Below are 115,343 nucleotides of genomic sequence, written 5' to 3'. Positions count from 1 at the left end.
GGTCACAACCGCGAAATCTGACTGACCGCCGTTACCGGAACGGGTGAGAACCGCGGAGGCGTTCACGGCAACATTCGCGGTGACGCCCACACCGATCGCATCCGCCGGCGGGGCTCCCAGATCCACGGATTCCACCTTGCCCGGCGTCACCGTGACGCTTTTCGCGGTCACCAGCCCGTTGGCAGTGATCCACGACAGCTCCACGGACGCCTGTTCCTGCGTGAACAGCAGCGCGCGCACACCCTGCACCCCTTGCACGCCGGCGATGGCGATGCGCTGGGCCGGTTCGGCGGATTCGGGCACCACGTCGTTGCCCTGAGGCGTCAGACCGTTCATGGCGGTGACGCGCACCAGAGCGCTGACCGGCGTTTCACGGCTGGTGACGGTCACGAACAGCGCATCCTGACCGGGGGCCGCGGCGGACAGGTCGAACGTCGATTCGGCGTTCGCTCCCACCGACAGCGTGCCGGACAGGTTCAGGGACAGCCTGCCGCCGGAGGTTCCCCACGCCTGCACGGTCACGGTCGTCGCCTTGGACGTCGCGTTGGCGACCACGAGCCGCTGCGACCAGCCGGTCTGGGTGGACGGAAGCAGGAACGTGTGGGTCAGGCCCGCGTCGACGCAGGACGTGGCGGCCAGACCGCGCAGGTCCCCGCTCGACGCCCAAGACACCGTGGCGGAGGATACACCGGTTCCGTCGGCCGCGGACAGCAGACGGGTGGTCTGCAGCAGCGAACCGTCGTCCGCATTGCCGGCGAGCGTGCGAACCGCCGAGGAATCGGTGGGATCCTTGTCCTCCAGCTCACCCTTGTCCTCGCCGGTCATGGAGGCGATGCGCGAGTTGTACACCGCGCCGAAGGCCGCATACCGGGAGGACGAGGCGATGTCCCCCTCGCTGGTCTGGAAGGCACTGTCGCCGTACTGGGTGCTGTCGCTGAGCGTCATGCGCGCAGGGCAGTAGTTGACGCTGACGCGCTGGGTGACGGTACGTTCGATGGCGGAGGTATCGCGCGACCCGCCTGCGGTCAAGGCAGGCAGCGGCCGGACCACGACCATGCCGATGAGCAGCGCCACCAGCGCCACGAACGTGACGAATCCCGTGACGGCCTTGCCCATGGTCCATCCGGTGCGGCGATGCGATGCCGCCCTGCGCGCCGCCCTGCGATTGCCCGTCTTCGGATTGCCGCTCATGCCTGCTCCTGCTCTCGTCTGCGAATGCTGGGAATGGCCACCAGAATGTACAGCGCAACGATCACACCCGTGCCCCACAGCCACGCCCAGCGCCACACGTTGGCCCGCGCATCCTCAAGACCGGTCAGATCGACGCCCTGGCCGGAGGCGTCCGCCAATGTGAGGCGGAAGTAGGTGCCGGATGCGTTGCTCACCACGCTCTGCGTGCCCTCGCTGGCGGTGATGTTGGACACCAGCGCGTCATATGCGGCGTCGGCGGTCACGTCGCCGGACGCCGGAGTGACGAACACGCCGCCAAACCCGAGATCGCTCAGCGTGCGGATCGCCTCGGCATCGCTGTTGGACAGCAGCTGCGACGCGGCGGACGCCATGCGCTCGGTGGCCTCGTCCGTGCGCCCCGAGACTGCAAGCGCGTTGGAGACGGGTGCGTTGTCGAGGAAGTCGCCGCGCGCGGTACGCATGGGGGTGAAATCCGCCACGGTGGACGATTGCGCGCTGATCGCTAGGATCCGGTGGCCCGGGTTCTGGTTCAGGTAATCCTCGGCAACCATCGGCAGCCCGCGGTCCTGCGCCGAAACCCCTCCGGCGGCGAGGGTGCGCTGCGCTCCGAGCGCCCCCCACAGCGCAACGATGCATACCAGCGCCACCGTGAGCACGGCACGGCCGATTCTGGCCCGCGAGGCATCACCGCCCTGTTCGGGAACGCGCTTGCCTCCCGTCATGATGCCCACGAGCGGGCTGAAACGCTTGACCGCGCCACCCGCCACCTGGCATACACAGGAGATGACGCCAAGCATGGCCATGGCGAATCCGGGCAGCACGGAGGCGGCCACCTGACCGTCCCCGTCCACGCCGATCGCCACGCGAGCGGAAACAAGCGCCAGCAGTGCACCGGCAACGATGACGACCCACATCATGCGCGACATGCGCAGCGCCATGGGCAACAGCAGCGCCACGACGGCCAACGCCACGAGCGCCAGCACGGAGACGACCGCCAGAGTGCCGATCAGCTGCCCGGAGGCCGGTACGTCAACCCATTCGGCGGGCAGCTCCATGCCGAAGACGTGCGCCGTCACGTCCGCAAGGCTCAGGGCCTGCGGCGCGCCGTTCACCGCGGAAACGGGCAGCATCGCGTCGGCGAACAGGGCGCGCCACTCACCGGATCCGACGTGATGCACCACGTTGACCAGCGTGGGCGCGAGCGTGAACGCCGCGGGAACCGGAATGAGCAGCAACGTGGGGCGATGACGGCGCACCAGCACCAGAAAGCCCAGAAAGACGAGCAGCAGGGGCAGCAGCGTCTGCGGTTCGGCGTCCATCACGGGAATGAAGCACAGCGAGGCGAGCGCGGCACGCTGCACGGACGCCACGGGACGCACCGGATCCTCGGTGCGATACATGGCCGTGGCACGGAAGGTGAAGGCGAAGGCCGCGGGCAGGAAGACCATGAACACGAGCATGGGCAGGTTGCCGGCATGGTAGAGTCCCAGCGCGGCGGCCAGCGTGCCCCACATGAGGCCGCAGACCACGCGCACGGGATTGGACCGGGTGAAGATGCCGGCGAGCGCCCAGAACGACAGCGCGGACAGGGGCGCCGCCGCCATGTAGATGAGCGCCATGGCCGCGGCGACCCGGCCTCCGGTCAGCACGCTCGCTGCGGTCAGGACCAGCAGGAACGGAGATGGCGGACCGGCCGTGCCCAGAGCGAAGCCGAAGTTGTAGGGGGTGGTGGCGGCGTCCACAAGCTGGCTCCAAGAGGCTCCGGTGGGCAGCAGCGTTTCGGAGGCCAGCGTGCCGCCGGCGAACAGTCCGCGCACCACGTCCCAGCGCAGCACGGTGACGGCGACGGCCAGCGCGAGCGCCATGAGTGCGGCCCAGAAGGCGCGCACGCGCCATTGACGGCGCAGGTGGGCCTTGGCCAGCGGGCTCAGGAGCGTCACGTAGCGTTGCGATTCGAAGGCACGGATGCGTTCCCGCCAGCGCTTGAGCTGCTGGCCGTTGGCCACGAGCACGCCGAGCCTGCTCAGCGAGGTGACGGATTGGCGGGCGACCCGGCGCCGGGCTGCGGACGCCTTGCCCACGTTCACGAGGGCGCGCCACGGCAGGGCGAGTTCGCATGCGGCCTCGTACGGCTTCTTGCTGCACAGGAGCGCGATGAACAATCCCACGGAGCGCAGCAGCAGCCACAGCCACTGCAGAGGCCAGGTGCCGCGGCGCACGTCGGTGATGCGGTAGCGCTGGTCGGCGGTGATGCGAGACAGGTAGGCGTTGCCGGCATCCTCCTCGTCCACGGCCTCGCCCGCACGGTTGCGGATGCCGTCGAACCGGGCGCGCCGGTGGGCGATGACGGCCCGGGGCACCACCAGCACGCGTCCGCCGTTGAGGCATACGCGGCGGCAGAAGTCCTTGGATTCGCCGAAGGAGGTGAACCAGCCGTCAGTGCCGTTGAGGGAACGCCACACGCTCAGGGGCACAAGCGCGCCGGCCAGTGAGACGGCGAACACGTCCTGACGGCCGTCGTACTGCTCCTGATCGGGCTCCCCGTCCACCACGAGGCTGACGACCCTGTGGCGCGGCGCGGCATAGTAGCCGACGTTACGCAGCGCATCGGAATCCCAAGCGAGCTGCTTGGCGCCGATCACGGAGGCTCCGGGCACGTTGCGGTGCGCTTCGATGAGCGCTTCGAGGCAACGGGCGTCGCGGGGACGCGAGTCGTCGTGCAGCAGCCATACGGATTCGGCGGTGTCCGGAAGCCTCGCGGCGCGCAGGGCCTTGTCCACGGCATCGCCGAAGGACTCGGCGCCCGTCACCCCCACGATCTGCACCTGTGCGGTGGCGACCTGCGGCAGGCGGTCGATATGCGCCGTATGGGGACGAATGACCTCCATGGTGGAATACACCGGTTTGGGCGTCTGCCCGCTGCAGTCCGCGACGACGATCACGCCCGGAAGGACGCGCTGGGACAGCACCGCGCGCATGGTATCCGCCAGAAAGCGGCGGTCTCGTTCCACGGTGACGACGGCGACGACGCTCATGTCCACGTCCTGACGCACGCCGCGGGAGCGGGCCGCAAGCACGTTCACCAGCAGGTGTTGCACGGTTGCGTCCGCAGAGGTCTCAAAAGTCATATTTCCAGTCTAAGCGTTGTCTTCCGCCGCGACGGCACGCGACGGCGGCGCGTCACGCACGCCCCCTGTGTTCCTTCTTGTACCGGCGGCGTTCCCGCTCGCTCATGCCGCCCCAGATGCCGAAGCGCTCGTCATGTTCGAGGGCCCATTTGAGGCACTGCTCGCGCACCTCGCACCGGGCGCACACGCGTTTGGCCTCACGGGTGGAGCCGCCCTTCTCCGGGAAGAACGCCTCCGGGTCGGTCTGCGCGCACAGGGCCTTGTGCTGCCAGGACAGATCGCCGTCCTGACGGAACAAACCCCACAGGCGGGACAGCGCGTCGTCGTCGGAATCGTCGAACAGACCCCACATGCCGTCCTCCTCGCGTGTGATGCATGACCATGGACGTACTAGATTACACACGCGGCACTTGAGATTTGTCAAATTGTTTCGTGTCAATGCCGCGGTTTCGCAAGCCCCTATGGTATACGTCAATGGTTTGCGGGGCTCACCTCCCCCGCGTTTCGCGCAGCGGTTGTGCCGTTCCTGCGGAGGATTGCCCACCGTCACCACCCCGTCACACCGCCGCGTGTTAACAAGGCTTGCAGCGCATTGCTTTCAGGAGGGACCATGACGCAGCCAACAGGACAGGACCAGCAGGACACGCCGCCGAGCTTCATTCCCTCCGGCTCGCGCAGGCGTGCCGTACATGCCTCCGCTGCGCGAGCCGATGCGCGCGCAGCCTCGCGCGCAGGAGGGAATGAGGAGCCGCCGAGCTTCTCCCCCGCCGCGGATGGCCGCGCACATGGACGGGCGCGCACGGCAGGATCATCGTCCGCGAGCGCAGCGTCTGCACCGGCTTCCACCGCCCCGGCCGCAGTCTCCTTCGCACCTTCCGCCGGCATGGCGCAGGCCTCCGGCATGCCGACCGCCGAACGGCCGTGCGAGTTCCGGCCGCAACCGCACCGGACACCATCACGCGAGCGCGCCCGCACCGTTTCCCGCCCCATAGGCGCAACCCCCATGCCGCAGCAGAGCGCACGTCCGCGGCGTTCCCCGAGTGCTGCCGCCGCGGCACGCCGCCATCGTCCCCTCCGCGTGACGATGATCGCCCTGCTGGCCGTCGTCGCGCTGATCGCGGCAGGCGCATTCAGCGCATGGGGCTGGGTCAACGGCCAGCTGGTTCACCAGAACATGCTCACCGCAGCCGCCAACACGCCGGCGCAGACCTGGTTGCTGCTCGGCTCGGACGAACGTGACGCCAACGACGGCACCGGCATCAACGACCCGACCGACGGTTTCCGCACGGACACCATTCTGGTGCTCACCAAGCCGCAGCACGGCAACGCTTCGCTCATCTCCATTCCGCGCGACTCGCTCGTGGAAGTCAACGGCCGCAAGATGAAAATCAACGCGGCGGCCGCGGCGGGCGGCTATCCGGCGCTCGTCGGGCAGGTAGAGGCGATCACCGGCATGAACGTGGACCACGTGGCCGTCATCCACTTCGGAGGCCTCAAGAACGTGGTGGATGCCATCGGCGGCGTGGAACTGTGCTACGACCGCACCGTCAACGATGTGAAGTCCGGCCTCAGTTGGCAGGCCGGATGCCACACGGCCGACGGCAGCACGGCGCTCGCGTTCTCCCGCATGCGCTATTCGGACCCGAAGGGCGACTTCGGGCGCGCGGAACGCCAGCGGCAGGTGATCTCCGCCATCACCAAGAAGGCCGCCTCCCGGGATACGCTCATGAACTTCGGCAAGGTCACCGCGCTCATGCAGGCGGGGCTTGGCTCCATGGTGGTGGACGAGCATGCCAGCCCGTGGAGCCTCATGCAGATGGCGTTCGCCTTCAAGGACGCTTCCGGGGACCGGGGCGTGACCGGCACCGTGTACTGGACCGACGCGGACTACCGCGGCGCCGGCGTGGGATCCTCGGTGCTGCTGGACAGCAAGCGCAATACGGAACTCTTCACGCAACTCGCCAAGGGCACGCACGATCCGGGCACCGTGGGAAACCTGTAGCGACAAGGCCTCGCGCACGTTCGACCACGGGCCGCGCATGAATTGACCCGCGTGCCGCGCCCCCGCACACTGGGGGCATGACCCTTCTTTCCAGACGAACCGGGCCGCGCACGGCGCCCAAGAACGCGACGAAGAACGCTACGACGAGCCCTGCGGCGCGCAGCGTTGACCCGTCCACGCCATGGATGCTGATGAGCATGCTCGCCCCCGCGTGCGCGCAGATCGCCATGGCGGTGATGATGGTGCTCGAGGGGCGGTGGACGTTCGCGCTCATGCTGCTGCCGGGACTCTTCGGGTGCATCGCCTCGTTCATGGTGATGCGCACCCGGCAGTCGAAGCGATCCCCCGGGCAGGAGGAAGCCACGGCCGAACGCGGCGACGGCACCGCATGGCCGGGATCCGAGCGCAACGGCACACTGCCCCCGCCGCTGGATTCCGTCTCGTGGGCGCAGCTCATGGCGTTGCCGCAGGACGGGACGCAATGGTGGCGCTCGGTGGTGCACCGGTGGTCGCTGGCGTGGCAGCGGAGAGGCGAGGGTGCGCCGGCGAGCCAGCCGGCGGCGATCGGCATGGGCGAGCACGGGCCACTGGTCATGGATCTGGCGGCGCACGGCCCGCATGCGCTGGTGGCGGGCACCACCGGTTCGGGCAAGTCCGTGCTGCTGAGGCAGTGGTGTCTGGCGTTGGCAGCCACCTACCCGCCGAGCATGCTGTCCATGGTGTTCCTCGATTTCAAGGGCGGTGCCACGTTCCGGGGGCTGGAGGCGCTGCCGCACACGGTCGGGTGCGTATCCGACCTGAATCTGGCGCATGCGGTGCGCGCCTTGAATGCGATCGAGGCCGAGCTCAAACGCCGCGAACGGCTGGTGGCCGAATCGGACGCCGTACAGATAGACGATCTGGCCGCTCCCCCGCCCCGGCTGCTGGTGATGGTGGACGAGTTCAACGCGTTGCGCGAACAACTGCCGGACGCCATGGACCGGCTCACCAGACTGGCGTCGCTGGGGCGCTCGCTGGGCATGAACCTCGTGGCGTGCACCCAGCATCCGATGGGGCAGGTGAGCGCGGCCATGAAGGCGAACATCGCGGTCAACCTGTGTATGCGCGTGCGCGACGACCTGCAGTCGATCAGCATGCTCGGCACCAAGGCCGCGGCGCTCATCCCTTCTACAAGCCCCGGCGTGGGCTACCGTCACGACGGCGACGAGCTGGCGGCATTCCGCTGCGCGCAACCGCTGGATGCCTCGCCGATCGTCCGCGCTGTGAACGATGCCGCACGATTCTGCCGGGTCGCATCCCCCGGGCAGCTGTTCAGCGAACCGTTGCCGGAATACCTGCCTGCAACATACGCCGCGGCGGACGCGCGCGGGGCGGTCGTGGGCGCGTGGGACGACGGGGTGACGATCCACCCGTGCGCCATCGCGTTCGACGGCGGATGCGTGGCGGTCATCGGCGGCGCGAAACGCGGCAAGAGCACGTTGCTGGCCTCGATCGGCAGGCTGCTCGACCGCGCCGACGTGGCGTACGTCACCGATCCGGAACTCGCCGACAAGGCAACGCGCGTGGCGCTCATCGACAACGCGGACGCACTGGCCGATCCCCTAGGCGGCGACCCGAAGCGCACGGCATTCGAGCGGCTGCTGGCCGACGATTCCGTCACCGTGATCTACGCACTGTCCTCCGCGCGCCGACTCGGGGATGCGGCGCGCATCACCGTACGCGTCGTGTTCCCGAGCGGCGACCGTACGGCGGACCTGCTGGCTGGGGTTCCGGCCGAGGCGCTCGAACGGGCCGGAGGCGAGGCGACGCGGATTGCCGGACGGGCCGTCATCGTCGCACGGGGGCGGGCGGATCCGATCCAGCTGTGCGATGCAGCGCCCGGGTAAAACGGCTGCATTAGTCTGTCAAGGGGAACCTTGCCGGAAAACCTTGCGCCTGACGGAGGAACGCTCTTGAAAAGTCGGGCCATTCGTGGTTTCCTTCTATAAGGACTTGAAAACGAATCCGTGGATATCGACGCGAAGGAAGGCGACAGATGAGTAGTGCTTTTGATTGGCGTGCAAAGGCAGCCTGCCGGGACAAGGACCCTGAATTGTTCTTCCCCGTCGGCAACACCGGCGCCGCATATCAGCAGATCGAGGAGGCCAAGGCCGTGTGCCGCACGTGCAAGGTCATCGACGCCTGCCTGAAGTGCGCTCTGGACACCAATCAGGATTACGGCGTGTGGGGCGGTCTGAGCGAGGACGAGCGCCGCGCACTCAAGCGCCGCGCCATGCGCGCCCGCCGCTCGCAGGCCATGCAGATGCAAGGCTGATGCTTCATCCCGTCGACCATCCCGGTCGGCGGCAACATACGAAGGGCTCCGAATGCCACAGTCGGCATTCGGAGCCCTTCTGCAATGGAAATGAGAGCTCTACTCCTGCGCGGCGCGCAGCTTCATGTCGAGGATCACGCGCGTGCCTCCCTCGCGGCGCGGCTCCCAACGCACGGTACCGCCGAAGTCGTTGGTTACGAAGGTGTTGATGATCTGCGTGCCCAGTCCGGAACCGGAGGAACGCGCCATGCCCTCGTGCGATTCGGTGGCCAGACCGTTGCCATCGTCCTCCACCACCACGTTGAGGTTGTTGCCGCCGCGGCCCACGGAAATCGTCACGTGGCCCTCCGTGCGCCCCTCGAAGCCATGCTCGATGGAGTTGGTCACCAGCTCGGTGAGCACCAGACTCAGCGGCGTGGCGTCCTGCGCGGGCATCATGCCGAATTTGCCCAGATAGCTGATCTCGATGTGCTGGTCCTTGGCAACGGCCAGATCCACGCTCAGACGCAGCAGGTTGGCGATCACCTTGTCGAAGTCCACCACCTCGTCCGCGCTCTGGCTCAGGCCCTCGTGCAGCACGGCAATGGTCTGCACGCGACGCTGCGCCTCGCCGAGCTCCTTGCGGACCTCCTCGTTCTTGGTGCGTCGCGCCTGCAGACGCAGCAAGGCGGAGACGGCCTGAAGGTTGTTCTTTACGCGATGGTGGATTTCGGAGATGGTGGCGTCCTTGGTCTGCAGTTCCTTCTCGCGCCGGCGCAGCTCGGTCACGTCACGGCACAGCACGATGCCACCCACGCGGCCGTTCACGTCGTACAGCGGCAGCGAGCGCAACGAGACGGCGGACCGGTTCGCGTTGAGTTCGGAGTCGACCGGGGCCTTGGCGGTGAGCACGAGCGGCAGGGTCTCGGGCACCGGATCGTTCTGATGGAGCAGCGTGGTGCCGATCTCGGACAGGTACTGGCCCTGCATGACCTGCAGGGAGCCGAGGCGGCGGAAGCAGCTGATGGCGTTCGGCGAGGCATAGCGTACGATGCCTTCCGCGTTGAGGACGATGAACCCGTCGGATACGCGTGCGTTGTGGCGCTGGTTCAGCACCGAATCGCGGTACGGGAACTGACCGCGCGGGATCATCTCGAACAGTTGCTTGCCGGCCTTGATGCTCTCGGACTCGTAGCGGCCGTTGGATTCGCGGGTGGCCATGTTGGTCTCGCGCACCACGAGGCCGAGCGTCTTGCCTCCACGGCGGACCGGCGCGTACACGTCGCAGATGGTGTTGCGCCCCTGCGTGCGCAGGCGGGTGGAGCGGAAGACCGTACTGGATTTCATGGCCTGGTCGAGTTCGGAGACCTGATCGGCGGAAACGGCCTTGCCGACCACGTCGTCGAAGCGCAGGGACATGACGGTGGACGGGCGGCACTGTTCGGCCACCACGTACTCGCCGTCCCCGTTCTGGATGAGCAGCATGAGGTCGGCGAAGCTCAGGTCCGCAATCACCTGCCAGTCACCCACGAGATGATGGAGCCATTCGCGATCGTCTTCGGTCAGATCGGGTCGTGTTGCGAGGATATGCGTGAAATCAGCCATGTCCCTTAGTGTAAGGGGCGGTGGCGGCAATGTCACGGCGGGTCGCCCCTTGGCATCCCACCGTGGTTACGCTATCGTAGGTTACGCAAGCGTAGGTTGTTTGCCAGTGAGGCGGAGTCGATGGATTCGGAGGCATGGTCATGGCGAAACGGAGCACACCCGAACTCGAGGCGAAGCGACAGGCCGTCATCAAGGCACGCGAGGAACACCTGCAGGCCAAGGCGGACGCGGTCCGTGCCACGGCACAGGCCAAGGCGGAAACCATCCGCATGAAGGCCGAGGAGAAGGCCAGCAAGGTGATCGCCAAGGCGGAGGAGCGCGCCGCCCGCATCGAAGGCATCGCGCCCGCGGAAGTGGAGCGCAAGGTACGGCTCGACGTACACGGCCGTCCCAAGCCCATGCTGCGCGGCTGGATCCATGCCATCGCCGCCCCGCTCGCACTGGCCGCCGGCATCGTACTCATCTGCCTCGCCCCGTTCGCCTCGCTCAAATGGGCGTGCGCAGTGTTCATGACCTGCTCGCTCGTGCTGTTCACCAACTCGGCCGCCTACCATCTGGGCGACTGGAGCCCGCGTGTCACGGACGTGCTGCGGCGCATCGACCACGTGAACATCTTCCTGCTCATCGCCGGCACGTACACGCCCGTCGCCTTCGCGCTGCCGGCATTCTGGCGCAACCTCATCATCAGCGGCATGTGGGCGTGCACTGCGGTGGCACTCCTCATCCACGTGGTCTGGATCAACGCGCCCCGCTGGCTGTACACCATCACGTACATCGTCTTCGGCGTCTCCGGCGTGGCGTTCATGGGACTGTTCTGGGTCTCCCCCGTCGCCGGCCCCGCCGTGGTGGTACTGCTCGCCTCGGGCGGTGCCTGCTACATCGCCGGCGCGATCGTCTACGCGCTGCGCAAGCCGGACCCCTGGCCGCGCGTCTTCGGCTTCCACGAGATCTTCCACGTGGGCACCGTGGCCGGGTACGCATGCCACATGGTGGCCATCTACATGGTGATCGTGCACCTGTGGTAGGCGGACTACAACGCCAAGGGGCGGCGCTCCTCATGGAACGTCGCCCCTTCTTGCTTGGTTCATGCCCGCAATGAACCGGATGCCGCGCTTGCGCGCGGCGGCCTAGGACCCTTGCGAGCTCAGCCTTCGAACGGCTTGGCTTCCTTGACGGTCACCGTGATCTCACGGCCGTTGGGTGCCTTGTAGGACACTTCGTCGCCGGTGTGCGCGCCCAGAATGGCGGCGCCGATCGGGGACTCGGGGCTGATGACCTCGTAGTCGGTGGCCACGGCGATGTCACGCGAACCCAGCACGTACGTCTTCTCACGGCCGGCGAGCACGATGGTGACGATGGAACCGTTGCCCACGGTACCGGCATTGGGCGCCTGCATGATCTTCGCATTGCGCAGCTTGACGGTCAGCTCGTTGACGCGACCCTCGTTCTTGCCCTGCTCCTCGCGCGCGGCCTGATAGCCGCCGTTCTCGGACAGATCGCCCTCGGCACGGGCCGCGGCGATGCGCTCGGCGATCTCGCTGCGGTAGTCGCCCTCACGCCACTCGAGCTCCTTCTTGAGCTTGTCGTACGCTTCCTGCGTGAGCAGGACGGTCTTTTCTTCCTCTGCCATGATCCTTGGTTGTCCCTTCAATGATTCGATGATCTGCAATTTTCCGCGCGGCTTGCGTGCTTTCCGTGCCTTCACATGCACGAAAGCGCCGGCCTCACGCGGACGGCCGGCGCTTGGGGTGTGACGCTGAGGCGTCAGCGCGTGGAGATGATGTCGATGACGAACACCAGCGTGTCGCCACCGCCGATGCCGGCCTGCGGAACGCCACGCGAACCGTAGCCGTACTCCGGCGGAATGGACACCACGAGGCGGGAGCCGACGTTATGCCCCGGAACGGTCTGGTCCCAGCCCTTGATGACCTGTCCCACGCCGATGCCGAAGCTGGCCGGCTGGTGACGCTGGAAGCTCGAATCGAACGGAGTGTCCTTGCCCCACACCACGCCGTGGTAGTTCACGGTCACGGTGTCGCCGCGACGCACGATCGGACCGTCGCCCTCAACCACTTCGACGGCCTTGAGGCCGGCGGGAGCGGTGTCGGAGGGGAAGACGATTGTCGGGGTGGCGCCGAACTCGGCGTTGACCTGCGGCATGTTCGTATCAGCCATACTGTCTCCTTGGATATCGCTGCTCAATATCGCGCTATCCTAGCGGCTTTCCGCAGCGATCGCAACGTCCCTATCGTTTTCCTTACGGCATCGGGCCCGACCGCTCCGGCCCTCCCGGTACATTCCCCGGCGCGCCCCGTCAGTACAGCACTCCGTACATGCGCACGATGAAGAACACCCCCAGCGCGGCAAACAGCACGGTGAGCGCCCCCAGAGAGAATACGACGGCACGCTTCGAGGCCAGACGCGGGTAGACGACGCGCGCCACGAAGAACGAGACGAACCCGATCACCGCACAATTGAAGCCTGTGGCCGCGATCTGCCCGGCACTCATGGACGCCAGACCCTGCGGCTCGGTGAACGTGCCAATGATGGCGGGCAGCACGAAAACGCCCCACGCGCAGAAACCGAACAGCCCCACGCCGCCGTACACGAACGGCACCGCCTTGGGATTGCGGATGCCATGCGAGAGCGACTCGGCCGCCCACAGCAGTGCAAACCCGACGATGTACGTGTACGCCACGGCCAGCAGGCAGGCAACCATGGCCCACGGCACGATCGCCAGATGCGCGATGGCTGCATAGATGGGCGCGCATATGAACTCCCCCACGCATGCGATGGCGGCGGCGGTGACGCCCTGCACCAGCAGGCTCGGCAAACCGCCTTCGATCTCGTCCCCACTCATAACCGGCGTCGGCTCGACGTCTGCGGATCGGCTGGTTTTCGCTGCCATGGTCCTGCACTCCTTGCTGCGCGTTCCCGTTTGCTACAGCGGCTCAGTATACGGGCCGTTTGTAAACGCGGGCAATCGGAATCCGGGCCGTTCCATCCTTCCCGCCGACGCGTCAATCGATGCAACTACGCACAAACCCCGACTTTTCGGCTCGGCCGCCTCCTCGGCAAGCCATATTTCCGATTCGTGCGGTCGTTTTTCACCGATGCGCCGGATAGCCCGCCGTCATAACGCCGATTTGCCAACGGGTCTATCCGGCACTCCCCCGAAAAACCACCACACGAATCGAAAGTACGCGCTACGTAGGCGCCCACCGGGAGCCGGAGAGCGCAGTTCGTCGCAATGCGCTGCGCACGACGCGCCATAGATGCCATAGACAGAGCCTCCATGCCGGTCATGGAGCTCGACAGCACCGATCAGACGGCGGTGAGTTTGTGGGTGGCCAGACGGTTGAGGCTGATGCCCTGTTCGGCCGCCTCCAACGCGAGCTTTCGATGGTCCTCCGGCGGGATACGGACCACGAACCGGCCGGAGAACGTGCGGTCGGACAGGGACTCGGGAATGGTCTCGCCGTTGCGCTCCATGTCCTCAACGGCTTCCCGCACGACCCGCTGGATGCCGTTGAGGGTGAGCGCCGGCGATTCGTCCAGCCAGCTCAGGCCGGGGAATTCGGCGCAGGTGCCCACGTATTCCCCGTCCTCGTTGGACCACTGCACGCGGTATGCGTAGTGGTTGATCGTGGTGTTCGCGTCCATCACTTGCCCTCCTTCTTGTCGATGGCCTTGAGAATCTGCCGGACCTGATAGGCCCTGGCGTTGCCGTCGTGCCCGCACTGGATGTTCACGTATGGTTCGCCCTGCCACGGGGTGCGGTACACGTGATGCGACGTCCCGTTGTTGCGCGGGGCGCCGAAGTAGTGCTCACACACCTTGGATGCGTCGTCGAAGCGGACGGCCTTGGGGTTGTTGCGCATGGCTGCGACGATCTTCTCGATGCTGGGCATATCTAGATGATATCAATATTAGTGCATGATATCAATGTGGGAGAAACGTCCGGAATGCCCGGCATCCAAGCGGTAGCAGGCTGCCGCCGCGTGACACTCTCTTGCACCGAGATAGCCACGAGGTCTTGGAGACAGCCCGCCCGAGGACCCTACGCATATCAATCACATGGCTTGCGCGCCTGAGAGGACTGAAGGTCGCCGCCGACGCCCCGGCCGGGACGGCTGGCGTTCCACTCGTCGATCGTCGAGGAAAGCCAGCCGCGAGTCCAGCCGATGAGGGCGTCCGGCTCGGGGAGTTTGAGATTGAGCAGCCCGCCGCTGGTAATGCCAAGATGTTCGGCAAATTGCTTGACGCCGAGATATTCAGTCACCATAGCGCCCCCATCCCGCGAACAGCATGCACGCAACGCCCAAGGACCTGTTTCTGCTCATGGCTTTTCCGCATGGAATTCGATAGGATTGGTGGCGGAAGGTTCCGGCTACTTGGATTAGCCGGAACCTTCCGTTGGCTACTCCTGCTTACGCAGGCCCAGCCAGATCGTTACCGCGATGGCCGCCCATCTGGTGATCAGCTGCAGCCAATCCTTGATTGGGAATTAGCGCAAACGAAAAATGGCCGCTCAACCCTACTCTCGCAAGGCAGAACGGCCATTTTCCAGCGTTCCGCGAAAACAAGACCAACCGTGCCCCCAGCGGGACTCGAACCCGCAAGCCGAAGCGGCTGATTTTAAGTCAGCTGCGTATACCGATTTCGCCATGGGGGCGTACGCGCCGAGTCGCTGCAGACGACCGACGCGCAAATCAATACTTGGGACATTATGCCACGTTTGCCGCCGCACCGCGAACAGTGCGACAGGCAAGAGCAGGCCTACGCCCGCTCGGCGAGCAGACGGCGGCCGTAGTCGAGCACGATGCCGTCAAGCAGGCCGTGCTCGCTGGCCACGTAGGAGTCGATCGAGCCGGCGCCGCGGGCCGCGTTGGCGCGTTCGGCAACCTTGGCGAGCACACGGCTCCAGACGAGTGCGCCGCCGCCCACCACGTCGACGCGGCCGGGGTGGATGGTCCTGTAGGTGCGACGGTCGGCGCGGGTCATGCGCAGGAAGCGGTCGTTGACGGCGGTGATGTCCGCGATGGGTACGCGCCGGCCGTCCACGGCGGTGTGATCGTATTCGGGCAGGCCCATGTACAGGGCGGTCATGGTGGTGACCGTGCCGGATACGCCGATGATGGTGCCGGTGCGCTCGGCGGGCACGGTGCGGAACGCCTCCTCGATGTGCTCGTCGATGTCCGCCACGGCCTCGGCGATCTGAGCGTCCGTGGGCGGATCGTCCAGCAGATGCCGCTCGGTCATGCGCACGGAGCCGATGTTCATGGAGAACGCCGCGGCGACACGGTCCACGGGTACGTCGGTGCCGTCGCCGCCCAGCACGAGCTCGGTGGAACCGCCGCCGAGGTCCACCACCAGATACGGAGGCGCGGGCAGAGTGCCGTCCTGTTCGGGACCGAGCACACTGGTCGCCCCGAGGAAGCTCAGCCGCGCCTCCTCGGTGCCGGGGATGACTTCGGGCCGCACGCCCAGAATATCCTCGATGCGGTCCTCGAACGCCTCGCGGTTGGCGGCATCTCGCGTGGCGGACGTGGCCACGAACCGCAGCCCGTCCACGCGGTGCTCGGCCAGCATGCCCGCGAATTCCTCGGCTGCGGCGTAGGCGCGGGCCAGCGCGTCGTCGGCGAAGCGGTGCGTCTTGTCCACGTCCTGACCGAGCCGCACCACGCGCAGCACGCGCGGGAGCAGGTCAACATACCCGTGCTCGTCCACACGGGAGATCTTGAGACGGATCGAATTGGTGCCGCAGTCGATGCCTGCGACCGTTACCGCACGTTCGTTGCCTTCGGTCATTGGTTCCGTCCTTCTTCCTGATCGTTCGTTTCCCCGTTCGCCTTCCCGTCCGCCGGGCCGACCTCGTCCGCCGCGTCGCCGGCCCGCAGCGCACACCGGCACACCGTGGGGTCGAATTCGCCGCGGATGCGCTCGAGCACCCGGTCGCCGACGGGATTGACGCCCGGGCCCATCACGAGCGACTGGGCCACGAGCGCGTGCAGGCATTTGACGCGCACGGGCATGCCGCCGGCGCTGATGCCTTCGATATGGCTTTCGTCGTCGCCGAGGCGCTCTGCCAGGGCGTGACGGAAGGCGAGGTACAGTTCATGGGCGCGCTCGTAGGCCGCATGCACGTCCGCATCCTGCTCCACCAGTGCCGTGTAGGAGGGCATTTCGCCGTTCGCCTCCACGTGGGACACGGCCTTGACGACCTCCGGCCCGGTCAGGTAGCAGGTGGTGGGGAACGGGATGCCTCCCGGCAGCAGCGGCCGGGTCACCACGGCGAGCGGGTTGCCGCACACGCAGCGCGCGCCCACGGCCACCATGCCGCGCGGGTAACGTCCCAGCTGCGCCTGAACGAGTGCGATGTCCCGTTCGCTGGCGCCTTCGCCCAGCTTGGCGGCGGCCAGATCGGTCACGAATGCGAGATCGGTTGGGGTCATTGGTTGTTGTCCTTGGGAGAGTCGGTGGTGGATGGCGTGGCGGACGGGGACGGCGAAGCGTTTGCGGAGCCCGCCGCGGCGCCGGAGCCGTCGCTGCCGGTGCCTGTGGTGCCGTCCGCAGGTTTGTCGGCCTGTTCGAACGCGTACGAGAGTTCCTTGTACCACGGCAGCGTATCCGCCTTGGAATCCTGCGATTCGCCGGAGGACGTATTCGTTGCGTCCCCGCCGACGGCCTCCGGATGCAGCACGCGGATGGCCTGCTCGCCGGGGAAGACGAAGCCGAGCCGTTCACGGGCCTGCGCGGCCACGTAGGCGTCATCCGACCAGCGGGCGATGTCGTTCTGCAGGTCCTGATTCTTGGCGATGAGAGCCGCTTCGGTCTTCTTCAGCGTGTTGAGCTCCGCAAGGTTGGTGGCGTACGTGTGGAACGTGGAGACCAGCTGGATCAGGCCAATGACCACCAGAATGATGGACAGGAAAAACGCGATGGGCCCCGAGGGGATGCGGGACCGCGATGCTTTGCCTGAAGACTTGCCTGAAGACGCCATGGACACGAAAATACCCGCCGCATTCGACTTGGGAATGCGGCGGGCATGTTCGCCGTTCGGCATCGATCGCGGCCCTATGGCCGAACCTTACCGGCGGCTGCGCTTACTTGGCGCCCGGCAAGCTCACTTGGCCAGGTACTTCTTGCAGGCCTTGAAGGCGCTGTAGCCGGCGTACTGAGCGGTGGAGCCGAGCTCCTCCTCGATCTCGAGCAGGCGGTTGTACTTGGCAACGCGCTCGCCACGGGCCGGGGCACCGGTCTTGATCTGGCGGGTGTTCTTGGCAACCGCGAGGTCGGAGATGGTGGTGTCCGGGGTCTCGCCGGAACGGTGGGAGACCATGGAGGTGAAGCCGTTGGCGGTGGCCAGCTCGATGGCGTCGAGGGTCTCGGTGACGGAACCGATCTGGTTGAGCTTGACCAGCAGGGAGTTGGCGGCGCCCAGATCGATGCCCTTCTGCAGGCGCTTCGGGTTGGTGACCAGCAGGTCGTCGCCGACGAACTGCAGGCGGTCGCCGAGCTTCTTGGTGATGGTCGCCCAGTCGTCCCAGCCCTCTTCTTGGTACGGATCCTCGATGGAGACGATCGGGTACTCGTCGATGAGCTGCTCGTAGAAGTCGAGCATGTACTGAGCGTCACGCTCGCCACCCTCGAAGTGGTACAGGCCGGTCTCCTTGTTGTAGAACTCGGAGGAGGCCACGTCGAGGCAGATGCCGATCTGCTTGCCGGGCTCGTAGCCGGCGGCGGAGATGGCGTCGACAATGTAGTTCAGGGAGTCCTTGTTGGACTTCAGCTTCGGAGCGAAGCCGCCCTCGTCGCCGAGGCCGGTGTTCAGGCCTTCCTTCTTCAGGACGTTCTTCAGGGTGTGGTAGACCTCGACGCCGGCGCGCAGGGCCTCGTGGAAGGAGTCGAAGCCGTACGGGGAGATCATGTACTCCTGAATATCGGTCGCGAAGTCGGCGTGAGCGCCGCCATTCATGATGTTCATGTTCGGGACCGGCAGGATGTGGCCGTTGGTGCCACCGATGTAACGGTACAGCGGCAGGTCGGCGGACTCGGCGGAGGCGTACAGGGCGGCCAGGGAGACACCCAGGATGGCGTTGGCGCCCAGACGGCCCTTGTTCGGGGTGCCGTCCAGCTCGATCATCAGGTCGTCGAGGGCGCGCTGGTCGGAGGCGTCCATGCCGATGATCTTCGGGGCGATCTCCTCGTTCACGGCCTTGACGGCGTTGAGAACGCCCTTGCCGCCGTAGACGGACTTGTCGCCATCGCGACGCTCCCAAGCCTCGGCCTCACCGGTGGAGGCGCCGGACGGGACCAGGCCCTTGCCCTGAGCGCCGTCTTCGGTCTCGAGGTAGACCTCAACGGTCGGGTTTCCACGGGAATCAAGGATTTGGCGCGCGTACACGCTTTCAATAGCTGCCACAACTGCTCCTTACAGACTGTATGTTGTGATTACGAAACCTACACTAACGGGATTGATGGACGTTGCCAAGCGGTTTTAACGTTTTCTTGACGCCGGCGCGTCCATCTGTCGAACATCGCGGCCGCAACGCCGTTGCCGGGCGTGCCGGATGCGCGCCCGGACGCATTGTCCATGCCATGCGGCCAGAATATGAATCGACACGGGGTGCCCGGACCGAGACCTTAAACATGCTGGATGCGTCCGCCGCCGTCATGGCGTCGCGTCGCGCAAGCGGGCGGTCGGGCTGAGATCACACTCGTCGAACCTGATGTAGCTAGCACTATCGAAGGGAATGTCAGATGCGCGTTCTGCGATCGCGCGTCGCCATCCGTTCGGCAGGCCGGTCGTCCGCGCATGCCCCATCCGTTTTGCGCAGGTCCGTCGGGGTGACCTCACGCCGCCTTCCGACGCGCCTAATGGCCGCCATCGCCGCTTGGCTGTCGACGCTCGCACTGTTGCTGTGGTGGTATTTCGCCACCCTGTCCCCCGCCGAAACCAGGCCGTTGCCGTCCCCCGGCGAGGTGGTTTCCGCACTTGGCGATCTGGCCGAGGAGGGGCTGCTGTGGCCGTCCGTCGGCGTGAGCCTCGCCCGCGTATGCGCCGGTCTGGCGCTGGGCATCGCGCTGGCGCTGCCGGCTGCGCTCGTCGCCGGAGCCTCCCGGCTGGGTTTCACGCTGATCGACAAGCCGGTCCACATGCTGCGGGCCATTCCGTTTCCGGCGCTTTCGCCGTTGCTCATCATCTGGATCGGCATTGACGAATCCATGAAGGTGGTGCTCATCGCGATCGGCGTGTTCGGCTTGGTCTACGTGAACGTGCGCGACGGCGTGCGGGCCATCGATCCCCGGCTCATCGAGCTCGCCCGGGCCTACCGCATGGACCGCAGGACCGTGTTCCTGCGCATCCTTCTGCCGGGGGCCCTGCCGAGCTTCATGACCGGCCTGCGCTTTGCCATCACCGTCTCCTGGATTGCACTGGTCACCTGCGAAACCGTGAATTCCACGGTGGGGCTGGGCTATATCCTCTCGCGTGCGCAGCAGTTCTCGCGCACCGACCAGATGGTGCTGTGCGTGATCCTCTACGCGGCGCTAGGCCTCGCCTCCGAGGCGCTGGTCGGACTGCTCGAGCGGGCCGCGATGCCCTACCGCGCGGTTGCCGTGCGCTGAGCCGGCCGCCGAACCGCACGCCGTGCGCTGAGCCGCAATCCAACTCTTCATTAACTCTTCATCAACAGTTCACCATAGTGTTTCGCTCCGGCAGCCGCCGGAACGCCATCGGAAGGTTTTCCCTCATGTTCACCACCAACACGCTTCGTTCCCGTCGGCTCCGCCCGGTCGCGGCCCTCGCCGCCGCCGCGCTGCTGCTGCCCCTCGCCGCCTGCGGTTCGTCCAACGCCGGTTCCGCCGCCTCCGGCTCCTCCACGGACACCGTCCGCGTGGCCTACCTGTCCACCGCGAACTTCCTGACCACCGTCAAGGACGAGTCCTTCCTCAAGGACACGATGGCACCCTACAAGGCGGACTTCTCCGGCCCGTACAACCCGCCGGACGACGCCTACACCGTGGTGATGAGCGGCAAGGCCGACGCCTCGAGCACCGGCACCGGCCACTACATCAACCTCGTCTCGCAGGGCGCCCCGTGGGTTGCGTTCGCCATCGAGTACTACGACGGCGACTCGCAGGGCATCGTGGCCGCGCCGGGCAGCAACGTCAACTCGCTCAAGGATTTGGTGGGCAAGCGCATCGGCATCGACAAGAAGGGCGCCACCGGCGACTACATCGTGCGCGCCGCGTTCGAGCACGCCGGGCTCGACTACGACAGCGTGGAGAAGGTGGAGCTGAGCCAGACCGACTTCGCCGCCGCCTTCTCCTCCGGCAAGATCGACGCGCTGGCCACCTACGACCAGAACCTCGCCTCCGCCATCGCCACGCCGGGCGCCAAGCTGCTCGTGACCGGCAAGGACTACGACTCCAAGAACGTGTCCCTGCACATGGTCTCCAAGGCGTTCGCCACCGCGCACCCGGAGATCGTCAAGAAGCTGTACCAGGCGCTGGTGAAGGAATCCGACCGCGCGCAGCAGGATCCGGAGTTCATCTACCAGGCGTACAAGCGCTTCGGCGCCTCCGACGCGATCGTGGACCAGGTGCGCAAGTTCGATGTGCCGGAGATCCTGCCCGTGGACGCCAAGGGCCGCCAGATGCTCGAGGACATCGCCCAGCAGTACGTGGACTTCGGGTTCATCAAGGCCAAGCCGGACCTGACCGAGCACGTGATCGACTGCACCAAGTGAGCAGGCACGTGAGCGAATACGACCACGGCAAGGAGCATGACGGCATGGCAGATCACAACGCCACGGGCACCGCGAACGCGTCGATCCCGCAGGACGCGCCCGTAGCCTCCTTCCGTGATGTGCATCTCGCCTTCGACGGCATGCCCGTGCTGCGCGGCGTCTCCTTCGACGTGGCGCCGGGCGAGTTCGTGTGCCTCACCGGCCGCTCCGGCTCCGGGAAGTCCACGCTGCTGCGCCTCGCCGCCGGACTGCTCACGGCCGATTCGGGTACGGCGGACGTGACTGCAGACACGGCGTTCGGCTTCCAGGATTCGCGGCTCGTACCGTGGGAGCGGCTGTGGCGCAACATCACGCTCGGCATGAAGGGGTCGCGAGAGCGGCTGCGCGGCGTGGCGGAGAACGCGCTGCGGGCCGTGCAGCTGGAAGGCCGTGCGGACGACTGGCCCGCGAAGCTGTCCGGCGGTCAGGCGCAGCGCGTCTCGCTGGCCCGGGCGCTGGTGCGCGAGCCGCGGCTGCTGCTGCTCGACGAGCCGTTCGGCGCGCTGGACGCCCTGACGCGCCTCGACATGCAGGATCTGCTCGCAGGCCTGCGCGCCTCGCACGGATGGTCGGTGCTCATGGTCACCCACGACGTGGCCGAGGCCGTGCGTCTGGCGGACCGGGCACTGGTGCTGGCGGACGGGCGGATCCGCACGGAGCTGTCGATCGACAGGGCGCATCTCGACCGTCACGGCCGGCCCACGGACCATGCCGATCTCGAGGACCGTCTGCGCGACGCCCTGCGCTGATGCGCATTCTGGCAAATTTGCGGTATTGCGCATCTGAGAGCCTTCTTCGGGCCTCTCAGATGCGCAATACCGCAAATTTGCTATCTGCTACAGGAGCTGCTCCATGCCAACCTTGTAGGGCTTGAGGCCGAGCCGCTCGTAGAACGCCTGCGCGCCCGGATTGCACGTCCACACGTTGAGCGTGACGTTGTGGCATCCGGCCGCGCGGGCAAAGCCGAGCACGTGCCGGTACAGGGCGGTGCCCACGTGGCGGCCGCGCGCCGGCTCGTCCACGCAGATGTCGTCGATGTACAGGGTGAGCACGTCAATGAGGATGTTGCTGCCCTCATGCCGCTGGAACGCGCAGAATGCGTAGCCGAGCAGCGTGGCGTCGTCGTCCGCGAACATGCCGAACACCGGGGTGTTCTCGCTGCCCAGCAGGGCGACGAGTTCCCGGTCGGTGTACTTGGCGGTACCGGTCCTGAACAGGTCCGGGCGCCCGGCGTGATGCACCTCCAACACCTCGCGCAGCAGGCGGTGCAGTTCGGGGATGTCGCGCTCCTCGGCGCGGCGGATATGAGCGTGAGCGGGAGCGGAAGTTTCGGCGGAAGAGGTTTCGGTTGCGGAAGTTTCGGTCATGAGGCCACGCTACAGGATCACGGACGACACCACGGCGAGCGACGCCAGCGAAAACAGCGTGCTCACCAGCACGAACCCGGTGGCATATTCGGGCATGTTGCCGCGACGGCCGGTGAACATGGCGATGGTGGTCATGGTGGGAAGGCCCGCGACGAGCGAAATCATGACGACCATATCGTGCGTGACGGGCAGCACCGCGGCGAGCGGGCTCCACGCGAGCAGCGCGTACAGGCCGATCGGGAACAGCAGCATCTTGGCGACGAGCCCCACGTACAGTTCCGCGCGCCTGAGCACGGTCCACCATCGCGTGGTGGCGAACAGACCGCCCAGATAGATGAGCGACATGGGCGTGGCCATGCCGCCGATGGTGTGCAGCGGCGTCAGAACGATGCGCGGGATGCGCACACCGAGCAGGATGAGCGCCAGTGCGATCATGATGCCGATGAACGCGGGGTTGACGAACCGGCGCAGCAGGCCAAGCACGCGGGCGGCGAGCGACGGCCGGGACACGGATGCACCGGATGCCGCGGGCGTCGCGGCCCCGAGAGCTCCGACAGCTCCGGAGGGGCGCTCGATCGGCTCACACAGGAACACGCCGTACGTCCACAGGATGGACTGATCGACGATGGACATGAGCGCCACGTAGATGGCCCCCTGCTGCGGGAAGAGCGCCATGATGAGCGGAATGCCGAGGAATCCGGCGTTGCCGAAGATGAGCGCCGCCTGGAAGATGCGCCCGCGTTCGGCCTTGAGGCGCAGCAGCCACGCCAGAGCGAAGAACGTGAGCGCGAGCAGGCCGTACATCATGGCCGTGAGCAGCATCACGCCCCAGTTGGCCTCAAGGTCGGCGCGGTCGGTGCCATCCACCGCGTTAGCGAACACCAGCACGGGAATGAGCACGTTGACCAGCAGCGAGCACATGCCGTTGAGAGCCACCGTGCCGTAGAACTTGAGACGCACGCACCCGTAGCCGACGAGCAGCATGATGAGAAACCCCACGAGCTGGCCCACCACGATGCCGAACTGCCCCATGAACGAAGCCTCCTCCTTGTCCGTTCCGTTTCCGTTCGTCCCGTCTGTGCCTTGCGCACGCCTTATTGGCGCGCGTCTACTTGCGCGGCTTCGGCTTCCAGGCGAAGTCGTTGAGCAGGTCGCTGGTCCAATCCATCACCTGCTCGCCGCTCATGGGCCCGGAGCCCAGAGAACCGGCGAACGGCGCGGGAATGAGGTACGTGTGCGTGACGGGCCGGTACTGGGCGCCCTTGTAGATGCGGTTGATGCGCATCTGCATGGATTCGGGCGGGTCGATGCGCCCGATGCGCACGTTGCGTCCCTGCGCGATGATCTCCGAGATGCCGAGTTCGCGGGCCTTGGCGCGCAGCCGGGCCACGCCGAACAGCATCTCGAACTCCTCCGGTAGCTTGCCGTAGCGGTCCGTAAGCTCTTCCGCGAGGTCCTTGAGGTCCTCCTCGGTGCGCGCGGCGGCGAGCTTGCGGTACGCCTCGAGACGCAGCTTGTCCGAATCGATGTAGTCCACCGGGATGGACGCCTCGATGGGCAGGTCAATGCTCACGGCCACCGGTTCGCGGCGCTCCGGCTCCTTGTACTGCTCCACGGCCTCGGAGACCATGCGGATGTACAGGTCGAAGCCGACGCCCTCGATGTGTCCGGACTGCTCGTCGCCCAGCAGGTTGCCGGTGCCCCTGAGCTCCAGGTCCTTCATGGCCACGTCGAAGCCGGAACCGAGCGCCGTGTTCTGCGCGATGGTGGCGAGACGGTCGTGCGACTGCTGGGTCATGGGCTTGGCGGGATCGTACAGGAAGTAGGCGTACGCGCGTTCGCGGCCGCGGCCCACGCGCCCGCGCAGCTGGTGGAGCTGGGAGAGGCCGAACCGGTCGGCATGGTCCACGATCAGCGTGTTCGCGTTGGAGATATCCAAGCCGGTCTCGATGATCGTGGTGCACACGAGCACGTCGATGTCGCGGTGCCAGAAGTCGCGGATGATCTGGTCGAGCTGCTTCTCGCCCATCTTGCCGTGCGCGATGCCCACGCGCGCCTCCGGCACGAGCTCGTGGATCTTCGCGGCCACCTTGGAGATGTCCTGCACGCGGTTGTGCACGTAGAACACCTGGCCGCCGCGCAGCAGCTCGCGCCGCACGGCCGCGGTGACCTGCGCGTCCTCGTAGGCGCCCACGTAGGTGAGCACGGGCAGGCGGTCCTCGGGCGGGGTGGCGAGCGTGGACATCTCGCGGATGCCGGTCACCGCCATCTCCAGCGTGCGCGGAATCGGCGTGGCGGACAGGGACAGCACGTCCACATTAGTTCTCAGGGCCTTGAGCGTCTCCTTGTGCTCCACGCCGAAGCGCTGCTCCTCGTCGATGATCACCAGCCCCAGATCCTTGAACTTGATCCGCGGGTTGAGCAGCTTGTGCGTGCCGATCACCACGTCCACGCCGCCGGACGCGAGCCCTTCCTCGGTCTGACTGATCTCCTTGGCCGTCTGGAAGCGGCTCATGGCGGCCACGGTCACGGGAAAGCCCTCGTAGCGCTCGGTGAACGTCTCGTAGTGCTGCTGGACGAGCAGCGTGGTGGGCACGAGCACGGCCACCTGCTTGCCGTCCTGGATCGCCTTGAACGCGGCGCGCACGGCGATCTCCGTCTTGCCGAAGCCCACGTCGCCGCAGATGAGCCGGTCCATGGGCACGGGCTTCTCCATGTCCGCCTTGACCTCGTCGATGGTGGTGAGCTGGTCGGCGGTCTCCTGATACGGGAAGGCGTCCTCGAGCTCCTTCTGCCACGGGGTGTCCGGGCTGAACGCGAAGCCGGGCGTGCGCTGGCGGGCCGAGTACAGCTTGACCAGATCCTCGGCTATCTCGTGCACGTGCTTGCGGGCCTTGGCCTTGGTGGCCGCCCAGTCGGAGCCGCCGAGCTTGTTGAGCTTGGGCACCTCCGCGCCGATGTACTTGCTCACCTGATCGAGCTGGTCGGTGGGGATGAACAGCTTGTCCGCCGGGGCGCCGCGCTTGGCGGGCGCGTATTCGATGACGAGGTATTCGCGCGTGGTGCGGTTCTCCCCCGCGCCGATGGTCCGCTGGCGCATGCCGACGAACCGGCCGATGCCGTGCTGCTCGTGCACCACGAAGTCGCCGGGTCTGAGCTCCATGAGGTCGATGGCCTTGCGGCGGCGCTTGGGCGTCTTGGCCCCGCCGGCGGCGGACGTATGCCCGGTCAGGTCGCGTTCGGTCAGGAGGGCGAGCTTGGCGGCGCGGTCCACGAATCCGTCGACGGCCTGCGAGCGGATGGGCGTGACGGAAGCGATGCCCGTCTCGTTGATCGCACGCTTGAGTCTGGCGAGCGTGCCCTGCGCGGCCGCGGTGACGACCACCTCGTACCCCTGATCGACCAGCCCCGCGATGCCCGCGTGGGCCCTGTCCTCGTTGCCGCGGAACGATTCGGGCGCCTCGCAGGCCAGCTGCACGTGGCCTGTGCGCTCCGGGTCCACGCCGAATCCGGTGAGCTTCCACACGTCATGCTCGCTGAACGAGAGCTGCGAGACAGTCTCGCCATAGTCAAGGAAGCTGGCCTCGTCGAAGCTGATGGGCGCGCCGGCACCGTGACCGGAGGCGGCCACATGCCAGCTGGCGGCAAGGAATTCGTTGGCCGTCTTGGCCAGATCCTCGGCGGACCGGCGCAGTTTCTCCGGGTCGGACAGCATGACGACCGCATGTTTGGGTAGCATCCCGGCCACGGGCTCCAGCCGGTCCACGAGCGCAGGCAGCAGGGATTCCATGCCTTCGACGGGAATGGCGTTGGCGATGGATTCGAGCATGTCCTCCGCGTTGGGGATCGAGCCGACGAGCGCCTTGGCGCGCTGACGGATCGCGTCGGTGAGCTGCAGTTCGCGGCACGGGGTGGCCCAGATGGTTCTGATCCCCTCGCCGTACGTGCGCTGGTCGGAGGCATGGAACTCACGGATGGAGTCGATCTCGTCGCCGAAGAACTCGATGCGCACCGGATGAGGCGCAGTGGGCGGGAAAACGTCGAGGATGCCGCCGCGCACCGCGAACTCGCCGCGGTCCATCACCAGATCCGCGCGCGTGTAGGCGTTCTCCACCAGACGCTTGGCGGCCTCGTCGAGCGCGAGTTCCTCGCCTACCGTGAACACGAGGGGTTCCACGTCCCCGAGGCCCGCCACCACCGGTTGGATGAGCGAGCGAATGGGCATAACGAGGATGCGGATGGGGCCGAACATGGGGTTGTTTGCGTCCGGATGCTTCAGCCTGCGGAAGACGGCCATGCGGCTGGCCACCGTGTCCGCGCGGGGGCTCAGACGTTCGTGCGGCAGCGTCTCCCACGCCTCGAGCTGGGCGATGCCGTTCGGGTCGCCGTCGTACCAGGAGCGCAGCGCGTTCACGGTTTCCTCGGCCTCACGCCCGGAGGCGACCACGAGCACGACCGGGGCGCGACGGGCCACGGCTGCGGCGAGCGCGGGACGGATGCCTTCCGGTGCGCCAACGGTGAGTGTGGGATCCACGTCCGATTCGGGGACGTCGATGTCGCCGGCGGCGAGCGCCCTGAAGTTCGGGTCGGCTTCGAGCCCGTCGAGCACGCCGGCGAGCGTGCCGTGGCCGACGGGCGTGTTGAGCGCGCGGGCGACGGCCGTGCCGGAAGCGGGCTTGCCGGCGGCGGACTGCACAGAGGCGGATTGCACGGGTTCAGCGGCCATTGAACTGCTCCTGCGCGTGGGCGAGCCCGTCGAAGATGATCGTTTCGGCGGCGTCGGCACCGTCGGCAAGGAAGTCGGGCAGCTGCTTGCGCTGGTCTGGACCGAAGCCGCCGAGCACCCAGTTGACGGTGTTGTCGTGGGCGCGGGGGCCGCGGGCCGCGTGGCCGACGCCCATGCGCACGCGCGCGTACTTGGGCGTGCCGAGCGAACGGTCGATGGACTTGATGCCGTTGTGGCCGCCCGCCGAACCGCCGGCCTTGACCTTGATGCGCCCGAAGTCGAGGTCCATGTCGTCGTGGATCACCACGATGTGCTCCGGTTCGATCTGGTAGTACGCGCTGATGGACGCGACCGCGTTGCCGGAGTCGTTCATGTACGTCAGCGGCTTGGCGAGGAAGAACTTCACGTTGCGCCCCTCGAGGTTCATGACGCCCTTGCCGAGCTTGGCGAGTCCCTTGTGGTCCGCGAAGGCGACCGACCAGCGTTCGGCCAGCACGTCCGCGGTCATGAATCCCATGTTGTGCCGTGTGTTCTCGTACTTCGCGCCCGGGTTGCCCAGTCCCACGATCAGCCAGAAATCAGATGCCATGTCCGTCTCCCTCTCGTCCGTCGTCCTCGCCGCACTGCACGGCGGCCTGAAAAACCGATGAGATTCTACCCGGACGGACCGATCTTCGCGGGTCGCGGGCGGCGAGGGGCCCGGCCGGGAGCCCGGTCACAGGTCCAGATACCAGTAGGACATGTCGTGCATGGTCCCGGTGGCGTCGGTCGCGGCGGCGGGCAGCAGGCCGAAGCGGGTGAAGCCGAAGCGGTGCATGAGCGCGACCGAGCCGGCGTTGTCCGCGAAGATGATGCCGATCGCCTTGCGCATGCGGCGTTCACGCGCGGCGTCGAGCAGCCAGCCGAGCATCGCGGTGCCCGCTCCCCTGCCCTGCGCCTCCGGGGCGATGTAATACGCCAGATCGGTCACGCCGTCGTAGCCGGGCCTGTCGTAGAACACGGACAGCGCGCCGAAGCCGACGACCGTTCCGGCGGCGTCACCTGCGGCATCCTCGGCAGTGTCTTCGATGACGGCCACCACGTACGGCGGCCTGTGCGACTCCACCCATGCGCGGCGTTGGTCGAGTGTCTGGGGCTCAAGGTCTGCCGTGGAGCCGCCGGCCGTCACCGCGGCGTTGTAGATGCGCGCGATGGCGGGGATGTCCCCGGGCTCTGCGGTGCGGATGCGGTATGGAACGGTCATATATCATCCTTGAACCAGCAAATTTGCGATATTGCGCATGTGAGGGGCCGCAATCGGGCTCTCACATGCGCAATATCGCAAATCCGTGGGCGATCAATCCGCGGCGAGCGCCTTGTTGAGTGCGTCCTGCAGCTTCTTCTGCGCCTCGCCGTAAGCCGCCCAGTCGCCGTTCTTCATGGCCGCATCGGAATCCTTCATGGCCTGCGAGGCGTCCTGCAAGGCCTGCTTGAGGTTTCCGGACGCGGAGCCGGAGCCGGCCGAAGCGGACGGAGATGCCGACGGGGACGGGGAGGCGGACGGCGAGCCCGCGGAACCGCCGCTGGAACCGCTGGAGCCGGAGGAGCCCGCGCCCGAACCGGTCGAGGCGGAACCGTCGACCTGCGGCTTGGTGGTCTCCTTGCCGTCCGAGTTCGCCGCATCGCCGGCGGAGGCGCCGGAATCGCCGCCGAACACCTGGTCGAGCGCCTCGTCGAGTGTGTCCGCGAAGCCCACCTGGTCACCGAACGCCACGAGCACCTTCTTCATGAGCGGGAAGCTCGTGGAGCCGCTGGACTGCACGTACACGGGCTGCACGTACACCAGTCCGCCGCCGATGGGCAGGGTCAGCAGGTTGCCGCGCACCACGTTCGTGGAACCGGACTGCAGGAGGTTGAGCTCCTTGGACACGTCCGCGTTGGCGTTGAAGTTGTTCTGCGCCTGCCCGGGGCCGGGAACGTTGGTGTTCTTGGGCAGTTCCATGAGCCGTAGCGTGCCGTAGTTCGGGCCGATCACGCCCTTCTCGTCGCCGGCGTCGGAATCGACGGAGAGGAAGCCGGTGAGGATCTCGCGCGTGGACGTGCCGGCCGGGATGAACGTGCTTGTCAGCGAGAAGATCGGTTCCTTGCTGCCGCCGGTCTGCAGCGTCAGGTAGTAGGGCGGCTGCTTGACGCCCTCGGCGCGCTGCGTGTCCGGTTCGGTCGGATCGGTGGGCGTCTGCCAGAAGTCCTCGCCGGAGAAGAACTGGCTGGCGCTCTGCACGTGGTACTTGGCGAGCAGCTCGCGTTGCACCTTGAACAGGCTTTCCGGGTAGCGCATGTGCTTCATCAGGTCGCCGGAGATCTCGGAGATCGGATGGTACTGGCCCGGGAAGATCTGCTGCCACGCCTTGAGGACCGGGTCGTCCGCATTCCACGCGTACAGGTCCACCGAACCGTCGTACGCGTCCACGGTGGCCTTCACGGAGTTGCGGATGTAGTTGGCCTGCTGGGAGTTCAAGCCCTTGATAGTCGAGGAGGTCTCCGTGGTGGAGTCCTCCGTAGCGCTGGCGAGGTCCACGGTCTGCGAGTACGGATAGTTGGCGGACGTGGTGTACCCGTCCACGATCCACTTGACACGCCCGTCCACCACCGCCGGGTAGACGCGCCCGTCGAGCGTGAGGTAGGGAGCCACCTTGGCCACGCGGTCCTTGGGGCTGCGGTCGTAGAGGATCTGCGAGTCGGAGGTGACGCGGTCGGAGAACAGGATCTGGTCGGAGCCGAAGCGCAGTGCGTACAGCAAACGGGAGAAGATGTTGCCCACGGACGGGCCGCCGTTGCCATTGAACGTGGTGGTGGCGCCCTGCGAACCGGTCGGGTAGTCGAACTCCCACGAGGCGGTGCCCGCGGGCGCGCCGACGATCGAGTACTCGGGCGCGTTGGGCGAGAAGTAGATGCGCGGCTCGTACTTCTCCGAGTCGGTGAGCGCACCGGAGGCGGGGATGTCCTTTTCGAAGAACTCGGGCTGGCCGTCCGCGGTCACCTTGTTGCCGTACGCGGCCACGATGCCGTAGCCGTGCGTGTACACGGTGTGGTCGTTGACCCAGTTGCGGTTGTCGTTGCCGGCGAGGTTGATCTCGCGGGCGGCGATGACCGTGTCCTGGCTTTCGCCGTTCACGTCGTACTTGTCGATGGCGAGCGTGTCCGCGAAGGTGTAGTACTGCTTGGACTGCTGGAGCTGCTTGAACGTGGCGGAGACCACCTGCGGGTCCAGCAGGCGGATCTGCGCGGTGGTGTCCGCGTTCTCCGCGAGCGCGCCGGACTTGCCCTGCGTGGTGGCGTTGTATTCCTCCACCTTGATGTTCTTCAACCCGTAGGCCTCGCTGGTGGCGTCGATGTTGCGCTGGATGTACGTGGATTCGAGCTCCTGCGCGTTGGGGTTGACCTTGAAACGCTGCAGCAGCACGGGCCACGCCACGTTGAGGATGAGCGCGGCCACCACCACGATCGCGATGGAGACGACCGGCGTGCGCCACACGCGGAACGCCTCGATTGCGGAAGCCGAAGGCGCGCCGCCGAGGGCCTTGGTGGTCATGATCCATGCGGCCAGCACCACGCCGAGGATGGCGATGAGCGCTGCCGTCACGACGGTCATGGGGATGGTGGCGTGCACTGACACGTACGTGGCGCCGGTGACGCGGTCGCCGGCGGCGGTGAGCTGGTCGAACATGGCGAGGACCATCCGGACGGCGATCATGAGGAAGTTGAGCAGCAGCCAGATGCCGAGCTGGCGGCGGGCACGCTTGGTGACGTTGAGGATGGACTTGCCGCGGATGGGCATCTGCAGGCGGATGCCGCCCATGAGGAAGTGCGTGGCAAGCGAGGCGACGATCGCCACTACGAGCAGCAGGGACAGCGCCCCGGCCACGAGCTGCAGGCCGGGCAGCACGAAGACGTAGAAACCGTTGTCGATGCCGAACTGCGGGTCCTTCACGCCGAAGGACTGGCCGTTGAACATGAGCAGGATCTCCGACCAGTTGGCGTTGAATTGGGAGCCGAAGATCACACCGATGACGAGCGAGACCACAACGGCCACGCGGACCGCGGCCTTGGAGCTGACGCCCTTGCCGACCTCGATCACGTCGCCGTTGACGCGGATGGTGGAGCCGTCCGCCGCGTCCGGCCGGGCGCGGATGGCGAGCCACGCGGACAGGAAGGTCACCAGTCCCATGACCAGTGCATAGGCGATCCACAGGCCCACCTTGACGCCGAGCTGCGTCCAGACCACGGAGGCGAAGCCGAGCTGGCCGTACCACATGAGGTCGGTGATGAAGCGCGACAGGCCGAAGAACAGCGCAAGGACCACCACGAGCGCGATGACCACGCCCCACAGAACCCTGCTGCCGCCGGCATGGGGCCGCTGCGGCTGCCGCGTAATGCGCGGAACGCGCGGACCCTGCGGAGGCACCGGGCCGCCGGCCCCGCCGTTGCCGGACGGGCGCTGCGAGTCGCCGTCGGCCTCGACGTTGATGATGATCGGGTCGTCGCCGCCCTGCCGGTTGCGCCCCTTGGGGTTGCGGGGATCGTAGTCCGGGTCGAATATCCCGCCAAATGCATCGAAGAAAGACATGACGCCAGCCTACCGGCATACGGGGAGATTCACCTCGCGGTGGGCGAAATCGCCGGCCTTCAGGGCCCGCTCCGGGCGGACCGAAGGCATAATCGGGAGCATGCATGTCTCGTTCCGCATCCGTCGCACCGCCCGCGCGCTGGCGGCCTCGCTGTGCGCCGCGGTCCTGTGCCTGGGCGCCGCCGCATGCGGAGGCTCGGGCACGGGCTCGGCCAGCCTCCCCGCCGCAGGTGAGGCGGCACAGCCATCGCCGTCCGCACAGCCGTCGCAACCCGGGCAGCTGTCGCAGGATGCGTCCTCCGAGCCGTCCGCACCGCAGGCCGCGCCCTCCGGACCGGAGGCCAAGGCGCAGGCGGCGGTGGAGACGATGAGCCTAGAGGAGCGCGTGGGGCAGCTCGTCATGGTCCCGCTGTTCGCCGGCACGGACGCCTCCGCGCTGCGCGCGCTCATCCGGGACCGCCACGCGGGTTCGGTGCTCGTGATCGGCAAGTGGAAGTCCGGCGCGGCGGGCGTGGCCGAGGCGGTCGACGCTCTGCAGTCGTACGCGCCGGAAGGCAACCGGCTCATCGTGGCCACCGATCAGGAGGGCGGCACGGTGCAGCATCTGACCGGTCAGGGGTTCGACGCGATGCCGAGCGCCGTGCGGCAAGGCGCCATGGGCACGGACGCACTGCGCTCCTCTGCGGCGCACTGGGGTTCGCAGCTCGCCGATGCCGGCATCAACGTGGACCTTGCGCCGGTGGCGGACACCGTTGTGGGACCGCGCAAGGCGAACGCGCCGATCGGCGCTCTGAACCGTGACTTCGGCCTCGACGCGGACGGCAACGCCGCGCACGCCATCGCGTTCGTGAACGGCATGCGCGACGCGGGCGTGATGAGCGCGGTGAAGCACTACCCGGGGCTCGGCGCGGTCACGGGCAACACGGATTTCACGGCCGAGGGCATCACGGACACGACCACCACGCTGGACGGCCCCGAGGTCGCCGCCTTCGACCGGACGATCCGCGAGGCGGACCCCGCGATGGTGATGATGTCGCTCGCCACGTACCGGGCCGTCGACGGTTCCGCGCCGGCGGCCTTCTCCCGTGCGATCGTGGACGGGCACCTGCGCGGTGCGTCCGGCTACGGCGGCGTGGTGATCTCCGATTCGCTGTCCGCCGAGGCGCTGGACGGCATCCCGACCGGCGAACTGGGTGTGCGGCTGGTCGAGGCCGGCGGGGATCTGGCGTGCATCGGGGCGAGCGATTTCGTAGATCCCATCATGGACGGGCTCGTTGCGAAGGCGAAGGCCGATCCGTCATTCGCGCAGCGCGTGGCCGCAGCCGCCGTGCGCGTGATGACGCTCAAGTACCGCATGGGGCTGGCCCGCTGACGGCATGCACGCCCGCAAGCCGCACGCGCTTCAAATGTTACGAACGTGTTACATGGTGCGCAGGGCGGCAGCACCGCGATGTCCACTTTCTATGTAACATGCTCGTTTTCCGCACACGCGCTGTGCGCTTCCGTCTGAAGTTTGCAACGATGCCCTCATCACCCCCTGCGGACTTCACAGATAGGGAAGGTCACAATCGTTGCAATTTCAACGATTTAACGTACCTGACACCACTCGTTCACCCGCCGGACCGCATGGGCCGAGACATGGCGCAGCCACCGGTGATAGCGTGAATCACGTATTCCAAACGAACATTTTTGACGTTCCGTCATGAGGAGGCAATCACATGGCCAACGAGAAGCTCATCGAAGTTGACAGCTCGTGGTATTCCAAGTCCGCCGAGGAGAAGACCGCCCACGCCAACGAGGTGGCCAAGTCCTTCGGCATTCCCGACAGCGCCCTGGTTGAGGTGGAGGCCTACAAGGCCGAGCTCTCCAAGCACGACGCATGGGACCTGCCGTTCCTGGGTTACGTGAACGAGGACGGCTACGGCTTCGCCTACGTGCCGGACGCAGCGAAGGCCACCGACGGCTGGGACGCGCACGCCGCGTTCAAGAACCTGTCCGAGGACGGCAAGACCGCCTTCGCCATCCGCATGCTCTTCACCCACCGCGACGTGGGCCGCGCCGGCGCCGAGATGTTCCTGCGCATGAACCGCAACTTCACCATCCGCCGCGAGGGCGCCGCCTCCGCCAAGTACGCCTGATCGCATCACCGCTCGTCCAATGAGCACGAGGGCCGGTTGCCGGGAACGAGACTTCCCGGCAACCGGCCCTTGCTTTTTCGCAGACGCCTGGCAGGCCGCCGCCCGCCGCTCACTTCCACACGGTCGCCTCGGGGAACCGGCCCTGAATCCACCGATCGGCCAGCTCGGGCCACACCTGCACGCACGTGAGGTTGCCCACACGGCCCTGGGGATCGTCGGTCTCCCTAGTACCCAGACTCGAACCGTGCATGCCAGCGGGAAACACGTGGAGCTCCACGTTCACGCCGGCGTCGATGAGCGCCTCGGCGAACAGCAGCGTGTTCTGCACCGGCACGGCGGCATCGGTCACCGTGGTCCACAGGAACGTGGGCGGCACGTCCGCCGTCACGTGCCGCTCGAGGGACATCAGGTCCAGCCAGTACGGGTCGTCCTTGCGCTCCGGTCCGAGCAGGTTGTTGATCGAGCCGCGGTGCGCGTATTCGCCGGCCGTGATCACCGGGTAGCACAGCAGCAGGCCGTTCGGGCGGATTTGCTCCGGCACGAAGCTGTGCTCGCGGATCTCCGCTCCGTTCCAGCGTTCGGCGAACAGCGCGGCCGCGTGCCCGCCGGCGGAGAAGCCGCACACCACGATCGCATTCGGGTCGATGTGCCACTCGTCCGCGTGGGTGCGGATGCGGCGCATCGCCTCCGCGGTCTCAAGCAACGCCACCGGGTAGCGCGAGGGCGCGCAGGAATAGTCGAGCACGAACGCCTGATAGCCGTAGCCGAGCATCTTCAGCGCGACCGGCTCCGCCTCGCGCGGCGAGGTGAGCGAGTAGGCGCCGCCGGGCAGGATGAGCACGGCCGGGCGCACCCGGTGCGGGTCCATCGCCTCGGAATTGTCGATCACGTAACCGCGCAGACGCGCCCTGCTGCCGTCGATGCCGTCGATCGTCTCGTCAAGAAACCGCATGATGCTCCTTCCGCCCTGCCGGGCGTGCCGTACGCCTCGCCGCGCCCGCCCCGCCCGGTCCGGTTCCGGGCCAGCCCGCGACGGCGCAGGCAACCATGTATTGGACAGCCACCAGTATTCCGGCCACCGGTGACATGCCGGCAAGTTTCCGCCCGTGCCCGCCGCGCATACCCTTGAATGGTCGTTTCCCGTCCCAAAAGACCGGAGGTTTGCCGCGAAATGCTCAGCGTGCTGGATATGTTCTCGATCGGCGTCGGCCCGTCGTCCTCGCACACGGTCGGCCCCATGCGCGCGGCGGCCGCATTCGCCGGCTCGCTCACGGACCGGGGGCTGCTGGACGACGTGGCCCGCGTGAAGGTTACGCTCTACGGCTCGCTCGCCTCCACCGGTCTGGGCCACGGCACGGACCGCGCGGCGATGGCCGGACTTGAGGGCGCGCTGCCGGAGAGCGTGGACACCGACGGTCTGCTGCACATCCGCGAGCGCGTGGCGCGCGAGGGGTCGATCCGTCTGGGCGGCAGGCATGCCGTACCGTTCGACTACGACCGTGACATCGCCTTCGAGCGCTGGATCACCCCGCGGCGGCATCCGAACGGCATGCGCTTCGAGGCGAGCGCGGCGGACGGCCGTCCCCTGGCGGACGACGTGTGGTTCTCCGTGGGGGGCGGATTCATCCAGCAGGGCGCGCCGGCCGATCTGGAGCCGGCAGCACCGGGACATGCGGCCTCGCCGGGACAGCAGGACAAGCCAGAGCGAACCGACGGCCCGGAACCGTCCGACGCAGGACCGACGGGAACGGAGACGCCGGCGGTCCCCTATCCCTTCTCCTCGGCGCAGGAGATGCTGGCGGTCTGCGCGCGCGAGGGGCTGTCGATCGCCGATCTGGTGTGGCGCAACGAGATCGCCATGCGTACGGGCGGATCGGAGATGCCGGTCGACGGGCACGATCCGCGGGCGACACGGGCGGCGGCCGATCTGCGCGCGTCGCTGCTCGCCGTATGGCGGGTCATGCGCGAATGCGTCCACCACGGCTGCACGAGCAAGGAAACCACCCTTCCCGGCGGGCTCGACGTGGCCCGGCGCGCCCCGAAGCTGTATGCCCGTTTCACGGCCGACCCGCTCGACCCGTCCAACCCCGCAGGCCCCGGCCATTCGCTGTCCGACCGGGCGTCCGCCGTGGAATGGGTGGACCTGTTCGCCCTCGCGGTGAGCGAGGAGAACGCGGGCGGCGGCAGGATCGTCACCGCCCCCACGAACGGCTCGGCGGGCATTATCCCCGCGGTGCTGCACTACTACTGGCTGTTCGCGGACGACCCGAGCGAGGACGGCGTGATCCGCTTCCTGCTCACGGCCGGCGCGGTGGGCATGCTGTTCAAGCGCAACGCGTCGATCTCCGGCGCGGAGGTCGGCTGCCAGGGAGAGGTCGGTTCGGCCTGTTCGATGGCGGCGGCGGGCATGTGCGCGGTGCTGGGCGGCACGCCGGCGCAGGTGGAGAATGCGGCGGAGATCGGCATCGAACACAATCTGGGACTCACGTGCGATCCGATCGGCGGTCTCGTGCAGATTCCGTGCATCGAACGCAACGCGATGGCCGCGAACACGGCGATCAACGCGGCGCGCATGGCCATGCTCGGCGACGGTTCGCACGTCGTCTCGCTCGATCAGGCCATCCGCACCATGAAGCAGACCGGCGCGGACATGATGAGCAAGTACAAGGAGACCTCGCAAGGCGGTCTTGCGGTCAACGTCGTCGAGTGCTGACCGATCCCCGCCGGGAAACACGGGCGTCACACAGGGGTGCCATGCTATCGGCCCGTGAGGGAGACAAGGAGCGCAATGAACGACCAGAGCAAGCATGTCAGGACCACGGCGGACCTGTTCGTCGAATGTCTCGTCAACGAGGGCGTACGCGTGATGTTCGGCATTCCCGGAGAGGAGAACATCCCGCTCATGGAGGCCATCGAACGCGACGGGCGCATCCGGTTCGTCCTGACCCGCCACGAGCAGGGCGCGGGGTTCATGGCCGCCACGCACGGGCACCTGACCGGCGAACCCGGCGTATGCCTGGCCACGCTCGGCCCGGGCGCGCTGAACCTCACGCTGCCAGTCGCACAGGCCAACGCGGGAACCACGCCGCTGGTGGCCATCTGCGCGCAGGGCAACGTGGGCCGCCTGTACAAGGAGTCGCACCAGATCGTCGATCTCGTCTCCGTGTTCCGTCCGCTCACGCAGTGGACGAGCATGGTCATGACCCCGGAATCCGTGCCGGAGATGATCCGCAAGGCCTTCTCCATCGCCACGCGCACGCGCCCGGGCGCCACCTGCCTGATCCTTCCGGAGGACGTGGCCGAAATGCCCGCGCTCGAAGGCGCCAAACCGCTGCCGCTGCCCAAGCCGGTGCGGATCGTGCCCACGGAAGACACCATCGGGGAGGCCGTGGACCTCATCGCCGCCGCGAAGCACCCGATCATCCTCGCCGGCAACGGCGTGGCGCGCGGGCATGCGGAGAACCGCCTGCTGGCACTGGCCGAGCAGCTCAACGTGCCGGTGGCCACCACGTTCGAAGGCAAGGGCGTGATCTCCGACCGCATCCCGAACGCGCTCGGCGTGGTGGGCTTCATGCGCCACGACTACGAGAACTTCGCGTTCGACCAGGCCGATCTCATCGTGGCGGTGGGCTTCTCCATCCAGCAGTTCGACCCGAAGAAGATCAACCCGAACGACGACAAGACGATCATCCACATCAACACGTTCGCCGAGGACACGGACGCGCACTACTCCACGGCGCTGAACATCATGGGAGACATCGACGCGACGCTCGCCTCGCTCATCGCCGGGCTCAAGGCGCAGGGCGTACGCTTCGACGAATCGCACCCGAGGATCCACGAGCTGCTCACCGACGAATACACCTCGCACGCCACCGACGACGCGTTCCCCATGAAGCCCCAGCGCGTGGTGTACGACACCCGCCGGGCCATGGAGACCGACACGGACATCACGCTCGTGGACACCGGCGCCCTAAAGATGTGGATGGCCCGTCTGTACCCCACGTACTATTCGAACACCTGCGTGATCGACAACTCGCTGTCCACCATGGCGTGGACGCTGCCCGGCGCGGTGGCCGCCTCGCTCGGGCATCCGGGCCGGCCCGTGCTCGCGGTGATGGGCGACGGCAGCTTCATGATGAACGTGCAGGAGCTGGAGACGGCGGTACGCGTGGGCGCCCGCATGGTGGTGCTCGTGTGGGTGGACGAGGCGTACGGGCTGATCAAGTGGAAGATGGACATCCACGACGGCAGCCACGAGTACGTGGACTTCGGCAACCCGGACGTGGTGGAACTGGCATCCAGCTTCGGTGCGAAGGGTCACGAGATCACCGCGGCGGACGAGCTCTACCCGGTGCTGCGGTCCGCGTTGCGCTCCGGTTCCGGCGTGGACATCATCGCCTGCCCGGTGGATTACCGGGAGAACATGCGGCTCATCGACAAGCTGGGCGACATCGACTTCGGCTCCTGACCCCCCTCCCCCGCACACCCCGTTCGCCGGTTCTCTTCGCCGTCGCGCGGACCATGACCGACGGGGGTACGGCTCTGCCCGCTCGCTACGCTAGAATGGGGGCCGATCGAAAGGGTGGCGGCACAGTGGTTCGACATGCGAGGCAACGGGGACGCGCGCGCGACGGCGAGAGCGGCGAAGACGCGCGCGGAAAGGCAGGCGGATCGCGCGCGAAGGAGTCATGGACGCCCACGCCGTTCGACGAGGCGACCGACATCTCCGACGTGGCCCGCACGCAACGTTCCCTGAGGCGTCAGCTCATCGCGATGCGCATCATCACCATTCTGCTGCTGCTGGCCGCCGTAGGCGTGGGCGGCTTCCCGCTGGCGTTGCAATACCAGTCGCAGTCCAGACTCGCCAGTACCGCGCAACAGGCCGAATCCAAGGTGATGGGATGGCCGTACCCGCAGGCTGAGCTCGCATTCGAGGCCGCGCAGGCGTACAACCGCAGGCTCGCCACGTCCGGCCAGCCTGTGATGGGCGAGGCGATCGACCCATTCACCGCGGCGGCGGGCGGCTCCCAGGCACGCGAGGAGGATTCGCAGGCCAGCAAGGACACGGAATACCAGAGCCTGCTCGATGCAGGCAGCGGAGTGATGGGCTCGATCGTGATCCCGAAGATCTCCGTGGACCTGCCGATCTACCACGGCACGTCCGAGCGCGTACTCGCCTCCGGCTCCGGTCACCTGTATGGTTCCAGCCTGCCGGTGGGCGGCACGGACACGCATGCCGTGCTCACGGGTCATCGCGGTCTGGTGGAGGCGCTCATGTTCACGCGTCTGGACGAGATGCAGGTGGGCGACTACTTCTACGTGAAGGTCATGGGCGAGACGCTCGGCTATCAGGTGGACCGGATCACCGTGATCGAGCCGGACGACACGAGCCAGCTCAAGATCGTCCCCGGCGAGGATCGCGTCACGCTCATGACCTGCACGCCCTACGGCGTGAACACGCACCGCCTGCTCGTCTCCGGCGTGCGCGAACCGATCCCCGCGAAAATGCCGGACATCGCGGACACGCCTAAGGACACGCGCCTGTGGACGGCTGTGGCCACGGCCGTGCCGCTCCTGCTCGGCCTGCCGTTCCTGTGGATCCGCCGGCGTCCGTGGCGGCGCATGCGTCACGGCGCATGGTGGCCGAGGAGACTGTAGACGCTCCCCTGCGTATCATGACGCAGCGCGGCGTGGCGCGGGATGCCGGAAACCCCGTTCTTTGCCACAATGGATGGTGACCGCGCTCGAAGCCGTTCGATTCGGAGCACGAGGCGAAGGAGGTTCGTTCGCATGACCGGTTCTTCCGCAAGGGTTTCCGCAGGCTCCCCGCAGCCCGCCGCCATGCCCGATTGGGTGCGCTACGGCATCTGGTGGCACGTCTACCCGCTGGGCTTCGTGGGTGCGGACATTCGTCCGGACGGCCCGCGCACGTTCCGCGGCCGGGGGCTCGACGCGATCGCCGACTGGCTGGACTACGCGCGCGATCTGGGCGTATCCGGACTGCTGCTCGGCCCGATCTTCGAATCCTCCACCCACGGCTACGACACGCTCGACCACTTCCACGTGGATGTGCGGCTCGGCGGCGACGAAGCCTTCGACCGGCTCGCCGAAGCGTGCCGCGACCACGGCATGGCTCTGGTGCTCGACGGCGTGTTCAACCATGTGGGATGGCACCATCCGGCCGTGCAGGATGCGCTCGCCGGGCATACGAACGGCCCGTGGGCGGGGCTCGTGGCCACGCATCCCGGCGCGGACGGCCGGCCCGAGCTCCGCGTGTTCGAAGGGCACGGCGATCTGGTGGCGCTCAACCATGCGGACCCGCGAACCGCGGACTACGTGGCGCGCGTCATGAACCATTGGCTCGACCGGGGCGCCACGGGCTGGCGGCTCGACGCGGCCTACGCCATCGACCCCGCGTTCTGGCGGCGCGTCCTGCCGGCCGTGCGCGCAAGGCACCCCCATACGTGGATCTTCGGGGAGGTGATCCACGGCGACTACGCGGCGATCGTGCGCGACTCCGGCATGGACTCGGTCACCCAGTACGAGCTGTGGAAGTCGATCCGCAACAGCATCGCCACGGAGAATCTCTTCGAGCTGGACTGGAATCTCACGCGGCACAACGCATTCCTGGATGCGTTCACGCCGCAGACGTTCATCGGCAACCACGACGTGACGCGCATCGCCTCGGCAGTCGGCGCGCAGCGGGCCGTGCTCGCACTCGCCGTGCTCATGACCGCGGGCGGCGTGCCGAGCGTCTACTACGGCGACGAACAGGCGTACACAGGCGTCAAGGAGGACCGGCTCGGGGGCGACGACGCCGTACGCCCCGCCTTCCCCCACTTCCCCGCTGACCTTTCACCACTGGGCGCATGGATGTACCGTGCGCATCAGGCGCTCATCGCCCTGCGCCGGCAACACCCGTGGCTGGTGAACGCACGCACGGAGAAGCTGCTGCTGGAAAACCGCCGGTATCGCTACCGGTCGGTCGGGGCCGGGGAAGGCGAGCAGATCGTCACGGAGCTCACGCTGGGGCCGACGTCGTCGGTCACGATCACCGATCCGGCCAGCGGGCGCACACTGTACCATTTCGCGGGCTGACCGGGCGCACGGCCGGCCGACGCCCGGTCAGCGGATCAGGAACACCATGACGATGATGAGCGCGAAGCCCGTCAGGTCGGTGGGCGTGAACACCGCGGCCGTCCACCACACCGCGGACACGGTCGCCATGACCGGCTCGACGGTGCCGAGCATGGTGGCGCGCATCGGACCGGCCTTCGCAGAGCCGACGAGGAACAGCCAGAACGCGCCGAACGTGCCGCCGACCACGGTGAACGCGATGAGCCCCCATCCGGCCGCGTCCAGCGGGGGCACGGACGACCACGGGCGGACGAACGGCAGCATCGCCAGTCCGGAGGCCACGAACATGATGCCGTTGACGGTGAAGGCGCCCCACCGGTCGATGAGCTTCAGCGGCATGATGGGCAGCGCCGCGGTGGACAGCGCGTTGACGAGTCCCCACGCCAGTCCCGCGGCCGGCAGACTCAGCGTGCCGAGATTGCCGCCGGTGGCGATGAGCATCACGCCGATGAGCGCCAGCGCCACGCCGACCGTCTCGCGCGCATGGGGTCCGCGCCGGGAACGCACGCACGTGTACAGCAGCACGAACAGCAGATTGAGCGCCTGCAGCACGGTGGCGGTGCCGGAGTTCGTGGCGTTGATGGAATTGAGATAGGCGACCTGCACGAGCAGCACGCACACGAGTGCGCTGGAGAGGAAACCTGGCCAGGAGCGCCGGTCCCGCACGGCGCCGGCGAGCAGCCGGGGCGTGGCCGCGGCGGCGCAGGCGAGGAAGATCGCCCCGGCGGCGAGCTGGCGCACGCAGGCGATCCATTCGGGACTCAGGCCGTAGGCGTCCATGAGGATCTTGGACACGGTACCGTTGACGCCCCACAGGGCGCCGCCGAGCAGCGTGAGGACCGAGCCGATCAGGATGCCGCGCGGGGTGCGTTCCATCGTCGCCCGCCGTTCCGTACCGTGACTCCCCGCCGTACGCTCCCCTGCTTTGCGCTCCTCTGCCCGGTCCGTGGATGCCGCCTCGGGTGCCCGCCGGTCCGTCGTCGGCCGCATGCCGTCCTTCATCGCGCTCCTCGCCTTCTCGCCTCGTTGCAGCCGCCATTATAACGAATTCCGGCCCGTCCGCCGCCCCATACACGCCCGATGCACGTCCGGCGCACGCCCGCATGGCGCAATGCCGCCGGACGGAAACAGGCCGCTGCGACTAGGCTGGGATGATATTCGAGGAACCATCGCCGAAGGAGCGCACATGAATCCGCCGATCGTCGTCCGTCAGACCGTGGGAGCCGCATCCGGCCCGCTGCTGCTGGTGCACGGGGGCGCCGGCTCGTACGGTCCCAACTCCACGCCGGAGTGCCGGGAACGGGTCGAACGCGACCTTCGCCGGGCGTTGGAGGCCGGATGGGCGCTGCTGGCGCAGGGTGCCCCGGCGGCGGATGCGGTGTGCGCGGCAATCCGCGTCATGGAGGACGCCGAGGAGTTCAACGCGGGCCGCGGCGCGGCGCTGACCAGCGAAGGCCGGGCGCAGATGGACGCATGCCTCATGACCGGAGCGGACGGCGAGGCAGGCGCGGTGGCCGGCGTGACCGTGGCGCGTCACCCGATCGACGCCGCGCGCGCCGTCAAGGAGCGTACCAAGCACGTCCTGTTCGCGCATCCGGACGGCGGCCAGCTTGCCGCGTGGGGCGTTGAGACCGAGGATCCGGCGTACTTCGTGACCGAGGCGCGGCGGCGTTCGCTGGCCCGCGCGCAGGCGGAGGGCGACGAGTGGGAGAAGCACGGCACGGTCGGCGCGGTGGCGCGGGATGCGGCCGGGCACGTGGCGGCGGGCACGTCCACCGGAGGCATCACCAACCAGCTGCCCGGGCGCGTGGGCGACTCGCCCCTGCCGGGCTGCGGCACGTACGCGGCGGACGGTGTGGCCGCGGTCTCCTGCACGGGCATCGGCGAGGCGTTCATGAAGGAGGTCGCCGCGCACGAGGTGGCCGACCGCATGCGCTTCGCCGGTCAGTCCGCACCGGACGCCGCCGCGGCCGCGTTGGACGGCGTGGCACGGCACCATGGCGACGGCGGCATGATCGTCGTGCCGGCGCAGGGTTCCGGCGTGTTCGCCTTCAACAGCGAAATGATGAACCGGGGCTGGATGGACGCGTCCGGCTCGGGCGTGGAAGCCTGAAGGAGGGCCATCATGGCGACCGCACTGATCACCGGGGCGACCGGCGGCATCGGCCGCGAACTGGCGTTGCTTGCCGCGCGAGACGGCTACGACCTGATCCTTACGGCCCGCAGCGAACGCCGTCTCGCCGCCGTGGCGCAGGCCATCGCACGCGACTGCGGCGATCGCGTGCACATCACGACCATCGCACTGGACTTGGCCGAACCGGACGCGGCCCGGCGGCTCCATGAGCGCACGGCGGCCGCAGGGCTCGCCGTGGACGTGCTCGTCAACAATGCCGGATTCGCCGAATGGACGGGCTTTCTGGACGCCGACTGGGAACGTCAGCGCGCGATGATGCAGGTCAACATGGCGGCGCTGGCCGAACTCTCCTACCGCTACGGTCGGGACATGCGAGCGCGCGGACACGGCAGGATACTCAACATAGCCTCGGTGGCCGCCACCATGGCCGGCCCGTACATGGCCATGTACTTCGCCACCAAGGCGTTCGTGCGGTCGCTCGGCGAGGCGCTGGCGTACGAGCTGCGCGGCACGGGCGTCACAGTCACCACGGTCTGCCCCGGACCCACCGTCACCGGGTTCGAGCAGGCGGCGCACATGTCCGGCCGCAACTTCTTCACCATGACCCGCCCGGCCTCTGCGGCCTCGCTGGCCCGGTTCGCATGGCGGCGGACCATGCGCGGGTCCGTGCTGAGCTACCACGGGCCGACCGCGAAGGCCGGCGCGTTCGCCGAACGTGCACTGCCCCGCGCGTTGAACAGGCGGATCGCCGCGTTCATGAACGGCGGGAATCCGGGAAGTCGGCATTCCCGCGGTCGGCGCGGGCAAATCAGGTAAACCGCGCGGGCGCCGCCGGACCGGGCATTACGATGGATGCGGCAACAGCAACGACAAGGAGATCAACGACGATGAAGAACGTCCTGTGCTTCGGCGATTCCAACACCTTCGGCACCGATCCGGCCCGTCCGGGTACGCGTCACCCGTTCGACGTGCGCTGGACCGGCCGTCTCACCGAACTGCTCGGCCCCGATTGGCGTGTGATCGAGGAAGGCATGGGCGGACGCACCACGGTGTTCGTCAATCCGCTCGAACCCAAGCGCGACGGCATCGGGGCCCTGCCGATCGTCCTGCAGTCGCAGCGGCCGCTGGACTACGCGATCGTGAGCCTCGGGACCAACGACCTCAAGGAGATCTTCCACGCCTCCCCGCGCACCATCGCGGCCGGCGCGGCCATGGTGTGCGACGCGATCCTCGACTACCCGTACGGCGGCTGCGGACCGGCCCCCAAGGTGCTGCTCGTCTCGCCCATCCACGTGAAGCCCGGCATTGCGGAAAGCCCGTACGTGGGGTTCGCCGAGGACGCCGTGGAACACTCGCACCGGCTTGCGCGCTACTACCGTGAAGTGGCCGAGGAGCGCGGCCTACTGTTTCTGGACGCCTCCGAGGTGGCCGAACCGTCCGACCGCGACAAGCTGCACATGGAGGCGGACAGCCACGCCCGTCTGGCCCGGGCCATAGCGGACGTGCTGCTGGCCGACGCGCGCTGAGGAGATCGCACGCCGAGTCAATTGCACGCCGCGGCAACCATGCGTTGAGCTCGCCGCAATGCAAAGGCCGCAACGCAAAGGCCCGGCGTCCCCTGCCGATTGGAAGGGGACGCCGGGCCTTTACCGTACGCACTGCTACCGTTCAGCGCACGCGGAAGGGCGCGCAGGCAACTCGGATTCAGCGCACACGGAAGGGCGCGCGCTTGGCAAACACCTTGCCGCGGTGGCGGCGGGGACCGGCGTTGCCGTCACGCCGGCCGCTGCCGTACTTGGCTGCCATGCGGCGCTCGTGGCGCTTGACGTCCTCCGAGCGTTCGTCGCGCACGATGCGGTTCTCGTCATGGCGGTGGATGCGCTTGCCGTAACGCTCCTCGCCATCACGGGAGCCCTTGCGCATATCGGTACGCGAATCACCGCGGGAATCGGAACGGGAGCCGTTACGCTCCGAACGGCCGCCGCGGGACCGATCCTCGCCGCGATCGGCGCGCGCGAATCCACGGTCGTTGCCGTGACGGCGGTGCGGCGCCTTCCATGCGGGCCGGCGCTGCGGTTCGCCGTGTCCGGCTTCGCCATCGTCATTCCGGTTGCGGGAGCGGGCGTCCTCTGCCGTCTTCGACGTTCTGACGCGCGGCTCGTGACGGTGACGGCGACGGGACGGGCTCATCGCACGCGCATCGTCCTTCGGCAGGTGGCGCAGCGCCTTGGCCTCGGATTCGGTCTCATCACCAGTGGTGGCCGCGGACTCGGCATCGGCTTGCACACCGCCCGCAAAGTCGCCGATGCTCAGGGCGTCGAACGACCGTGCGTCGGCGGCGAACTCGGCCTGATCGGATGCGGCCGCCGTGCGCTCGGCACGCTCAGCGCGCTCGGCGCCACGCCGCTTGCCGCCGAACTTCTTCGCCGGCTTGGCGGCCTTGCCCTTGCCGCCGCGCCCGCCCGCAGCATTGCCGCCGCGATCGGCGCGCCCGGACTGGGCACCCCCGAGGGTCCAGCCTTCGACGAGCTCCGCGCGTTCGCCAATGAGCTCCAGCACCTCCGGGGAGTCGGGGCGGACCGCAACGGACTTGACCACGATGCCGGCCTCGTGCAGCATGCGGCGTGCCTTGCGCCGCACGTCCGGCGTCACCAGCGTCACCACATCCCCGGAGTGCCCAGCGCGCGCGGTGCGCCCGGACCGGTGCACGAACGACTTCGGGTCCTCCGGCGGGTCCACCTGCACCACGAGTTCCACGTTGCTTACGTCGATGCCTCGCGCGGCCACGTCGGTGGCGACCAACACGTTCACCTCGCCCGATTCGAAGGCATTGAGGTTGCGGTCGCGCTGGTTCTGCGAGAGGTTGCCGTGCAGTTCCGCGGCCGGGATGCCGTGATGCGTCAGGCTTGTGGCGAGCTTCTTGGCCTGGAACTTGGTGCGCGTGAACAGGATGCGCCGGCCCTTGCCGGATGCGAGCGCACGCACCACCTCAGGCTTGTCCGACTTGTCTACCTCGAACACGTGCTGGGTCATCGCACCGTCCACGGCGGTCGGCTCGTCCACGCTATGGGTCTTGGGGTCGCGCAGGAACTCGCGCACCAGATCGTCAATGCCATGGTCGAGCGTGGCGGAGAACAGCATGTGCTGCGCGTCGGGGCGGATCTGCGAGAGCAGGCGGCGCACCGGCGGCAGAAAGCCCATATCCGCCATCTCGTCGGCCTCGTCGATCACCGCGATCTCCACGGCGGAAAGCGTGAGCATCTTCTGGCGCAGCAGATCCTCGAGGCGGCCCGGGCAGGCCACCACGATGTCCGCGCCGGCCTTGAGCTCGCGCACCTGACGGTTCTGCTTCACGCCGCCGTAGATGACGGTGGCCATCAGGCCGGCCATGCGGGCGAGCGGGTCGAGCACCTCGTTGATCTGGTTGGCCAGCTCGCGCGTGGGGGCGAGAATGAGGCCGCGCGGATGCGGCGTGAAATCACGCCCCTCCTCCACGCGTTCCTCGAGATGGCGGTGGTACACGTTCTTGAGACGCTTGCGGTATTCGGCCATGGTCAGGTCCGGGGTCACGGTGACCTCGCACAGGCGGGCGGCGAGCGGAATGCAAAAGGCGAGCGTCTTGCCGGATCCGGTGCGGCCGCGGCCCAGGATGTCGCGCCCGTTGAGGGAGTCGGGAAGGGTGTCCGCCTGGATGGGGAACGCCTCGGTCTTGCCGTCGGCGGCGAGCACGCGCAGCAGCGGCTCCGGCACGCCGAGTTCGGCGAAGGTGATGGAATGGTCGGGGTCGGTCGCCCCGAACGGTAACGTATCGGTAGTGGGCACAATGGCCTTTCATGTCAAGAATGTCAGCAAATTCGCGCTCATTGCGCAAACCTCACAAGTATAGCGTGAAGGCCCGATCTTCGGCGCGTCGCGCCCGCACACTGTCGCTCGGACCGCCCGCGGCGGACGACGGGCCGAGCTACCATCGACCGTTAAGGACGGGAGGCCCGAGCATGAAGACCATCGGCATCGATCTGAGCAAGTTCAACGGACTGACCTTCTACGACGACGCCGTCCGGGAATCAACCCCGAACCCCGTATCGTTCCTGCCCGACATGGAGTCCGTGCAGCGCACGGTACTGGCACGCATGAAGGCAGGCAACATCACCGAAGCGGAGTTATCCAGACTGTCGGGAACGTCCGAAACGACGGTCCGCAACATGCTGGGCCGCCGTCCCGTACGGATACGCGACGCGGATCGCATATTCGCCGCACTGGACATCCGGACCGAAACCTATCCGGCCGAATACGCGGGGGCCTCCCTATGAGAACCTTGCATGCATGGCAGAACGACCGTCACATCGGCGTCTTCACCGAGGAATCGGGAGCCATTTCCTTCGCATACGATTCCGCGGAGGACGGGCTGCCGATCAGCCTCAGTCTTCCCCGCCGCGGAGGCTGGGGCGGGGATGCGCCCGCAAATTTCCTTGACAATCTTCTGCCCGACAACCCCAACGTCCGCGAGGCCATGAGATCGCGTCTGCATACGGAATCCACGGACCCGTTCGACCTTCTTGAGGGAGTCGACGCAACCGGAGGACTCACCTTCACCAGCACCGAGAACTCACCCGTCGCCGCAACGATTATTCGCAGAGCCGACGACGACGAAATCGCCAACGACATCGACCGCATTGGCCGCCTCCGCAACTACTGGTGGGACGAACAGACCCCGTGCAGGTTCTCGTTGGGCGGCTCACAGGGCAAGTTCACGCTGACCATGATCGACGGGCACTGGTATTGGCCTTCCGCGTCTCTGCCGTCAACGCATATCGTCAAGCCGTCGCCCGATTCCCTTCCCGAGCTGCTTCAGGTGGAGACCGCCACCATGCGGCTTGCCGAATTATGCGGTTTGCCGGTGCCCGAGCATGGCGTTCTGTCCGTCGAGGGCAGGGAGGCATATCTCGTTGAACGGTTCGATCGCCGGATCGAACGGGGACGGATCCTGCGCATTCGTCAGGAGGACTTCCAGCAGGCGATGGGTCGCCCCGCCCGCGAGAAATACGAGCCTACCGTCGACGATTGCCTTGACCTGCTGCTCGGCGCGGACCCGAGTCAGAGATTGGCTTGGCAATGGATGGAGCGGCTCGCGTTCAACGTCTCCTCCGCCGACAGCGACGCCCACGCAAAGAACTATTCCCTGCTGCTCGATCCCGGAACGGGACTCCGACTGTCACCGGTCTACGATGCGGTCGCCACACGCTTCTGGGTCCAGTTCGATCAGGAACTCGCCATGCCGTTGGACGAGGACGCCCAGTTCGCGGAATGGACCGTCCCCAGCCATTGGGAGGCGCTGGCCGAACGGCATGGCATGGACGGGGAACGCGCAGCAGACATGGCCCGGCACATGGCTGGTCTGGTACTGCATAACATGGATACCGCTCTCGCTGACTGCGAGCCCGCAGTCAGCGATCGTCTCAAGACCTGCTGGGCCAAGGCCAACGAATCGATCCGACCCATCGCTCCCAAATGAGGCGGAGCCGGTTCCTATGCCCCATCGTGGTCCGGTTTCATTGTGTGTGATCCAGCCGACGATGAGATGCCTTGGCGCATCCGCCCGCCTTACCGGTAGTTGCGCTCGATGAGGACGTCCGAAACGGTGAGGTTGGCCTCGTTGACGAGGTTGAACAAAATCACCCCGGCCAGCTCGGCGGAACTCATGAACGTATGCTGCTTCTCGGTCGACACGTAATCGTGGCTGTCGCGGTAGAAATCGGTGTCGATGCCACCGGGGTACCGGATAGAGCCCACACTCCCACGCCACGTAAACAATACATTATGGCCCAATGCGTATTGATCCTCGCAAGGTATAACTGTCAATACTCATTGGGCCACACTACAGCTAAATATGATTAATACAGTTCAGTGGTCACCACATTATTTTTGATCTTTGCCCGAACTCCGCCGGTCTGAGTCCATAATGAAACCCACTGATTACCAAAATAATTAAATTTTGCATATCCTTCCACAATAGCAGGATACCAAACAGTCTCGTAACGTCGAGGAATGTTGATCCTTTCATTCTCTATTCCAGTAAGACGCCCCCTAACAACAAGTCCCCATGTGTTTACCACTCTGGTATAACTACCCGAAGGCGCGAGCTCCATGTAGTACTCCATATAAGCAAGTCCATTTTCTCCCCATACGCGCCAAACGCCGGACAGCGAACGGGACAAGGCGCCAACTGGCTCAGCACCAAAACGGGCAACATTACCATCAGGCAAAACAATCGTTTTTTCATGAGGCCTTCGATCATCAAGGTCAAAAGACAAAGATGCTATTCCGACGGTCTCAGCATTGCCTGATGATTCCAAGGCAGACGCAGGCGCGGACCACATCATCATGGACATAATCAACGCGCATAAAAACGCAACAGCTTGAGTAAATTTTTCACGATTCGCTCCTTTGCGAGATCATATAACCACTACAGATCTTGAATAACCGACTTATCGACGTCATTGACATTCCGCGACCGAGCACATTTCATTGCGCGCAACCATCGAAACAGAACGTAAATGACTGCAACAACAACACCCACGCACACGGCGATGGTCACAACGGCGAAGACAATCATATCGGGTGAGATGTTCATCTTTCCTCCTTTTCCTTGCGATACGCGGCAATCAGGGTCCGGGCCGCATTCACGTCCATGCCGCCGTCAAGCGCAATCTGCTTGATGAGGGCAATATATGCGTCCTCGCGCGAACCGTCGAGCGCCTGGATCCTATCGATGACGCGATCGAGGCGAAGCCTGATCGTCGGATACGACACGCCATACGCCTTGGCCATCGCCTTCAACGACCCGGAAGCCAGAACAAACCGCTTCACGAAGACAAGATCCTCATCGCCCAGTTCCGTCACCCACAGCGGCATATCACGAGCCATTCAGAAAATATTCACCTTCTTTCATGCGATATTGAATTTCTATTTTCACTTTCTTGAGTTATATTTCAATAATATTAAACTTTGTCCTGTCTGTCAACTCCATGCAAGCCTTCGTCTCAAAGCCCTCGCAGCGCCCCCCCGGCCGCGCATCCGCCCGCCTTACCGGTAGTTGCGCTCGATGAGGACGTCCGAAACGGTGAGGTTGGCCTCGTTGACGAGGTTGAACAAAATCACCCCGGCCAGCTCGGCGGGACTCATGAACGTATGCTGCTTCTCGGTCGACACGTAATCGTGGCTGTCGCGGTAGAAATCGGTGTCGATGCCACCGGGGTACACGCCCACCACCTTCACGCTCGAACCCTTGTATGCGGCCTTGAGGCTTTGCGTGTAGCCCCTCTCCCCCCATTTGGCGGCGCAGTACACGGACTCGTTCGGATTGCCGCGCGTGGCAGCGGTGCTCATCACGTTGGCGATCTTGAGATCCTGCTCCTCGCACGCCTTGAGCGTCTCCACGCTCCACAGGATCATGCCCTTCAGACCCTTGAGGCAACGGTCCACGTCCGCGGCCCCGTACGCCGTCGGCGCCTTGAACGAGGGCTGGCCGGCGTTGTTGACGAGCAGGTCCACGTGCCCGAGACGGGAGACGGCGGCGAGCGTGCTCTTGGCGAAGATCTCGTCGGACACGTCGCCCACGTACGCCTGATACGAATCCGCGGGAAACTCCTTGGCGAGCTCGAGCTGGCGCTCCTCGTCGAAGTCGACGCCGGCCACGAACCAGCCGCGCTCGATGAGCTGGCGCGCAAGCTCGTAGCCAAGCCCTCTGGCACTGCCCGTCACGATCGCCATCGCCTTGCCGTCCGCATACCTCATGGCCGCCTCCCTGCGTCGCCCTCCGCGGCCGCCTGACTGGTCCGCCGCGCGTTGCGCCCAGTGTATCGAACCGGTACGACGCCGCCTATGGAGACTCCGCTTTTCGCATGATCGGTCCAACCTGCATGCCTTTCCGCGCAGCTTGGACCGATCATGCGGAAAAACAGCCCTTCGGAGGCCGATTCTTCACTCGATCGGTCCAAGCTGCGAATTAGGGGGCACAGGTTGGACCGAATGGAAGAAACGGGCGGACGGGCGAAGCACGAGCACGAGCACAAGCACGGACAAGGAGCACGGGCTGGACCGCATAACCTGAGCACAGGCAACGAGTATTGGCACCGCCGCGAGCGCGAGCACTGCCCCCGGCAGCACGCGGTCAGGGCATACACTGGAACAGTCACGTACATACGGCATTCAAGGAGCAATCATGACCGCACTCGTTCTGGCATTCCACCCGCAACTCCACGCCACGTCCCGCATCAACAAGGCGCTGGCCGAAGCCGCCCGGGCCGCCGGCGCCACCGTGGTGGACGAATACGCAGCCTACCCGCAGCTTCAGGTGGACAAGACGGCCGAGCAGGCCCGCGTGGATGCGCACGACCGCGTGGTGCTGCTCTTCCCGTTCTACTGGTACAGCGCTCCCGCCCTGCTCAAGCAGTGGGAGGACGGCGTGCTGACCCCGGACTGGGCGTACGGCAACGGTCATGCCCTCGTAGGCAAGGAATTCCAGGTGGCTGTGTCCACCGGATCCCCGGCCGAATCCTACACGCCGGAAGGCAAGCACCACGTGACCATGGACGAGCTGCTGAGCCCGTACGCCACGATGGTCCATCACGTGGGCGCCACGTGGGTCAAGCCGTTCATCGTACCGGACGCCAACAACGTGACCGACGAGCAGCTGGCCCGCTACGCCGCCGACTTCGCCGCACAACTCTGACGTCTCCCCGGGCGAAGGGGCGTGTCCGACCGATCCCGCGGCCGCACCCCAGACGCCGCATACCCGAACCGCGCAGCACAATGCATAACTTACGGGCTGGGCGGACCGAAATCGTCAATTCACAGCACTATCGGGCCGTTTTTCGCCTGAATTTCGACCCGATAGCGCTGTGAATCCGGGATTTCGGTCCGCCCGGCCCGTATTTTAGCGCGCAGCAACCATCTCCCGCCGGAATAGACCGCCGGAGTCTGCCACCCCGCCGGCGCCAAACCAGCGGACAGCCGCCTACAGGATGTCCGGATCGTCCCTGTCGATGGTGCCGGTGGCCCGGCCGATCGCCTTAAGCCCGTGGTAGGCGACAAGCACCACGATCGTGCCGATGGCGATGCCGTTGAACTGCACGCCCTGCACGGCGAACGTGAAGTCCGCGATGCCGATGATCATCACGATGGCCGCGACCATGATGTTGAGCGGCTTGTCGAAGTTCACCTTGTTCTCCACCCAGATGCGCACGCCGATCATGCCGATCATGCCGTAGAGCAGCGTGGTCACGCCGCCGAGCACGCCCGAGGGGATGGTGTTGATGACCGCACCGAACTTCGGGCACAGGCTCAGCAGCAGCGCGAAGCCGGCCGCGCACCAGTACGCCGCGGTGGAGTAGACCTTGGTGGCCGCCATCACGCCGATGTTCTCGCCGTAGGTGGTGGTGCCGGAGCCGCCGCCGAAGCCGGCGATCGCGGTGCCGAGGCCGTCCGCGAACAGGGCGGTGCCCATCTGGGAGTCGTAGTCGCGGCCGGTCATCTGCGCCACGGACTTGACGTGGCCCACGTTCTCCGCCACGAGCACCAGCACCACGGGCACGAACATGGGCAGGATCGAGAAGTCCGCCTGCGGGGTGTGGAACTTCGGCAGGCCGATCCACGCCGCCTCGCCGATGGCGGAGAAGTCCACCTGACCGCGGAAGCATGCGTACACGTAGCCCACGAGCACGCCGAGCAGGATGTTGAGCCGGCCGATCAGCCCCTTGAACAGCACGGCCACGAGCAGCACGGCGAGCAACGTCACCAGAGCCGTGTCCATGCCCTTCTGCCAGTTGGACCACACGCTCGGGGCGAGGTTGAAGCCGATGATCGCCACGATCGCGCCGTTGACGACCGGCGGCATGATCACGTCGATCCACTTCGCGCCGGCGAAATGCACGGCCACGCCCACGAGCGCGAGCAGCAGGCCCGTGACGAGAATGCCGAAGCTGGCGACGGGAATGCCCTTGCCGGCGGAGGCCACAGCGGCAATGGGCGCGATGAACCCGAACGAGGAGCCCAGATAGCTGGGCAGCTTGTTCCTGTTGATGAGCAGGAACAGCGCGGTGGACATGGCCGTGAAGAACAGCGTGGTCGACGGGTCGAAGTGGGTGAGGATCGGCACCAGGAACGTGGCGCCGAACATGGCGATCACGTGCTGCGCGCCGATGCCGGCCGTGCGTCCCCATGTCAGTCGCTCGTCGGGCTCCACCACCTCGCCGGGTGCCAGCGTCTTGCCATCGCCGTGCAGCGCCCAGGAAAACAGATCGGACAACTATGTCTCCTTCCCTCTGCGCGCGGATCCGCGTACTCCATGCCGTTCCGCACATTCGGAGACATTGTAGCCGCTTACAGGTCCAGATGCGGGTCGACGGCGTGGACCACGTCCACCAGATCGCCATTGGACATGACCGGGCGCTGGAATTCGCGCCACGGCTCCACCTTGACCTCCCAGCGGCCGGTCTCCTCCACGTACACAGGTCGCGCGGTCTGCTCCCAGCGCACGCGCTTGGACGTGCGGCCGGTGTTCGGGTCCCGGCGCGAGTAGTGCAGGCAGGTGCAATTGGTGATGCGCCATTCGGGGGCGTCCGCGCGGCGCAGGAACTCCTCGTCCGACAGGTCCTCGAGGGTGAGCATGAGCGCGAGCATGAAGTCGCCGTGCGTGACGGCCACCACGGATTCGGCGTCCGACTTGCGGTTCAGGGAGGTGAGCATGTTGTGCACGCGGTTCTCCGAGACGTCCGCAATGGACTCGCCCGCCGGCGGACGCCAGTACAGCGGGTCGGTGGCCTTGAACATCCAGTTGCGGCTGTAGTTGGTGCGGAACTCGTCCTTGGTGATGGTGTTGATCTCGCCCCAGGAGCGTTCGCGCAGCGCGCGCGTCTCCTCCCAGCGGGCCTTGGGCAGGGCCATGGTGGCGGCGGTCTCGCGCGTGCGCACGTAGGGCGAAACGAGGTAGCGGTCGAACAGCTGCTGCTGGGCCACGAGCCATCGGCCGATGCAGTCGGCCTGCTTGCGCCCGGTGGCCGTGAGCCTCCAGGAGCGGTCGGGGACGGTGACGTTGTCCTGCGTGTACAGGGAGTTGTCGCCCTGCTCGCCCGCCTCCACGATCACGTTCGCCTCCGACTCGCCATGCCGGATCACATATAGGTCAAGGGGCATTCCCATGTTCGGTTATTCCTTTGTTCGGTTCCGTAACTCTTGCGTAGCTATCCCACCAACGTAACCCAACGTCCCGTCCGCTCGCGCGCAGTGTGCGAAGAATTCACCGTTCCGCCGCCCGCACGTCACCACGCAGGCGTCACCACGCGGCCGCCGGACCGCGTGCCGCCACCGGAGAGACCGCCGCCGCTCGCACTCACTCCGGCCACATGCCGGTCTTCGCATAGCGGTCGCGGTATTCCTTGGGCGTCATGCCCTCGGCCTTGCCGAACACCTTGGTGAAGTGGCTCTGCGACCGGTACGCCAGAATCTGCGCGATCTCCGCGAGTGAATACTTGGAGTACTTGAGCATGTTGCACGCGGCCTCCATGCGCTTGTCCGTGATGTACGCGGAGATGGATGAGCCGGTTTCGCGCTTGAACAGTTCGGACAGGTACGTGGGGTTGAGCCCCACGTGCTCGGCGAGCATGGCCACGGTGATCTTCTCGTGCAGATGGTAGTGGATGTAGTCGAGACATTCAACCACGGGCCGCGACTGCACGTCCTGCTTGGCGAGGTCGGCCATGGCCCAGGTGAAGAACGTCATCATGTCGGTGTGCAAGCGGCGCACCTCGTCCACGCTGCTGCAGCGGTCCATGTCTTGGATGTACAGGTCGGAGGCATTGTAGGCGTCCTCCTCGTCCATGCCGCCTTCGATGGCGAAGCGCGTGACGAGCGCGATCGACGTGACGAACAGGTATTTGGCATTGCGGACCGGGTCGTCGGATACATGCCCGTACAGGCCGGAGTCCCACATACGCACGCTTTCGCGGATGGCCTCCGGATCGCCGGCCTTCATGAGGTCGTATTGGCGCATCTCCTGCACGTAGGTGTGGTGGCGCACCCGATCCTCGCGCTGGATGAATTCGAGGTAGCGCAGTTTGGAATCGTCCACGACTGTCATGGCTTCCCTCCCCTGGCCGCAATCCTGCCTTTACGTAAATTTAACACTATCGATTGCTTTGCCAATGATTATACAAAAGATAAGAGCAAACCGGCATGCCAGCCGCGTGGCGCGTTTTCTATCATGGCAACTGCAACAAGGAAAAAACCGATGAGGAAAGGATAAGATCATGTCTGATGATGAAATGATGAACGCCATTCTTCGTTCTCGCATCTCCATGAGCGACCCGAGCGTCGCCACCTATGCCATGGCCCGCGGCATCGTCAAGGCCATCAAGCACATGCTGAACAAGTGATCTGCGGCATCCACTGACTTCTCGCGAACGGATCGACTGCCAACCATATCGGTCCGTTCGCATCCATGATTGAATTGATTCACCCGCCCCGCGCCGGCCTGTTCGGCGCGGGGCTTCTTCTATTCACACTGCATTCATCGCGGGCTGCGAAGTCGGGCGGCCAATCGACCGACCGACCCACCGCCTGCCGACCGCAGGCTAACCGATGGTGACCGGCGTACCCTTGGGCAACTGCTCGTGAATCCACTTCGCATCCGCCACCGTGAGCCGCACGCAACCGTGCGACGCCGGCTCGCCCAGCTTGACCGCCTCGGAGACGATGTAGTCCCCCGCCTCCTCGCGGGTGGGAACCGAGTGGAACAAGTACACGCCGGTGATGCGCGTCCAGTAGTCACCGCCCATATGGTCACGCGGCGTGAAGAAATGGTCCCCACCCTGACCGTTCGTGCGGAACGTGCCGTGCGGAGTGGTGTCGTTGATGCCGGTGCTGGCCACCATCTCGTAGACGGTCCGCCCCTCGGACTTCACATACACCATCTGATCCTTGAGGCTCACGTCCACGGAAATGTCCTTCATGCCGCGCAGGTCGGGCTGCACGCCGGTCGCATCCTGCCAGTTCGCGCGCACGCGATCCACCAGCGCCTGCCGCTGCTGCTTCGCCACGAGCTCGCCGTTCACCGCGGGGGCGGCCTTCCTGTCCAGCGCAACGGCCACGACGGCATGGCTTTGCTCCGCCGCCACCGCCTGCACTTCCCCATCCCGGTCGCCCGACAGTGCCGACAGCGCCACCAGACATGCCACGATGGCCGCCAGCGCCACGACCATGATCACCAGCAGCGTACGGTATTGCCTGATGGCATCCCAGAATTTGCGTGCATTCATGCTCTCGACTCTTCCCCTTGCTCCATCCCGACTGACGCACACATCATACCGCGTGCCTCCTACGCGCCGGGCGCCGGTCGCATAACCGGCCGACTTGCACTACCCCGGCAGGGAAAACGGCAACGTAGCTTTTCTTCCAAGAGCGTACTTACACGAGGCGATGAGCATTCTACGTTGCGCACCGGCTTCACCGCCCTGCGCCAAGACCGGTGGCGCGAAGCATTTTCCGAGTTGTGCGGTCGATTCTGCGGGACCGGCGAGATAGCCGCCGCGTAATTCCGGCGGTATTGCAGGGGCGATACACGGGGCAACCCGGGAAATCGACCGCACAACTCGGAATTACATGCCGCCGCCCCCACGGAAGGCCAGGACCCGACGTACGACCGGGCAACGCCCCGGCGCAGCACGGCGCAGACGCGGTTCGGCCGCCGCCCGGCATGGAGCCACATGCGGTTCAGACGCGCAACTCAGATAAGGATGCCGTCGCAGTGATCCACCTCATGCTGGATGATCTGCGCGGTGAAGCCCTCGAACGTTGCGGCATGCTCGCGCCACCTGCGGTCCCGGTAGGTGACGGTGATGCGCCGGTAGCGCATGGTCGGCCGTACACCGGCCAACGACAGGCATCCCTCCTCGGTGCGGTACGGTTCCGCCTTGGCGACGATCTCTGGGTTGAACATAGTCATCGGCCGGCCGGTTGCGTCATCGGCGAACACGATGATCCGCTTGGATACGCCGATCATGTTCGCGGCCATACCCACGCAGGCGTCCACGTGGGCGGCAAGGGTGTCCGCCAGATCGCGCGCCACGGGCAGATCGGTCTGCGCGGCGGGAGCGGAGGGCGTGCGCAGGAATGCGGGCGAGGTCATGATCGGTCGTTGCATAGGGATCCTTTCGATAAGCCGTACGGGGCGGCGGCTGACCGAGCGCCGGCCGGTCGCACAAACGCGCGGATGGCCAGCCGCCGGCCAGCCAAACAGCCGGTCAGCCGACGAGGAAGTCGAGCACGTTCATGCCGGTGCCGGTCTGGGCGCGGTACAGCTCAGTGTAGCCGCAGTTGCGGCAGCTCACGGTGATGAAGCGTTTGTTCTGAATGTCGAACACCTTGGCGAATCCGCCGCCGGTGGCCTGGAACTGATCGCTGTCGAACGAGGTGCATCCGCACTTGGCGCACACGTACTGCTGCTGTTGGGGCATTGGTCCTCCCTGACGCATTGCCTGACGTTTCGTCCATTGTCTCACGCCATGCACGAGAACATGCGGTTCAACGATTCAGCGATTCAGCGATCTGGCTGATCGTCGCTCCGGCACGTTCCTCGATCCGGTTCACCGCCTGCCCGAGCAGCAGGTTGCCCGGCACGGTGCCGATGAGGAACGCAAGCACGGCGGCGATCACCGCGGACAGCAGCGTCTTGACGACCCTGACGGCGATCTTGAACACCACGTAGGCCAGCACCGCGCCGACCGCAACGGTGATCACGCCCTTCGCTGCATCCGGCAGGGCACCGTACCACACGGCGAGGCGGTCGAAGGCGGACAGGTCGAGGTTGGACAGCGTTTCTTGCATGACTCAACCATGCCGGCCGCAGCGGACAAACGCTCAACGAGCCCGGTTTCGAGCCTTCCAGTCGTCCGCGGTGATGATGCGGAGCATCTCGTCATGGTATGCGTCAATGAGCGGGAAATACCGGTGCCTCGACTCGCCCACGGCCCTCATGCCGCACGCGGCCATCACGCGGCCCGACCGGTCATTCTCCACGTAGTGGGCGCCCCACACGGCATCCTTGCGCAGCGCATCGAACGCATAGCCGAGTACGGCGCCCAGTGCCTCGGACATGTAACCCCTGTCCCAGAACGGACGTCCGATCCAATAGCCCAATTCCAGCGCATTGCCGCCGAGGTACCTGCCGTAACGTTCATACGACGAGGAATCCGCTTCGCCGAATCCGTCAATATGCGAAAGCGGCTTCAGCTCGATACAGCCGACGGGCTCGTCGATGCCGACATTCGCCGCTGCAGTATCCGCAACGACGATGGCCCAGTTGTTCTCGGCGGAAAACACGTTACGGATCACATCCACGCTCTCTTCGAGGCTCCCGTGCGGAGGCCAACCGCACAACAATCCGATCTCCGGGTCGGAGGCATACCGGAACAACGAGGTGGCTTCGGCCATGTCATCGGCCTTCCACGGACGCAGTAGCAAACGTGCGGTTTCAATCGTCTCGCTCATTTGGACCTCCCGAACCGGCGGAATCAATGGCTCCGCATACTAACACACGGCATCTGGATATGACGAGACCCGCCCTCCTCATCCATCCTAGGGGAGCGGGTCCTGTTCCCGGCATGTCAGACTATGCGATGCAGTGTGTCACATTTCGTGTGTCAATGGCGGATTCCCGTGACGGATGACACGGGATTTGTGTCAACGGGATTGGCTTGATATCAGCCCTTGTTCACGTTGAACTTGAACTCAAGCCATATCGCCATACGGCATAGCCGGCCTTCACGCAGAGACCGGTTCTCCATGGGTGGAATACTCATACGAATGGTCATACAGGTATGTGGGAGAGATGTCGATGTCGCCGTTGCACCACGTCAGGACGCCATGGTCGATGCGGAAGTCCTCGAATGCCTTCTCGTCGCGCAACGGCGCGAAGGCCGGCGCATCATCGTACATTTCGGTGAAATCGCACAAACGCGTCTCACCGGTGGAGAACGTCACCAGCATGATGTGGTCGTCGGGGACACGTGCTGAGCGGATTTCCAACTCGCGAGAGGGCTCATCCGCATACAGGATGCCGTTCATCTCAAACATGATGGGCTTCCTTCCTTATGAAAGCGGCTTGATACGGTCGAACGGACGTCCGGACACCGCTTCGTTCCATGCCTTGTACAGCTCGTCCTCGTGCAGCACAAGCCACGCGACCACCAACTTGTACTGTTTGACGGGAAGGGAACCAGCCAAGAGCTCGCCGTCAATGCCGATGGAGGCTTTGAAGTCGCCATAGTACACATGGACGTGAGGCTTGTGATGCTCACTCTCATCCTGGTACATCATGCGAACGATGATTCCGAAGAACCGGCTCAGCTCCGGCATGTCCGCCTCCTATCCAGCTGCCTGCAGTATTGCTATGCCCTATCTTGAGTATATTTCCCAGCGGTGATGATGCGGAGCGCCGCTGCCATTGTCCAGTGGATCATTGCCTGTTTTTGAAGTAAGCGAAGAGTTGGTTGTCGTGTATGACGGTGATGGAGGTGGCGGCTCCGATTTGTGCGGTGATGAGGGCTGCTGCAAGCGAGGGCAGTTGGATGGCGGTCAGGGTGAGTGCGTTGGCTTGTCCGCTGGTCCAGCGGGCTGCGGTGTAGGTGATGGCGGTGGCCGTGAGGATTGCCGGCAGGGTCCATGCGAGGGTTTCGAGCGCGTTGGTGGCGAGGATGCTTGGGCGGGGTATCCCCATGTGCAGGTCATCGGCTATTTCGATGCGTCGCGCGCGTGCGGCCATGAGGGCAATGGCGAACGCGGCGATGGGCGTGATGAAGAGCATGATGCGGGTGATTCGCTGCCGGTAGCGAGTGTCGAGCTCGGGGTTGGTGCCGAGCATGGTGTTGGCTTGTTTGGTTTGGGTGGCTGGGGCTGCTCCGGGTATGGCGGTCGCGGTGGTGCCGAGCAGGTCTTCGGCGTCAGGGTTGGCGGGGTTGATGGTGGCCCAGCATTCGTCCCATTGCTGGCCGGCGTTGATGGGAGTGGGGGTGATGATCGCGTAGGCGATTCGTTGGTCGCGACTGTCGTCGGCCCACGGGAAGACCGCGCTGATGTGCATGACGCCTTGAGTTGTGGGCAGGTCGTCTCCTTCACGCACGTGGAGGGTGGCAGCGAGTTGGCTGGAAACCCATACACCGGGGTGGGTTTGCTGTGTCGCGCCGATGCCGAGCACGTCCGCGAGTCCCGGTGTGGCCTGCCAGGCGTCCAGAGGTGCGGATGGCATGGCTGTCAGGGTGATTTCCGCGTTGCTTTTGATAGCGCCGGCCGCTTGGATGGGATTCGTGGTGATGCCGCCCATGCTGCCGGTGGTTCGGGTGAGGTTGGCGCAGGTGGTGGGGTCGATTTGCTTGCTGCCGGAGATGATGCGGATGGCGGCCGCGCTGGTGTCCCATTGCCGGGATTCGCGCTGGAGGGAGATGATGCCGGTCAGGTCGAACACGGCGGCTCCCGTGGCGATGAGGGTGAGTATGGCGGCGCATGCAAGGGCGCGTGTGGTGCCGGTGGCGATATTGCGCCATGCTTCGGACAGGATGGCGGTCGGTTTCATCGTGTGTCGTCCTTGGTATTAGTGTCGGGGTTCGGATTGTGCCATGCGAGGTCGATGATGCGGGTGCATGCGGCCCGGGTGTTGGGGTCGTGGGTGGCGATGACGACGATCGCGTCGCCTTGCGCGAGTCCGGTGAGGGTGGAGTCGATGTCGTTGGCAGTGCGCTGGTCGAGTTGCGCGGTGGGTTCGTCCACGAGGAGGAGGTCGGGTTTGCTGGCGATGGCGCGGGCGAGCATGAGGCGTTGCGCCTCGCCTCCGGACAGTTCGCGGAACTCGCGTGCGGCGACTTTGGTCAGGCGGAACGTGCTCATGATGGCGATGGCCTCGTCCTCGGCCTGCGTGCGGTCGATACCTTGGCCGAGGAGTGGTTGGACGACGTGGTCGATGGCGGTGCGTCGCGGCATGCCGTGGGGGTTCTGGAACACCCATCGCACGCGGTTGACCCGACTGCGGCGGATGGTGCCTTCGGCTGGAGGCTCGAAGCCTGCGATAATGGACAGGAGGGTGGATTTGCCGGAGCCTGACGGCCCGCACAGTCCGACGGCCTCGCCGGTGGCGAGGGTGAAGTCGAGGTCGCGAAACAGCCAGGGGCCGTCCGCGAACCGGTGGCCCACGTGCTCGCCCGTGACCGACGGGTTTCCGTCGTCCGCAGGCCGCGCGGCGTCGGATGGTCGTGCCGGTGCCGGGTCCGCAACCGTTTCCGGTGGCAGAATGCTGGTGTTCATGCGTGTCTTCCTGTCAGTGTTGTGTCTCGGCGGGGCATTGTACGTCGTCGAGTTTGTGGCCGAGAACGACCTTGCCGATGACGTCGTCGGATTGCTCGGGTTGGATGAGCGTGGCTCCGAGCGCGGAGCCGATGACGGTGACGGGGACGGCCTTTTTGCCGTCGGGCGAGACGCAGGCGTGGGTGCCGTTCTGGCCGGTGATGGCGGAGGGCGGGACCTTGATCGCGTCGAGGGGCTGTTCGAGCGCGAGGGTGGCGGTTGGTTTCTTGCCGCCCTGGTCGGCGAGTGTGGTCTTGTAGCCGTCGCTGGCCTGGATCTGGTCGAGGAACTTCCGTTCGGAGATCCTGCCGTCGATCTTGCCGGTGTCGTCGGCTTCGATGCTGGTCTTGACACCGAAGAGCGTGAACGTGCGTTTGCCTTCCCTCAGGTTCGCGGGAGTAGGGAAGGTGACGGCGGACAGTTGTCCGCCGGTTTTCATGATTTCGGTTCCGTCCGTCAGGCTGGTGTTCAGTCCGGCCGTGCATTGGGTGGGTGTGGCGGTGGTTTGGGGTAGCCATGCCACGTCGGCCGGTCCGATCCTGCCGTCGGGTTTCGATTCGCCGGCTTGGGAGAGCATCTGGTTGACGCCGTTGGCGGTGCGCCATCCGTAGGTGCCGTTGCCTTCGGCGTTGTAGCCGAGGCGGGCGAGTTCCCGTTGCAGGGCGAGCACGTCGGGGCCGGTGTCGCCGGTTCCGATCTCGCGGTAGAGGGGCGTGTCGGTGTGCAGGGCGATGACGGGCTTGCCGTCCACGGACAGCAGTCGTTTGCCTGATTCGACCGTTTGGCCGGGCGTGCACAGGGTTTCGCTGACGGTGCCGGCGGCCCGTGAGGTGATTGGCTGTTCCGCGCTGGTTTCGAACGAGGCCTCGACGGTCCGTTCGTCGTCGAACCGTTGGCGGCTGGTCGCGACGGTGTCGGGGCTCGTGGCCGCGGCCAGTCCGTCGGGTGTGGGCGTGGGGATGATGAGGGCGGCGGCGAGCACGCCTGCGGAGAGCATGCCCAGTCCGGTCAGGATCAGCGGGGTCAGGATTCGTGTTTTCATGTGGTTGTTTCCTTTTGTCGGGATCCGGGTGGCTGTTCCGTCAGCCGATGTTGACGGCGAGGCCGGCTCCGGTGAAGCATGACTGGGCGGCGTCCGACGAGGCGTCGAACGGCAGTCCCTTGGACGTGCCGTCTCCGTTCAACGCGTTTTCGAGTTTGCGTCCGGTGTAGGAGTCGTCGACGAGGCTGCTTTTCTTCAGACATTCCACGGCGGTCTCGTATGGGTCGGCCAGAAGACCCGGATTGCCTTGCTGGAGCTGGTAGAGGGATTCGATGATCTTGCTGGTGCCCTCGGAGCAGGTGTTGGACGCCTCCATGTACTTGTTCACTTCGGCATCGGTCGACGGCACCGGTGTCACTCCGGTGGTCTGGTAGAGGCCGTTGGACAGTTTGCGGGTCTGTTCCTGCCATCCGTTCTCGGCCATGCATGCGGCCTGCTTGCCGTGCGCGGTCTCATAGTCCTCGGCGCTGATCTTGCCGGTCTTCTTGGCCCGTTGGAGCACGTCTCGCTCGAACTGGCTGAGCGTGTCCTTGGCGAGGTATTGGTCGAACAGGGCGCTCATGCTCGGCGCGATCCTCGCTCCCGATGACTGCGCGTCGCCGGTGTCATTCCCGCTCCAGGGCGTGGAGCAGGCCGTCAGCGAGACGAGCAGTCCCACGCAGGACAGCAGCGCGGCGGCCCTGCGCAGTGTTCCGTGCCGTGCGTTCGATGATGATGGTGTGGTGGTCATGATGGGGTTTCCTTTCGTCGTCCGGCGATGCGCCTTGGTTGCCGCGCCGCTCCGGAACTTGTGGCTGTCGCGTGTGTGTTATTTGGTGTTGAAGTCGGGATCGTGGTAGTCGGGCACCTTGGCCTGGCATTCCTTGATGGCCTTGTCCCGGTCCCCGTCCGTTGATCCCGAGGACACCGATCCCGAATCGTCGCCCGTCCACTGGAGCACGACCCAGTTGCCGTCCCAGATCTGCGCGGGCACTCCCGCCGCCGTGAGACAGTCGCGGTATTGTTCCGCGGCATGTTTCGAGGCCGGGTTCGCGCCCTGCGTCGCGTCGCCGCCCTGGCTGTCGGTCTTCGGTGTCGCGTCCTGCGACGTCGACGCGGACGACGCGCCGGATGACTGCGACGACTGCTGCTGGCTGCACGCCGACAGCGGCATGGTCATCATGGCGGCCAGTGTTGCGGCCGCCGCCAGTCTGAATATGGATGTGGTTCGCATGTGTTCCTCCTTTGCGGGATTCGCCGTTGCCGAGGCGATGCTTGACCCGACGGTTGCCGGACGATGCCCATTACAGCCGGCTCTTCGTGTGCGATGGGTGCGTGTCGCGCTCACCTAACGCACACCCATGCCGGGCACAATGGGGAACACGAAGGCAATCGCATGGAGGTCATGCGGGAGGAATCGGAGGCAACGGAATATGGCGAGGATTCTGATCGTCGAGGACGATGCCGACCTGTCGGCCGTGCTGGACGACTGTCTCAGACATGAGGGATACGTGACCGGCCTAGCCGGTACCGGCGTCGAGGCGTTGGATCGGCTCTCGCGGGAGGAGTACGACGTGATGCTCCTCGACCGCGACCTGCCCGTGCTCTCCGGCGACGAGGTCATGCGCACCGTGGACAGGCTGCGCATCCCCGTGCGCACGCTCATGCTTACCGCGGCCGGCAGCATCGAGGATCGGGTGCACGGTCTTGACCTCGGGGCAGACGACTATCTGCCCAAGCCGTTCGCCTACCCGGAACTCCTCGCCCGCATTCGCGCGCTCCTGCGCCGCGGCGACCAGGACGATACGCCCACCGTGATCTCGCGTGGACGCCTGTCGGCGGACACCGTCAGACGACTCGCCTACGCGGACGGCCAGCCGCTCGACCTCGCACCCCGCGAATACTCGCTTCTGGAGGAACTGCTGCGCGCCGACGGAGGCTGGATCAGCACACGCACCCTTCTCGAATCCCTATGGCCGTCCGAGGCACACGACCAGCCCGACCTCGTCAAGACCGCCGTGTACTCGCTGCGGCGCAAACTGCCCGATCCCGCGCTCATCGCATCATCACGAGGAGAGGGATACCGCATACCATGACCGATGCTGAAATAACACAACAGCCGGCCCCTAACGCCGCACGCCAGCGTAAGCCTGCCAGCTTCCGCATCCGTCTCGCCGTCACCGTGGGACTGCTCCTGCTCGGCATGCTCCTCGCCGTGATCCTCGTGCAGAACATCTCGCTCGACTGGGCGTTCCAGCATCAGGTGGACACCATCTCCACCGGGAGCAGCCAGGCCGCCATCACGACGGAACCGTCCACATCCCAGGACGGTGTTCCCGGCACGGCCGATTCCTGCAACGCGGAACCCTGTGACATGTCCGGCGCCGTGCCGGCCCCGGACATCGGACGAGCGGGTGTGGAGGGCGTGGTACTCACCGTCAGAGACGGTGTCGTGCAATGGATGCGCTACGGATCACTCGCCGTGTTCGCCGTAGCGGCGTTCCTGACCGTGCTCATCATCTGGAACCTATCGGGCAGACTCACCGCGCACCTTGACTCCATCAGCCGTCAGACCGCGCAGCTCGACCCGGAACATCCCTCCGGGCGCATCAGCCTCAACCATCCCGACGCCGAAACCGCCGGCCTCGCCGACGCGCTCAACGTCATGCTCGACCGCATCGAACAATCCAACGAACTACAACGATCGTTCATCCGCAATGCCAGCCACGAACTGAAAACACCGATCACGACCATCGGCACCAGCCTCGAGGCGCTCATGGTCCAGAATCGGTTCCCTGAGGATGTTCAACCCGCCATCCGCCACGCCATCGAAGCGAACCGCAAAAGCGGTGAACTCATCAACAGCCTGCTCGAACTCTCCCGAATCCAGACCGCGCCAGATACCGGCACCGAACCCGTGAATCCCGCCGGACTCATAAAGGATGCGCTCGAAGCCCATGACGAGGCAGCCCGATCGCGCCACCTGCGTATCGAGGCAGCAGGACTCGATGCATACGACGGCGCCCCGGTCGAAACGAACCCACGCTACCTCAAACTCGCCGTGGACAACCTCGTACGCAATGCCATCATCCACAACACCGACTGCGGTGCCGTCATCTGTGCTATCCACAACGACGGACGACATGTTGTCATCGACATCGTCAACACCACAACGCCACCGAAAAAAACAGAGACGAGCACTCCAGAAAACACGGCCGACCTCCTCCAACCGTTCCACCGGGGCGATGCGACCCGCATGGCCAGCCAACCCGGCCACGGGCTCGGCCTATCCATCGCAAAAGCCTGCACTGACGCCATCCATGCCACACTCAACGTCAGCCGACCGGCACCTGACATGTTCCATGCCCAAATAGCCTGTCTGCGTATCCACCGGTCCGCAATGCCCGGGCGAACCGCATGATTCGACTCATCCCGAATGGCGGATTCACCGTGGTGACAGTGACGATGACGGTGATATGGCGTATCTCCATGTCGTTGTCGTCAGCCGGAGTCCATATGGCGAGGTCGTTGAATGATTGGCGCAATGGATGAATATCCATGAGCGGGCGTGCATATGAGAAGACCCGCCCTCCTATTCCTAGGGGAGCGGGTCCTGTTCCCGGCATGTCGGACTATGCGATGCAGTGTGTCACATTTCGTGTGTCAATGGCGGATTCCCGTGACGGATGACACGGAATTTGTGTCAATGAGATTGGCTTGATATCAGCCCTTGCTGACATTAAATTTGAACTCGACGATGTCGCCGTCCTGCATCACGTAGTCGCGGCCTTCCTGACGGAGCTTGCCCTCCTCCTTGATCTGCACCATGGATCCGTTGGCGGCCACGAAGTCGTCGTAGGAGACGATGTCCGCCTTGATGAAGCCCTTCTCGAAGTCGGTGTGGATCACGCCGGCGGCCTGCGGGGCGGTCCAGCCCTTGTGGATCTGCCAGGCGCGCACCTCCTTCTCGCCGGCGGTGAGGAACGTCTGCAGGCCGAGGATGTCGAAGCCCACACGGGCCAGCTGGTCGAGGCCGGATTCCTTGAGTCCGGCGTCCTCGAGCATCTCGCGCGCGTCGGCCTCGTCCAAGTCTGTCAGGTCCGCCTCGAACTGGGCGTTGAGGAACACGGCGGGCGCGGGGGCCACGGAGTCGGCGAGCTTGGCCTGCAGGTCCTTGTTCTGCAGTTCATCATCGTCCACGTTAAACACATAGATGAACGGCTTGGCGGTCATGAGGTGCAGGTCATACACGGAGTCCTTGTCGAAGCGGCCTTCGCGCGCGGCCTTGTCCAGCGTTTCGCCGTTCTCGAGGATCGACTTGGCCTTCTTGACCGCGTCCATGTAGGCGGGCTCGATCTTCTTGCCCCTGAGGTCCTTCTCCAGCTTGGGCAGCGCGTTCTCGATAGTCTGTAGGTCGGCCAAGATCAGCTCGGTGTTGATCGTGTCGATGTCGTCGGCCGGGTCGACCTTGCCGTTGACGTGCACGATGTCGTCGTCCTCGAAGGCGCGCACGACCTCGCAGATCGCGTCGGCTTCACGGATGTTGGCGAGGAACTTGTTGCCCAGACCTTCGCCTTCGGACGCGCCCTTGACGATGCCGGCGATATCCACGAACGTGACGGTGGCGGGCACGATCTTCTCGGTGTGCACCAGCTTGGCGAGCACGGGAAGGCGGTCGTCCGGCAAGGGCACGATGCCGGTGTTCGGCTCGATGGTGGCGAACGGGTAGTTCTCCGCCAGCACGTTGTTGCGGGTCAATGCGTTGAACATGGTGGACTTGCCCACGTTCGGCAGGCCCACGATTCCGATAGTAAGAGACATGCTTGCTAGCCTAGCGCGACGGCTCCACCTCGCCGCGCGGCCTCCTCGGTGCGGCGGGGCACCATCGGGCGCCATCAGGACGTCGTCGGACCATCGTCCTTGTGACGCATGAGATGCCATCTACGCTTCCGAGGGTAGATTCCGGACTTGCCGGACAGCTATCTGCGTTCCAGGGGTACTTCAACCGTACAAACGACGATTACCCAAATCACGAAGTGCTTGGAATTCCGCCCCTCCGACAATTTCCACCTGTCAGGACGTTGCCGTCCTATGCCCGACTATCGACGGCACAGTCCCCCCGGAACGCAGATAGCTGTCTGCGACCCGCCAAATCTGCCCCCAGCTACGCAGTTATGCACGACGCGGCCAAACTACGCAGGAAACTACGCCACTGAACCGTTCCGTTCCGCCTCTCTACCTCGTTGACTCGCAGGTCATGGCTGGCATGCACGGATTTCGCCGCGCAAAGCAAAGGCGCCCCGCCATGCGGAGCGCCTTCGGTCTTCAGTCCGTCGGACCGTCAGCCTGCGATCGCATCCACGGCGTCGATCACTGCACCGCGGAAGCCGTCCTTCTCCAGTTGGGCCACACCGCGGATGGTGGTGCCGCCGGGCGAGCAGACCGCGTCCTTCATGGCGCCGGGATGCGTTTCGGTGGCCATGTACAGTGCGCCCACGCCTTCGATCATCTTGGCGGCGAGACGGTAGGCGGCCGCACGCTGCAGACCGTACTTGACGCCCGCGTCGGCCAGAGCCTCGAGGTACATGTCGGTGAAGGCAGGAGCGCATCCGGCGATGGTCATGGCGATGGTCATGTGCGCGGCATCCACGCGTTCGATGAGCGCGATCGGCTCGAACAGTGCCTCGAACACGGCGGCCTGCGCCTCGTCGAGCGTGCTATCCGTCTCGGTGACGAGCACGCCCTTGCCCACGGCCATCGGGGTGTTCGGGATGGTGCACTGGATGTGGACGCCCTCCGCAGTTTCACTCTCCGCGGCCTTGCCGAACAGCTCACGATACTTGGCCAGATCCCAGCCCGCCGCAATGGACACCACGAACTTGCCGGGCTTCGCGAGTTCCGCGGCCAGGGGGCCAACCACCGCATCGATCTGGTGCGGCTTGATCGCCACGATCACCACGTCCGCGGCCGCGGCCACCTCGATGGCCGACTTTAGCGGGCGGGCGCCGATCTGCCCGGTGGTGCGCACGAGCTTGTCCCAGTGCGCGGCGCAGGCCACGATGTGCCCGCCCGTGACCACGCCGGCGTCCACGAGACCGCGCGCAATGGCCTGGGCCATGTTGCCGTAGCCGATGAATCCGATGGTGAGCGTGCTGACGTCAACCATGATGCAGTCCTTTCAGTACAGCGATTCGAGGTCGCCACGGTTCAGTGCCTCGTCGAACAGATGCCGGAACACCACGGAGCCGTGCAGGCCGTCGTGCTCGAACTCGTTGGTGGTCCAGTAGTGCGCATTGCTCACGCGCGACAGTGTGTCCAGCTGCAAACCGGAATCGACGTACATGTCGTCGAAGTACACGGCGGATTGCAGCGGCACGGCATTGCGGGCGAGCTGGTCCTCGTCGTAGATGTTGCCCCACGAGGTGTCCTCCATGAGCAGGTCCATGGCCGGTGCAAACGGACGCAGCGCAGCCTCCTGCTCGAACATCCACGGGAACATGGCCTCGCCGGTGAACAGCAGGGGCCTGGCATCCGGATTGAACTCAGGCTTCGCGTCCCGCACACGCTGGGCGGCCCAACGGATCGGCTCGTCCAGTTCGCCGTCCGCGTAGATGAATTCCTGCAGCGGCCAGTACAGCGGGCGGGACGACGTGGCGACCATCGCGCGATTGAGAAATTCCTCACTCAGCGCCGAATCCGTGGAGGCGGAACCGTCACCGTCGAGGAAGGCCGAGTCGAGGATCCAGTGCACGCGCTCGAAGCTGGGCTTCATGCCGAAGTCGGAGCCGAGCATCTGGAAGCGTTCCACGGTGAGCCGGTCGCCGTTGGGCAGCGTCACGTTGCGGCTCGCAAGGATGTCCGCCACGGCGGCGGCGCGATCCACGTCCTGCGGGTAGCGTTCGTAGAACTGCGCGGTCTTGCGGGCCATGCGCGGGAACGTGTGCTCGTACACCTCCGTGGCATTGGCCGGCACGTGCGGAATGCCACCGCACGTGAAGCTCGCGGCGACGCCCTCCGGGTAGAACGACAGGTAGGTGAGCGTGAGAAAGCCGCCGTAGCTCTGGCCGAGCGTAACCCACTGGCGGCCGCAGAACACGGTGCGGCGCAGGTGTTCGAAGTCCTTGACGATCGAATCGGCCAGGAAATGCTTGAGGTATGCGGCCTGCGCGGCGGGGTCGGCTATGCGGGCCATCACGGTGCCGTCCACGCGGGAGGAACGCCCGGTGCCACGCTGGTCGGGAAGGATGACGCGGAAGTGCTTGACGGCCTCCTCGATCCATCCGTCGCTCGAGGGGCTCAGCGGTCGCGGGCCCTCACCGCCGGGGCCGCCCTGCAGGAAGACGAGCAGCGGCAGGTCGTCGTGCACGTGCTCGGGGGCGGTGATCACGCGGTAGAACAGGCGGATCGTCTCGGCGTCGAACCAGTCGTCTCCGGGCTGCCTGCCCGTCCAGTCCAGCGGCACGTCGACCGCATGGTCCTCCACGTGCAGTCCGGGCACGTAATACTGAGCAAGCAACGTCATCATGCTTCCTTCCTACTGGCCATGAACGTACGGCATCCGAAATCCATCTCACCCACACCGTAAGACAATCATCCCTGCGTACGATGCCGCCTCGCGAGCCGATCGGCTAGCCTTGGGACCATGACAGGCAGCACGGCACATACGCCCCGCACGGACCGGGACGGCATCCGCAGCGACGGGGAATCCGCCGAGCGGGGCGGCAAACGGGGCGGAAAGCGGACCGGCGGACGGGTCGGCACATGGCTCAGTGCGCATCCGAGCGTCGCCGACGCCCTGCTGCCTCTCGGCTTCATCGCGTTGCTGTTCCTGAGCGGCGGCACGACCGGCATCACCGGCATGCCCGGACTGCTGTTCGACTTCTCGTCGACCGGTGCCCTGTTCCTGTGGTCGTGCGCACTCGCCGTCCCCGTGGCGTTCCGCCGGTCGCATCCCAAGACGGCGGCCCTCGCGTTCGCGGCACTGTCTTCGCTGCAGCTGATCGCAGGGCCCACGATCGTGCCCACGGACCTGTTCGCACTGCTCATGCTGTATTCGTCGCTGGTATACGGCCGCACGGAGGACACCCGCCGGTACGTGATCCTCGCCCTGGCGTTGGGCACCGCGGCCGGCATGGCGACGGCGCTGGTCCCGAACGCCGGGTCGTTGGTCACCACGCTCGTCACCACCGCGCCGACCGATCTGCCGCAATACGCGCCGTCCTGCGCCACGCTGTACCGCACCGGCCTGACTGGAGACTGCGCGCAGACGCTGTTGCGCGATGGCCTGCTCGCCGTTGCGCTGATATGGGCGCTGCTGGTCAGCGTCACGATCATCGCAATGTGGAACCGCGCCCGCCGTGCCACCATCCTGGCCATGCAGGAACGCAACGCCGCGCTCGAGGCCGGCGAAGCCGAGGAACGCCACATCGCCGCACTGGCCGAACGCGCGCGCATCGCCCGGGACATGCACGACGTGGTGGCCCACACCCTGTCGACCATCATCATCCAATCCGACGGCGGCCGCTACGCCGGCGCGCATGATCCCTCCGTGGCACGCACCACCATGGAAACCATCCGGCGCGAATCCGAGCACGCCCTGCACGACATGAAGCGCCTGTTCGGTGTGTTCGGCGGATCCGCACACGCCGGGTACGAGGATCTGGATGCGCTGGTCGCCACGGCCAACGCGGCGCTCGAAACGGCCAATGGCGGATCAATCAGCCGGCGCATCACCGGCGAGGCCACACCCGCCGCGCTGGGTGGTCAGGCCGGCATGGCGGTCTACCGGCTCGTGCAGGAGGCGCTCACCAACGCGCGCAAATACGCCGGTCCGGGCGTGCACGTCACCATCGACGAACGATGGGAGGCCGGAGGGCTGTCCGTCACGGTCGCCGACGACGGGCGCGGTGCCGCTGCGGCCTTGGACGGGCATCAGCCGGGCTACGGACTGATCGGCATGCATGAGCGCATCAGCGCCGTGGGCGGCACGGTGAATGCAGGTCCTCGCGTCGGCGGCGGCTACATGGTGCAGGCATGGGTGCCGTACGCGGGGACGGGCATGGCAGCGCCGCATGCGGGGGGCCGGACGGGAGCGCGGACCGATGCCGTTCCCACGGCTCAGGCTGCGGATCGGAACGCTGCCCAGACCGCGGGGCAGCCCGCCCACGCAGACCCGACCGCGACCGCCAGCCAGACCTCGCCATGGCGTGCGACGCAGACCGACCGGCCGGTTTCGGCCCGACCTTCGACTCAGTCTCCGGGCCGGGCTCCGAGCCAGTCTTCGGTTCCGGCCGAACGGCGCGCCATGGCTCAGCGCACGGCACCTCCCGCGGCGGCATTCGCGGCGACGGTATCCGTAGCGACGGCTTCGGCGCCATGCACGGTGCCATCCGCAACGCCGCCCGCGTTGCCATCCGCAGCCCGCAGCAATGCAACGGCCTCCGCCGCAGCAGCATCCGTCTCCACGGCAGCCGCTACCGGGTCCGCCGGCCGGCCCGCAGCCGCGGGCGTTGCGCAATCCGATCCGCATGCGCCGACGCCCCCGCAGCGGCATGCGGCCGGAGAATCGGAAGCCCCCGACGTTCCGGTCGCGTTCACCGCGCGCATACGGGAGGCCTTCGACGCCCTGCGCGCCAACCCGCTCAAGACCTACGACGCCGGCGAATCCCGTCCGTCGAACATCGTGGAGCGACTGTCGCGCTGGAGCGAACGGCACTATCTGGCCGTGGACATGCTTCAGGCCGTGGCGTTGCTCCTGCTGTGCCTGTGGCTGAACGTCTATGACTCGCCTCTATTCAGCCTGTACGTGGAGCGTCCGGGATTCGCCCTGCTGTCCGGCATCGTGATGACCCTGTCGCTGGCGTTCAGACGGCGCTTCCCGGAAGGATCGGCGGCCGTGGTCTCCGGATTCGCTGCGATTCAGCTACTCGTCATGCCGGGAATCATCTATGCGGACCTGTTCGCATTGGGTTCGCTGTATGCGGCGATCGTCTACGGGCGCGAGCGGTCATGGCGGTGGATCGCCGCGGCGGTTGGCGCCGACTCGCTGCTGGCCGGCGTCAACATGGTAGCCAGCCTCAACGGATACGGCACCATCGCTGACGCGCTGTGGCAGACGACGAGAGGTTCGACCGCGCTGCGCAGCACGGCGGCCGTGGTGGTGGCCGGCGCGGGGTATGCCGTCATGGTGGCGGTGGTGTGCGCCGGGGTCATCGCGCTCGGCCGGTGGACGCGGTCGCGCGGATCGAACGCGCTGGTGCTGCAGATGCGAGAGGATGCCCTGCGCGCCGAACGGGCCAAGCAAAAGGTGCTGGCGGCGAACATGGAACGAGACCGGATCGGCGCGGCGATCCAGACCGAGGTGGCGGCCACGCTCACCGGCGTGATCGACCGGGCGGTGGCGGGACTGACCATGCTCGACAACGCCGAACGCCGCGGGGAAACGCCGTCTCCGGAGGCCATTGTCGCCGCGTTCGAGGCGATCGGTCAGCAGGGACGCGCGGCGCTGGCCCACATGCGGCAGCTGCTGGGCGTGCTGCGCGAAACGGGTTCCACCGACGAGGCCCATCAGGGCGGATTGGATGCCATGCGGCTCGCTCCGGCCGCGTCGTTGGACGACCAGATGGCCCGCAAGTCCCAGCCGAGCGCCAAACTCACGTAGTTTCCAACGGAAAAACGTAACTACTTCGCCGTCAAGCGAGATCTGGCACCATCGGGAGACCCTGCGCCGACATATTTCCGAATTGTGCGGTGCTTTGACGCGATATGCCGAATATCGGCGCCGGCATTCCGCCGTTCCCGGGCATGGTTATCCGGCCGGATCGGGGAAAACCACCACACGAATCGGAATTACGTGTCCGGACATGCACTACGTAGCCGATGTTTCGGCAGGAAGGCCGGCGTAACGCCCGCAAAAATGCCCGCAAATACGGCGTCCGAGGATCGGGGACGTCCCGGATGCCCGGGGACGCCGCCACCGGCTATGGTGGAGGCATGAGTGAAATGCAGAGAATCAGGGTGGTCATCGCGGACGATCAGGAGCTGGTGCGCGCCGGCTTCACCATGGTGATCAACTCGCAGCCCGACATGCAGGTGGTCGGACAGGCCGGAGACGGGGCGCAGGCCGTGGCGCTGGCGGAAAGCCTGCACCCGGACGTGGTGCTCATGGACGTGCGCATGCCCGGAATGGACGGTCTCGAGGCCACGCGCCGCATCACCGCGCTGTCCGCTGGCACCGCCGCTCTCCCCGCTGCGGCACCCTCCCCCGTGCCCGAAGCGCATCCGGTGCGCGTGATCATCCTGACGACCTTCGATCTGGACGAATACGTCATGGCCGCCATCAATGCCGGGGCCTCCGGGTTCCTGCTCAAGGACACCGAACCGGAGACGCTGCTGAGTTCCATCCGCACGGTGTACAACGGCAACGCCATTATCGCTCCATCCGCCACGAAGCGGCTCATCGAGAAGATGATGGAGGGCGGGTTCGCCAAGGCCCAGATGGGCGCTGACGCCAAGTCCTCCCCCGCCGCGGCGTCAGCGGCCACGGGATCGGCCGCGCGACCCGCCCCCGCCTACACCGACCCGGAACTCGAACTGCTCACCGAACGCGAACGCGAGGTGCTCGTGGAGATCGCGCACGGGCTGTCGAACCAGGAGATCGCGGCAAAGCTGGTCGTCTCGCTGCCGACGGTCAAGACGCATGTGGCGCATATCCTGCAGAAGATCAACGCGCGCGACCGTGTGCAAGCCGTAGTGTTCTGCTACGAGAATCACCTCGTGTAGGCTGCGGCAGAACCGGAAGGACGCAGACCCGAAAGGACGGCAAAGCCGAAGAGGCAGGAGGCAGAACGGAGCGGCAAGCCGAGCGAACGGCGCCGCAAGTGGCATCGCAAGCGAACAGCCACAAGCGGACGGCAGGGAACCGAATGAAACGGCAAAGACGGGCTACCGGCGGGGATGCCGTCGCCCATTCCAGAGTCCGCGCATAAAAAGCGGGGCTCTCCTCACCGCAGCGAGAAGAGCCCCGGAATCAGGTGATGGTGGCAAGTCGACGCATCGGCCGTCCACCATCAGCGATCAGGCGTTGCGCTTGCGCAGCATGACGGCCGCGCCACCGGCCACCGCGAGGGCGGCGAGGGCGACCACGGCACCGAAGACGGTCGCACCGGTGCGGGCGAGCGGCTTGGCGGAGGCGTTCGCCTTGGCGGCGTTGGTGGCAGCGGGCTTGGCGGCATTGTTCACGGCACCGTTGTTCTGGGCGTTGCCGTTCTGGGCGTTCTGGCCATTCTGGCCGTTCTGCTCATTACCGTTCTGGCCGTTCTGCTCATTGCCGTTGTTGCCGTTATTGTTGCCGTTGTTCTCGTCGGAGACGGTCACCACGGAAGCCTGGGCCTGACCGGGCTCGACCTTGACGACCTTGCCGTCCTTGTCCAGCGTCACCTTGGAGCTGTACACAGCGGCCAGGTTCACGCGGCCCCAGCCTTCGGAGGTGGCGTCCAGCGGGTAGCCGGAGTCGATCTCGGAGGCGGCAATCACGGCCTTCTTTTGGTCGGCGGTGAGGTTGCGGAACGCGTCCACGTTGCCGAGCAGGTTGACGGCATCGTCCGGCACCACGGCGGGCTGGCCGGCCTTGCCGGTCTGAGCGAAGCCATAGGTCATGCGGGCGGTGTAGGCGGTCAGGGCGGAGGCGCGGTCGGTGACCGGGGCCTTGGAGACCTCGTCGGTGAACGCGTTGGCGTAGCCGTTGGCGGCGTTGGCGCCGGTGTTGTCGATGCAGGCGTCGAGGGTGTCGCCGTGCTTGTCGGCCTTGCACTGGGCGGTCAGGTAATCGACCAGCTCGGTGCGGGCCTCGGCGGCTTCCTTCTGCGTGGCCGGGTCGTTGAGTGCCGCGGCGACGCCGGACTGGCCTGCGATGTGGCCGCCCATGATGTCCAGCGGGTAGTGCACGCCGAGCACGATGCGGTTGTTGCCGGCCTCGGACACGCGGGTCATGATCTCGGTGCCGAGCTCGGGCAGGATGTTGGCCAGACCCACGCCCTGGGTGAAGGCGTAGGTGGTGTGGCCGGACGGGAAGGAACCGGAGTTGTACAGGCCGTCGTACTCGTTGTCGAGCGGCTCGCCGTCACCCCAGTCGAAGTTCTCGTAGCCCGGGAGCTTCTTGATGTTCAGGGTCTGCTTGAGGCCGTTCAAGTTGAGCTTGGTGCCGTTGAAGTTCACGCGGTCCACGTACGGGCGCGGGTGCTGGTAGGTGGCCTTGGCCACGCCGGTGGAGGCGGACTCGTCCATGGTCTTCAGGTACGCCTCGGTCTTGGGCAGCTTGCCCGCGTCGGCGGCGTCCTTGTAGTACTTGCCGAGCACCGGGCCGAGCGCGTCGTACAGGGTGTTGGTCGAGTTCATCTGGGCGTCGGACAGGGCGCGCACGTCCTGCGCGGTCTTGCCGTCGGCGCCGAACGCCTTGTTGTTGATCGACTCGGTGAGCTCGTCGTCGTGCTCGAGCACGGACTTGCCCTCGTCGGTCACGCCCTTGCCGGCCACGAAGTACTTGTTGAAGTCGGCGAGCAGGTTGGTGATGGCGTCCTTGGAGGAGGGGGTCTTCACCACGGTGGGGGCGCTGTTGCCGAAGGTGATGGCGGTGATGGTCTTGCCGGTCTCGTCCAGCGTGACCTTGGCGCTGAACGCCTTGGCGAGGTTGATGCGCTGGAAGCCCTCGGAGCTGGCGTCCAGCGGGTAGCCGGAGTCGATCTCGGAGGCGGCGAGCACGGCCTTGCGCTGGGCGTCGGTCAGGGTCGGGAAGGCGGTGAGCAGCAGGTTCTCGGCGCCGTCGGGCACGCGGGCGGCCTGGCCGGCCTTGCCGGTCTGGGCGAAGCCGTAGGTCATGCGGGCGGTGTAGGCGTCGATCGCGGAGGCGCGGTCGGTGACCGGCTCGGTGGACACGGCGTCGGTGAAGGTGTTCACGTAGCCCTTGTCGGCGTTGGCACCCACCTTGTCCACGCACTCGGCAACGGTGTCGCCGTGGCCGTCGGCCTTGCAGCGGGACGCGATGTAGTTCTCCAGCTCATCGTGGGCCGGCAGCAGTTCGTTGGTGCGGAACGCGGGGTCAGACCACAGGGCGGTGAGGGAGGCGGTGGCGGAGATGCGGCCGCCGATCACGTCCAGCGGGTAGTGCACGCCGAGCACCACGCGGTTGTTGCCGCCCTCGGCGGCACGCGCCGCGAGTTCGGGGCCGAGCTCGGGCAGCAGGGTGGCCAGACCGAGGCCACGGTTGTAGGTCTTGGTGGTGTGGCCGGAGGGGAAGGACTGCGAGGGTTCCTGATAGTCGGTGTAGTCCTCGCCGTACTGCTGGCCGTCGATGGTGATGAGCGGGATGCGCTTGATGTTCAGCGTCGGCTTGAGGCCGTTGAGGTCATTGCTGCCGCCGAGCGTGCGGTCCACGCCCTCCTTGTCCACGGAGAAGTAGGGACGCGGGTAGTTGAAGTCCTTCTTGGCGGTGCCGGTGCCCACGAACTTGGCGAAGGCGATGTCGCTGTCGTTGTTGAACACCAGATCGTTGGTCTTGGGCAGCTTGCCCTGTTCGAGGCCCTCGGCGAGGTACTGGCCGATGACCGGACCGAAGGCATCCTTGTAGATGCGCAGGGCGTCGCCGTCGCTGGCGTCCAGTGCGGCGCGCTCGGCCTGCGTGTAGGTGCCGTCCACCTTGGCGGTGTCGGACGCGGCCTTGTTGTTGATGGCGACGACGGTGTTGTCGTTCTGGTTGAGCACGCTCGTGCCGGCGTCGGTGACGTTGCCGCGGAAGGCGTCGCCCTCCGGGGTATTGTTGACGACCTTCTTCGGGGTCCACCAGTCGTAGTACTGGCTGAGCAGGCCGGTGATGTCCGGCTTGACGGCATTGCCGAATGCGGAGGTTTCGGCTGCGTTGGCGGCCACGCCTCCGGTCAGCAGCATCGCCAGGGCGGCGATGCCCGCCACGGCGCCCTTGACGACCGTGGACTTGCGAGATGCGGTATTCATTGTTTCAGCTTCCATTTCTCCTAGTGACGAGACGCGGCGTTCCACACGCCGCAGTCAATGGGGCCAGCTCTTTTGTACCGCCCTCCGACCGCGTGAAACACGCAATGCTAATAAAAATCATTGTCAGTTAACCTAAGGTTCACCGGCCCGGAGCGTCATATCTCCCCCGCATGCGACACGTTGCGCGGCGGTGTTCACATAGTGACCATCACGGGATGGGATGGGACTACGCGGACCTATGGTGTGCAGCAGTTCGGATCGAACAACCGGTCCGAGGAAACGAATGCGCAAACCATGCGCCCGATGCGGAAGGGAGGCTCGCCACGATGACGGAAAACAACACTGTTGACAACAAGATTCTGCTGCTGTCCGTTCGCATTATTATTGCGGCATCGTTGGCGGACTGAACGGCATCTCAACAAGCTGTGCCCCGCCAACGACGGCAGGGTTCAGCGGACACAATCTCGACTGGCCCTGCAGGAAACCGGCGGGGCTTTTGCATTCCGGGCGGACACCCGGAGCAATCGAGGAATAGAGAGATAAGCAAACCATGGAAAAAGTCAAGAAATTCGCTGACTGGCTCACCAAATGGTTCACGGCGATCGTCGTGGTGTGGGCCGTGTTCAACTACTTCGTGCCCGCCACCAGCGTGTGGGCCAAGAGCTACACCGGCTACCTGCTGGGCATCGTGCTGTTCGGCATGGGTCTGACGCTGTCGCTGGACGACTTCGCCCGCATCGTCAAGCAGCCGCTCATGGTGATCGTCGGCACCGTCGCGCACTTCGTGATCATGCCGCTCGTGGCCGTGCTGCTGTGCTGGATCTTCCGTCTCGACGGCCCGCTGGCCGTGGGCGTGATCCTCGTGGGCTGCTGCCCGTCCGGCACCTCCTCCAATGTGATGAGCTACCTGTCGCGCGGCGATGTGGCGCTTGACGTCTCCATCGGCATCCTGTCCACGCTGTGCGCCCCGTTCATGATCCCGCTGCTCATGCAGTGGCTCGCCTCCCAGTACGTGACCGTGCCGGCCCAGTCCCTGTTCATCAACGCCCTCAAGGTGGTGCTCTTCCCGATCGCCCTCGGCGTGGTCTGCCACATGGTCTTCGGCAAGAAGATCGAAAAGGTGACCGTCGCCCTGCCGATCGTCTCCCAGGTCGCCATCCTGCTCATCATCGGCGTGGTCGTGGCCGCCAACCAGCCCAAGCTGTTCTCCGCCGCCACCCTGCTCGCCATCCCGGTGGTCATGCTCCACAACCTGTCCGGCTACGCACTCGGCTTCGGCTTCTCCAAGCTCATGTACAAGGTGTACCCGAAGGGCTTCCGCTACGCCCAGCAGAAGGCCATCACCTTCGAGGTGGGCATGCAGGACTCCGCTCTGGGCGCCACCCTGGCCCTGACCTCCTTCGCCGCCACGCCGCTGGCCGCCGTGCCATCCACGTTCTTCTCCGTGTGGCACAACATCTCCGGCTCGGTGCTCTCCAGCTGGTGGCGCAACCACGATGACAAGCACGCCATCGCCCACGACTCCGACAACGGCGAGAAGGGTTCCCTCAAGGCCGTGGCCGAGAACCACGAGGCCGTAGCCTGATCGCTGATCGCTGACCGTCTGACCGCCTGATTGCGGCTCGCCGGGACGGTGTGGCCCGATCATGTCGCCCCGATCGGTTCGGCCAATCAACAACGCCAGCGCAACGGCGGAAGCCCGCTCCCCCGAGTTTTTCCGGGGAGCGGGCTTCCGCTTTTTTCATGAAAATGTTGTGAAGCAGGCCGTGTCGTGCCTTGCCCCCCGCGGAAGGCGCCGTGAGAGGCCTTCCGCGGGACTTCCACGAAGGGATTGCCACGAGGAAACTTCCGCGCAGCTCCTTTCTTTCACACGGGACCTTCCGCGAGGCCTCTTTCGTACCGATCTTTCGCGCGCAGTTTTCAACGTTCAGGAGCCCACGTGCGTCCTAGCGCACGGTCACGGCAACCGTCTTGCGCACTGTGAAGACGCCGGCCGTCACACGCAGCTCGATGCGATGCACGCCTTCGTCCCCGGGCCCGGGCGCCCAGACCAGTTCGCGGATCGGCTCCTCCGCTCCGATGCCCGCGCGTGAACGTTCATCTTCGGACAGATTCCCGGCGCCAAGGCGGAACTTCATGCCGGCCGGCATGTCCACGGCGATCGCGTCGGCAACGTTCACGTCCCCGCGCGGATCGCGCACCGCGACCGGCACGTGCAGTTCCTCGCCTACGCACGCCTTGGGGAACGCTTCAACGAGGAAGTACGGCAGGTAGACGCTGCGCGGCAACGGTCTGTCCTCGTTCGGCACGGCGTAACGATACCCGTTCTCCAGACTCGGGATCGTGGGCAGTGAATACCGCCCGTCCGGCGGGGTCATCGGCTCGGGAGATCGAAGCACCGTCTGTTCCACGGTCAGATCGCCCGGCAGCGTCACGCCGGTCACCGTGGTGGTGCGGTACGGTTCGCCGGGCACGAACTCGAATCCGGTGCGGCGCTTGAACGGATGCGTCACCTCCACGACTTGGCTTGCTCCTTCCGCGACCTCGGCATTCACGCGCGTGAACGATCCTCCGGCAACGTCGTCGAGCACGATGGCCGGACGCGTATCCGCCGTCTCAAACCCCACCGTGAGACCGTTCACCTCAAGCCCGTCCACGTGGCGCGCGTACAGGCCGTAGGCGGGCAGGATGCCGAACTGGACCGGTTCCGGGTACGTGCGCACGCCTTCGGGCACGTTGTACGGGTCGAGCACCCAAGCACCTGCGGACGTCGCTGCGTCTTTCTCCTCATGCTTCTCCGAGTCTCTCCCGGTACTTCCTCCCGTGCCTTTCCCGGCGCTTTTCCCTGCACCGGCGAACGCGGTCCCGCCCGCAACGCCGCCGGCACAGGCGGCTCCGCAGTCCGGCGCAACCACCCCATCCGCCGGCTCCCACCTCACGCGCGGTATCACATCCGCGTTGTCCCGCTGCACGAGCCACGGCAGCTCCTGCGTTTCCTGGGCTATGTCACCCTCCCGGAATGTCCACGACGTGGTGAGATACCGCTGTTCCGCGGCATCATCGAGCGTGAGCCCGCCACGGTAGCGCACGTCGATGTTGCGCAGGCGCAGGTCGGCGATGCGTCCGTCGAGCGTGCCGGCCACGATGATCGGATAGCGCGGGTCCACGTTGCGCGCACGCACGTTCACGATTTCGATGTGCGCAGCGCGGGCCACATGATCGGCTCCGACGGCGTTGCCCATGCCTGCCACGTCCCGGTCATCCAACACCGTCGTCGCATCCACCCGGTATTCGCCGGCATGCTCGTCCCAGATGTACGGATGCCGCACGCCGTCGACTTCCGCCCAGTTGGCCGGGTTGAGGTTCACGGGACGTTCCGGGTCGACCACGCTCAACGTACGATCGCCATCCAGATGAACGTTCACACGACGGTAGGAAGGGATGTAGCGGCGGATCGGATAGCGGTCGTAGCCAGACAGGTTCGGCAGGATCCACCGCCTCTCGTCCAGGCGCACGTCCCCTTCCGGCTCTCGCAGCGGCTCGGTCGTCCGACCTGTGACAGGGAATCGTCCGCGGTCGCCGGTGCGAATGAAGATCGGGCAGGTGACGATGTCCTCCATATCCAGATTCTCGACCACTACGTTGGTCATGTCCGAGCCGTCCACGGCCTCCAGCGCAAGCCCCATGCAATGCTCGAAGCGAACGTTGCGCACGGTCACGAGGTCGTAGCCCGCAGTCGCCTCGGTGCCGAGCTTGACGCGCCCGATGCTGCAGATGCCGGGATGCCCCACGATGCGGTCGGTGCGGGGATTGCCGGCGAGCACGGTGCCGGTGTCGTAGCCGGAGACCGTGCAGTTCTCCACGAGGATGTTGTGCGAGACGGCGAACCGCTGCGCGCCGTAGGAGGACTTGACGACGATCGCGTCGTCGTGCAGCGTGTTGAACGTACACCCGCGCACCGTGCAGTCACGCACCGAGTCGAGGTCGATGCCGTCTCGGTTGGTGTCCACGAGCAGGTTCTCCACGAGCAGATCCCTGACCCCTGTGGCGATGATGGCGAAATGCCCGCCATAGAGCATGCGGAAGTCCTTGAGCACAATGTGACTGCCGTTGAAGATGGCGATGCCCTTGTTGGCGAACCATTCGCCGGCATGGCCGGGCATGTCGCGCCGGGGCGGATCCTGCGGGTCGGAATAGGCAAGGGCCGTATGCCGCACGCCATGTTCGTCCACCCAGCTGCCGTCGATGAGACCGGGGCCGTAGATCATCACGTTCTCCACGCGGTCTCCCCAGATCAGGCAATTGCGCAGGTAGGAGTGCGCGTGGTCCTGAAGACCCACGTACGGGTTGGTCTCCGGTTCCAATCCCTGCCCGGCCTGCGCGGGATCGGGCTCCCCCGCGTCCGCGAACGGTTCGCCGGTCACGTCGCATACGCCGTCGCGGATGGCGTACCGTCCGGAGGCGAGTTCGGCGCCTTGAGCAAGATACAGGTTGACGTCGCTTCTGAGCTCCACGGCATAGGTGACGAACCGGCCGGCGGGGATGACGACCGTACCGCCGCCCTGACGCGCGGCATGCACGATAGCCGCATTGATGGCCGCGGCATTGGTCAGGGGGCCCTTGCCCGGCGCGGCACCGAAGTCCGTGACGCTGTACATGGCGGATTTGGCAAGATCCTGCGGGCCGACCGCGCATCCCGTGGCACGCGGGATCCGCCGCTCGGCAGTCTCGATGGTCATGGTGGCAAACCTCCGTTGGCTTGGCGCTGCCCGCCCGGAGCATGCCGCGCATACCTCGGACTGGCATTTTCCCCCTCACGATAGTTGCCGCAGGCATGAAATCCGTGCTCCGTTGCCGCCGATTGCCATTTTCCGGTTCACGTGATGAACATCAACAAATCTTGTGAATCGGAACCTCGCATCATTCATGTTCTGTTGAGAGCCAGCATCGGCATAATACCGCCATCGACATGTTCATCCGTGTTCGATTTTCCGGTTCACACGATGATCGCCAAATCATCGCGTGAACCGGTCATCGGCCGTCAGGCCTCCGCCAGAGCCTCGACCGCCGAACCGTCAAGCGGGAAGCCCGGCGGGCTTCCCGTAGGCGAGGGGAGCCGCCGCCAAGGCGGCGACGGCCGCCGGTTGAGGCGGAGGCGGTCGCCGTCAGGCCTCAGCCAGAGCCTCGACCGGCGGCGTCCGCACCGCCCTGCGGGCCGGGAATACGCTGGCGAGCAGCGCGGCCAGTGCCGCCACGCCCAGAATGATGCCGGTCATGCCCCAATCGACGGTGAGCCTGACCTGATCGAACTGGCTGAACATCACATAGGAACCAAGCCAAGCGAACAGGTTGCCCACGATCACGCCCACCACTCCGGAGCCGAGCGAGATCAGCAGTGCCTCCACGGCCAGCGAGCGCCTGAGCTGCCCGCGGGTCATGCCGATGGCCCGCAGTGTGGCGGATTCGCGTGTGCGTTCGATCACGGACAGGCTCAGCGTGTTGGCCACGCCGATGAGGGCGATCAACACGGCCACGGCGAGCAGGCCCACCATGACCATAAGCGCCATGTCGACGTTCCGGTCCCACGAGGCGCGTTCGGCGAAGCCGCCGGACACCTCCACGTTCGGGTCGTTGCTCACCGCGTCCCGCACGGCATTCAGCAGGTCGACCGGCACGGCGTTCGGTTCGACCTTGGCCCAGATCTGGTAGCCCGGGCCGGCCTGAGCATCGTTCGTGCCGCCCGTAGCGCCTGCGGAGTCCGCCGTCAGGGTTGTCTCCAATCGTTCGAACGTGGCGGGCGAGACGAGCCCGAACAGCTGGTAGTTCGCGCCGACGCGGCGGAAGTCGCTGATTGACACCTTGAGCGCGGTGGCGTGGTCCGCGCTGGCCATCGAGCCGTCCGGGGAGAGGCTGAAGGGCAGCACCTTGAGGTCCATGCCGTCCGTGATGCCCATGTTCTTGCTCAGATGCTGCTTGGGCAATACCACGGTTCCGTCGGCGATCAGGTCGGCCGCGTAGTCGGCGTTCATGACGGCCTTCGCGTCGGACGCGGAGATGCCGTACAAGCTCATGGTCCGCGTGCCGTCGGCCTTCGGGTCGCTGCCGTAGCCGGCGTCCATCACGCGGACGAGCCGCGCGTCCTCCACGCCGGAAACCGCCTTGACCTTGTCCAGCAGGGCCTGATCGATCACGGCGCCGGGCCCGCCGGCGATCTGCATGTCCACGCTGTAGCGCATGTCGAGCGCCTTGGCGAGGGAGATCTTGGCGCAGGCCGCTCCGGTGCCGAGGCAGCTGACGAGCGTGACGCCGATGAGCAGCGCCGCGCCCGTGGCGGCCACGCGCCGGCGGTTCTTCTGGATGTTGGCGGACGCGATCGTCACGCTCGGCCCGCAGTGCGAGACCAGCGCGCCCGCGCCCTTGAGCAGGGCGGGCATCCAGCGCACGGCGGACAGTAGCAGCCCCACGAAGAACAGGGCCGCCGCGCCGATCGAGGCGAGCAGCACCATGCTGAACTGCTTGTCCATCATGGAGGACTGCCCGTGCAGGTACCGCCACGACTGCCAAACGGCGAATGCGGCAACCGCCGCACCGAGTGCCATCATCATCAGGCTCAGCACGAGCCGGGCGGCCCCGGACTGCTTCTCCTGACTGATTTCGAGCGGCTGCAGCGCCTCCAGGGGCGTCACGCCGGTGGCGGCGCGCGCGGAAGACAGGGACGCGAGGATCGTTACGATCACGCCGAAGACCAGCGGCACTGCGATCACCGGCCAGGTGACGACGAGCGAGAACCTCATGCCATTGAGCGCGACCCCGGCCGCAGACATCGCACCGACCAGACCGATGGCCACCACGGCGCCGATCAGCGAGGAGACGAGTCCCAGCACGCCCGCCTCGAAGATCACGGAGGCGTACAGCTGCCCCTTCTTCGCGCCGATCGTGCGCAGCAGGGCGAGCGTGCGCCGGCGCTGGGCCACCATCACCTGGAACGTGTTGGCGATCACGAGCGCGGCCACCAATAGGGCGATGACGCCGAATGTGAGCAGGAACTGCGTGATCGCACTGGTGCCGTCCTCGACGCCGATGCTCTTGAGGGAGTCCTCCTCGTACTGCGCCTTGGAGATGGCCTTGTAGCCCTGGGGCAGCAGGGCGTCGACCTTGTCCAGCACGGTCTGGTCCGTGGAGCCTGCGGGTGCCGCGATGTCCAGATACAGAGTGCCGACGCTGATGTCGCTCATGCTCGGGGCGTTCACGTACAGCTTGCCGAACGTCGCCTCGGAGACGACCGCGGAACCGCCGTAGTACAGGAAGTAGTCGTCGTCGGCGAACCCGGAGACGGTGAGCGTGACGGTCTGGTTGGTTCTGCCCGGTGCCGGCGAGGGGGATACGGACGCCACGTCGACGGTGCCGCCGAGTCCGACGCCGAGACGATCGGCGATGGTCTTGGACAGGGCGATCTGCCCGTCGTTCGCCGGCCATGAGCCTTCCGTGAGCCGCTGGATCATGAGGCTCTCCGGTGCGGTCATGGGGCTGACGACGGTGCTGGAATGCTTCTGTCCGTTCGTCAGGTTCACCGAGGCGATGATGTCCGGCCGGACGCCGGTCACGCCGTCCACCTTGCGGATGGCGTCGAGGTTGAGGTCCGAGAGCTTGTTGGGCTTGGGTGCTGCGGGCGGTTCGTCGGCCGACGCAGACGCATCGGACGAGCCGACGGCACTGTACGAAGCCACGTAGTTCGCGCCGCCGAATCCCGCGGACGCCATATTGCGGAACGAGGCGTCGAGCGCATTGCCGAACAGGAACGTGCTGGCGATGAACGCCGTGCCGATCGCGATCGCAATGCCCGCGGGAATGAGCATCCTGAGGCTGTTGCGCATGAGTTTGAGGGTTGTCTGCCACATGATGGGTGTCGTCCTTCCTTCCCTTGTCGATTGGTCTCGCGGTCCGATCAGGCGCAGTGGTCCGTGGGACGCACGGAACCGACGATTCCGGTGGCGCGTTCGCGTTCGTCCATGAGCAGCCGGTTCATGGACTCGACGTCGGGATGGTCCACGTCGGCCACGATCCGCCCGTCGGCGAACACGATCGCACGGTCGGCGTAGGAGGCGGCCACCGCGTCGTGCGTGACCATGACGATGGTGCGGCCGAGTTCCTTCACGGACCGTCTGAGGAAGCCGAGCACCTCGGCGCTGGAGACGGAGTCGAGGTTGCCGGTCGGTTCGTCGGCGAACACCAGATCGGGCTTGGTCACCAAGGCACGCGCGATGGCCACGCGCTGCTGCTGGCCGCCGGACAGCTCGTTGGGACGGTGGTTCAGACGGTCCCTCAAGCCCAGCGTGGCAACGAGCATGTCGAACCAGGCGCGGTCGGGCTTGGCGCCGGCGAGCGTGAGCGGCATGAGGATGTTCTGCTCGGCGGTGAACATGGGCAGCAGGTTGAAGCTCTGGAAGATGAAGCCGATGGCATGCCGGCGCAGCAGCGTGAGCTCGTTGTCGTTCATGCGGGTGATGTCCTTGCCGCCGAACAGGATGCGGCCGCGCGTGGCGGAGTCGAGGCCGGCGAGCGTGTGCATGAGCGTGGACTTGCCGGAGCCGGACGGGCCCATGATCGCGGTGAAGCGGCCCTGTTCGAAGCGCACGTTCACGCCGCGCAGGGCGTGCACGGCCGTGTCTCCGCTGCCGTAATCCTTCACGAGGTCGATCGCTTCAATCGCCACGGGCACGGAGGGATCGTTCACATGCGGCGTGGCGACGGACGTCGCCGGGAGGGCGCCGGCGGCGGTCGGGGCCACGGAGGACGGCATCGCCACGGTCACCTGTACGCGCTCCCCCAGCGATTCCGCGGCATGGCTGGCCATGGCGGGGCCGGCGGACGTGGTTCCGCCATCATTGCTGCGCACATTCCCATTCATCGTTTCGTTCATGACTGGCATCCTTAGCGTTCGTCTCGGGGCCTTTCCCCGATCTGCTCCCCAGCCTACGGACGCCCCGTCTTGCGCGGCATGGTGCTCAGGGATGAAATGCCGGGCATCCTCGCCCCGTCCTCATCCCTGAGGATGATGCCCGGGAACGGTCACCCCAGCCAGTAGGATTCCTTCTCCACGCTGACGGTGGAGGCCCACCACACCTGCTCCACGCCGGGCAGGGTGCGCAGGGAACCGTCGACGGCATGCCACAGGGAGACGTCGTCGTCCGCGATCATCTCGATGAGGTAATCCGCGCCGTTCAGTCCCACGCCGCTCATCACGTACGTCACCTCGCCGATGGCGGCGAGCGCATCCACGTCCATCACATGCGGCGGACGCACGGACAGGCCTACGAACGCCTGACGAAATCCGCCCAAACGCATGGGACTCACGGTGGCCATGATGCGCATCAGGCCTGTTTCCTCGAGCCGTCGGATGCGTAGACGGGCGGCGGTGTGCGTGATGCCGAGCCGCTCCCCCACGCTCTGGTAGCTGGCGCGACCGTCGGTCTCGAGCGCGTTGAACGTTTCCGCGAGCCGCGGGTCGAGTGCCTGAACGGGTACGTCCGCGCCGACGTTGGCCTCCCCTTTGGCGAGCGCCCCGCAGGATTGCGGATCCAGACCTCGTGCGCGCAGCAGACGGGCCACCACGCCGGCGTTGTGATCGTCGAGCACAAGTCTGCCGCAGGAGAACACTTGCATGCGTTCCAGACCGGGCAACGCCGGCAGGGTGCGTTTGAGGAACCGGTCCATCGCCGCGTTCGAGGGCATGACCGCTTCGGCAATCACGTCCGCATCCCCCAACGTGCACACGACATAGGTGACCTCGCGCATGGCCTTGAGCCGGGCGATCGCCTCATCGCGGCAGCCGTTGAGACGCAGACCCACGATCACCTGACAGTACCCGGCGAAGGCGAGCGGATTGACGACCGGGGTGACGTGAACGATCCCATCCCCTGCGAGACGCCGGTAGCGTTCGGTCACCGCATACACCGAGACGCCCATCCGCTCGGCGAGCGCAGCGAACGGCAGGCGTCCCTCGCGCTGCAAGGCGGCAATGATCCTCAGATCCGTCGCATCGACCTTTTGCTGTCCGGCTTCGCCGGCAACGGCATCCGCACGGCTCGCGGCACCCGCTTGCATACCGTCCGTTCCCGTCATGCCCATCCTCCCGGAAGGTGCGTGCCCACCGCCACGGTTGCCGCGGTCAATGCGGCGATGACGGCCAGCGTGGCGGCGAGCAGCACCCAGTCGGCGGGCCGCATGCGAACGTTCACGCGCGAGGTTCGCGTCACGCCGTGCATGCCCAGACCGCGCGAGGCCATGGCCCAGCCGACGGACTGGCTCATGCGGAAGGCACGGATGAGCACGGCCACGATCACGGGCAGGTAGGCGCGTGCCCGGGCGAGCAGCGAACGCCCCTCCAGATCGAGTCCGCGGGCGCGCTGGGCGTCCACGACCGACCGGAAGATGCGGAAGAACACGGGAATGTACCTCAAGGACGTGGCGAGCGTAAGCCCCACGCGATAGGGCATGCCGAGGGCCGTGAGCCCACGGATGAGCCTGGACTGGCTGGTGGTGAACAGCGTGAGGAAGCAGGCGAATCCGAGCGCCGGAATGCGCAGTCCCATCACGGCCGCCATGGTCAGGTTCTCGCGCGTGATCCTCAGCCACCCCCACCGCCATAGCTCGTGCGTGCCGGACGGGTCGAACACGGGCCAGAGCATCACGATGAGCACGATCACTCCGGCGAGCGCACGCCACACCCATGCGATGCTGCGCCACGGCACCCGGTCCGCGACGAGCATGGCGTGTTCGAGCACGAGCGCGGCGAGGATGACGAGCGGATTGCGCCATACAAGGCATAGCACGAGCAGTGCGAGACTCATGAGGAACTTGACGCGCGGGTCGGCGCGGTGCAGCCAGCCGTCGCCGGGCACGTACAGATCAGCATCCATGGCCGATCCTCCCCCATTCGGCCAGCCGACCGTGCTCGAGCCGCAGCAGATGGGTGCAGCGCTCGGCCACGGCACGCATGTCGTGGCTGATCATGATGACGGTGACCCCCTGCGCGTTGCGTTCGGACACCGCATCCAGCAACCGGGCGGACCGGCGGCGGTCAAGTCCCGCGGTCGGCTCGTCGAGTACCAGCACGTCCGTGCCCATGGCGAGCACGGAGGCCAGCGCCACGGCACGACGATCCCCGTATCCGAGCGTGGCGGGCGAAGCGTCGGCCACGTCGCGCAGACCGAACAGGCCCAGCAGACGGTCCACGGCCGCATCCGTCGCATCGGCCGGTCTGCCGAGCGCCCTCGCCCCGAAGGCGATCTCCTCGCGTGTGGAGGCGCAGAAAATCTGATGGTCGGGGTTCTGGAACGCATAACCCACATGCCTGGCGAGGCGTCCGACCGATTGCGTGCGGGTGTCGATGCCGTCCACGCTCACTCGCCCGTCCGACGGCTTGAGCAGCCCGTTGAGATGCCGGGCGAACGTGGTCTTGCCGGAGCCGTTCGGCCCGACGAGACCCACGAAGGAGCCGTGTGCAATGGCAACGTTCACGTTGCTGAGTGCGGGCGGCATGTCGGAGGCAAGCCCTGCATACCGGTATGTGAGGCGGTCTGCGACGATGGCTGGTTCGGAGGCTTCGGCACCGGCGGTGGACTGCGGCACCACCCTCAGCCACGGCTGCGGGGAAGGCAGAGCGACGCCGAGCCGTTCCAGTAGTGTGGCTTCCCGAGCGAAGATCTCCGGCCCGGCATCGCGTACGATGCGCCCGCGGTCCAGCACAAGTATGCGATCGGCCCAGCGTGACAGATGGTCGGTATCCTGTTCGGCCAGCACGACGGTGAGGCTGCGGCCGACCCGCGCGCGCTCGACGCGGATCCGTCCCAACGCGGCGAACACCTCGCGCCGGCCATCCGGGTCGAGCGCGGAGGTCGGCTCGTCCAGGATCAGGATGTCCGGATCCCCCGCGAGTGCGGCGGCGACGGCCACGCGCTGCATCTGCCCGCCGGACAGACTAGTGGGCGCACGGTCGGCAAACCCCTCCAATCCCACGAGCCGCAGCATGGCGTCGATGCGACGGTCCATGAGAGAGGGGTCCATGCCGCGCTGTTCGAGCGGGAAGGCGATCTCGTCGGCCACGGACGCGCAAAACAGCTGGGATTCCGGGTCCTGTTGCACGTAGCCGACGCGCGCGGACAGGTCGGCCACGCCCGTGCGTGCCGTGTCACAGCCATCCACGGTGACCGAACCGGTCATCTCGCCGTCCGCGAGTTCCGGAATCACCCCGGTCAGAGCCATGAGCAACGTGGATTTGCCTGCTCCGGTGGGACCGACCACACCGACGGACTCTCCCTTCCGTATGGTCAGGTCCACGCCGTCGAGTCCGGTGACGGGAGCGCCGCCGTCCACGAGGGGCGCGTAACGCCAGACGAGCCCCCGTACCGCGATCAGTGCGCGGTCCGAGGGCTCGGCAAGGCTCTGCCGGTCGGTCACTCGCCGGCCTTGATGCCGAGGTTGCCGAGGCGCACCAGCGGCGGGTAGGCCTTGCGCACGGCGGCGAACAGGGCGAGACCGATCACCAGGCCCACCGCGGCCTGGACGGCGTTGCCGGGCGCCTCGCCCAACGCCGGACCCCAGCCGGAGAGGATGCCGCCGGCGATGAAGTAGCCGAACACCTTCCACGCACCGGCCACGACGGACCACAGGACCACGTCGAACGCCTTGAGCCGGCGAACCGCGGCACCCACGATGACGGCCTGCACGCCGTCGATGACGAACGTGAAGATGGCCCACTGAGGGTAGCCGTTGATGAGGTCTCCGAGCGCGGGGCCGAGTCCTCCGACGATGCCGCCGATCCACGGGCCGAACGCGTAGGAGGCGAAGAAGATCATCGCGTCGGACAGGTTGAGGTAGCCGCGTGTGGGCGTGGGGATTTTGACGAACATGGTGACGACGGTGGTCACGGCGGTCATGATGGCAATGAGCGGAATGGTGGAGGCGTTCAATGCCTTCTTGGGTTCGGCAGCCATAATTCCCTCTCTTTTTCAAAATCTGTGATTTCAACAGCCATTCTACAAGGAAATGAAAGAAAAAGTCGTATTTTTCTTTCAAAAAATCATAATATGATCGGTTCAGACTGCCGGGTTGCCGACACTGCCGGAGACGGCCCGGGCCAGCCCGGTGAGGAAAAGCCGGTTCACACGATGAATCTCAGCAAAACTTGTGAACCGAGAACGAACATGGCACCGGCCATGGACACACCGGGAACGGCTTGATTCCGGTGTGCACATGTTCGCTTGAACACGAACCGCGCACACACAAGATGATCGACGATTCATCTCGTGAACCGGAATTCACGGAAAAGGCCCCGCGACATGACGCGCGGGGCCTTCCTGACTGGATCAGCGGAGCGATCGGCTCACTTGGCGAGACCGGAGGCGCGGACCGCCTCGAAGCCGGCCTTGAGGTCGTCGAGGATGTCCTCGATGTTCTCGGTGCCGATGGACAGGCGGATGGTGCCCTGGTGGATGCCCTGATCCTCGAGCTCCTCGAGGGTCTCCTGGGAGTGGGTGGTGGAGGCCGGGTGGATCACGAGGGACTTCACGTCGGCCACGTTGGCCAGCAGGCTGAACAGGTGCAGATTGTCGATGAACACGCGCGCCGCGTCCTTGCCGCCCTTGATGTCGAACGTGAAGATGGAGCCGGCGCCGTTCGGGAAGTACTTCTCGTACAGGGCGTGGTCACGGCGGCCCGGGATGGACGGGTGGGACACGGACTCGACCTCCGGCACGGTCTGCAGGTACTCGACCACCTTGAGCGCGTTCTGCACGTGGCGCTCGACGCGCAGGGACAGGGTCTCGGTGCCCTGCAGCAGCAGGAACGCGGCGAACGGGGAGAGGGTGGCGCCGGTGTCGCGCAGCAGGATGGCGCGGATGCGGGTCACGAAGGCCGCGCCACCCAGCGCCTCGTAGAAGTTGAGGCCGTGGTAGGAGGGATCCGGCTCGGTGAGGGTCGGGAACTTGCCCGGCACCTCGGCCCAGTTGAACTTGCCGCCTTCCACGACCACGCCGCCCAGCGTGGTGCCGTGGCCGCCGATGAACTTGGTGGCGGACTCCACCACCACGTCCGCACCGTGCTCGAGCGGGCGGAACAGGTACGGGGTGGCGAAGGTGTTGTCCACCACGACCGGCAGGTGATGGCGGTGGGCGATCTCGGAGATGGCTTCGAAGTCGGGCAGGTCGGCGTTCGGGTTGCCGAAGGTCTCGAAGTAGACGAGCTTGGTGTTCTCTTGAATGGCGTCCTCGAAGTTCTGCGGCACCTCCGGGTCCACGAAGGTGGTGGTGATGCCGTCGCGCGGCAGGGTGTGCTTGAGCAGGTTGAACGTGCCGCCGTAGATGTTCTTGGAGGAGACGATGTGGTCGCCGGACTGGGTGATGTTGCGCACCGCGTACTCGACAGCCGCGGCGCCGGAGGCCACGGCAATGCCGGCGGTGCCTCCTTCGAGGGCGGCGATGCGGTCCTCGAACACGCCCTGAGTGGAGTTGGTCAGACGGCCGTAGATGTTGCCGGGATCGGCGAGGCCGAAGCGGGCCTCGGCGTGATCGAAGTTGTGGAAGACATAGCTGGTGGTCGCGTAGATCGGAACGGCGCGGGAATCGGTGGCCGGGTCCGCATGCTCCTGGCCGACGTGCAGCTGCAGGGTTTCGAAACGGTACTTCTTGTTGGCTTCAGCCATGATGGGCTCCTTCATGTGGGTACTGCTCTGGTTCGCCACCCGCCGGCCGTGAGGCGGTTGGCGAGGTGTTGGTTATGACCCTACGGCCACGGAACCATGCGACGCAAGCCGGACGCTATCCGAGTTATCTATAGCCCCTTCAAATCCCATGCGGCAGTAGGGGTTTCATGCATTTGAAAGTCCGGTTCCCACCGTCGGAAACCATGCGACACGCCGTGCACGCTCGGACTCATGCGGACTCATGCGCCGATCGGCCCAACCTGTGCTTGCGGGGCCTCAGGTTGGACCGATCGTGCGATTTTCAACCGGCGCGAAGCCGGGACCCGAGTCCGTTACAGGCCCAGGAACAGCTCGTGGATGCGCGCATCCCCCGTGAGTTCGGGATGGAACGCCGTGGCGATGATATTCCCCTGCCGCAACGCCACCGGATGGCCGTCCACCTCGGTTTCCACGGTGACGTCCGGGCCGACGGAGACCACGTACGGCCCCCGGATGAACACCAGCGGGAAGCCGGCGATGCCTCCGAACGCACCGGTCGCGCTGAACGAGCCGAGCTGGCGGCCGTACGCATTGCGACGCACGGTGGCGTCAAGCGCGCCGAAGTAGACGTTCGGATCGTTGTCGAGCCGGGCCGCGAGCAGGATCATGCCGGCGCACGTGCCGAACACCGGTTTGCCGGCGGCGATGTGCCGGGCGATCGGATCGAACAGGCCGGTGGAGCGCAGGAGCTTGCCCTGCGTGGTGGATTCGCCGCCCGGCAGGATCACCCGGTCGATCGAATCGTCGAAGTCGGACGCCTGACGCAGCAGCTTCCACGGGGCGCCGATGCGGTCGAGCATGGCGGCGTGCTCGGCGAACGCACCCTGCACGGCGAGGATGCCGGTCACACCGCGGGGCACGGATTCGGCGTCCGCGGACTCCTCCTTGGAGATGTATTCGACGGCGACGACCATGGCTCACTCCCCGCGGGCGGCCATGATGGTCTGGATCTCGTCCTCGTTGATGCCGACCATCGCCTCGCCGAGGTTGGCGGACAGCTTGGCGAGCAGGTCGGCGTCACGCCAGTTGGCGGTGGCCTGCACGATCGCGGCGGCGCGCTTGGCCGGGTCGCCGGACTTGAAGATGCCGGAGCCCACGAACACGCCCTCGGCGCCGAGCTCCATCATGAGTGCCGCGTCGGCCGGGGTAGCCACGCCGCCAGCGGCGAAGTTCACCACGGGCAGGCGGCCGTTGCTATGCACGTAAAGGGCGAGGTCGTAGGGTACGGCGAGCTGCTTGGCCGCCTCGTACACCTCGTCGTCGCGCAGGGCCTGCAGTTCGCGGATCTGCTTGTTCATGGTGCGCATGTGACGCACGGCCTGGATCACGTCGCCGGTGCCGGGCTCGCCCTTGGTGCGGATCATGGCCGCGCCCTCCGCGATGCGGCGCAGGGCCTCGCCGAGGTTCTTGGCGCCGCAGACGAACGGCACGTCGAACTGGTTCTTGTCGATGTGGTACACGTCGTCCGCCGGGGAGAGCACCTCGGATTCGTCGATGTAGTCGATGTCGATGGCCTGCAGGATGCGCGCCTCAGCGATGTGCCCGATGCGCACCTTGGCCATGACGGGGATGGAGACGGCCTCCTGGATGCCGCGGATCATGGCAGGGTCGCTCATACGCGAGACGCCGCCGGCCGCACGGATGTCCGCCGGGATGCGTTCGAGCGCCATGACCGCGCAGGCGCCGGCATCCTCGGCCACGCGTGCCTGCTCGGGGGTGGTGACGTCCATGATGACGCCGCCCTTGAGCATCTGCGCCAGATTCCTGTTGAGTTCCGCCCTGTTCTCCGCCATTGTTGTTCCCTTCGCTTTGCGGTTCGCCATGCGGCAGTGTTGATCAGTGCATATGCTACGGGCTCGCACGGCGGGTGGGGACGGCCGGTTCCGCATTGCGCTGCGGGCCGTGGCGCGGCGGACGGGAACGGCATGGAAACGGCGTCACGGCCGCCGGGCAAATCGCAAGCGTCGGTTCCGATCGGTTTTCGGTTTGCGCGATGTCGCCATTCCACTGCATCGATTCTGAAAGTGGATGGCGGCAGTCTTGCAAGCCATGGAAAATTGTGAAGATTTGGTGACCGAACCGGCCAGATTGGTCCGGCGTGTCGCTAGAGTCGTGGCGTATGAGCCGTTTGCAAGAGGACGTGACGCTGTTTTCCAGGGACCCGCGCTACATTCCGCGCGTGGCCGCCGTGCATGACATGTGCGGCTACGGCACCTGTTCGCTGACCGCAGCGATCGCGATCCTGTCGGCCTGCGGGTGCAACGCCTGCCCGGTGCCCACGGCCCTGTTCTCCGCACACACCCTGTTCCCGGTCTACACGTTTCACGACACCACCGCCATGCTCGACGGCTACTTGGACGCCTGGCAGCGCGAAGGCGTGGAGCTGGACGCCGTCTACTCCGGCTTTCTGGGCAACGCCGCGCAGGTGGCCGTCATCGAGCGCCTGTACCGGGACCACCCCCGGGCCCTGCGACTCGTCGACCCGGTGATGGGCGACGAAGGCTCGATCTACCCCACCTATACGCCGGACATGTGCCGCGCGATGGGCCGGCTGGCCGCGGGAGCGGACGTGCTCATGCCGAATCTCACCGAGGCGGCGATCCTCACGGGACGCGACTGGCCGGGGCCGCGTCTGGACGACGAGCAGGTGGACGACTGGCTGGAGGCGCTGCTGGCACTCGGTCCGCGCCATGTGGTGCTCAAGGGCATCGACCGCGGTGACGGCATGATCCGCAACTACGTGGCCGACCGGACCGCCGCAGGGGCGCTGCGACGCACGCAGATCGCACACCGCAAACTGCCGTTCATGGCGCCCGGCACCGGGGATGTGTTCGCCTCGGCGCTATGCGGTGGCGTGATGGCGGGACTCGGGCTCGCGCAGTCGGCGCTCGTTGCCGGCGAATTCGTGCGTTCCGCCATGGAGCATACGCCCGACCAGCCGGGCCACGAGCTGCGCGGCGTGAGCTTCGAGCTGAGTCTGGGCGAACTCACCCGAGCCGTACTGGGGTAGCGGCAACAGTTCCACAAAGGGCGTGGATTCACGCGGTTCGGGCACATCCGCGCACCGACGGGCCGCCCATCCACCACCGGCCATGCCATCCACCGTCGCATCCACAATGCGGCCCTCGACACGCCGGAAATGCCCAGACCGGGGGGCACGTCCGTGCACATACCCCGGTTCGGATTGCGCAGGCAGACGCACGGATGGTCCACTGGAGGCATGAACACCGCAACGCATGTCAGCACCATCCATCCCTTCCTCCCGTCCGACCGGTCCGCCGCGCAGGACGGGTCCGCACCGCACGCTTTCCCCTGCACTGCCCGCGAACCGCACGAATCCGGCGAACCGCACGAGGGGACCGTCGCCTTCGACATCACGCCTCTTGACACCGCCGCGCTCGATCTTGTCCGAGGGCGGCTCTCTCCCAGACAGCTCGGAGACGCCGGCGAGCGCTATGCCGCCCTGTGGCTTGAAGAACAGGGGTGGCGCATCCTCGACCGCAACTGGCGGTCGCGCTACGGCGAGCTGGACATCGTCGCCCTCGACGTGCACGGCGAGATCGTCTTCGTGGAGGTCAAGACACGCCGCTCGTCCATGCAGGGTTCCCCGCAGGAGGCGGTGGACCGGCGCAAGCAGGCCAATCTGCGTCGCGCCGCCATGGAATGGCTCCTGGACGACAGCCATTACGTGCCTCACCGCGGCACGCGCTTCGACGTGGTGGCCATCCGGGTCACGCCGTCCGGCCCGCAAACCACCCTCGTTCCGGGAGCGTTCTGATGGCCATCGGCACCGCGATCTCCATAGGCCTGCTCGGCCTGCAGGCCTTCGCCATCCAGATGCAGGCCTACATCAGCTCCGGACTGCCATGCTTCTCCATCATCGGGCTGCCGGATGCCTCCTTAAGCGAGGCGCGCGAACGGGTCAAGTCGGCATGCATGGCATGCGGATTCAAATGGCCGGACACCCGCGTGACGGTGAACCTCTCCCCCGCGTCGGTACCCAAGCACGGGTCCTCGCACGACCTTGCCATCGCAGCCAGCGTGCTTGCGGCGGGCAAGATGATTCCTCACGACTGTCTGGAGCACACGCTGGTGCTGGGCGAGCTCAATCTGGACGGCACCGTGCTGCCGATCAACGGCATTCTTCCCATGCTGCTCGCCGCCCGCGAGCGCGGATTCACCCGCGCGTTCGTCCCGTACGCGAACCTCGACGAGGCCACACTGATCGGTGACGTGGAAACCGTGGGGATACGGCATCTGGGCGAGCTCATCGAGCACATGGGCGGCAAGCCCCGCTACCGTCTGGACGTCGACCGGCTGCCGCAACGCGTCATCGACCCCGAGATCAACCCGCATCTCGACGCGCATGGAGACACGGAGGATCCCACGGCTCTGGACATGGCCCAGGTGGTGGGCCAGTCGAACGCGAAATGGGCGCTGGAGGTGGCTGCGGCCGGCAACCACCACATGGTGATGGTCGGGCCACCCGGATCGGGCAAGACCATGCTGGCCACGAGGCTGCCGAGCATCATGCCGCCGCTGGGCGAGCAGGAGCAGCTGGAGGTCGCCTCCATACGCTCCTTGTGCGGCACCCTGCCCCTGTATGGCATCCGTGACGTGCCGCCGTTCGAATCTCCGCACCATACCGCCACCACGGCGTCGCTGATCGGCGGGGGCAGCGGCATGGCGAGGCCGGGCGCCATCACCCGTGCGCACCGTGGCGTGCTGTTCATGGACGAGGCCCCCGAATTCCAGCCGCGCACCCTGCAGGCGCTGCGCGAACCGCTGGAAACCGGGTACGTGGCCGTTTCGCGCATCAAGGGCACCGCCTACTACCCGGCCCGGTTCCTGCTGGTCATGGCCGCGAATCCGTGCCCATGCGGTTTCGCCCAATCCGGCAATGGGTCGCAATGCAAATGCACCGAACGGGAACGCTCCCGCTACTGGAATCGCCTGTCCGGACCAATCCTGGACCGCATTGACATTCAGATCGATGTACCTGCGGTCTCCACGCTCACCGCGGATGCCGGCGAGACGCGCGAGTCGAGCGCGGACATCCGCCACCGGGTGACTCAGGCGCGCGCGACGGCCCGCGAACGGTTCGCCTCGCAGGGATGGTCGTCGAATGCGGAAGCGAGCGGACAGTGGCTGCGACGCAACACGTCCGCCAAGGCCACCGAAAAGGTGAATCAGGCGCTCGACCGTCAGACGCTGAGTCTGAGGGGCGCGGACCGTGCGCTGCGTCTGGCGTGGACGATCGCCGATCTCAACGGGCAGACGAGCCCGAGCGAATCGGACGTGGACACCGGCATCCAACTGAGAACGAGACTGCAATGAACGAGCATCCCAATCCGGAACGCGTGGCTGCCACGGCCCGCACGCAAACGGCACCGGCCGAGATGCGCATGGACGCCGAAACGCTGGCCCGCGCGGTGCTCGCGCACTGCATGGACGGTCCCGACCCGCTGATGTATGCCGCGCACCAAGGCGCGAAGGACTCGATGACGCTGGTGGACGCCCTCGCGGACCGCAGCGCGGCGGGCGGAGGCGATGCAACCGCTCACGGAGCCGGCGGAGAGCTCGAGGGAATGTTCCTGGCCGGGGCCGCGCGTTGGGGACGCCGGACCGTACCGCAGGACATGGAGCGCTTCCATGCAGCCGTAGACCGGTGGACGCGGCGGCTGAGAGAATTGCCGTCCCTCGAACTGGACGAGCTCGCCGCGCTGTTCACCCGCGACAGATCGATGTGGGTGATTGCACCCGGCCACCCGTGCTGGCCGGAACAGCTGAACGACCTTTCGGACAAGATCGACTGGGCCGCACCGTTGTGCCTGTGGGGGCAGGGCGATCCCGCGGCACTGACGAGCTGCGAGGCGCCGATCGCGGTGGTCGGTTCACGCGGCGCCAACGACTACGGGCGCACGGTGGCGCACGGCGTGGCCTCGCACGCGGCGCTGAGAGGCCATCTCATCGTGTCCGGCGGAGCGTACGGCGTGGATGCCGCGGCGCATTGGGGAGCCATCGCAGCGGCGGACCGCTACCCGGGGCGGGCCGGCCGCACGGTGGCGGTCTTCGCGGGAGGGCTCGATCACATTGGCCCTCAACGCAACCATGAGATGTTCCAACGCATGCTGGACGCTTCGGGCGCGCTGGTGAGCGAAATGAGCCCGGGCACCGTTCCGGAGGCACGGCGGTTCCTGTTGCGCAACCGGATCATCGCCGCTCTGGCGCGCGTTGTGGTGGTGGCGCAGGCGCGGATCCGCTCCGGGGCGCTCAATACGGCCACATGGGCCGCGGATCTCAACCGCGAGGTGTATGCCGCTCCCGGCGAGATCACGCAGCCCTCGCACGCCGGGTGCAACCTGCTCATCCACGGCAATCGGGCCGTCATTCTGGTGGATTGCGAGGACGTGACCGAACTGTGCCATGGGGACCATCAGCCGCGCGAGCCACGCGAGGAACCCTCCGGGACTCCTGCGACGGGGACGCCACACACCGGCGGCAACGATCAGCCCGGGGCACCCGACCGGATTGATCAGTCCGGCCAGCCGACATTGCCGGGAACGGAAGTGGTCCCGGCAGCGAACATCAGGTCGATGAAACGCCGTCTGGGACGCCGTCAGCCGCCATCCACCCTCGCGCCGGACGACCGTCCGAAGGCCCCGGCCCCCGAACCGAACGACGATCAACGTCTCGTACTCGCCGCCATCCGTTCCTGTCGGCGACGGGCCATCCGTGCCGGGGAGGACGCGATCGGCGCGGCCGTGCGCGACGCCAATCCGGACAGGCGCGATTGCGGGCCGGCATGGGTGGCGGGGCAGCTGGGTGCCCTCGAACTGCTCGGACTGGTGGAACGGGATGCCACGGGCGCGTTCAAGCCCGCCACTGGCACGCGTCCAGATCCACCCGCCAGCCGTCCGCCCCGGCCGCGGTCCCCGAACCGGGCATGAATCGCACTCCCTCCGCCTCGAGCAGGGCACGTTGGCGTTCCGGTCCGCCGAACGCGAATCCCGGGGCGAGCGAGCCGTCGCGGAACACCACCCGATGGCACGGGATCACACCCGGTTCGGGATTGGCGTGCAGGGCGAATCCCACGAACCTGGCGGACCGGGGTGCACCGGCCAGAGCCGCCACCTGCCCGTACGTGGCCACCGAGCCGGCCGGGATGCGACGCACCACGCAGTACACACGTTCGGCAAAGGACTGGGGTTCACGGGAGGAGGGATTCGCGCATGATGTCATGGCTCCATTATGCGGCTGCGGCATCTGGCTGCTCGCCATCGTCGGAATCCACCTCGTCCGGGCGTGTTCCGAGAATCTACGGTATGAGTCCGAAGCAGTTGGAAGATATGTATGACGCCGTGATCGTGGGCGCCGGAGCGGCCGGCCTGTCCGCGGTACTGGGCCTGTTGCGCTCCGAGCCGATCCGCGCTCTGAAGGATGCCGGGCTGGAACCGAGGATCCTCGTGATCTCGAAGCTCCAGCCGCTGCGCTCGCACACCGGGTCCGCGGAGGGCGGCATCGCGGCGAGCCTTGGCAACATCGACCATGACGACTGGCACTGGCACTACTTCGACACCGTCAAGGGCGGCGACTGGCTGGTCGATCAGGATGCGGCCGCATTACTCGCCCGCGAGGCGCCTGCCACGGTGATCCGCCTCGAGCATGACGGCGTGGCGTTCTCCCGCACCGAGGACGGGCACATCGCGCAGCGCCGCTTCGGCGGGCATACGGCGGATTTCGGCGGCGAGCCGGTACGCCGTGCGGCCTATGCGGCGGACCGTGTGGGCCATCAGATCCTGCACAGCCTGTGGCAGCAGTGCGTGGCGCAGGGCGCCGAATTCGCCGAGGAATGGTATGTGACCGATCTGACGCTCAATGCCGACGGGTCACGCGCGCTCGGCGTGGTGGCCTACGACACGCACACCGGGCAGATGCATGCGGTACACGCACGCAACGTCATGCTCGCCACAGGAGGGGCGGGCCGTCTGTTCCGCACGACGTCGAACTCGTGGGACCTCACCGGCGACGGCATGGCGCTGGCCTTGGCCGCGGGATTGCAGCTCGAGGATGTGGAATTCGTGCAGTTCCACCCCACCGGGCTCGCGCATACCGGCATTCTGCTGTCCGAGGCGGCCCGCGCGGAGGGCGGCGTGCTCAGGAACGCGGACGGCGAGGCGTTCATGGCCCGCTACGCGCCGGGGCACGCCGATCTGGCAGCGCGAGACGTGGTGAGCCGCTCGATCATGGCCGAGGTGGATGCCGGCCGTGGCGTGGCCGATCCGAAGGATCCGGACGGCCCTAAGGACTGCGTGTGGCTGGACATGACCGGCATCGACAGGGACCATATGGAGGCGGTGCTGCCGCAGGTAACGGAGACGATCCGCGAGTATGCGAACATCGACCCGGCCACGCAGTACGTGCCGGTCAAGCCCACCGCGCATTACACCATGGGCGGCATTCCCGTCACCACGGACGGCGAAGTCTACCGTTGGACGCCCGGATCCGGTGTTTCCGGTGCCGAAGGAACCGACGGAGCCAAGCCGCATCGCCAGACGGTGGAGGGCCTGTATGCGGCGGGCGAATGCTCGTGCGTGAGCGTGCACGGCGCGAACCGTCTGGGCGGCAACTCGCTGCTTGACGCCTGTCTGTTCGGCACCCGGGCCGGCGAGGCCATCGCCGCGCGCGTGGCCGAATCCCCCGTGGCGCAGGCGGAGATCGAAGGTGGCGACCCGCTGGCCGACGATCCCGAAACCGGCTGCGTGGACGAGGCCGCCGAGGCGCGGGAATCCGAGCTCAAGGCGCTGCTCGCCGGGAGCAATGGCACCGATCAGGATGCCGACACGGGCGCAGATGCAGCTGCGGAACCCTTCGAGACCGCGGAGCGCGGCGATCGGCCCGCCGACGACAATCCGTACCGTCTGCTCGCCGACTTGGGCGCGACGATGGAACGCGCGGTCGCCGTACGCTGCAGCGCCGAGACGATCGCCGACGCGCTGACGACGCTGCGCGACGAACTCGAACCCCGCGCCGCGGCCCTGCACGCCCATAGCGATACGCCCGCATTCAATCAGGAGGTGACCGCCATCTGGGAGGCGCGGCATCTGCTCGCCCTTGCGTCGGCGGTGCTCGGGGCGTCCGATGCGCGCAAGGAATCGCGCGGCTCGCTGTGCCGGCTGGATTACCCCGAGCGCGACGATGATCGGTTCCTCGCGCATTCCATGGTCGGACTGCGCGGCGCGGCGGTCCCGCCCGAGGACGTTTCGGACGACCGCCGCGAGGAGATCGCCTGGCAGCCGGTGCACATCGTCGACTATCCGCCCAAGGCCCGCACCTACTGACGGACGGCATCCGCGCATGGTCCGCCGACGGTCACCAACGAACCGCCGCGGCACGCCATGACTTCGGCAGACCGGGCGGAAGGGTGATGAGACTCACCTCGGTTCGCCCACCATGCCGCAAGCCGCCCCGCCGCCACCCCGCACGGTAAAGACGGTGGCTTGTGGCACACTGGATACCCGGTAAACGCACCCGGTCAAGGCATTGGACGGGCCGACACGACAGGCGAGACAGCAAGGAGCAGCGTGATGGGCAAGAGAGACGACATGGTCAGCGTGACCCTGCGCGTGCATCGCTTCACCCCACGCGCCGAACGCGAACGCCGTCACGGCTCGAACCCGTTCGCCCGCAAGTCCTCTCCGTTCGGGGATTCCGGCGCACGTCGCCGCCCGCGCGGCAAGCAGTGGACCCAGGACTACACGCTCACCGTCCGCCCGGAGGACACGGTGCTCGACTGCCTGCTGGCCGTCAAGCGCACGGTCGATCCAACGCTCGCCTTCCGTTACTCGTGCGGTCACGGCATGTGCGGATCGGACGCGGTGGCGATCAACGGCACGCCCACGTTGCTGTGCACGGCCTCCGTGCGCACCTGGGCCAAGCCGGAAGCCGCCGGGCTGCCCGGCGAGGGGGAACGCGCCGGCACCGACGAAGCCGAGGGGTTCCGCCGCACAGGAACGTCGAATGCGGACGCAGACACCGCAGCGGATGCAACCGGCACGGCAGCAGCCGGGGCCGGCACAGACGACTTCCGCGGCGGGGTGATCGAACTGTCCCCCCTGCCGGGATTCCCTGTGCAGCGCGACCTCATTGCGGACATCGACCCCATGCTGAACCAGATCCGCAAGCTCAAGCCGTATCTGGAGGCCAAGGGCGAGCTCAAGACCACTGCGGACGGCAAGGTCAACGTGTTCGAATACCTGCAGAGCCCGGCCGAGCTCGCCAAGTACGAGACGCTCACCAACTGCATCGCCTGCGGCGTGTGCGAAGGCTCCTGCCCGGTGTTCGCCGGCGGCGACGCATTCATCGGACCGGCGGCGCTCATTGCGGCCTCCCGGTTCGTCAACGATTCGCGCGACGGCAGGGCCATGGCACGTATGGAGCAAATCGACACGGCGGACGGCGTGGCGGCATGCCAGTCAGTGCGTGCGTGCGGCCGTCAGTGCCCGCGCGGCATCGACGTGGGCGAGGAGATGTGGCAGATCATCGCGAAGGTGCGCGAACGCTGACACGGGTGCAAATCCGCGTATATCGAACCGGTATTGTAGGGGCTATGAACAAGACTTCGTACACCAATCTGGCCAAGGCATGGGAATTCGCCGAGGACGCGGCGTTCGCCCGCCAGTCCGACCGGCTGCATGCATTGCGGCTCGGCGCCGAGGAAGCGGGATTCGGGCAGGGCTCCGCGTCGCAGGCCGATTTTCTGCGCATGCTCGTGCAGCTGACCGGCGCACGATCGGTCATCGTCGTCGGCACGTGCAGCGCTGTGGAAACCTACCAGTTGGTCATGGGACTCAACGGAAGCGGCCAGCTCACGGCGGTCGACTCCTCCCCCGAGGGCGCCACGCTCATCCGGCACATGTTCGCTCAGCTGGACAACGAGACCGGCACGACCCTGCGCGTGGTCAACGTGGCGGCCAGCCAGTTCCTGCCGCGGCTCAACGCCTCCGACTACGACCTGATCGTGGTGGCGGGCGATGCGGACAACTACGAACCCGCCTACCGGCAGGCCGTTCGGCTGCTGCGCACGGGCGGTTCGCTGGCGTTCACCGATGCGTTCGCCTTCGCCGGTCCGGACGCGAACGGCGGGCTGCTCAACCCGGCCGACCGCAGCGGCAAGGCCGTCACGCTGCGCGCCCTGCTGGACACCATCATGGCCGACGAGGAGTTCGACACGACCGTGGTGCCCGTAGGCAGCGGACTGACGATCAGCGTCAAGCGCTGATCGGATCGGGACTCCTGCCGCGAGCCGGCAGACAGACCCGATCCGACCGGTTGCCGTCAGTTCTGCTTGATGGCGCTCAGGGCCACGTCCACCGCCTCGTCGGGATCGTCGGTGATGACCACGAGGTTCGGGTCGAGCTCGGAGATCATGCCATGCTCGCGCACGGTGGTGGACAGCCACGCGAACAGGCCCTTCCAGTACTCGGAATCGTAGAGCACCACGGGCATGGTAGCCACCTTGTGGGTCTGGACCATGGTGAGCACCTCGAACATTTCGTCGAGCGTGCCGAAACCGCCGGGGCAGATGATCACACCGGACGAATACTTGAGGAACATGGTCTTGCGCACGAAGAAGTAGCGGAACGTCATGCCCAGATTCACCCACGCGTTGAGCCCCTGTTCGTGCGGCAGCTCGATGCCAAGTCCCACGGACTTGCCGCCGGCGAGCGCCGCTCCCCTATTGACCGCTTCCATGATGCCCGGACCGCCGCCGGTGATCACCGCCACGCCGGCCTTGGCGATGCGCTTGCCCATGTGCCGCGCAGCTTTGTAGGCGGGATCGGTGCGCGGGGTACGGGCGGAGCCGAACACGCTTACGGCCGGTCCAAGCTCCGCGAGCGCGCCGAAGCCGTCCACGAATTCGGACTGGATGCGCAGCACGCGCCACGGGTCCATGTGCAGCCAGTCGGTGGACTGGTTGGTGGCCAGCAGGTTGCCGGTGGTGTTGTCCTTGGGGACCATCGACCCGCGCAGCATGACCGGTCCGCGGTAGTAGGCGTCTCCCAGCGGGGACTTCGGCTGGGGCTCCGATGCCGCCGTCCGCTCCTGTGCGGCGGCGGTCTGATCCGTGTCGGTTGCCGTCACGTCGTCGGCCACGGCTGCGACGGCGTCGGCCGGAGCGTTGTCGACCGGGATGCCGGCCTGTTCGGCGGCGAGCGGCGTCGGCTGTGAGGCTTTTGCGGAGTGCTCCGTATGTTTCGCGCTCTTCGTCCCCTTGCCGGACTTCGCTTCGCCGTCCGCGGATGCCGCCTCGCTCCCCCGGTCCGGGTTCACCAGCGGATGCGCCAGCTCCTCCAGCTTGTTGTTCACGGACGCCATCACGTCCCGGCCGTCCTTCCGCTTATCCTTCTTGCCGTCCTTCTTGGCCATGCTCCCCACTCCTTGGGTTCATTGTTCGACTTTGTCCGATTATAGCCACGCAATACCGCGGTATGGCTGCCGGTATCGCATGATCGGTCCAACCTGTGCCCCCGAAATTGCAGATTGGACCGATCGTACGAAAAAAGAGCCCCGAAACGGCCGTTTTCCCGCACGATCGGTCCAAGCTGCGAAAACGGAGGCACAGGTTGGACCGATCGTGCGAAACGGACGGTGCGGCTTACGAATGGGATGCAGACCGGAATGCCGAGATCCATGATGCCGAACGCCCGATGCCGACGGTGGCCCGATACAGCACCAAGCGCAAGCGCATCGAGATGAATCGACGCGGCCAAGGGAAATGGCACGCGCGGAAACCTGTGCGACGGACGCGGGCCGGCACCGAATGCAACGACGAAGGTCAGTCCCGCGCCTCAGCGCTTGCGACGGCGCCAGATCCTGCGCGAGGAATGACCGTCCTTGCCTACGGAACGTCCGTCACGGTCATGCCGATCGAAATGCCCGCTGCCGCGCACGGAACGCTTCGGTTTGCCGTTCCCGGTCCGTTCGCCGTTCGCCGCGTTCGCCGGGGAATCGCCGTCGGCGGCGTCACCACGTGCCGTCTTGGGATGGCTGGCGTGGAACTTCTTGATGAATTCGGGGGTGAACGCGGGCATGCTCATGGTGATCGTGCCGTCGGCGAGGTGTCCCTCGTGTTCGCCGGACTCCAGCTCGGCTTCCTCGGCGGACGGCGGCACGGCACGGGCGGCGGCTGCGGCGGCCTCGAACCGCTTGGACTGGCGGCTCAGCAGTATGCCGGACACCGCTGCGGCCAGCAGGGAGGCCACGAGCACGCCGAACCGGCTTTCCGCGGAGAGTTCTGTATCCGCATAGGCCAGCGAGGCGATGAGGAAGGAGACCGTGAAGCCGATGCCGCACGCGCAGGCGGCGGGCAACAGATCGCGCACCCTGAGCCCCTTGGCGAGCTTGAGCCGCATCACGTGCGTGGACAGCCATGCGATCAGCATCACACCGGTGGGCTTGCCGATCACCAATGCCACGGTGATGCCGACCACGACCGGCGAGAGCATGAGCGCGGGCGTCAGTTCGCTGAAGCGCACACCGGTGGCGAACAGGGCGAAGATCGGCAGGGCGATGAGCGCGGACAGCGGCTGGAGCTTGTCGTGGTAGCGTTCGGCGCGCGGCTCCTTCTCGCCGAACATTTCGCGCGAGGGGGTGAGCAGGCCCACGAGCACACCGGCCAGCGTGGGGTGCACGCCCGCCTCGAACATCATCACCCATGCGAGGATGCCCACCAGTCCGGCGACGATCCACGGCACGCGCCGCAGGCGGACCAGCCACGCCCATGCGACCGCGCAGGCGGCGATGCCGATGAACCAGTACCAGTGGCTCAGCGAGGAGAAGAATACGGCGATGAGGATGATGGCCAGCAGATCGTCCACGGTGGCGAGTGTCATGAGGAACGCGCGGATCGAACCGGGCAGCGCCTTGGCGAACAGGGCGAGCACGGCCAGCGAGAAGGCGATGTCCGTGGCGGTGGGCACGGCCCATCCCTGTGCGATGGTGGCGTAGTCGAACACCTGCCCGGATGCGATGGTCTGTAAGCCGGGCCCCGGCGGCGCATATTCGGAGTACAGCCATGTGACGCCGAGGAACAGCACCGGGGGCACGAGCATGCCGCCCACCGCGCACAGCATGGGCACGGCCGCGGCCTTCGGGTTGGACAGCGAGCCGGTGGTGAGCTCCTGCTTCAAGTCAAGCCCCACCACCAGGAAGAATGCGGTGAGCAGACCGTCCTGCGCCCAGTGGCCGATGGGCAGGTCGATGTTGGTGTATGGGATGCCGATGTGCGTCTCCGCGATGTGGCCGAACAGGTCCGCGGTGACGGGCAGATTCGCAAGAATCAGGCCGGCGAAGGCGAAGCCGAGCATGATGAGGCCGGAGATGCGGTCCGACGCGGCGACATGCTTCACCGTCGTCCAGAATCCGCGCCTCTGCGCGCCCGCCCGATTCATTGCTCCGCTCATAGCTCCGTCTCCACTCCCCGCACGTCCGATGGCTGCACCGTCAAAGGATGCACTAATGGGATTTTAACGGAACCTCACGGACGTTCCGCCCGGAGCGGAGCCGGGGGTGCCGACGTTGCAGTTCGGGGAGACAAGGGCGAGCGCGGCAACGGTGTCAGCTCGAGCAGCGGGACAGTGTCAGGGCCTTGCGCAAAATTGGAAAGGGCCTTGCCACCATTTCGGAGGCAAGGCCCTTGACGTGCGCCAGACAGGATTCGAACCTGCGACCTGCTGATCCGTAGTCAGCTGCTCTAATCCGCTGGGCTACTGGCGCATGCTACCGTTTCAAGGAGATAGCTCCCTTCATGAAAGAATCCCGACTCTCGCGAGCCGAGAAACCTCACGTGCGCCAGACAGGATTCGAACCTGCGACCTGCTGATCCGTAGTCAGCTGCTCTAATCCGCTGGGCTACTGGCGCATGTTGTCCGCGAAACAATCACCGGTTGAAGTGCTCGTTTCAGGCAACTCGAATATGATACCGCCCGATTCCGATTTGTCCAAACGTCGGCATGTCGCCCGGAATTCCGCCGTTTTGAACCTGTCACTCAGGCCACCATGCGGTGGTCGCGGTCTTCCCCTTCCGCCATGACGATCCGCGGCTCACTACGTCCGGCGACGGCGTCCTCGTCCACAATCACCTGCGCCGCGCCGTCCATGTCCGGCAGACGGAACATGGTGCTCTCGAGGGTGCGTTCGATGATGGAGCGCAGACCGCGCGCGCCCGTCCCTTGGGTGATGGCCGTGTCCGCGATGGCCTTCACCGCGCCTTCGGTGAAGCTGAGGTCCACGCCGTCGACGGCGAACAGCTTGCGGTACTGCTTGGTCAGCGCGTTGGACGGCTCGGTCAGAATGGCCGTCAGATCTTCGGCGGTGAGGTCTTTCAGGACGCTGATCACGGGCAGGCGGCCGATGAACTCGGGCAACAGGCCGAATTCCGCCAGATCGTCCGCATTGGCTTGAGCGAGCAGCTCATGGTCGTCCACCTCGCGATCCCGCCACGAGGCGCCGAAGCCGCTTTCGTGACGCCCGAGCCGCGTGGCCACGATATCCGAAAGGCCCACGAACGCGCCACCGCAGATGAACAGGATGTCCCGCGTGTCGATCTGCACGGTCTCCTGCTCCTTGTGCTTGCGCGTGCCATCCACCGGCACCGAGGCGACAGTGCCCTCGAGAATCTTGAGCAGCGCCTGCTGCACGCCCTCGCCGGACACATCCCGCGTGATGGACGTGTTTTCGCCGCTTTTGCGTGCGATCTTGTCGATCTCGTCGATGTACACGATGCCGTGCCGCGCCCGGTCCACGTCACCGTCCGCGGCCTGCAGGAGCCGCTGGAGCACGGTTTCCACGTCATCGCCCACGTAGCCGGCCTCGGTGAGCGTGGTGGCGTCGGTGATGACGAACGGCACGTGCATCACGCGTGCAAGCGTCTGCGCCAGATACGTCTTGCCCACGCCGGTCGGGCCCATGAGCAGGATGTTTGACTTGGCGACTTCCACGTCCGCCAGAGGGTCCGCGGGCCCGGCCCCCGGCTTGCCCGCCCGTCCCGCGGCGACCTGACGCGCCAGCTGCTGCGAGGCGTCCATGAGTTCCATGTTCACGCGCTTGTAATGGTTGTACACGGCCACGGCGAGCGTGCGCTTGGCGGCCTCCTGACCGACGATGTAGCGGTTGAGGTAGGAGAAGATCTCATGCGGGCGGGGCAGCTCGATGGCGTTGCGGCCGGCGTCCTCGGCGCGCGCGTCGGAGATGATCCGCACGCACAGCGCGATGCATTCGTCGCAGATCGCGCAGTTCGGCCCCGTGACGAGCTTCTGCACCTCGCGCTCGGACTTGCCGCAGAATTCGCAGCGCGGCGAATCCTCGTTGTAGCTGATCACCCGCCCCATGGCGTTTCCCCTCCTTGCGGACGATTGCGGACGTTGCGGTCCGCCGGCCCGGTACGATGCAGCCCGCCGTCCCGCCGCATGGCTGGGAGGGCGGGCCGCACGCGTGGGTCATCCGTCACTTGCGGTGCTCGAGCACCTCGTCGACAATGCCGTATTCCTTGGCCTGCGGGGCCGTGAGGATGGTGTCCACCTCGATGTCCTTGCGGATCTTTTCCGGATCCTGACCGGTGTGCTTGGCGAGCGTGTTCTCGAGCCATTCGCGCAGGCGGATCATTTCCTTGGCCTGCAGCTCGATCTCCGTGGCCTTGCCGAAGTCCTGACCCATGGCGGGCTGGTGGATGAGCACGCGGGCGTTGGGCAGCATGAGGCGCTTGCCATGCGCGCCGGCGGCCAGCAGGATCGCGGCGGCGGAGGCGGCCTGACCGAGGCATACGGTGGCCACGTCCGGCTTGATGTACTGCATGGTGTCGTAGATGGCCGTCATGGCGGTCATGGAACCGCCGGGCGAGTTGATGTACATCATCACGTCACGGTTCGGATCCTGCGACTCGAGCACGAGCAGCTGGGCCATGATGTCGTCGGCGGAGGTGTCGTCCACCTGCACACCCATGAAGATGATGCGGTCCTCGAACAGACGGGTGTACGGGTCCTGCCTCTTGTAGCCGTACGGGGTCTTCTCCTCGAACTGAGGCAGGATATAGCGGGCCTGCGGACCGGCCAGACGCTGGGCGCGGGCTACGAAACGGGCTTCTTCACTTGCCATGATGTGTTGTGTTCCCTTCCCCGGTTCAGGCGTTCATCGACCCGGCGTTGGTGACGAGCTTGTCCACGAAGCCGTACTCGAGCGCCTGCTGCGCGGTGTACCAGTGATCGTATTCGTTGTCGCGGTAGATCTCCTCCACCGTGTGGCCGGTCTGCTCGGCCGTGAGCTCGGCCATGGTGCGCTTCATGTCCATGATGAGCTCGGCGTTGATGCGCACGTCCGTGGTGGTGCCGCCCACGCCGCCGGACGGCTGGTGCATGAGCACGCGGGCATGCGAGGTGAGGAAACGCTTGCCCTTGGTGCCCGAGCTCAGCAGGAACTGACCCATGGAGGCGCACATGCCGAGACCCACGGTTGCCACGTCCGGTTCGATGAGCTGCATGGTGTCGTAGATGGCCATACCGGCGGTGATCGAACCTCCCGGGGAGTTGATGTACAGCCAGATGTCCTTCTTCGGATCCTCGGCCGCGAGCATGAGCATCTGGGCGCAGATGCGGTTGGCCATCGCGTCGGCCACTTCCTCGCCGAGCCAGATGATGCGGTCCTTCAGAAGGCGGTTGAAAATCGGATCCATGGGGCCTGCGGGCGCGTCCTCGCCGGCCATCATGGGCAGGGTTGCAAAATCGCTCACCTTGTCTCCTTCGTACATTGCATAAACACATCCATCCTAGCGGTTCCAACCGACGCGCACCCCCTCTGCGCCCGTCTTTCGGCTCCGCGCGCAACCCTGTCCGCGGCCCGGACGACCAGCCTCGCACATGGCTCGCTCACCCTCGGACACCTTTCGATGGGCGCCGAGCCGGACACCAGCCCAGACGCGCAGACGGACGCATACGGCAACGGGCCGGAACCCGAGGACAATGCTCGGATCCCGGCCCGCTGGTCGGATGAATCGAAACGATCAGATCAGCCGCTCAGACGGCATGCCGACCGTTCGGACGGACGTTCACTCGGCGTCGGCCGGCTTCTCCTCGTCCTTCTTGGCGATCTCGTCGGCCACGGCGGCAGCGGCGGAAGCGGCCTCGACGGACTGCTCCTCCTCTTCCTCGGCGGCCTCGCCCAGGAACTTGGACAGGTCGATGGCGTTGCCTTCGGTGTCCTTGAAGGTCACGGCCTTCATGCCGGCGACCATGCCCTTGGAGCGGCCGACTTCCTGCACGGCAGAGCCGATCTGGCCGTTCTGGATGATGGCCTGGATGAAGCGGTTCGGATCCATGCCGTACTGCTGGGCGATGGAACCGAGGAACTGGAAGACCTCGTTCTGGGAGACCTTCACGTCCATCTTCTCGGCGAGGACGTCGAGCACGATCTGGTCGCGGAGTTCCTTCTCGACGGTCTCCTCGGCTTCCTTCTTCTGCTCGTCGGTGGCCTTGGCCGGGTCGGCGGTCACGTTCTTGAGCTGCTGCTCGACCATGTCCTTCTTGACGCCCTTCGGCAGCGGGATGTCGAGGCCCTCCTCGAGGCGGGCGATGAACGCGTCGCGGGCGTCGGTGGCCTGACGGGCCTCGAGATCGGCCTCGCACTGCTTGCGCACGTCGGCCTTGAGCTCGTCGAGCGTATCGAACTCGGAGGCTTCCTGGGCGAAGTCGTCGTTGAGCTCCGGGAGCTCCTCGGCCTTCACGGAGTTGACCTTCACCTTGACCTGGGCCTTCTCGCCCTCGTGGTCGCCGCCCTGCAGGGTGGACTCGAAGGTGGTCTCCTCGCCGGCGGACAGGCCGTCCAGAGCCTCGTCGATGCCGTCGAGCATGGTGCCGGAGCCGAGCTCGTAGCTCACGCCCTCCTGAGAGTCGACGGTCTCGCCGTCGATGGTGGCGGTCAGGTCGATGTTGGCGAAGTCGCCCTTGGCGGCCGGACGGTCCACGCCGACCAGAGTGCCAAAGCGCTGGCGCAGGTTCTCGAGGCGCTTGTCCACGTCCTCATCGGACACGGAGGGCTTGGCGACCTCGATCTCAAGGCCGTTGAGCTCCGGGAGCTCGACATCGGGGCGACGCTCCACGGTGGCCACGAACTTGAGCTTGGTCTCGTCCTTGGCGGAGGCGGGCACTTCCTGCACGTCGATCTCCGGCTGGGCCATCGGGTGGATCTTCTTTTCCTCGAGGGCCTTGGAGTACAGCTCCGGGACGGCGGAGTTCACTGCCTCGCCGGCGACGGCGCCGAAGCCGATGCGCTGGTCGATGATCTTGCCGGGCACGTGACCCTTGCGGAAGCCGGGGACGTTGACCTGCTTGCCGATCTCCTTGCGGGCGGCATCGAGGTACGGGTCGAACTCCTCCGTATCGACGGTGATGGTGAGCTTCACCTTGGTCGGCTCGAGGTTACGAACGCTGATTTTCACGCTTACGCTCCAATATTCTTGAAACCATACAGTTCTGCCTTGAAGGCAACCGTTACATGATAGCGCGGGTCACGGACGCGGCGATGAGATCGACCTGCCAGCGTCGTGCGCCCTGCGCGGAAAGGAACTCCGCCACGTCGCGCGAAGCGGGATCATCGGTCCAGCACAGGTTGCGGATGTACTGCGGCTTGACGATCACGTCCGCCGGGGTGCGCGTGTCCTCGGCGATCTGGGTGATGGTGCGCCGGACCGCCTGCAGCCGTGCGTAGCGGTCGGGATGGCGATCCTGCCAGTAGCGCATGGAGCGCGGGGCGTTGCACTCGTCCGGCACGGAGGGCGGTGGAACCGGCCAGTCGCCGGGCTTGAGGGTCAGCGCTGCGGCGATCGTCTCCTTCCACACGGCTGGCTTCACCTCGCGCTGGATGGGCGCGTAACGTTCGAACATCTTGTCCTGTTCGCCGCCGGTGTGGACGCGCACACGTTCGTTGAGCGAACGGATGGCACGGAATTCCCGGGCATTGCGGGGCTTGGAGACCGCAGCTTCGATGATGGACGCGTCAGCGAGCAGCAGACTCGGGGCAATGTCGTACCGGCGGGCGATCTCGTCGCGGCGCGTCCACAGCGCACGGGCCACGGCCAGTCCCTGACGGTCCCGGGCCAGCACGTTGATGCGCGAGATGTGCCGCCACGGCTGCGGCGACGCCTCCTTGGGCTCCATGCCCTTGGCGAGGATGTAGGCGAACTCCTCGCGCGCCCAGCCGTCCTTGCCCTGCCGCTTCAGTTCGCCGAGCATGCGTTCGCGCAGCTCGATGAGCAGCTCCACGTCCAGCGCCGCATAGTTGCGCCAGTCGCGCGGCAGCGGGCGGTACGACCAATCGGCGGCGGAATGCTCCTTGGCGAGCGTCAGTCCTAGGAAATGCTCGGTGACGGCGGCCAGACCGAACCGGCGCAGTCCGAGCATGCGTGCGGCCATTTCTGTGTCGAACAGGTTGAGGGGTCTCATGCCCAGATCGGCGAATCCGGGAAGGTCCTGCAGGGCGTCGTGCAGAATCCAATCGTCACTGCCCACGGCCTGATTGAAGTCCGACCAGCTGCCGCCCTCCGCGGCCACGGCGATGGGATCGACCAACGCGATGCCCGCCCCCTCGCGCTTGAACTGCACGAGCCAATCCTCATGCCCGTAGCGGAATCCGGAGGCCCTCTCGGCGTCCGCGCCAACGGGGCCGGAACTTTGCGCGAACCGCTGCACCATGCGGCGGAACGCGTCGAGCGTGTCGATCACCTCCGGCACTCCTTCACGCGGTTCGGCCAGCAGACGAGGCTCATCGGCTGCATTCACGGCGGCGACTCCTTATGCTGTTCGTTCGGTCATTCGACGGTGCATGCGGATGCGAACCGGGCCCATGCGGCAATGTGCGCACCGGCGTCGGGATCCTGCGCATCCATGGTGGCAGGTGTCCATGACACCCGTATCTCGCAGCCGTAATCCGTGTGGGCGGTCACGGTTCCGCCGCCTTCGTACCGGGCGTTGTGCGTCACGGTGACCGTGCCGTCCACGCTGCAGGGGACGGCGAACGGGCGCAGGGCGTCCAGCACGGCATCCCAGGCCATGTCCGCCGTGAGCGCATGGTGGGAGGAACCTGTCAAGGGAACGGACAGGAAGGCGACGAATCGCCACGGCGAACGCACTGCAGTGTGCCGATCCCCCGCGTACCGCTGCTCGTCGTAGAGTGCCATGATCCACCCGGACCGTGGCGGGGCGTCGTCTTGTGGTGCAGCGCAGGTGAGGCTGACGCCGATGCCGTAGGCGCACAGGGTTGCCGGCACGGCGATCTCACGATATGTCACCCCCTCGAGGCGCGGCATGGCACGGACCGATTCCACGGCTCGCAGCACGGCATCGGGTGCCGGGGGCATGGGCGCCGCCTTGCGCTGCATGTCCTCGCCGTCGACCGGGCCATCCGCGCCCGGGAACCGGTAGATGCTGGCCATGCTTCAAGGCTACGTGGCGGGCGGGGCAAAGCGGGCCATTGAACGGATTCGACACCTTCGGCGTGTCGCGGAACGCAGATTGAGCGGATTGCTTGCCGGGGAGGCCTCTGAAGGCTTCCGCCGCAAGCAATCCGCTCAATCTTGGGGTTTGTTCGTGTGGCTCAGGCTCAGTAGACGGTCAGGCCGTAGTCCTTGAACTGGTTGGCGACGCGTTCGCGCAGCTTGGCGGACGGTCCCTTCTGGTTCTCCAGCGGATACGGGATGCGCATCTCGTGCCACTTCGGGCGGCCGAGCTGGTGGAAGCCAAGCACGTCCACATGTTCGAGCGAGTCGCCGAAGGACTTGCAGATGCGCGCCACCTCGTCCACGTTCTGCTCGTCGTCGGTCAGGCCCGGCACGAGCACGAAACGCACCCAGATCTTCTTGCCGCGGTCGCGCAGACGGTGGCCGAACTCGATGGTGGGCGCGAGGGTGCCGCCGGTCACCTTCTTGTAGGTCTCCTCGTTGCCGGACTTGACATCGAGCAGGCACAGGTCGATGTCGTCGATCATCTCGTCGGTGTAGTTGGCGTTGAGGAAGCCGGAGGTGTCGAGGCAGGTGTGCACGCCCATCTCCTTGGCGGCGTGGAAGACGCGGGAGACGAAGGCGGGCTGCATCATGGATTCGCCGCCGGAGAACGTGATACCGCCGCCGGTGGCCTTGAACAGGTCCTTGTAGCGGTCCACCTTCTTGATCATGGCGTCAAGGTACACGGGCTGGCCGTCGCGCATCTTCCACGTATCCGGGTTCTGGCAGTACTGACAGCGAAGCGGGCAGCCACTCATGAAGACGGTCATGCGGGTGCCCGGGCCGTCGACGGACGTGTTGATGTCCCACGAGTGTACGAAGCCCACGTCTCCGCTGCGCAGGGCCTTGATGCGGTCGCGGCGGTCGAGGCCGATCGGGGATTCGAATCCGGAGAGTCCACCCATCAACGTTTGGCTGGCGTACTCCTTGGACTCCTTGAGCATGTGCCGGGTTGTGGTGCGAAATTGGGTGGTTTCAGACATCCTTGTCCTTTCTCCGTGATGTTGGCGGGTTGAAAAGTATATGAAAAAGGGGCGGGACCGATTATAGCCCCGCCCCTTCGCGTTCTACCGTTTATGCGGTTCTACCGAGATCAGTCGGTGACGGAGCCCTGGTGGAACGTACGGGAGATCACGTCGAGCTGCTGCTCCTTGGTGAGCTTGACGAAGTTCACCGCGTAGCCGGAGACGCGCACGGTCAGGTGCGGGTACTTCTCCGGGTGCTCGACGGCGTCCTCCATGGTCTCCTTGCGCAGAACGTTGATGTTCGCGTGGTAGAGGCCGTGGCCGTTGCCGGCGTCGAGGATGCCGACCAGGTTGCCGATGCGCTCCTCCTCGTCGCGACCGAGGCCATCGGGGGTGATGGTGTTGGTCAGCGAGATGCCGTCAAGAGCGTCGTTGTAGTCGATCTTGCCGACGGAGAACATGGACGGCAGCATGCCGTGGGAATCCATGCCGTTCTCCGGGTTCGCGCCCGGGGCGTACGGGGTGCCCTTCTTGTGGCCGGACGGGAAGGAACCGGT

General features: G+C 66.2%; 97 protein-coding genes, 3 tRNA genes and 3 pseudogenes (2 of these 103 only partly in view). 32 read left to right on the top strand and 71 right to left on the bottom strand.

The features are described from left to right. The 3 genes in view from AC1AZA_RS04070 to AC1AZA_RS04060 are tightly spaced (at most 52 nt apart) and all read right to left on the bottom strand, a layout consistent with a single transcriptional unit that may run on beyond the window. A protein-coding gene (locus tag AC1AZA_RS04070; protein ID WP_476513449.1) for a DUF5719 family protein crosses the window boundary here: on the bottom strand, positions 1 to 1,191 show its 5' portion. It extends 375 nt beyond the left edge of the window; only the first 1,191 of its 1,566 coding nucleotides appear in the window; its start codon is at positions 1,189 to 1,191; its stop codon lies off the left edge, out of view. Further along, entirely contained in the window at positions 1,188 to 4,319 is a 3,132-nt protein-coding gene (locus AC1AZA_RS04065) for a glycosyltransferase family 2 protein (RefSeq protein ID WP_476513448.1), read from the bottom strand. The genes AC1AZA_RS04070 and AC1AZA_RS04065 overlap by 4 nt, the downstream gene beginning before the upstream one ends. A gap of 52 nt (positions 4,320 to 4,371) precedes the next feature. Beyond that, positions 4,372 to 4,671 carry a WhiB family transcriptional regulator gene (locus AC1AZA_RS04060; protein WP_476513447.1) on the bottom strand — a complete coding sequence of 100 codons (300 nt, stop codon included), beginning with the start codon at positions 4,669 to 4,671 and terminating at the stop codon, positions 4,372 to 4,374. 732 nt (positions 4,672 to 5,403) lie between these two features. On the opposite strand from AC1AZA_RS04060, the gene AC1AZA_RS04055 reads away from it, so the two are divergent. The 3 genes from AC1AZA_RS04055 (at position 5,404) to AC1AZA_RS04045 (ending at position 8,635) form a co-directional block, all read left to right on the top strand. Beyond that, a complete protein-coding gene (locus tag AC1AZA_RS04055; protein WP_476513506.1) occupies positions 5,404 to 6,321 on the top strand; it encodes an LCP family protein in 918 nt (305 codons plus the stop codon). A 77-nt stretch (positions 6,322 to 6,398) separates the two neighbouring features. After that, positions 6,399 to 8,207 carry an FtsK/SpoIIIE domain-containing protein gene (locus AC1AZA_RS04050; RefSeq protein WP_476513446.1) on the top strand — a complete coding sequence of 603 codons (1,809 nt, stop codon included), beginning with the start codon at positions 6,399 to 6,401 and terminating at the stop codon, positions 8,205 to 8,207. 149 nt (positions 8,208 to 8,356) lie between these two features. Next, a complete protein-coding gene (locus AC1AZA_RS04045; protein ID WP_169274709.1) occupies positions 8,357 to 8,635 on the top strand; it encodes a WhiB family transcriptional regulator in 279 nt (92 codons plus the stop codon). A gap of 99 nt (positions 8,636 to 8,734) precedes the next feature. Here the strand turns inward: AC1AZA_RS04045 and AC1AZA_RS04040 are convergent, their stop codons facing one another. After that, a complete protein-coding gene (locus tag AC1AZA_RS04040; protein WP_476513445.1) occupies positions 8,735 to 10,219 on the bottom strand; it encodes a sensor histidine kinase in 1,485 nt (494 codons plus the stop codon). 140 nt (positions 10,220 to 10,359) lie between these two features. On the opposite strand from AC1AZA_RS04040, the gene trhA reads away from it, so the two are divergent. Continuing rightward, positions 10,360 to 11,244 carry a PAQR family membrane homeostasis protein TrhA gene (trhA, locus tag AC1AZA_RS04035; protein WP_476513444.1) on the top strand — a complete coding sequence of 295 codons (885 nt, stop codon included), beginning with the start codon at positions 10,360 to 10,362 and terminating at the stop codon, positions 11,242 to 11,244. A gap of 119 nt (positions 11,245 to 11,363) precedes the next feature. Here trhA and AC1AZA_RS04030 read toward each other — a convergent pair whose 3' ends face one another. The 11 genes from AC1AZA_RS04030 to eno all read right to left on the bottom strand — a co-directional run bounded on the left by AC1AZA_RS04030 (position 11,364) and on the right by eno (position 18,644). Then, positions 11,364 to 11,849 carry a GreA/GreB family elongation factor gene (locus AC1AZA_RS04030; protein WP_476513443.1) on the bottom strand — a complete coding sequence of 162 codons (486 nt, stop codon included), beginning with the start codon at positions 11,847 to 11,849 and terminating at the stop codon, positions 11,364 to 11,366. 134 nt (positions 11,850 to 11,983) lie between these two features. Then, entirely contained in the window at positions 11,984 to 12,394 is a 411-nt protein-coding gene (locus tag AC1AZA_RS04025) for an FKBP-type peptidyl-prolyl cis-trans isomerase (protein WP_476513442.1), read from the bottom strand. Positions 12,395 to 12,533: 139 nt separating this feature from the next. Continuing rightward, the gene (locus AC1AZA_RS04020; RefSeq protein WP_476513441.1) at positions 12,534 to 13,127 is read right to left on the bottom strand and encodes a cadmium transporter; all 594 of its coding nucleotides are present in this window, start codon (positions 13,125 to 13,127) and stop codon (positions 12,534 to 12,536) included. Positions 13,128 to 13,543: 416 nt separating this feature from the next. After that, positions 13,544 to 13,882 carry a type II toxin-antitoxin system HicB family antitoxin gene (locus AC1AZA_RS04015; protein WP_476513440.1) on the bottom strand — a complete coding sequence of 113 codons (339 nt, stop codon included), beginning with the start codon at positions 13,880 to 13,882 and terminating at the stop codon, positions 13,544 to 13,546. Further along, positions 13,882 to 14,130, bottom strand: coding sequence for a hypothetical protein (locus AC1AZA_RS04010; RefSeq protein WP_476513439.1), 249 nt, complete (start codon positions 14,128 to 14,130; stop codon positions 13,882 to 13,884). Before AC1AZA_RS04010 ends, AC1AZA_RS04015 begins: the two co-directional genes overlap by 1 nt. Before the next feature lie 158 nt (positions 14,131 to 14,288). Continuing rightward, entirely contained in the window at positions 14,289 to 14,504 is a 216-nt protein-coding gene (locus tag AC1AZA_RS04005) for a hypothetical protein (RefSeq protein WP_476513438.1), read from the bottom strand. Between the two features lie 310 nt (positions 14,505 to 14,814). Then, a tRNA-Leu gene (locus tag AC1AZA_RS04000) sits at positions 14,815 to 14,894 on the bottom strand. Positions 14,895 to 14,998: 104 nt separating this feature from the next. Next, positions 14,999 to 16,030 (bottom strand): Ppx/GppA phosphatase family protein, encoded by a 1,032-nt coding sequence (locus tag AC1AZA_RS03995; RefSeq protein WP_476513437.1) that lies wholly within the window; start codon positions 16,028 to 16,030, stop codon positions 14,999 to 15,001. Further along, positions 16,027 to 16,674, bottom strand: coding sequence for a DUF501 domain-containing protein (locus AC1AZA_RS03990; RefSeq protein ID WP_476513436.1), 648 nt, complete (start codon positions 16,672 to 16,674; stop codon positions 16,027 to 16,029). The genes AC1AZA_RS03995 and AC1AZA_RS03990 overlap by 4 nt, the downstream gene beginning before the upstream one ends. Then, entirely contained in the window at positions 16,671 to 17,222 is a 552-nt protein-coding gene (locus AC1AZA_RS03985; RefSeq protein WP_476513505.1) for an FtsB family cell division protein, read from the bottom strand. Before AC1AZA_RS03985 ends, AC1AZA_RS03990 begins: the two co-directional genes overlap by 4 nt. A gap of 123 nt (positions 17,223 to 17,345) precedes the next feature. Then, complete coding sequence (gene eno / locus AC1AZA_RS03980) at positions 17,346 to 18,644, bottom strand: phosphopyruvate hydratase (protein WP_476513435.1); 1,299 nt, start codon at positions 18,642 to 18,644, stop codon at positions 17,346 to 17,348. 455 nt (positions 18,645 to 19,099) lie between these two features. Between eno and AC1AZA_RS03975 the strand changes: the two genes are divergently transcribed. From AC1AZA_RS03975 to AC1AZA_RS03965, 3 genes are all read left to right on the top strand, one after another. Continuing rightward, the gene (locus tag AC1AZA_RS03975; RefSeq protein ID WP_476513434.1) at positions 19,100 to 19,849 is read left to right on the top strand and encodes an ABC transporter permease; all 750 of its coding nucleotides are present in this window, start codon (positions 19,100 to 19,102) and stop codon (positions 19,847 to 19,849) included. Positions 19,850 to 19,974: 125 nt separating this feature from the next. Continuing rightward, complete coding sequence (locus AC1AZA_RS03970) at positions 19,975 to 20,973, top strand: ABC transporter substrate-binding protein (protein WP_476513433.1); 999 nt, start codon at positions 19,975 to 19,977, stop codon at positions 20,971 to 20,973. A gap of 140 nt (positions 20,974 to 21,113) precedes the next feature. After that, positions 21,114 to 21,761 carry an ABC transporter ATP-binding protein gene (locus AC1AZA_RS03965; RefSeq protein WP_476513504.1) on the top strand — a complete coding sequence of 216 codons (648 nt, stop codon included), beginning with the start codon at positions 21,114 to 21,116 and terminating at the stop codon, positions 21,759 to 21,761. Positions 21,762 to 21,848: 87 nt separating this feature from the next. Here AC1AZA_RS03965 and AC1AZA_RS03960 read toward each other — a convergent pair whose 3' ends face one another. The 6 genes from AC1AZA_RS03960 to AC1AZA_RS03935 all read right to left on the bottom strand — a co-directional run bounded on the left by AC1AZA_RS03960 (position 21,849) and on the right by AC1AZA_RS03935 (position 31,711). Continuing rightward, positions 21,849 to 22,379 (bottom strand): N-acetyltransferase family protein, encoded by a 531-nt coding sequence (locus AC1AZA_RS03960; protein WP_476513432.1) that lies wholly within the window; start codon positions 22,377 to 22,379, stop codon positions 21,849 to 21,851. Between the two features lie 9 nt (positions 22,380 to 22,388). Further along, on the bottom strand, positions 22,389 to 23,411 hold the full coding sequence (locus tag AC1AZA_RS03955) for an AEC family transporter (protein WP_476513431.1): 1,023 nt from the start codon (positions 23,409 to 23,411) through the stop codon (positions 22,389 to 22,391). Between the two features lie 76 nt (positions 23,412 to 23,487). Further along, entirely contained in the window at positions 23,488 to 27,105 is a 3,618-nt protein-coding gene (gene mfd / locus AC1AZA_RS03950; protein WP_476513430.1) for a transcription-repair coupling factor, read from the bottom strand. Further along, positions 27,095 to 27,694, bottom strand: a complete 600-nt coding sequence (gene pth / locus AC1AZA_RS03945; RefSeq protein ID WP_476513429.1) for an aminoacyl-tRNA hydrolase — start codon at positions 27,692 to 27,694, stop codon at positions 27,095 to 27,097. The genes mfd and pth overlap by 11 nt, the downstream gene beginning before the upstream one ends. Before the next feature lie 126 nt (positions 27,695 to 27,820). Continuing rightward, complete coding sequence (locus AC1AZA_RS03940; protein WP_476513428.1) at positions 27,821 to 28,348, bottom strand: N-acetyltransferase family protein; 528 nt, start codon at positions 28,346 to 28,348, stop codon at positions 27,821 to 27,823. 93 nt (positions 28,349 to 28,441) lie between these two features. Further along, a complete protein-coding gene (locus AC1AZA_RS03935; protein ID WP_476513427.1) occupies positions 28,442 to 31,711 on the bottom strand; it encodes a UPF0182 family membrane protein in 3,270 nt (1,089 codons plus the stop codon). Positions 31,712 to 31,811: 100 nt separating this feature from the next. Here AC1AZA_RS03935 and AC1AZA_RS03930 point away from each other — a divergent pair, with 100 nt between their 5' ends. After that, entirely contained in the window at positions 31,812 to 33,083 is a 1,272-nt protein-coding gene (locus AC1AZA_RS03930) for a glycoside hydrolase family 3 N-terminal domain-containing protein (protein WP_476513426.1), read from the top strand. A 346-nt stretch (positions 33,084 to 33,429) separates the two neighbouring features. After that, on the top strand, positions 33,430 to 33,849 hold the full coding sequence (locus tag AC1AZA_RS03925; RefSeq protein WP_476513425.1) for a glycerophosphodiester phosphodiesterase: 420 nt from the start codon (positions 33,430 to 33,432) through the stop codon (positions 33,847 to 33,849). A 109-nt stretch (positions 33,850 to 33,958) separates the two neighbouring features. On the opposite strand, the gene AC1AZA_RS03920 is transcribed toward AC1AZA_RS03925, so the two are convergent. Next, positions 33,959 to 34,801 (bottom strand): alpha/beta hydrolase, encoded by an 843-nt coding sequence (locus tag AC1AZA_RS03920; RefSeq protein ID WP_476513424.1) that lies wholly within the window; start codon positions 34,799 to 34,801, stop codon positions 33,959 to 33,961. A gap of 219 nt (positions 34,802 to 35,020) precedes the next feature. On the opposite strand from AC1AZA_RS03920, the gene AC1AZA_RS03915 reads away from it, so the two are divergent. The 4 genes from AC1AZA_RS03915 (at position 35,021) to AC1AZA_RS03900 (ending at position 40,947) form a co-directional block, all read left to right on the top strand. Further along, on the top strand, positions 35,021 to 36,562 hold the full coding sequence (locus AC1AZA_RS03915) for an L-serine ammonia-lyase (protein ID WP_476513423.1): 1,542 nt from the start codon (positions 35,021 to 35,023) through the stop codon (positions 36,560 to 36,562). A 75-nt stretch (positions 36,563 to 36,637) separates the two neighbouring features. Next, positions 36,638 to 38,317 carry an acetolactate synthase large subunit gene (locus AC1AZA_RS03910; protein ID WP_476513422.1) on the top strand — a complete coding sequence of 560 codons (1,680 nt, stop codon included), beginning with the start codon at positions 36,638 to 36,640 and terminating at the stop codon, positions 38,315 to 38,317. 125 nt (positions 38,318 to 38,442) lie between these two features. Further along, positions 38,443 to 39,507, top strand: a complete 1,065-nt coding sequence (locus AC1AZA_RS03905) for a class C sortase (RefSeq protein WP_476513421.1) — start codon at positions 38,443 to 38,445, stop codon at positions 39,505 to 39,507. Positions 39,508 to 39,690: 183 nt separating this feature from the next. After that, positions 39,691 to 40,947, top strand: a complete 1,257-nt coding sequence (locus tag AC1AZA_RS03900; RefSeq protein ID WP_476513503.1) for an alpha-amylase family protein — start codon at positions 39,691 to 39,693, stop codon at positions 40,945 to 40,947. A 27-nt stretch (positions 40,948 to 40,974) separates the two neighbouring features. Here AC1AZA_RS03900 and AC1AZA_RS03895 read toward each other — a convergent pair whose 3' ends face one another. Continuing rightward, positions 40,975 to 41,862, bottom strand: a complete 888-nt coding sequence (locus AC1AZA_RS03895; protein WP_476513502.1) for a DMT family transporter — start codon at positions 41,860 to 41,862, stop codon at positions 40,975 to 40,977. Positions 41,863 to 42,172: 310 nt separating this feature from the next. On the opposite strand from AC1AZA_RS03895, the gene AC1AZA_RS03890 reads away from it, so the two are divergent. The 3 genes from AC1AZA_RS03890 (at position 42,173) to AC1AZA_RS03880 (ending at position 44,646) form a co-directional block, all read left to right on the top strand. Further along, positions 42,173 to 43,099 carry an isoaspartyl peptidase/L-asparaginase family protein gene (locus AC1AZA_RS03890; RefSeq protein WP_476513420.1) on the top strand — a complete coding sequence of 309 codons (927 nt, stop codon included), beginning with the start codon at positions 42,173 to 42,175 and terminating at the stop codon, positions 43,097 to 43,099. A 12-nt stretch (positions 43,100 to 43,111) separates the two neighbouring features. After that, positions 43,112 to 43,936: an SDR family NAD(P)-dependent oxidoreductase gene (locus AC1AZA_RS03885; RefSeq protein WP_476513419.1), complete on the top strand. Its 825-nt coding sequence runs from the start codon at positions 43,112 to 43,114 to the stop codon at positions 43,934 to 43,936. A gap of 71 nt (positions 43,937 to 44,007) precedes the next feature. Further along, entirely contained in the window at positions 44,008 to 44,646 is a 639-nt protein-coding gene (locus AC1AZA_RS03880) for an SGNH/GDSL hydrolase family protein (protein ID WP_476513418.1), read from the top strand. 178 nt (positions 44,647 to 44,824) lie between these two features. Here the strand turns inward: AC1AZA_RS03880 and AC1AZA_RS03875 are convergent, their stop codons facing one another. Then, positions 44,825 to 46,942: a DEAD/DEAH box helicase gene (locus AC1AZA_RS03875; protein WP_476513417.1), complete on the bottom strand. Its 2,118-nt coding sequence runs from the start codon at positions 46,940 to 46,942 to the stop codon at positions 44,825 to 44,827. Positions 46,943 to 47,115: 173 nt separating this feature from the next. Here AC1AZA_RS03875 and AC1AZA_RS03870 point away from each other — a divergent pair, with 173 nt between their 5' ends. Next, positions 47,116 to 47,430, top strand: coding sequence for a helix-turn-helix domain-containing protein (locus tag AC1AZA_RS03870; RefSeq protein WP_476513416.1), 315 nt, complete (start codon positions 47,116 to 47,118; stop codon positions 47,428 to 47,430). After that, positions 47,427 to 48,632, top strand: a complete 1,206-nt coding sequence (locus AC1AZA_RS03865; RefSeq protein WP_476513415.1) for a HipA domain-containing protein — start codon at positions 47,427 to 47,429, stop codon at positions 48,630 to 48,632. Before AC1AZA_RS03870 ends, AC1AZA_RS03865 begins: the two co-directional genes overlap by 4 nt. An 89-nt stretch (positions 48,633 to 48,721) precedes the next feature. Here the strand turns inward: AC1AZA_RS03865 and AC1AZA_RS03860 are convergent. The 4 genes and pseudogenes from AC1AZA_RS03860 to AC1AZA_RS03845 form a co-directional block, all read right to left on the bottom strand. Next, positions 48,722 to 48,895 (bottom strand): annotated as a pseudogene (locus tag AC1AZA_RS03860) (SDR family NAD(P)-dependent oxidoreductase); the annotation flags it as partial. Positions 48,896 to 49,011: 116 nt separating this feature from the next. Further along, on the bottom strand, positions 49,012 to 49,503 hold the full coding sequence (locus tag AC1AZA_RS03855; protein ID WP_476513414.1) for a hypothetical protein: 492 nt from the start codon (positions 49,501 to 49,503) through the stop codon (positions 49,012 to 49,014). 244 nt (positions 49,504 to 49,747) lie between these two features. Continuing rightward, a complete protein-coding gene (locus AC1AZA_RS03850) occupies positions 49,748 to 50,044 on the bottom strand; it encodes a DUF2089 family protein (RefSeq protein ID WP_476513413.1) in 297 nt (98 codons plus the stop codon). Positions 50,045 to 50,203: 159 nt separating this feature from the next. Next, positions 50,204 to 50,914, bottom strand: a complete 711-nt coding sequence (locus tag AC1AZA_RS03845) for an SDR family oxidoreductase (RefSeq protein ID WP_476513412.1) — start codon at positions 50,912 to 50,914, stop codon at positions 50,204 to 50,206. A gap of 427 nt (positions 50,915 to 51,341) precedes the next feature. On the opposite strand from AC1AZA_RS03845, the gene AC1AZA_RS03840 reads away from it, so the two are divergent. Further along, a complete protein-coding gene (locus AC1AZA_RS03840) occupies positions 51,342 to 51,851 on the top strand; it encodes an NAD(P)H-dependent oxidoreductase (RefSeq protein ID WP_476513411.1) in 510 nt (169 codons plus the stop codon). A gap of 285 nt (positions 51,852 to 52,136) precedes the next feature. On the opposite strand, the gene AC1AZA_RS03835 is transcribed toward AC1AZA_RS03840, so the two are convergent. The 3 genes from AC1AZA_RS03835 to AC1AZA_RS03825 all read right to left on the bottom strand — a co-directional run bounded on the left by AC1AZA_RS03835 (position 52,137) and on the right by AC1AZA_RS03825 (position 55,256). Beyond that, the gene (locus AC1AZA_RS03835) at positions 52,137 to 53,426 is read right to left on the bottom strand and encodes a uracil-xanthine permease family protein (protein ID WP_476513410.1); all 1,290 of its coding nucleotides are present in this window, start codon (positions 53,424 to 53,426) and stop codon (positions 52,137 to 52,139) included. A 74-nt stretch (positions 53,427 to 53,500) separates the two neighbouring features. Beyond that, on the bottom strand, positions 53,501 to 54,319 hold the full coding sequence (locus tag AC1AZA_RS03830; RefSeq protein ID WP_476513409.1) for a histidine phosphatase family protein: 819 nt from the start codon (positions 54,317 to 54,319) through the stop codon (positions 53,501 to 53,503). A 190-nt stretch (positions 54,320 to 54,509) separates the two neighbouring features. After that, entirely contained in the window at positions 54,510 to 55,256 is a 747-nt protein-coding gene (locus AC1AZA_RS03825; RefSeq protein ID WP_476513408.1) for an AraC family transcriptional regulator, read from the bottom strand. A gap of 169 nt (positions 55,257 to 55,425) precedes the next feature. On the opposite strand from AC1AZA_RS03825, the gene AC1AZA_RS03820 reads away from it, so the two are divergent. Further along, positions 55,426 to 55,551, top strand: coding sequence for a hypothetical protein (locus AC1AZA_RS03820; protein WP_476513407.1), 126 nt, complete (start codon positions 55,426 to 55,428; stop codon positions 55,549 to 55,551). 198 nt (positions 55,552 to 55,749) lie between these two features. On the opposite strand, the gene AC1AZA_RS03815 is transcribed toward AC1AZA_RS03820, so the two are convergent. The 12 genes from AC1AZA_RS03815 to AC1AZA_RS03760 all read right to left on the bottom strand — a co-directional run bounded on the left by AC1AZA_RS03815 (position 55,750) and on the right by AC1AZA_RS03760 (position 63,762). After that, positions 55,750 to 56,433, bottom strand: coding sequence for a L,D-transpeptidase (locus tag AC1AZA_RS03815; protein WP_476513406.1), 684 nt, complete (start codon positions 56,431 to 56,433; stop codon positions 55,750 to 55,752). A 467-nt stretch (positions 56,434 to 56,900) separates the two neighbouring features. After that, positions 56,901 to 57,317, bottom strand: coding sequence for a peptide deformylase (locus AC1AZA_RS03810; protein ID WP_476513405.1), 417 nt, complete (start codon positions 57,315 to 57,317; stop codon positions 56,901 to 56,903). Between the two features lie 100 nt (positions 57,318 to 57,417). Continuing rightward, on the bottom strand, positions 57,418 to 57,630 hold the full coding sequence (locus AC1AZA_RS03805) for a zinc ribbon domain-containing protein (protein WP_476513404.1): 213 nt from the start codon (positions 57,628 to 57,630) through the stop codon (positions 57,418 to 57,420). Positions 57,631 to 57,697: 67 nt separating this feature from the next. Further along, a complete protein-coding gene (locus AC1AZA_RS03800) occupies positions 57,698 to 58,000 on the bottom strand; it encodes a hypothetical protein (protein ID WP_476513403.1) in 303 nt (100 codons plus the stop codon). Positions 58,001 to 58,033: 33 nt separating this feature from the next. Then, entirely contained in the window at positions 58,034 to 58,663 is a 630-nt protein-coding gene (locus AC1AZA_RS03795; protein ID WP_476513402.1) for a GNAT family N-acetyltransferase, read from the bottom strand. Positions 58,664 to 58,936: 273 nt separating this feature from the next. Continuing rightward, entirely contained in the window at positions 58,937 to 59,239 is a 303-nt protein-coding gene (locus AC1AZA_RS03790; protein ID WP_476513401.1) for a DUF2442 domain-containing protein, read from the bottom strand. Positions 59,240 to 59,263: 24 nt separating this feature from the next. Next, positions 59,264 to 59,530 (bottom strand): DUF4160 domain-containing protein, encoded by a 267-nt coding sequence (locus AC1AZA_RS03785; protein ID WP_476513400.1) that lies wholly within the window; start codon positions 59,528 to 59,530, stop codon positions 59,264 to 59,266. A 100-nt stretch (positions 59,531 to 59,630) separates the two neighbouring features. Further along, entirely contained in the window at positions 59,631 to 60,743 is a 1,113-nt protein-coding gene (locus tag AC1AZA_RS03780) for a hypothetical protein (RefSeq protein ID WP_476513399.1), read from the bottom strand. Beyond that, positions 60,740 to 61,468, bottom strand: a complete 729-nt coding sequence (locus AC1AZA_RS03775) for an ATP-binding cassette domain-containing protein (RefSeq protein ID WP_476513398.1) — start codon at positions 61,466 to 61,468, stop codon at positions 60,740 to 60,742. Before AC1AZA_RS03775 ends, AC1AZA_RS03780 begins: the two co-directional genes overlap by 4 nt. 13 nt (positions 61,469 to 61,481) lie before the next feature. Continuing rightward, positions 61,482 to 62,549, bottom strand: coding sequence for a peptidoglycan-binding protein (locus tag AC1AZA_RS03770; protein ID WP_476513397.1), 1,068 nt, complete (start codon positions 62,547 to 62,549; stop codon positions 61,482 to 61,484). Positions 62,550 to 62,589: 40 nt separating this feature from the next. Continuing rightward, positions 62,590 to 63,279 carry a hypothetical protein gene (locus tag AC1AZA_RS03765; RefSeq protein WP_476513396.1) on the bottom strand — a complete coding sequence of 230 codons (690 nt, stop codon included), beginning with the start codon at positions 63,277 to 63,279 and terminating at the stop codon, positions 62,590 to 62,592. Positions 63,280 to 63,357: 78 nt separating this feature from the next. Beyond that, a complete protein-coding gene (locus tag AC1AZA_RS03760) occupies positions 63,358 to 63,762 on the bottom strand; it encodes a hypothetical protein (protein WP_476513395.1) in 405 nt (134 codons plus the stop codon). A 199-nt stretch (positions 63,763 to 63,961) separates the two neighbouring features. Here AC1AZA_RS03760 and AC1AZA_RS03755 point away from each other — a divergent pair, with 199 nt between their 5' ends. Together AC1AZA_RS03755 and AC1AZA_RS03750 are read left to right on the top strand one after the other, a co-directional pair. Continuing rightward, positions 63,962 to 64,624, top strand: a complete 663-nt coding sequence (locus AC1AZA_RS03755; RefSeq protein ID WP_476513394.1) for a response regulator transcription factor — start codon at positions 63,962 to 63,964, stop codon at positions 64,622 to 64,624. 119 nt (positions 64,625 to 64,743) lie between these two features. Further along, complete coding sequence (locus tag AC1AZA_RS03750; RefSeq protein ID WP_476513393.1) at positions 64,744 to 65,949, top strand: sensor histidine kinase; 1,206 nt, start codon at positions 64,744 to 64,746, stop codon at positions 65,947 to 65,949. A 302-nt stretch (positions 65,950 to 66,251) separates the two neighbouring features. Here the strand turns inward: AC1AZA_RS03750 and ychF are convergent, their stop codons facing one another. From ychF to AC1AZA_RS03735, 3 genes are all read right to left on the bottom strand, one after another. Beyond that, complete coding sequence (gene ychF, locus AC1AZA_RS03745) at positions 66,252 to 67,349, bottom strand: redox-regulated ATPase YchF (protein ID WP_476513392.1); 1,098 nt, start codon at positions 67,347 to 67,349, stop codon at positions 66,252 to 66,254. A gap of 520 nt (positions 67,350 to 67,869) precedes the next feature. Further along, on the bottom strand, positions 67,870 to 68,694 hold the full coding sequence (gene proC / locus AC1AZA_RS03740; RefSeq protein WP_476513391.1) for a pyrroline-5-carboxylate reductase: 825 nt from the start codon (positions 68,692 to 68,694) through the stop codon (positions 67,870 to 67,872). 12 nt (positions 68,695 to 68,706) lie between these two features. Further along, positions 68,707 to 70,050, bottom strand: coding sequence for an alpha/beta fold hydrolase (locus AC1AZA_RS03735; protein ID WP_476513501.1), 1,344 nt, complete (start codon positions 70,048 to 70,050; stop codon positions 68,707 to 68,709). 120 nt (positions 70,051 to 70,170) lie between these two features. Here AC1AZA_RS03735 and AC1AZA_RS03730 point away from each other — a divergent pair, with 120 nt between their 5' ends. Both AC1AZA_RS03730 and AC1AZA_RS03725 read left to right on the top strand, forming a co-directional pair. Continuing rightward, positions 70,171 to 73,188: a sensor histidine kinase gene (locus tag AC1AZA_RS03730; protein WP_476513390.1), complete on the top strand. Its 3,018-nt coding sequence runs from the start codon at positions 70,171 to 70,173 to the stop codon at positions 73,186 to 73,188. 332 nt (positions 73,189 to 73,520) lie between these two features. Then, on the top strand, positions 73,521 to 74,309 hold the full coding sequence (locus tag AC1AZA_RS03725; protein ID WP_476513389.1) for a response regulator: 789 nt from the start codon (positions 73,521 to 73,523) through the stop codon (positions 74,307 to 74,309). Between the two features lie 294 nt (positions 74,310 to 74,603). Here the strand turns inward: AC1AZA_RS03725 and AC1AZA_RS03720 are convergent, their stop codons facing one another. After that, positions 74,604 to 77,534, bottom strand: a complete 2,931-nt coding sequence (locus AC1AZA_RS03720) for a phosphatase PAP2 family protein (RefSeq protein ID WP_476513388.1) — start codon at positions 77,532 to 77,534, stop codon at positions 74,604 to 74,606. Positions 77,535 to 78,084: 550 nt separating this feature from the next. Between AC1AZA_RS03720 and AC1AZA_RS03715 the strand changes: the two genes are divergently transcribed. After that, positions 78,085 to 79,119, top strand: a complete 1,035-nt coding sequence (locus AC1AZA_RS03715; RefSeq protein WP_476513387.1) for a bile acid:sodium symporter family protein — start codon at positions 78,085 to 78,087, stop codon at positions 79,117 to 79,119. A gap of 361 nt (positions 79,120 to 79,480) precedes the next feature. On the opposite strand, the gene AC1AZA_RS03710 is transcribed toward AC1AZA_RS03715, so the two are convergent. The 11 genes and pseudogenes from AC1AZA_RS03710 to pdxS all read right to left on the bottom strand — a co-directional run bounded on the left by AC1AZA_RS03710 (position 79,481) and on the right by pdxS (position 94,067). Beyond that, the gene (locus AC1AZA_RS03710; protein WP_476513386.1) at positions 79,481 to 82,273 is read right to left on the bottom strand and encodes a glycoside hydrolase family 28 protein; all 2,793 of its coding nucleotides are present in this window, start codon (positions 82,271 to 82,273) and stop codon (positions 79,481 to 79,483) included. Positions 82,274 to 82,699: 426 nt separating this feature from the next. Further along, complete coding sequence (locus tag AC1AZA_RS03705) at positions 82,700 to 85,432, bottom strand: ABC transporter permease (RefSeq protein ID WP_476513385.1); 2,733 nt, start codon at positions 85,430 to 85,432, stop codon at positions 82,700 to 82,702. A 47-nt stretch (positions 85,433 to 85,479) separates the two neighbouring features. After that, a complete protein-coding gene (locus AC1AZA_RS03700) occupies positions 85,480 to 86,454 on the bottom strand; it encodes an ABC transporter ATP-binding protein (protein ID WP_476513384.1) in 975 nt (324 codons plus the stop codon). A gap of 149 nt (positions 86,455 to 86,603) precedes the next feature. After that, positions 86,604 to 87,656 carry an Lrp/AsnC family transcriptional regulator gene (locus tag AC1AZA_RS03695; protein ID WP_476513383.1) on the bottom strand — a complete coding sequence of 351 codons (1,053 nt, stop codon included), beginning with the start codon at positions 87,654 to 87,656 and terminating at the stop codon, positions 86,604 to 86,606. Next, positions 87,653 to 88,453 (bottom strand): energy-coupling factor transporter transmembrane component T family protein, encoded by an 801-nt coding sequence (locus tag AC1AZA_RS03690; protein ID WP_476513382.1) that lies wholly within the window; start codon positions 88,451 to 88,453, stop codon positions 87,653 to 87,655. Before AC1AZA_RS03690 ends, AC1AZA_RS03695 begins: the two co-directional genes overlap by 4 nt. Then, a complete protein-coding gene (locus AC1AZA_RS03685) occupies positions 88,443 to 89,075 on the bottom strand; it encodes an energy-coupling factor ABC transporter ATP-binding protein (RefSeq protein ID WP_476513500.1) in 633 nt (210 codons plus the stop codon). Before AC1AZA_RS03685 ends, AC1AZA_RS03690 begins: the two co-directional genes overlap by 11 nt. 363 nt (positions 89,076 to 89,438) lie before the next feature. Beyond that, positions 89,439 to 89,873 (bottom strand): annotated as a pseudogene (locus AC1AZA_RS03680) (energy-coupling factor ABC transporter ATP-binding protein); the annotation flags it as partial. Positions 89,874 to 89,989: 116 nt separating this feature from the next. Further along, a complete protein-coding gene (locus tag AC1AZA_RS03675; protein WP_476513381.1) occupies positions 89,990 to 90,529 on the bottom strand; it encodes an ECF transporter S component in 540 nt (179 codons plus the stop codon). A gap of 389 nt (positions 90,530 to 90,918) precedes the next feature. Next, positions 90,919 to 92,235 (bottom strand): O-acetylhomoserine aminocarboxypropyltransferase/cysteine synthase family protein, encoded by a 1,317-nt coding sequence (locus AC1AZA_RS03670; protein ID WP_476513380.1) that lies wholly within the window; start codon positions 92,233 to 92,235, stop codon positions 90,919 to 90,921. A 332-nt stretch (positions 92,236 to 92,567) separates the two neighbouring features. Then, the gene (gene pdxT, locus AC1AZA_RS03665; protein ID WP_476513379.1) at positions 92,568 to 93,188 is read right to left on the bottom strand and encodes a pyridoxal 5'-phosphate synthase glutaminase subunit PdxT; all 621 of its coding nucleotides are present in this window, start codon (positions 93,186 to 93,188) and stop codon (positions 92,568 to 92,570) included. A 3-nt stretch (positions 93,189 to 93,191) separates the two neighbouring features. Further along, positions 93,192 to 94,067: a pyridoxal 5'-phosphate synthase lyase subunit PdxS gene (gene pdxS / locus AC1AZA_RS03660; RefSeq protein WP_476513378.1), complete on the bottom strand. Its 876-nt coding sequence runs from the start codon at positions 94,065 to 94,067 to the stop codon at positions 93,192 to 93,194. Between the two features lie 326 nt (positions 94,068 to 94,393). Here pdxS and AC1AZA_RS03655 point away from each other — a divergent pair, with 326 nt between their 5' ends. The 4 genes from AC1AZA_RS03655 (at position 94,394) to AC1AZA_RS03640 (ending at position 99,224) form a co-directional block, all read left to right on the top strand. Beyond that, positions 94,394 to 95,284, top strand: a complete 891-nt coding sequence (locus AC1AZA_RS03655; RefSeq protein WP_476513377.1) for a bifunctional hydroxymethylpyrimidine kinase/phosphomethylpyrimidine kinase — start codon at positions 94,394 to 94,396, stop codon at positions 95,282 to 95,284. Positions 95,285 to 95,647: 363 nt separating this feature from the next. Further along, the gene (locus tag AC1AZA_RS03650) at positions 95,648 to 96,052 is read left to right on the top strand and encodes a YraN family protein (RefSeq protein ID WP_476513499.1); all 405 of its coding nucleotides are present in this window, start codon (positions 95,648 to 95,650) and stop codon (positions 96,050 to 96,052) included. Further along, positions 96,052 to 97,611, top strand: a complete 1,560-nt coding sequence (locus AC1AZA_RS03645; RefSeq protein WP_476513376.1) for a YifB family Mg chelatase-like AAA ATPase — start codon at positions 96,052 to 96,054, stop codon at positions 97,609 to 97,611. Before AC1AZA_RS03650 ends, AC1AZA_RS03645 begins: the two co-directional genes overlap by 1 nt. Then, entirely contained in the window at positions 97,608 to 99,224 is a 1,617-nt protein-coding gene (locus AC1AZA_RS03640; protein WP_476513375.1) for a DNA-processing protein DprA, read from the top strand. The genes AC1AZA_RS03645 and AC1AZA_RS03640 overlap by 4 nt, the downstream gene beginning before the upstream one ends. On the opposite strand, the gene AC1AZA_RS03635 is transcribed toward AC1AZA_RS03640, so the two are convergent. Next, positions 99,148 to 99,516 carry an MGMT family protein gene (locus AC1AZA_RS03635; RefSeq protein WP_476513374.1) on the bottom strand — a complete coding sequence of 123 codons (369 nt, stop codon included), beginning with the start codon at positions 99,514 to 99,516 and terminating at the stop codon, positions 99,148 to 99,150. The genes AC1AZA_RS03640 and AC1AZA_RS03635 overlap by 77 nt on opposite strands. 83 nt (positions 99,517 to 99,599) lie before the next feature. Between AC1AZA_RS03635 and AC1AZA_RS03630 the strand changes: the two genes are divergently transcribed. From AC1AZA_RS03630 to AC1AZA_RS03620, 3 genes are all read left to right on the top strand, one after another. Then, a complete protein-coding gene (locus AC1AZA_RS03630) occupies positions 99,600 to 101,615 on the top strand; it encodes an FAD-binding protein (RefSeq protein ID WP_476513373.1) in 2,016 nt (671 codons plus the stop codon). Between the two features lie 246 nt (positions 101,616 to 101,861). Continuing rightward, positions 101,862 to 102,839, top strand: a complete 978-nt coding sequence (locus tag AC1AZA_RS03625; protein ID WP_476513498.1) for a succinate dehydrogenase/fumarate reductase iron-sulfur subunit — start codon at positions 101,862 to 101,864, stop codon at positions 102,837 to 102,839. A 44-nt stretch (positions 102,840 to 102,883) separates the two neighbouring features. Then, positions 102,884 to 103,555, top strand: a complete 672-nt coding sequence (locus tag AC1AZA_RS03620) for an O-methyltransferase (RefSeq protein WP_476513372.1) — start codon at positions 102,884 to 102,886, stop codon at positions 103,553 to 103,555. A gap of 56 nt (positions 103,556 to 103,611) precedes the next feature. Here AC1AZA_RS03620 and AC1AZA_RS03615 read toward each other — a convergent pair whose 3' ends face one another. The 12 genes and pseudogenes from AC1AZA_RS03615 to pflB all read right to left on the bottom strand — a co-directional run. Then, the gene (locus tag AC1AZA_RS03615; protein ID WP_476513497.1) at positions 103,612 to 104,340 is read right to left on the bottom strand and encodes an LOG family protein; all 729 of its coding nucleotides are present in this window, start codon (positions 104,338 to 104,340) and stop codon (positions 103,612 to 103,614) included. Positions 104,341 to 105,368: 1,028 nt separating this feature from the next. Further along, positions 105,369 to 106,727, bottom strand: a pseudogene (locus tag AC1AZA_RS03610) (Na+/H+ antiporter NhaA); the annotation flags it as partial. A gap of 251 nt (positions 106,728 to 106,978) precedes the next feature. Beyond that, positions 106,979 to 107,052 (bottom strand) — tRNA-Arg (locus AC1AZA_RS03605). A 71-nt stretch (positions 107,053 to 107,123) separates the two neighbouring features. Further along, positions 107,124 to 107,197, bottom strand: a tRNA-Arg gene (locus AC1AZA_RS03600). 127 nt (positions 107,198 to 107,324) lie between these two features. Beyond that, on the bottom strand, positions 107,325 to 108,665 hold the full coding sequence (gene clpX / locus AC1AZA_RS03595; RefSeq protein ID WP_476513371.1) for an ATP-dependent Clp protease ATP-binding subunit ClpX: 1,341 nt from the start codon (positions 108,663 to 108,665) through the stop codon (positions 107,325 to 107,327). A gap of 115 nt (positions 108,666 to 108,780) precedes the next feature. Continuing rightward, a complete protein-coding gene (locus AC1AZA_RS03590; protein WP_476513370.1) occupies positions 108,781 to 109,428 on the bottom strand; it encodes an ATP-dependent Clp protease proteolytic subunit in 648 nt (215 codons plus the stop codon). 25 nt (positions 109,429 to 109,453) lie between these two features. Next, positions 109,454 to 110,032 carry an ATP-dependent Clp protease proteolytic subunit gene (locus AC1AZA_RS03585; protein WP_476513496.1) on the bottom strand — a complete coding sequence of 193 codons (579 nt, stop codon included), beginning with the start codon at positions 110,030 to 110,032 and terminating at the stop codon, positions 109,454 to 109,456. A gap of 342 nt (positions 110,033 to 110,374) precedes the next feature. Next, positions 110,375 to 111,763, bottom strand: coding sequence for a trigger factor (gene tig / locus AC1AZA_RS03580; RefSeq protein ID WP_476513369.1), 1,389 nt, complete (start codon positions 111,761 to 111,763; stop codon positions 110,375 to 110,377). A gap of 52 nt (positions 111,764 to 111,815) precedes the next feature. Then, complete coding sequence (locus tag AC1AZA_RS03575) at positions 111,816 to 113,102, bottom strand: HRDC domain-containing protein (protein ID WP_476513368.1); 1,287 nt, start codon at positions 113,100 to 113,102, stop codon at positions 111,816 to 111,818. A 29-nt stretch (positions 113,103 to 113,131) separates the two neighbouring features. After that, entirely contained in the window at positions 113,132 to 113,755 is a 624-nt protein-coding gene (locus tag AC1AZA_RS03570; RefSeq protein ID WP_476513367.1) for a DUF3000 family protein, read from the bottom strand. 167 nt (positions 113,756 to 113,922) lie between these two features. Continuing rightward, positions 113,923 to 114,804, bottom strand: a complete 882-nt coding sequence (gene pflA / locus AC1AZA_RS03565) for a pyruvate formate-lyase-activating protein (RefSeq protein WP_476513366.1) — start codon at positions 114,802 to 114,804, stop codon at positions 113,923 to 113,925. A gap of 110 nt (positions 114,805 to 114,914) precedes the next feature. Further along, on the bottom strand, positions 114,915 to 115,343 hold the 3' portion of the coding sequence (gene pflB / locus AC1AZA_RS03560) for a formate C-acetyltransferase (protein WP_476513365.1). The gene runs 1,947 nt beyond the window's last position; only the last 429 of its 2,376 coding nucleotides appear in the window; its start codon lies off the right edge, out of view; it ends in the stop codon at positions 114,915 to 114,917.

The organism is Bifidobacterium sp. LH_389 (assembly GCF_056357235.1).
This window is presented reverse-complemented; position numbering and strand designations above follow the sequence as displayed.

Bases quoted from the DNA above. Each gene is read 5' to 3' on its own strand.
- AC1AZA_RS03845 (WP_476513412.1), bottom strand. From the start codon at position 50,914: ATGAGGTATGCGGACGGCAAGGCGATGGCGATCGTGACGGGCAGTGCC.
- AC1AZA_RS03590 (WP_476513370.1), bottom strand. From the start codon at position 109,428: ATGGCAAGTGAAGAAGCCCGTTTCGTAGCCCGCGCCCAGCGTCTGGCC.
- AC1AZA_RS03640 (WP_476513375.1), top strand. From the start codon at position 97,608: ATGAACGAGCATCCCAATCCGGAACGCGTGGCTGCCACGGCCCGCACG.
- AC1AZA_RS03825 (WP_476513408.1), bottom strand. From the start codon at position 55,256: ATGACAGTCGTGGACGATTCCAAACTGCGCTACCTCGAATTCATCCAG.
- AC1AZA_RS03570 (WP_476513367.1), bottom strand. From the start codon at position 113,755: ATGGCCAGCATCTACCGGTTCCCGGGCGCGGATGGCCCGGTCGACGGC.
- trhA (WP_476513444.1), top strand. From the start codon at position 10,360: ATGGCGAAACGGAGCACACCCGAACTCGAGGCGAAGCGACAGGCCGTC.
- AC1AZA_RS03830 (WP_476513409.1), bottom strand. From the start codon at position 54,319: ATGGGAATGCCCCTTGACCTATATGTGATCCGGCATGGCGAGTCGGAG.
- AC1AZA_RS03965 (WP_476513504.1), top strand. From the start codon at position 21,114: ATGCCCGTGCTGCGCGGCGTCTCCTTCGACGTGGCGCCGGGCGAGTTC.
- AC1AZA_RS04050 (WP_476513446.1), top strand. From the start codon at position 6,399: ATGACCCTTCTTTCCAGACGAACCGGGCCGCGCACGGCGCCCAAGAAC.
- AC1AZA_RS03840 (WP_476513411.1), top strand. From the start codon at position 51,342: ATGACCGCACTCGTTCTGGCATTCCACCCGCAACTCCACGCCACGTCC.
- AC1AZA_RS03760 (WP_476513395.1), bottom strand. From the start codon at position 63,762: ATGCGAACCACATCCATATTCAGACTGGCGGCGGCCGCAACACTGGCC.
- AC1AZA_RS03970 (WP_476513433.1), top strand. From the start codon at position 19,975: ATGTTCACCACCAACACGCTTCGTTCCCGTCGGCTCCGCCCGGTCGCG.
- AC1AZA_RS03855 (WP_476513414.1), bottom strand. From the start codon at position 49,503: ATGATGATGTGGTCCGCGCCTGCGTCTGCCTTGGAATCATCAGGCAAT.
- AC1AZA_RS03810 (WP_476513405.1), bottom strand. From the start codon at position 57,317: ATGCAACGACCGATCATGACCTCGCCCGCATTCCTGCGCACGCCCTCC.
- AC1AZA_RS03730 (WP_476513390.1), top strand. From the start codon at position 70,171: ATGACAGGCAGCACGGCACATACGCCCCGCACGGACCGGGACGGCATC.
- AC1AZA_RS03885 (WP_476513419.1), top strand. From the start codon at position 43,112: ATGGCGACCGCACTGATCACCGGGGCGACCGGCGGCATCGGCCGCGAA.
- AC1AZA_RS03815 (WP_476513406.1), bottom strand. From the start codon at position 56,433: ATGAATGCACGCAAATTCTGGGATGCCATCAGGCAATACCGTACGCTG.
- AC1AZA_RS03770 (WP_476513397.1), bottom strand. From the start codon at position 62,549: ATGAAAACACGAATCCTGACCCCGCTGATCCTGACCGGACTGGGCATG.
- AC1AZA_RS03720 (WP_476513388.1), bottom strand. From the start codon at position 77,534: ATGAATACCGCATCTCGCAAGTCCACGGTCGTCAAGGGCGCCGTGGCG.
- AC1AZA_RS04015 (WP_476513440.1), bottom strand. From the start codon at position 13,882: ATGGACGCGAACACCACGATCAACCACTACGCATACCGCGTGCAGTGG.
- AC1AZA_RS03785 (WP_476513400.1), bottom strand. From the start codon at position 59,530: ATGCCGGAGCTGAGCCGGTTCTTCGGAATCATCGTTCGCATGATGTAC.
- AC1AZA_RS03820 (WP_476513407.1), top strand. From the start codon at position 55,426: ATGTCTGATGATGAAATGATGAACGCCATTCTTCGTTCTCGCATCTCC.
- AC1AZA_RS03685 (WP_476513500.1), bottom strand. From the start codon at position 89,075: ATGCCGCCCGCACTCAGCAACGTGAACGTTGCCATTGCACACGGCTCC.
- AC1AZA_RS03890 (WP_476513420.1), top strand. From the start codon at position 42,173: ATGAATCCGCCGATCGTCGTCCGTCAGACCGTGGGAGCCGCATCCGGC.
- AC1AZA_RS03925 (WP_476513425.1), top strand. From the start codon at position 33,430: ATGGCCAACGAGAAGCTCATCGAAGTTGACAGCTCGTGGTATTCCAAG.
- AC1AZA_RS03960 (WP_476513432.1), bottom strand. From the start codon at position 22,379: ATGACCGAAACTTCCGCAACCGAAACCTCTTCCGCCGAAACTTCCGCT.
- AC1AZA_RS03675 (WP_476513381.1), bottom strand. From the start codon at position 90,529: ATGGCTGCCGAACCCAAGAAGGCATTGAACGCCTCCACCATTCCGCTC.
- pth (WP_476513429.1), bottom strand. From the start codon at position 27,694: ATGGCATCTGATTTCTGGCTGATCGTGGGACTGGGCAACCCGGGCGCG.
- AC1AZA_RS03995 (WP_476513437.1), bottom strand. From the start codon at position 16,030: ATGACCGAAGGCAACGAACGTGCGGTAACGGTCGCAGGCATCGACTGC.
- AC1AZA_RS03670 (WP_476513380.1), bottom strand. From the start codon at position 92,235: ATGGCTGAAGCCAACAAGAAGTACCGTTTCGAAACCCTGCAGCTGCAC.
- AC1AZA_RS03805 (WP_476513404.1), bottom strand. From the start codon at position 57,630: ATGCCCCAACAGCAGCAGTACGTGTGCGCCAAGTGCGGATGCACCTCG.
- AC1AZA_RS03975 (WP_476513434.1), top strand. From the start codon at position 19,100: ATGGCCGCCATCGCCGCTTGGCTGTCGACGCTCGCACTGTTGCTGTGG.
- AC1AZA_RS03800 (WP_476513403.1), bottom strand. From the start codon at position 58,000: ATGCAAGAAACGCTGTCCAACCTCGACCTGTCCGCCTTCGACCGCCTC.
- AC1AZA_RS03920 (WP_476513424.1), bottom strand. From the start codon at position 34,801: ATGCGGTTTCTTGACGAGACGATCGACGGCATCGACGGCAGCAGGGCG.
- pflA (WP_476513366.1), bottom strand. From the start codon at position 114,804: ATGTCTGAAACCACCCAATTTCGCACCACAACCCGGCACATGCTCAAG.
- AC1AZA_RS04065 (WP_476513448.1), bottom strand. From the start codon at position 4,319: ATGACTTTTGAGACCTCTGCGGACGCAACCGTGCAACACCTGCTGGTG.
- AC1AZA_RS03935 (WP_476513427.1), bottom strand. From the start codon at position 31,711: ATGTCTTTCTTCGATGCATTTGGCGGGATATTCGACCCGGACTACGAT.
- AC1AZA_RS03910 (WP_476513422.1), top strand. From the start codon at position 36,638: ATGAACGACCAGAGCAAGCATGTCAGGACCACGGCGGACCTGTTCGTC.
- AC1AZA_RS03955 (WP_476513431.1), bottom strand. From the start codon at position 23,411: ATGGGGCAGTTCGGCATCGTGGTGGGCCAGCTCGTGGGGTTTCTCATC.
- AC1AZA_RS03735 (WP_476513501.1), bottom strand. From the start codon at position 70,050: ATGACGTTGCTTGCTCAGTATTACGTGCCCGGACTGCACGTGGAGGAC.
- AC1AZA_RS03710 (WP_476513386.1), bottom strand. From the start codon at position 82,273: ATGACCATCGAGACTGCCGAGCGGCGGATCCCGCGTGCCACGGGATGC.
- AC1AZA_RS03620 (WP_476513372.1), top strand. From the start codon at position 102,884: ATGAACAAGACTTCGTACACCAATCTGGCCAAGGCATGGGAATTCGCC.
- AC1AZA_RS03895 (WP_476513502.1), bottom strand. From the start codon at position 41,862: ATGGAACGCACCCCGCGCGGCATCCTGATCGGCTCGGTCCTCACGCTG.
- AC1AZA_RS04010 (WP_476513439.1), bottom strand. From the start codon at position 14,130: ATGCCCAGCATCGAGAAGATCGTCGCAGCCATGCGCAACAACCCCAAG.
- AC1AZA_RS03790 (WP_476513401.1), bottom strand. From the start codon at position 59,239: ATGAACGGCATCCTGTATGCGGATGAGCCCTCTCGCGAGTTGGAAATC.
- ychF (WP_476513392.1), bottom strand. From the start codon at position 67,349: ATGTCTCTTACTATCGGAATCGTGGGCCTGCCGAACGTGGGCAAGTCC.
- pdxT (WP_476513379.1), bottom strand. From the start codon at position 93,188: ATGGTCGTCGCCGTCGAATACATCTCCAAGGAGGAGTCCGCGGACGCC.
- AC1AZA_RS03635 (WP_476513374.1), bottom strand. From the start codon at position 99,516: ATGACATCATGCGCGAATCCCTCCTCCCGTGAACCCCAGTCCTTTGCC.
- AC1AZA_RS03900 (WP_476513503.1), top strand. From the start codon at position 39,691: ATGCCCGATTGGGTGCGCTACGGCATCTGGTGGCACGTCTACCCGCTG.
- AC1AZA_RS03765 (WP_476513396.1), bottom strand. From the start codon at position 63,279: ATGACCACCACACCATCATCATCGAACGCACGGCACGGAACACTGCGC.
- AC1AZA_RS04025 (WP_476513442.1), bottom strand. From the start codon at position 12,394: ATGGCTGATACGAACATGCCGCAGGTCAACGCCGAGTTCGGCGCCACC.
- AC1AZA_RS03755 (WP_476513394.1), top strand. From the start codon at position 63,962: ATGGCGAGGATTCTGATCGTCGAGGACGATGCCGACCTGTCGGCCGTG.
- AC1AZA_RS03990 (WP_476513436.1), bottom strand. From the start codon at position 16,674: ATGACCCCAACCGATCTCGCATTCGTGACCGATCTGGCCGCCGCCAAG.
- AC1AZA_RS03585 (WP_476513496.1), bottom strand. From the start codon at position 110,032: ATGGCCGGCGAGGACGCGCCCGCAGGCCCCATGGATCCGATTTTCAAC.
- clpX (WP_476513371.1), bottom strand. From the start codon at position 108,665: ATGGGGCGGGTGATCAGCTACAACGAGGATTCGCCGCGCTGCGAATTC.
- AC1AZA_RS03725 (WP_476513389.1), top strand. From the start codon at position 73,521: ATGAGTGAAATGCAGAGAATCAGGGTGGTCATCGCGGACGATCAGGAG.
- AC1AZA_RS03940 (WP_476513428.1), bottom strand. From the start codon at position 28,348: ATGACCGTTCCATACCGCATCCGCACCGCAGAGCCCGGGGACATCCCC.
- proC (WP_476513391.1), bottom strand. From the start codon at position 68,694: ATGGTTGACGTCAGCACGCTCACCATCGGATTCATCGGCTACGGCAAC.
- AC1AZA_RS04020 (WP_476513441.1), bottom strand. From the start codon at position 13,127: ATGGCAGCGAAAACCAGCCGATCCGCAGACGTCGAGCCGACGCCGGTT.
- AC1AZA_RS03930 (WP_476513426.1), top strand. From the start codon at position 31,812: ATGCATGTCTCGTTCCGCATCCGTCGCACCGCCCGCGCGCTGGCGGCC.
- AC1AZA_RS03795 (WP_476513402.1), bottom strand. From the start codon at position 58,663: ATGAGCGAGACGATTGAAACCGCACGTTTGCTACTGCGTCCGTGGAAG.
- AC1AZA_RS04055 (WP_476513506.1), top strand. From the start codon at position 5,404: ATGATCGCCCTGCTGGCCGTCGTCGCGCTGATCGCGGCAGGCGCATTC.
- AC1AZA_RS03630 (WP_476513373.1), top strand. From the start codon at position 99,600: ATGAGTCCGAAGCAGTTGGAAGATATGTATGACGCCGTGATCGTGGGC.
- AC1AZA_RS03775 (WP_476513398.1), bottom strand. From the start codon at position 61,468: ATGAACACCAGCATTCTGCCACCGGAAACGGTTGCGGACCCGGCACCG.
- AC1AZA_RS04005 (WP_476513438.1), bottom strand. From the start codon at position 14,504: ATGGTGACTGAATATCTCGGCGTCAAGCAATTTGCCGAACATCTTGGC.
- AC1AZA_RS03780 (WP_476513399.1), bottom strand. From the start codon at position 60,743: ATGAAACCGACCGCCATCCTGTCCGAAGCATGGCGCAATATCGCCACC.
- AC1AZA_RS03850 (WP_476513413.1), bottom strand. From the start codon at position 50,044: ATGGCTCGTGATATGCCGCTGTGGGTGACGGAACTGGGCGATGAGGAT.
- AC1AZA_RS04060 (WP_476513447.1), bottom strand. From the start codon at position 4,671: ATGTGGGGTCTGTTCGACGATTCCGACGACGACGCGCTGTCCCGCCTG.
- AC1AZA_RS03625 (WP_476513498.1), top strand. From the start codon at position 101,862: ATGGGCAAGAGAGACGACATGGTCAGCGTGACCCTGCGCGTGCATCGC.
- pdxS (WP_476513378.1), bottom strand. From the start codon at position 94,067: ATGGCGGAGAACAGGGCGGAACTCAACAGGAATCTGGCGCAGATGCTC.
- AC1AZA_RS03655 (WP_476513377.1), top strand. From the start codon at position 94,394: ATGAGCCGTTTGCAAGAGGACGTGACGCTGTTTTCCAGGGACCCGCGC.
- AC1AZA_RS03715 (WP_476513387.1), top strand. From the start codon at position 78,085: ATGGAAAAAGTCAAGAAATTCGCTGACTGGCTCACCAAATGGTTCACG.
- AC1AZA_RS03870 (WP_476513416.1), top strand. From the start codon at position 47,116: ATGAAGACCATCGGCATCGATCTGAGCAAGTTCAACGGACTGACCTTC.
- AC1AZA_RS03880 (WP_476513418.1), top strand. From the start codon at position 44,008: ATGAAGAACGTCCTGTGCTTCGGCGATTCCAACACCTTCGGCACCGAT.
- AC1AZA_RS03690 (WP_476513382.1), bottom strand. From the start codon at position 88,453: ATGGATGCTGATCTGTACGTGCCCGGCGACGGCTGGCTGCACCGCGCC.
- AC1AZA_RS03915 (WP_476513423.1), top strand. From the start codon at position 35,021: ATGCTCAGCGTGCTGGATATGTTCTCGATCGGCGTCGGCCCGTCGTCC.
- AC1AZA_RS03700 (WP_476513384.1), bottom strand. From the start codon at position 86,454: ATGAACGAAACGATGAATGGGAATGTGCGCAGCAATGATGGCGGAACC.
- mfd (WP_476513430.1), bottom strand. From the start codon at position 27,105: ATGGCCGCTGAACCCGTGCAATCCGCCTCTGTGCAGTCCGCCGCCGGC.
- AC1AZA_RS04030 (WP_476513443.1), bottom strand. From the start codon at position 11,849: ATGGCAGAGGAAGAAAAGACCGTCCTGCTCACGCAGGAAGCGTACGAC.
- AC1AZA_RS03985 (WP_476513505.1), bottom strand. From the start codon at position 17,222: ATGGCGTCTTCAGGCAAGTCTTCAGGCAAAGCATCGCGGTCCCGCATC.
- AC1AZA_RS03705 (WP_476513385.1), bottom strand. From the start codon at position 85,432: ATGTGGCAGACAACCCTCAAACTCATGCGCAACAGCCTCAGGATGCTC.
- AC1AZA_RS04045 (WP_169274709.1), top strand. From the start codon at position 8,357: ATGAGTAGTGCTTTTGATTGGCGTGCAAAGGCAGCCTGCCGGGACAAG.
- AC1AZA_RS03695 (WP_476513383.1), bottom strand. From the start codon at position 87,656: ATGACGGGAACGGACGGTATGCAAGCGGGTGCCGCGAGCCGTGCGGAT.
- AC1AZA_RS03865 (WP_476513415.1), top strand. From the start codon at position 47,427: ATGAGAACCTTGCATGCATGGCAGAACGACCGTCACATCGGCGTCTTC.
- AC1AZA_RS04040 (WP_476513445.1), bottom strand. From the start codon at position 10,219: ATGGCTGATTTCACGCATATCCTCGCAACACGACCCGATCTGACCGAA.
- AC1AZA_RS03645 (WP_476513376.1), top strand. From the start codon at position 96,052: ATGGCCATCGGCACCGCGATCTCCATAGGCCTGCTCGGCCTGCAGGCC.